Source organism: Olsenella uli DSM 7084 (genome assembly GCF_000143845.1).
In the GTDB taxonomy this organism is placed as follows: domain Bacteria; phylum Actinomycetota; class Coriobacteriia; order Coriobacteriales; family Atopobiaceae; genus Olsenella; species Olsenella uli.
Map to the genome: position 1 here is coordinate 1 of NC_014363.1, position 115343 is coordinate 115343.

General features: G+C 63.5%; 98 protein-coding genes, 5 tRNA genes and 2 pseudogenes (1 of these 105 running past the window's edge). 87 read left to right on the forward strand and 18 right to left on the reverse strand.

The window, feature by feature from the left end:
* Positions 1 to 46: 46 nt before the first annotated feature.
* Together OLSU_RS00010 and OLSU_RS00015 are read left to right on the forward strand one after the other, a co-directional pair.
* The gene (locus OLSU_RS00010) at positions 47 to 847 is read left to right on the forward strand and encodes a ParA family protein (protein WP_013250888.1); all 801 of its coding nucleotides are present in this window, start codon (positions 47 to 49) and stop codon (positions 845 to 847) included.
* Complete coding sequence (locus tag OLSU_RS00015; protein ID WP_041548724.1) at positions 840 to 1709, forward strand: ParB/RepB/Spo0J family partition protein; 870 nt, start codon at positions 840 to 842, stop codon at positions 1707 to 1709. Before OLSU_RS00010 ends, OLSU_RS00015 begins: the two co-directional genes overlap by 8 nt.
* Before the next feature lie 359 nt (positions 1710 to 2068).
* On the opposite strand, the gene rlmN is transcribed toward OLSU_RS00015, so the two are convergent.
* Entirely contained in the window at positions 2069 to 3148 is a 1080-nt protein-coding gene (gene rlmN / locus OLSU_RS00025; RefSeq protein WP_013250890.1) for a 23S rRNA (adenine(2503)-C(2))-methyltransferase RlmN, read from the reverse strand.
* Positions 3149 to 3260: 112 nt separating this feature from the next.
* Between rlmN and OLSU_RS00030 the strand changes: the two genes are divergently transcribed.
* Together OLSU_RS00030 and OLSU_RS00035 are read left to right on the forward strand one after the other, a co-directional pair.
* A complete protein-coding gene (locus OLSU_RS00030) occupies positions 3261 to 4253 on the forward strand; it encodes a D-alanine--D-alanine ligase family protein (RefSeq protein ID WP_013250891.1) in 993 nt (330 codons plus the stop codon).
* Entirely contained in the window at positions 4254 to 7259 is a 3006-nt protein-coding gene (locus OLSU_RS00035; protein ID WP_013250892.1) for a helicase C-terminal domain-containing protein, read from the forward strand.
* A 22-nt stretch (positions 7260 to 7281) separates the two neighbouring features.
* Here the strand turns inward: OLSU_RS00035 and OLSU_RS00040 are convergent, their stop codons facing one another.
* Both OLSU_RS00040 and OLSU_RS00045 read right to left on the reverse strand, forming a co-directional pair.
* Positions 7282 to 8238 carry a WYL domain-containing protein gene (locus tag OLSU_RS00040; RefSeq protein ID WP_013250893.1) on the reverse strand — a complete coding sequence of 319 codons (957 nt, stop codon included), beginning with the start codon at positions 8236 to 8238 and terminating at the stop codon, positions 7282 to 7284.
* Positions 8228 to 9220 (reverse strand): helix-turn-helix transcriptional regulator, encoded by a 993-nt coding sequence (locus OLSU_RS00045; RefSeq protein ID WP_013250894.1) that lies wholly within the window; start codon positions 9218 to 9220, stop codon positions 8228 to 8230. The genes OLSU_RS00040 and OLSU_RS00045 overlap by 11 nt, the downstream gene beginning before the upstream one ends.
* A gap of 167 nt (positions 9221 to 9387) precedes the next feature.
* Here OLSU_RS00045 and OLSU_RS00050 point away from each other — a divergent pair, with 167 nt between their 5' ends.
* From OLSU_RS00050 to typA, 14 genes and pseudogenes are all read left to right on the forward strand, one after another.
* A complete protein-coding gene (locus tag OLSU_RS00050; RefSeq protein WP_013250895.1) occupies positions 9388 to 13077 on the forward strand; it encodes a M28 family peptidase in 3690 nt (1229 codons plus the stop codon).
* A 44-nt stretch (positions 13078 to 13121) separates the two neighbouring features.
* A tRNA-Gly gene (locus OLSU_RS00055) sits at positions 13122 to 13196 on the forward strand.
* 47 nt (positions 13197 to 13243) lie between these two features.
* Positions 13244 to 14527, forward strand: a complete 1284-nt coding sequence (locus OLSU_RS00060) for an aminopeptidase (RefSeq protein WP_013250896.1) — start codon at positions 13244 to 13246, stop codon at positions 14525 to 14527.
* Positions 14528 to 14580: 53 nt separating this feature from the next.
* Positions 14581 to 14656 (forward strand) — tRNA-Lys (locus OLSU_RS00065).
* A gap of 307 nt (positions 14657 to 14963) precedes the next feature.
* Positions 14964 to 16010, forward strand: coding sequence for a phosphoglycerate dehydrogenase (locus tag OLSU_RS00070; RefSeq protein ID WP_013250897.1), 1047 nt, complete (start codon positions 14964 to 14966; stop codon positions 16008 to 16010).
* A 374-nt stretch (positions 16011 to 16384) separates the two neighbouring features.
* A complete protein-coding gene (locus OLSU_RS00075; RefSeq protein WP_013250898.1) occupies positions 16385 to 17014 on the forward strand; it encodes a bifunctional 4-hydroxy-2-oxoglutarate aldolase/2-dehydro-3-deoxy-phosphogluconate aldolase in 630 nt (209 codons plus the stop codon).
* Positions 17015 to 17047: 33 nt separating this feature from the next.
* Positions 17048 to 17506: a PTS sugar transporter subunit IIA gene (locus tag OLSU_RS00080; protein ID WP_013250899.1), complete on the forward strand. Its 459-nt coding sequence runs from the start codon at positions 17048 to 17050 to the stop codon at positions 17504 to 17506.
* Between the two features lie 3 nt (positions 17507 to 17509).
* Positions 17510 to 17812: a PTS sugar transporter subunit IIB gene (locus OLSU_RS00085; protein ID WP_013250900.1), complete on the forward strand. Its 303-nt coding sequence runs from the start codon at positions 17510 to 17512 to the stop codon at positions 17810 to 17812.
* 30 nt (positions 17813 to 17842) lie between these two features.
* Complete coding sequence (locus OLSU_RS00090; protein ID WP_013250901.1) at positions 17843 to 19111, forward strand: PTS galactitol transporter subunit IIC; 1269 nt, start codon at positions 17843 to 17845, stop codon at positions 19109 to 19111.
* An 80-nt stretch (positions 19112 to 19191) separates the two neighbouring features.
* The gene (gene dgoD / locus OLSU_RS00095) at positions 19192 to 20337 is read left to right on the forward strand and encodes a galactonate dehydratase (RefSeq protein ID WP_013250902.1); all 1146 of its coding nucleotides are present in this window, start codon (positions 19192 to 19194) and stop codon (positions 20335 to 20337) included.
* A gap of 8 nt (positions 20338 to 20345) precedes the next feature.
* The gene (locus tag OLSU_RS00100) at positions 20346 to 21254 is read left to right on the forward strand and encodes a phosphotriesterase family protein (RefSeq protein ID WP_013250903.1); all 909 of its coding nucleotides are present in this window, start codon (positions 20346 to 20348) and stop codon (positions 21252 to 21254) included.
* A gap of 207 nt (positions 21255 to 21461) precedes the next feature.
* Positions 21462 to 22543: pseudogene (locus OLSU_RS09725) on the forward strand (dihydroxy-acid dehydratase domain-containing protein).
* A 41-nt stretch (positions 22544 to 22584) separates the two neighbouring features.
* On the forward strand, positions 22585 to 23049 hold the full coding sequence (locus OLSU_RS00110; protein WP_013250904.1) for a hypothetical protein: 465 nt from the start codon (positions 22585 to 22587) through the stop codon (positions 23047 to 23049).
* A 149-nt stretch (positions 23050 to 23198) separates the two neighbouring features.
* Positions 23199 to 25037 (forward strand): translational GTPase TypA, encoded by a 1839-nt coding sequence (typA, locus tag OLSU_RS00115; RefSeq protein ID WP_013250905.1) that lies wholly within the window; start codon positions 23199 to 23201, stop codon positions 25035 to 25037.
* A 76-nt stretch (positions 25038 to 25113) separates the two neighbouring features.
* Here typA and OLSU_RS00120 read toward each other — a convergent pair whose 3' ends face one another.
* Positions 25114 to 25884, reverse strand: coding sequence for a trimeric intracellular cation channel family protein (locus OLSU_RS00120; RefSeq protein ID WP_041548736.1), 771 nt, complete (start codon positions 25882 to 25884; stop codon positions 25114 to 25116).
* Positions 25885 to 26029: 145 nt separating this feature from the next.
* Here OLSU_RS00120 and OLSU_RS00125 point away from each other — a divergent pair.
* The 14 genes from OLSU_RS00125 (at position 26030) to OLSU_RS00190 (ending at position 37952) form a co-directional block, all read left to right on the forward strand.
* Positions 26030 to 26120, forward strand: a tRNA-Ser gene (locus OLSU_RS00125).
* Between the two features lie 47 nt (positions 26121 to 26167).
* Positions 26168 to 26257, forward strand: a tRNA-Ser gene (locus tag OLSU_RS00130).
* A gap of 235 nt (positions 26258 to 26492) precedes the next feature.
* Complete coding sequence (locus tag OLSU_RS00135; RefSeq protein WP_013250907.1) at positions 26493 to 27623, forward strand: DUF4013 domain-containing protein; 1131 nt, start codon at positions 26493 to 26495, stop codon at positions 27621 to 27623.
* A 264-nt stretch (positions 27624 to 27887) separates the two neighbouring features.
* Positions 27888 to 28181: a 30S ribosomal protein S6 gene (rpsF, locus tag OLSU_RS00140; RefSeq protein WP_013250908.1), complete on the forward strand. Its 294-nt coding sequence runs from the start codon at positions 27888 to 27890 to the stop codon at positions 28179 to 28181.
* Between the two features lie 47 nt (positions 28182 to 28228).
* Entirely contained in the window at positions 28229 to 28690 is a 462-nt protein-coding gene (locus OLSU_RS00145) for a single-stranded DNA-binding protein (RefSeq protein WP_036576318.1), read from the forward strand.
* 43 nt (positions 28691 to 28733) lie between these two features.
* On the forward strand, positions 28734 to 29006 hold the full coding sequence (rpsR, locus tag OLSU_RS00150; RefSeq protein WP_013250910.1) for a 30S ribosomal protein S18: 273 nt from the start codon (positions 28734 to 28736) through the stop codon (positions 29004 to 29006).
* Positions 29007 to 29194: 188 nt separating this feature from the next.
* On the forward strand, positions 29195 to 30070 hold the full coding sequence (locus OLSU_RS00155) for a YybS family protein (protein WP_013250911.1): 876 nt from the start codon (positions 29195 to 29197) through the stop codon (positions 30068 to 30070).
* A 24-nt stretch (positions 30071 to 30094) separates the two neighbouring features.
* Complete coding sequence (gene rplI / locus OLSU_RS00160) at positions 30095 to 30616, forward strand: 50S ribosomal protein L9 (RefSeq protein WP_013250912.1); 522 nt, start codon at positions 30095 to 30097, stop codon at positions 30614 to 30616.
* A 446-nt stretch (positions 30617 to 31062) separates the two neighbouring features.
* Complete coding sequence (gene dnaB, locus OLSU_RS00165; protein ID WP_013250913.1) at positions 31063 to 32457, forward strand: replicative DNA helicase; 1395 nt, start codon at positions 31063 to 31065, stop codon at positions 32455 to 32457.
* 72 nt (positions 32458 to 32529) lie between these two features.
* Positions 32530 to 33810: an adenylosuccinate synthase gene (locus tag OLSU_RS00170; RefSeq protein ID WP_013250914.1), complete on the forward strand. Its 1281-nt coding sequence runs from the start codon at positions 32530 to 32532 to the stop codon at positions 33808 to 33810.
* Positions 33811 to 33854: 44 nt separating this feature from the next.
* A complete protein-coding gene (locus OLSU_RS00175; RefSeq protein ID WP_236697224.1) occupies positions 33855 to 34757 on the forward strand; it encodes a DegV family protein in 903 nt (300 codons plus the stop codon).
* A gap of 15 nt (positions 34758 to 34772) precedes the next feature.
* Complete coding sequence (purD, locus tag OLSU_RS00180) at positions 34773 to 36068, forward strand: phosphoribosylamine--glycine ligase (RefSeq protein ID WP_013250916.1); 1296 nt, start codon at positions 34773 to 34775, stop codon at positions 36066 to 36068.
* 9 nt (positions 36069 to 36077) lie between these two features.
* Entirely contained in the window at positions 36078 to 36797 is a 720-nt protein-coding gene (locus OLSU_RS00185) for an NUDIX domain-containing protein (protein ID WP_013250917.1), read from the forward strand.
* Positions 36798 to 36926: 129 nt separating this feature from the next.
* The gene (locus tag OLSU_RS00190; RefSeq protein WP_013250918.1) at positions 36927 to 37952 is read left to right on the forward strand and encodes a hypothetical protein; all 1026 of its coding nucleotides are present in this window, start codon (positions 36927 to 36929) and stop codon (positions 37950 to 37952) included.
* Positions 37953 to 38007: 55 nt separating this feature from the next.
* Here the strand turns inward: OLSU_RS00190 and OLSU_RS00195 are convergent, their stop codons facing one another.
* Positions 38008 to 38877: a PfkB family carbohydrate kinase gene (locus OLSU_RS00195; RefSeq protein ID WP_013250919.1), complete on the reverse strand. Its 870-nt coding sequence runs from the start codon at positions 38875 to 38877 to the stop codon at positions 38008 to 38010.
* Between the two features lie 256 nt (positions 38878 to 39133).
* Here OLSU_RS00195 and purE point away from each other — a divergent pair, with 256 nt between their 5' ends.
* The 7 genes from purE to OLSU_RS09695 all read left to right on the forward strand — a co-directional run bounded on the left by purE (position 39134) and on the right by OLSU_RS09695 (position 47739).
* Positions 39134 to 39595 (forward strand): 5-(carboxyamino)imidazole ribonucleotide mutase, encoded by a 462-nt coding sequence (purE, locus tag OLSU_RS00200; protein WP_013250920.1) that lies wholly within the window; start codon positions 39134 to 39136, stop codon positions 39593 to 39595.
* Positions 39596 to 39603: 8 nt separating this feature from the next.
* Complete coding sequence (srtB, locus tag OLSU_RS00205) at positions 39604 to 40467, forward strand: class B sortase (RefSeq protein ID WP_013250921.1); 864 nt, start codon at positions 39604 to 39606, stop codon at positions 40465 to 40467.
* Between the two features lie 10 nt (positions 40468 to 40477).
* Positions 40478 to 42028 carry an amidophosphoribosyltransferase gene (gene purF, locus OLSU_RS00210; protein WP_013250922.1) on the forward strand — a complete coding sequence of 517 codons (1551 nt, stop codon included), beginning with the start codon at positions 40478 to 40480 and terminating at the stop codon, positions 42026 to 42028.
* A gap of 69 nt (positions 42029 to 42097) precedes the next feature.
* Positions 42098 to 43171, forward strand: coding sequence for a phosphoribosylformylglycinamidine cyclo-ligase (gene purM, locus OLSU_RS00215; RefSeq protein WP_013250923.1), 1074 nt, complete (start codon positions 42098 to 42100; stop codon positions 43169 to 43171).
* The gene (purN, locus tag OLSU_RS00220; RefSeq protein ID WP_013250924.1) at positions 43168 to 43806 is read left to right on the forward strand and encodes a phosphoribosylglycinamide formyltransferase; all 639 of its coding nucleotides are present in this window, start codon (positions 43168 to 43170) and stop codon (positions 43804 to 43806) included. The genes purM and purN overlap by 4 nt, the downstream gene beginning before the upstream one ends.
* 184 nt (positions 43807 to 43990) lie before the next feature.
* Complete coding sequence (locus OLSU_RS09690) at positions 43991 to 45511, forward strand: hypothetical protein (protein ID WP_013250925.1); 1521 nt, start codon at positions 43991 to 43993, stop codon at positions 45509 to 45511.
* Positions 45508 to 47739 (forward strand): Spy0128 family protein, encoded by a 2232-nt coding sequence (locus tag OLSU_RS09695; protein WP_013250926.1) that lies wholly within the window; start codon positions 45508 to 45510, stop codon positions 47737 to 47739. The genes OLSU_RS09690 and OLSU_RS09695 overlap by 4 nt, the downstream gene beginning before the upstream one ends.
* 95 nt (positions 47740 to 47834) lie before the next feature.
* Here the strand turns inward: OLSU_RS09695 and OLSU_RS00230 are convergent, their stop codons facing one another.
* Both OLSU_RS00230 and rlmD read right to left on the reverse strand, forming a co-directional pair.
* On the reverse strand, positions 47835 to 48602 hold the full coding sequence (locus tag OLSU_RS00230) for an alpha/beta fold hydrolase (protein WP_013250927.1): 768 nt from the start codon (positions 48600 to 48602) through the stop codon (positions 47835 to 47837).
* Positions 48599 to 49849 (reverse strand): 23S rRNA (uracil(1939)-C(5))-methyltransferase RlmD, encoded by a 1251-nt coding sequence (gene rlmD, locus OLSU_RS00235; protein ID WP_013250928.1) that lies wholly within the window; start codon positions 49847 to 49849, stop codon positions 48599 to 48601. The genes OLSU_RS00230 and rlmD overlap by 4 nt, the downstream gene beginning before the upstream one ends.
* A gap of 210 nt (positions 49850 to 50059) precedes the next feature.
* Here rlmD and OLSU_RS00240 point away from each other — a divergent pair, with 210 nt between their 5' ends.
* The 7 genes from OLSU_RS00240 (at position 50060) to OLSU_RS00270 (ending at position 59874) form a co-directional block, all read left to right on the forward strand.
* Positions 50060 to 51007: a lactate/malate family dehydrogenase gene (locus OLSU_RS00240; protein ID WP_013250929.1), complete on the forward strand. Its 948-nt coding sequence runs from the start codon at positions 50060 to 50062 to the stop codon at positions 51005 to 51007.
* 201 nt (positions 51008 to 51208) lie between these two features.
* On the forward strand, positions 51209 to 52681 hold the full coding sequence (locus OLSU_RS00245; protein ID WP_013250930.1) for a radical SAM protein: 1473 nt from the start codon (positions 51209 to 51211) through the stop codon (positions 52679 to 52681).
* A gap of 185 nt (positions 52682 to 52866) precedes the next feature.
* The gene (locus tag OLSU_RS00250) at positions 52867 to 54942 is read left to right on the forward strand and encodes an elongation factor G (RefSeq protein WP_013250931.1); all 2076 of its coding nucleotides are present in this window, start codon (positions 52867 to 52869) and stop codon (positions 54940 to 54942) included.
* A 714-nt stretch (positions 54943 to 55656) separates the two neighbouring features.
* On the forward strand, positions 55657 to 56991 hold the full coding sequence (locus OLSU_RS00255; RefSeq protein WP_013250932.1) for a hemolysin family protein: 1335 nt from the start codon (positions 55657 to 55659) through the stop codon (positions 56989 to 56991).
* A 186-nt stretch (positions 56992 to 57177) separates the two neighbouring features.
* Positions 57178 to 58323 (forward strand): cyanophycin synthetase family protein, encoded by a 1146-nt coding sequence (locus OLSU_RS09560; protein WP_013250933.1) that lies wholly within the window; start codon positions 57178 to 57180, stop codon positions 58321 to 58323.
* Between the two features lie 74 nt (positions 58324 to 58397).
* Positions 58398 to 58841 carry a YtxH domain-containing protein gene (locus tag OLSU_RS00265; RefSeq protein WP_013250934.1) on the forward strand — a complete coding sequence of 148 codons (444 nt, stop codon included), beginning with the start codon at positions 58398 to 58400 and terminating at the stop codon, positions 58839 to 58841.
* A 4-nt stretch (positions 58842 to 58845) separates the two neighbouring features.
* On the forward strand, positions 58846 to 59874 hold the full coding sequence (locus OLSU_RS00270; protein WP_013250935.1) for a PRC-barrel domain-containing protein: 1029 nt from the start codon (positions 58846 to 58848) through the stop codon (positions 59872 to 59874).
* Between the two features lie 69 nt (positions 59875 to 59943).
* Here the strand turns inward: OLSU_RS00270 and OLSU_RS00275 are convergent, their stop codons facing one another.
* Both OLSU_RS00275 and OLSU_RS00280 read right to left on the reverse strand, forming a co-directional pair.
* The gene (locus OLSU_RS00275) at positions 59944 to 61182 is read right to left on the reverse strand and encodes an Nramp family divalent metal transporter (protein ID WP_013250936.1); all 1239 of its coding nucleotides are present in this window, start codon (positions 61180 to 61182) and stop codon (positions 59944 to 59946) included.
* Between the two features lies 1 nt (position 61183).
* On the reverse strand, positions 61184 to 63025 hold the full coding sequence (locus OLSU_RS00280) for a magnesium transporter (protein WP_013250937.1): 1842 nt from the start codon (positions 63023 to 63025) through the stop codon (positions 61184 to 61186).
* A 349-nt stretch (positions 63026 to 63374) separates the two neighbouring features.
* Here OLSU_RS00280 and OLSU_RS00285 point away from each other — a divergent pair, with 349 nt between their 5' ends.
* On the forward strand, positions 63375 to 64055 hold the full coding sequence (locus OLSU_RS00285) for a transaldolase family protein (protein WP_013250938.1): 681 nt from the start codon (positions 63375 to 63377) through the stop codon (positions 64053 to 64055).
* A 27-nt stretch (positions 64056 to 64082) separates the two neighbouring features.
* Here the strand turns inward: OLSU_RS00285 and OLSU_RS00290 are convergent, their stop codons facing one another.
* On the reverse strand, positions 64083 to 65036 hold the full coding sequence (locus OLSU_RS00290; protein ID WP_013250939.1) for a DeoR/GlpR family DNA-binding transcription regulator: 954 nt from the start codon (positions 65034 to 65036) through the stop codon (positions 64083 to 64085).
* A 283-nt stretch (positions 65037 to 65319) separates the two neighbouring features.
* On the opposite strand from OLSU_RS00290, the gene OLSU_RS00295 reads away from it, so the two are divergent.
* The 7 genes from OLSU_RS00295 to OLSU_RS00325 all read left to right on the forward strand — a co-directional run bounded on the left by OLSU_RS00295 (position 65320) and on the right by OLSU_RS00325 (position 73895).
* On the forward strand, positions 65320 to 65772 hold the full coding sequence (locus OLSU_RS00295; RefSeq protein ID WP_013250940.1) for a PTS sugar transporter subunit IIA: 453 nt from the start codon (positions 65320 to 65322) through the stop codon (positions 65770 to 65772).
* A gap of 89 nt (positions 65773 to 65861) precedes the next feature.
* On the forward strand, positions 65862 to 67334 hold the full coding sequence (locus tag OLSU_RS00300; RefSeq protein WP_013250941.1) for a PTS ascorbate transporter subunit IIC: 1473 nt from the start codon (positions 65862 to 65864) through the stop codon (positions 67332 to 67334).
* A 443-nt stretch (positions 67335 to 67777) separates the two neighbouring features.
* The gene (locus OLSU_RS00305; protein WP_013250942.1) at positions 67778 to 68059 is read left to right on the forward strand and encodes a PTS sugar transporter subunit IIB; all 282 of its coding nucleotides are present in this window, start codon (positions 67778 to 67780) and stop codon (positions 68057 to 68059) included.
* A 94-nt stretch (positions 68060 to 68153) separates the two neighbouring features.
* The gene (locus OLSU_RS00310) at positions 68154 to 69008 is read left to right on the forward strand and encodes a transketolase (protein WP_013250943.1); all 855 of its coding nucleotides are present in this window, start codon (positions 68154 to 68156) and stop codon (positions 69006 to 69008) included.
* On the forward strand, positions 69008 to 69967 hold the full coding sequence (locus OLSU_RS00315; RefSeq protein WP_013250944.1) for a transketolase family protein: 960 nt from the start codon (positions 69008 to 69010) through the stop codon (positions 69965 to 69967). Before OLSU_RS00310 ends, OLSU_RS00315 begins: the two co-directional genes overlap by 1 nt.
* A gap of 84 nt (positions 69968 to 70051) precedes the next feature.
* A complete protein-coding gene (gene deoC / locus OLSU_RS00320) occupies positions 70052 to 70693 on the forward strand; it encodes a deoxyribose-phosphate aldolase (protein ID WP_013250945.1) in 642 nt (213 codons plus the stop codon).
* 130 nt (positions 70694 to 70823) lie between these two features.
* Positions 70824 to 73895: a glycoside hydrolase family 3 N-terminal domain-containing protein gene (locus OLSU_RS00325; protein WP_236697225.1), complete on the forward strand. Its 3072-nt coding sequence runs from the start codon at positions 70824 to 70826 to the stop codon at positions 73893 to 73895.
* Positions 73896 to 73948: 53 nt separating this feature from the next.
* Here the strand turns inward: OLSU_RS00325 and OLSU_RS00330 are convergent, their stop codons facing one another.
* On the reverse strand, positions 73949 to 74500 hold the full coding sequence (locus OLSU_RS00330; RefSeq protein WP_013250947.1) for a LemA family protein: 552 nt from the start codon (positions 74498 to 74500) through the stop codon (positions 73949 to 73951).
* A 141-nt stretch (positions 74501 to 74641) separates the two neighbouring features.
* Positions 74642 to 74729, reverse strand: a tRNA-Ser gene (locus OLSU_RS00335).
* Positions 74730 to 74789: 60 nt separating this feature from the next.
* On the opposite strand from OLSU_RS00335, the gene tadA reads away from it, so the two are divergent.
* The 10 genes from tadA (at position 74790) to OLSU_RS00385 (ending at position 82541) form a co-directional block, all read left to right on the forward strand.
* Positions 74790 to 75281 carry a tRNA adenosine(34) deaminase TadA gene (gene tadA, locus OLSU_RS00340; protein ID WP_013250948.1) on the forward strand — a complete coding sequence of 164 codons (492 nt, stop codon included), beginning with the start codon at positions 74790 to 74792 and terminating at the stop codon, positions 75279 to 75281.
* Positions 75282 to 75481: 200 nt separating this feature from the next.
* The gene (locus OLSU_RS00345; RefSeq protein ID WP_013250949.1) at positions 75482 to 76327 is read left to right on the forward strand and encodes a class II fructose-bisphosphate aldolase; all 846 of its coding nucleotides are present in this window, start codon (positions 75482 to 75484) and stop codon (positions 76325 to 76327) included.
* A 40-nt stretch (positions 76328 to 76367) separates the two neighbouring features.
* Positions 76368 to 77303: a carbohydrate kinase family protein gene (locus tag OLSU_RS00350; protein ID WP_013250950.1), complete on the forward strand. Its 936-nt coding sequence runs from the start codon at positions 76368 to 76370 to the stop codon at positions 77301 to 77303.
* A complete protein-coding gene (locus OLSU_RS00355; protein ID WP_013250951.1) occupies positions 77300 to 78064 on the forward strand; it encodes a GntR family transcriptional regulator in 765 nt (254 codons plus the stop codon). The genes OLSU_RS00350 and OLSU_RS00355 overlap by 4 nt, the downstream gene beginning before the upstream one ends.
* 57 nt (positions 78065 to 78121) lie before the next feature.
* On the forward strand, positions 78122 to 78586 hold the full coding sequence (locus OLSU_RS00360) for a PTS sugar transporter subunit IIA (RefSeq protein ID WP_013250952.1): 465 nt from the start codon (positions 78122 to 78124) through the stop codon (positions 78584 to 78586).
* Positions 78587 to 78646: 60 nt separating this feature from the next.
* Positions 78647 to 78946, forward strand: coding sequence for a PTS sugar transporter subunit IIB (locus tag OLSU_RS00365; RefSeq protein ID WP_013250953.1), 300 nt, complete (start codon positions 78647 to 78649; stop codon positions 78944 to 78946).
* A 54-nt stretch (positions 78947 to 79000) separates the two neighbouring features.
* Positions 79001 to 80311, forward strand: a complete 1311-nt coding sequence (locus OLSU_RS00370) for a PTS ascorbate transporter subunit IIC (protein WP_013250954.1) — start codon at positions 79001 to 79003, stop codon at positions 80309 to 80311.
* A 119-nt stretch (positions 80312 to 80430) separates the two neighbouring features.
* On the forward strand, positions 80431 to 80820 hold the full coding sequence (locus OLSU_RS00375; protein ID WP_013250955.1) for a hypothetical protein: 390 nt from the start codon (positions 80431 to 80433) through the stop codon (positions 80818 to 80820).
* A 15-nt stretch (positions 80821 to 80835) separates the two neighbouring features.
* Positions 80836 to 81477, forward strand: coding sequence for an AAA family ATPase (locus OLSU_RS00380; RefSeq protein ID WP_236697226.1), 642 nt, complete (start codon positions 80836 to 80838; stop codon positions 81475 to 81477).
* Between the two features lie 83 nt (positions 81478 to 81560).
* On the forward strand, positions 81561 to 82541 hold the full coding sequence (locus OLSU_RS00385; RefSeq protein WP_013250957.1) for a threonine ammonia-lyase: 981 nt from the start codon (positions 81561 to 81563) through the stop codon (positions 82539 to 82541).
* A 17-nt stretch (positions 82542 to 82558) separates the two neighbouring features.
* Here OLSU_RS00385 and OLSU_RS00390 read toward each other — a convergent pair whose 3' ends face one another.
* Positions 82559 to 83860: a class I SAM-dependent rRNA methyltransferase gene (locus OLSU_RS00390; protein WP_013250958.1), complete on the reverse strand. Its 1302-nt coding sequence runs from the start codon at positions 83858 to 83860 to the stop codon at positions 82559 to 82561.
* A gap of 251 nt (positions 83861 to 84111) precedes the next feature.
* Here OLSU_RS00390 and OLSU_RS00395 point away from each other — a divergent pair, with 251 nt between their 5' ends.
* Positions 84112 to 85974, forward strand: coding sequence for a carbon starvation CstA family protein (locus tag OLSU_RS00395; protein WP_013250959.1), 1863 nt, complete (start codon positions 84112 to 84114; stop codon positions 85972 to 85974).
* Positions 85975 to 86507: 533 nt separating this feature from the next.
* Here the strand turns inward: OLSU_RS00395 and OLSU_RS00400 are convergent.
* On the reverse strand, positions 86508 to 88172 hold the full coding sequence (locus OLSU_RS00400) for a DEAD/DEAH box helicase (protein WP_013250960.1): 1665 nt from the start codon (positions 88170 to 88172) through the stop codon (positions 86508 to 86510).
* Positions 88173 to 88708: 536 nt separating this feature from the next.
* Between OLSU_RS00400 and OLSU_RS00405 the strand changes: the two genes are divergently transcribed.
* Entirely contained in the window at positions 88709 to 89680 is a 972-nt protein-coding gene (locus OLSU_RS00405) for a homoserine O-succinyltransferase (protein WP_013250961.1), read from the forward strand.
* Positions 89681 to 89749: 69 nt separating this feature from the next.
* Here the strand turns inward: OLSU_RS00405 and yfcE are convergent, their stop codons facing one another.
* Positions 89750 to 90322 (reverse strand): phosphodiesterase, encoded by a 573-nt coding sequence (yfcE, locus tag OLSU_RS00410; protein ID WP_013250962.1) that lies wholly within the window; start codon positions 90320 to 90322, stop codon positions 89750 to 89752.
* Positions 90323 to 91401: 1079 nt separating this feature from the next.
* Here yfcE and dnaK point away from each other — a divergent pair.
* The 9 genes from dnaK (at position 91402) to OLSU_RS00450 (ending at position 101731) form a co-directional block, all read left to right on the forward strand.
* A complete protein-coding gene (gene dnaK, locus OLSU_RS00415) occupies positions 91402 to 93294 on the forward strand; it encodes a molecular chaperone DnaK (RefSeq protein WP_013250963.1) in 1893 nt (630 codons plus the stop codon).
* A 12-nt stretch (positions 93295 to 93306) separates the two neighbouring features.
* The gene (gene grpE / locus OLSU_RS00420; protein WP_013250964.1) at positions 93307 to 94170 is read left to right on the forward strand and encodes a nucleotide exchange factor GrpE; all 864 of its coding nucleotides are present in this window, start codon (positions 93307 to 93309) and stop codon (positions 94168 to 94170) included.
* Positions 94171 to 94236: 66 nt separating this feature from the next.
* Complete coding sequence (locus OLSU_RS00425; RefSeq protein ID WP_013250965.1) at positions 94237 to 95208, forward strand: DnaJ C-terminal domain-containing protein; 972 nt, start codon at positions 94237 to 94239, stop codon at positions 95206 to 95208.
* Positions 95198 to 95632 carry a heat shock protein transcriptional repressor HspR gene (locus OLSU_RS00430; RefSeq protein ID WP_013250966.1) on the forward strand — a complete coding sequence of 145 codons (435 nt, stop codon included), beginning with the start codon at positions 95198 to 95200 and terminating at the stop codon, positions 95630 to 95632. Before OLSU_RS00425 ends, OLSU_RS00430 begins: the two co-directional genes overlap by 11 nt.
* 162 nt (positions 95633 to 95794) lie before the next feature.
* Positions 95795 to 96802 (forward strand): SPFH domain-containing protein, encoded by a 1008-nt coding sequence (locus tag OLSU_RS00435; protein WP_013250967.1) that lies wholly within the window; start codon positions 95795 to 95797, stop codon positions 96800 to 96802.
* 10 nt (positions 96803 to 96812) lie between these two features.
* Positions 96813 to 97007, forward strand: coding sequence for a hypothetical protein (locus tag OLSU_RS09860; RefSeq protein ID WP_013250968.1), 195 nt, complete (start codon positions 96813 to 96815; stop codon positions 97005 to 97007).
* A gap of 263 nt (positions 97008 to 97270) precedes the next feature.
* Positions 97271 to 99922 (forward strand): ATP-dependent chaperone ClpB, encoded by a 2652-nt coding sequence (gene clpB, locus OLSU_RS00440; RefSeq protein ID WP_013250969.1) that lies wholly within the window; start codon positions 97271 to 97273, stop codon positions 99920 to 99922.
* 232 nt (positions 99923 to 100154) lie between these two features.
* Positions 100155 to 101447 (forward strand): PASTA domain-containing protein, encoded by a 1293-nt coding sequence (locus OLSU_RS08975; protein ID WP_013250970.1) that lies wholly within the window; start codon positions 100155 to 100157, stop codon positions 101445 to 101447.
* A 62-nt stretch (positions 101448 to 101509) separates the two neighbouring features.
* Positions 101510 to 101731, forward strand: a complete 222-nt coding sequence (locus OLSU_RS00450; RefSeq protein WP_013250971.1) for a hypothetical protein — start codon at positions 101510 to 101512, stop codon at positions 101729 to 101731.
* 64 nt (positions 101732 to 101795) lie between these two features.
* Here OLSU_RS00450 and OLSU_RS00455 read toward each other — a convergent pair whose 3' ends face one another.
* Positions 101796 to 102353: a hypothetical protein gene (locus OLSU_RS00455; RefSeq protein ID WP_013250972.1), complete on the reverse strand. Its 558-nt coding sequence runs from the start codon at positions 102351 to 102353 to the stop codon at positions 101796 to 101798.
* A gap of 244 nt (positions 102354 to 102597) precedes the next feature.
* On the opposite strand from OLSU_RS00455, the gene OLSU_RS00460 reads away from it, so the two are divergent.
* Positions 102598 to 103035, forward strand: coding sequence for an Hsp20/alpha crystallin family protein (locus OLSU_RS00460; RefSeq protein WP_013250973.1), 438 nt, complete (start codon positions 102598 to 102600; stop codon positions 103033 to 103035).
* 201 nt (positions 103036 to 103236) lie between these two features.
* On the opposite strand, the gene OLSU_RS00465 is transcribed toward OLSU_RS00460, so the two are convergent.
* Positions 103237 to 104061: an MBL fold metallo-hydrolase gene (locus OLSU_RS00465; RefSeq protein ID WP_013250974.1), complete on the reverse strand. Its 825-nt coding sequence runs from the start codon at positions 104059 to 104061 to the stop codon at positions 103237 to 103239.
* A 391-nt stretch (positions 104062 to 104452) separates the two neighbouring features.
* Here OLSU_RS00465 and OLSU_RS00470 point away from each other — a divergent pair, with 391 nt between their 5' ends.
* From OLSU_RS00470 to OLSU_RS00505, 8 genes and pseudogenes are all read left to right on the forward strand, one after another.
* Complete coding sequence (locus OLSU_RS00470; protein WP_041548746.1) at positions 104453 to 104653, forward strand: hypothetical protein; 201 nt, start codon at positions 104453 to 104455, stop codon at positions 104651 to 104653.
* Positions 104650 to 105086 (forward strand): annotated as a pseudogene (locus tag OLSU_RS09245) (hypothetical protein). Before OLSU_RS00470 ends, OLSU_RS09245 begins: the two are co-directional and overlap by 4 nt.
* A gap of 187 nt (positions 105087 to 105273) precedes the next feature.
* Positions 105274 to 106785: a tRNA lysidine(34) synthetase TilS gene (tilS, locus tag OLSU_RS00480; RefSeq protein ID WP_013250975.1), complete on the forward strand. Its 1512-nt coding sequence runs from the start codon at positions 105274 to 105276 to the stop codon at positions 106783 to 106785.
* Positions 106786 to 106846: 61 nt separating this feature from the next.
* Complete coding sequence (gene hpt / locus OLSU_RS00485; RefSeq protein ID WP_013250976.1) at positions 106847 to 107398, forward strand: hypoxanthine phosphoribosyltransferase; 552 nt, start codon at positions 106847 to 106849, stop codon at positions 107396 to 107398.
* A 78-nt stretch (positions 107399 to 107476) separates the two neighbouring features.
* Positions 107477 to 109441, forward strand: a complete 1965-nt coding sequence (gene ftsH, locus OLSU_RS00490; protein WP_148219084.1) for an ATP-dependent zinc metalloprotease FtsH — start codon at positions 107477 to 107479, stop codon at positions 109439 to 109441.
* Position 109442: 1 nt separating this feature from the next.
* Positions 109443 to 110237 (forward strand): alpha/beta hydrolase family protein, encoded by a 795-nt coding sequence (locus OLSU_RS00495; RefSeq protein ID WP_051417705.1) that lies wholly within the window; start codon positions 109443 to 109445, stop codon positions 110235 to 110237.
* A gap of 20 nt (positions 110238 to 110257) precedes the next feature.
* On the forward strand, positions 110258 to 111439 hold the full coding sequence (locus OLSU_RS00500; RefSeq protein WP_013250979.1) for a pyridoxal phosphate-dependent aminotransferase: 1182 nt from the start codon (positions 110258 to 110260) through the stop codon (positions 111437 to 111439).
* Positions 111439 to 112332: a phosphatase gene (locus OLSU_RS00505; protein ID WP_013250980.1), complete on the forward strand. Its 894-nt coding sequence runs from the start codon at positions 111439 to 111441 to the stop codon at positions 112330 to 112332. The genes OLSU_RS00500 and OLSU_RS00505 overlap by 1 nt, the downstream gene beginning before the upstream one ends.
* 69 nt (positions 112333 to 112401) lie before the next feature.
* Here OLSU_RS00505 and OLSU_RS00510 read toward each other — a convergent pair whose 3' ends face one another.
* Entirely contained in the window at positions 112402 to 113145 is a 744-nt protein-coding gene (locus OLSU_RS00510; RefSeq protein ID WP_013250981.1) for an NAD-dependent protein deacylase, read from the reverse strand.
* Between the two features lie 123 nt (positions 113146 to 113268).
* On the opposite strand from OLSU_RS00510, the gene OLSU_RS00515 reads away from it, so the two are divergent.
* The 3 genes from OLSU_RS00515 to folE form a co-directional block, all read left to right on the forward strand.
* Complete coding sequence (locus OLSU_RS00515) at positions 113269 to 114168, forward strand: patatin-like phospholipase family protein (RefSeq protein WP_013250982.1); 900 nt, start codon at positions 113269 to 113271, stop codon at positions 114166 to 114168.
* A 70-nt stretch (positions 114169 to 114238) separates the two neighbouring features.
* Entirely contained in the window at positions 114239 to 115030 is a 792-nt protein-coding gene (locus OLSU_RS00520) for an exodeoxyribonuclease III (RefSeq protein ID WP_013250983.1), read from the forward strand.
* A gap of 78 nt (positions 115031 to 115108) precedes the next feature.
* On the forward strand, positions 115109 to 115343 hold the 5' end (the start) of the coding sequence (folE, locus tag OLSU_RS00525; RefSeq protein WP_013250984.1) for a GTP cyclohydrolase I FolE. The gene runs 368 nt beyond the window's last position; only the first 235 of its 603 coding nucleotides appear in the window; its start codon is at positions 115109 to 115111; its stop codon lies beyond the right edge, outside the window.

A 115343-nucleotide genomic window follows, 5' to 3' on the forward strand; every position in this document is an offset into this window, starting at 1 on the left:
TAAATAGCTTTTGCAACAGAATTCTAACGCGGCCACTGGAGGATGTGTGAGCTATCAGGACGTGAAAAAAGCCTTTCCAGACAAACAGGGGAAAGTGATTTCAATAATCAATCAGAAGGGCGGCGTAGGGAAATCGACCACCGCTGTGAATCTTTCCGCATGCCTTGGAGAGTCTAAGAAGAAGGTGCTCGTAATCGACCTTGATCCACAAGGGAATACTTCCTCTGGTTATGGCATAGAGAAAGAAGGGTTGGAGCACGACATCTATGATGCCCTTCTGAACGATGTGCAGCTTGCTGACGTGATAGCTCCGACACTCGAGCCACACGTGTTTATCGTCCCTGCAACGATTCAATTGGCAGGTGCCGAAATAGAACTTGTCTCCGTTATGTCTCGTGAGAGCGTTCTGAAGGGGATACTTACTGGAATACGCGACGAATTTGACTATGTTTTCATCGATTGTCCACCCTCGTTAGGCCTTTTGACCATAAACGCACTTGTTGCTTCAGATGCGCTTCTCATACCTATTCAATGTGAGTTTTACGCGCTTGAGGGGGTCACAAAGCTCCTTGAGTCGATGAAGATGGTGAAATCGAGGCTCAATCCAGAACTTGACATCTTTGGTGTCGTTATGACTATGTATGATGCTCGGACGACCTTGTCAAAGCAGGTTGTCGAGGAAGTAAGCACTTACTTTGGCAAAAAGGTCTTCAAGAGTATCATTCCACGCTCTGTAAAGCTCTCTGAGGCCCCAAGCCATGGACTACCAATCAGCAAGTATGCCCGAATGAGCAAAGGTGCTCTTGCCTATTCACGCCTAGCAAGGGAAGTGGTACGTCGTGGCTAGAAAAAGTGGTCTCGGAAAGGGATTGGAGTCGCTCATGGGCGGCGCCGATGGAGAAATCGGCACCGTCGCTCCTGACTTATCGCTTTCCATTTCACGAATAAAGGCAAACAGGAACCAACCTCGTAAGAACTTTGATCCTGACGCCCTTGAGGAACTGGCAGACTCGATACGACAGAACGGAATCCTGCAGCCCATCCTTGTCCGAAAGAAGGGGAAAGACTATGAGATCGTCGCAGGAGAACGTCGTTATCAGGCCGCGAAGAAGGCAGGACTAAAGGAAGTTCCCGTTGTAATACGCGACATCGAAGACGAGGAGGTGTTTAAGCTCGCGCTGATAGAGAACCTTCAGCGCTCGGATCTCGATCCCATCGAAGAGGCCTTGGGATATCAGCGTCTAATCAAAGACAATGGCTTCACCCAGGAGGAGCTTGGAAGGGCGCTCTCGAAGTCTCGATCGGCCATCGCCAATACGCTTCGACTTCTCGATCTTCCTAAAGAGGTGCAAGAGATGATGGCAGCAGGAAAGCTGACTGCTGGTCATGCCCGTGCCATACTTGCGGTAGGAAGCGAGGACGGCAGGCTGAAACTCGCTCACAAGGTCGTAGGGGAGAATCTGACCGTGCGTCAGACAGAAAGTCTTGCTCCGCTCTTTTCTGGCATGAAGGGCGATAGGCCAAAAAGGCAAGCACAGCCCCAGTACTTCAAGCGAGCCGCACGCCAACTGAGGCTGGCGTTGGATACGAACGTGAAGGTGAAGACGGTACGCAACAGGAACAGGATAGAGATCGAGTTCAAAGACGAAGATGATCTTGTTCGTCTGGTGAATGTACTGAGTCCGGTCGAGCCTCTGGCAGGGGAGTGAGATGTCACGACTCCGACTTACGGCAGTCACTGTGACAGCTGTTACATGCGCGGTGATGGTTGGCTACAAGTTCCTTTTATCCGAGGAAGCAAGAGAGGCACTCCGTAGGACGTATAGCGTCACTGCCAAAATGACCTCGGCTGTGAAAGACAAGATTAATGACCTGGCAGGTATCGATGTGACGGAGGATGACGTGGAGCAGAACAGACGGAGCGTGCTGTCGCAATGGGAGTCCCTCGGATACTAGGGCTTCTGTGTGGTCCTCCACATAAAGGGATCAAGCGGATGGGAACATGTGTTCCCATCCGCTTGATCATATCCTGGAAACGAGGGACATTCCCAAGGCAGCACGAAGCCGCTCAGCGAGAGAGACGCTCCATCTCTTGGCGAAGCTGCCCACAGGCGGCGTCGATGTCGGAGCCACGCGAGTTCCTGATGGTAGCATCGACTCCTACGGCACCCAGCCTGCGAACGAATTCCTCGGCCCTCCTATCGGAGGAGGGTTGGAAGGGGGAGTCCTTTACGTCGTTAAGTCTAATGAGATTCACGTGGGCAAGGTTGCCACGACAGAAGTCGCACAGCGCCCCCATCTCGTCCTCGCTGTCATTGACGCCCTTGATGAGCGCATACTCGTAGGTGGGTCGCCTGCCCGTCTTGTCGACGTATTCCTCCATGATCTCGTACAGATGCAGTAGGGAGTATTTCCGAACGCCCGGCATGAGCATGTCGCGTGTGCGTTGTACGGCCGAATGTAGCGAGACCGCAAGCGTGAACTGCTCCGGCTCGCCCGCGAATCGCTTGATCATGGGGATGATGCCGCAGGTGGAAACCGTGAGGTGCCGTGCGCCGATCCCGGCTCCCTCGGGGGAGTTGAGCCTACGTAGGGCCCCAAGCGTTGCGTCGTAGTTCATGAACGGCTCACCTTGCCCCATGAGGACGACGCTCGTCACCCGTGCGTTGAAGTCATCGCGCGCATGCATGACCTGTTCGTAGATCTCTCCTGCCGTGAGGGAGCGCGTGAGTCCGGCAGCCCCCGTGGCACAGAAGGCGCAGCTCATGGCGCATCCCGCCTGTGTCGACGCACATACTGCCAGCTTGTTGCGCGTCGGCATGCCGACGCATTCGACGGAGACGCCATCCTCGTAGCGTAGGAGGTATTTCCGGCTGCCGTCAGAAGACTGCTGGCGACCCACCTCTCTTGGGCCCCCCAGGGAGCAGGCCTGAGAGAGGTGGGCGCGCAAGGATTTTGGAAGGTTGGACATATCATCAAAAGATGAAACGTTTTTCTCCCACACCCATTCCTCTATCTGTTTTGCGCGGAACCCCGGCTGTCCAAGATCCCCCAGCAGCTCAAGCAGCTGCCCATGTGACATGGCACGGAGGTCGCGCCTCTGTTTCCTCTTTTTTGCCGTGGGCTTGCCGCTATTCGCATCTTGCATGGTTTCGGGACCCCGTCTGTGCCTCAAAGTTCGTGTGGAGTATCCTCATCAGGACAGCTCACCCTACGACCTGAGTCTAGCGCAGTGCCCCTGCGCCCAAAGGAGTGCGTCAATGGAGAAGACCGACGTTACACAATGCGCAGTCGCCGTGCTCTCAGGTGGGTGGTCTGACGAGCGCGACATTTCACTGCAGTCGGGCATGGCGTGCATGGGTGCCCTGCGCGAGGCGGGATTTGTGCGCGTCGAGCTCCTGGACATCGCCGCGCCCGACTTCGCGGCCAGGCTGCTTGACGGACGTTTTGACGTCGCCTTCGTGGCGTTGCACGGACGCTATGGCGAGGATGGCTGCATACAGGGCTTGCTGGAGGTCCTGCATATACCCTACACCTTCTCGGGCGTACTGGCCTCTGCCGTAGGCACCGAGAAGGCCGTCGCCAAGGCGCTCTATCGTGAGGCAGGCATTCCCGTTCCTGAGGGAGTTGACCTTCCAGAGGGTACCAGGCTCACTTCCGACCAGGCAGACAGGCTGGTGCGGACGCTGGGACTCCCGCTTTTTGTCAAGCCCGCCGCCAACGGGTCGAGCTTCGGCGTGACGCGTGTCACGGAGACGGCCCAGCTTGCGGACGCGGTGGCACGTGCCGCCTCCGAGGGCGACCGCGTCCTCGTCGAGACCTGCGTCGAAGGTACGGAGATAACGGTCCCCGTCATCGGCAACGACGACCCCGTGGCGCTTCCCATCGTCGAGATCGCCTTCGACTCCGAGTTCTACGACGCCAAGGTCAAGTACGAGCCCGCCGCACTCCACCATGTCATCCCAGCTCGGCTTGACCAGACGACCTATGAGCGTGCCTCCGAGCTCGCGGTGCGTGCCCATAGGGCGCTCGGTTGCCGCGGCGTATCGCGTAGCGACTTCATTGTGACTGCCGAGGGGGCGCCCGTCATCTTGGAGACGAACACCATTCCCGGCATGACCGAGACCAGCCTCCTTCCCGATTCCGCCCGCCATGCGGGCATCGGGTTTCCCGACCTCTGCCGCCGCTTTGTCGAGCTTGCGCTCGAGGGACGCGGCGTGACGGGTGGCACCAGCGGTGGGGGAGAGGCGTAGATGTCGGGGGAGACCCCCCCTTCGGAGGGGCGCCAGCCCTCTGGGCCCGGGACCACGCCATCGGTTGACGTCCTCCTCCTTCCCGGGACCCCGCCCTCCGTGGCCACTCGCTATCGCTCTCTCGCCGAGCGTGCTAAGCACGCTGAACTGGGGCTACTTGGAGAGGACTTCGTCGTTCTCGACACCGAGACGACGGGGCTCTCCTTCAGGGACTGCGAGCTCATCGAGATAGCGGCGGCCCGCATCCGTGGGGGAGTGGTGGAGGAGCGCTTCCAGACCTTCGTCCACCCCATGGGCCCCATCCCTCCCGAGATCTCTGCGCTCACCCACATCAGCGACCTTGACGTCACGGATGCGCCGTCCGCCGTGGACGCGGTGGCCGCGCTCTCGGAATTTGTCGCAGGCGATCCCGTCCTTGCACACAATGCGACGTTCGATCGCACCTTCGTCGAGTCGGTTCCCGGTGGCAGGGACGTGAGCGACAACTGGATCGACACGCTGGCGCTCTCGCGCATCGCGCTCCCCCGGCTCTCGTCACATCGCCTTGCCGACATGGCGCGCGCCTTCGGCTGCGATTCCGCGACGCATCGTGCCACGGCGGACGTGGAGGCCCTGGCGGGGATGTGGCGCATCATGCTCGTCGCGCTCATGGACCTTCCCTCGGGCCTGCTTGACCTTCTGTCGACCATGCATGAGGAGGTCGACTGGCAGCTCAGGCCCATACTCTCCTATCTCGCCCACGAAGCGGCGGACGAAGGGGCAAGTGAAAGAGGAGCCGAGGTGGCGCCCTTCTCGCTCAAGCTCGCCCGTCGCGGCCTCGTAAGCGAGGGCCAGGGGCACGTGCGCGATGACGCGGCCGAGAAGGATGAGCCCCTCTCGGCCCCTACGCGCCTGGAGGTCGAGGAAGCCTTCTCGGCCGATGGGATTGTCGGAAGTCTCTATGCCCACTTCGAGGTACGTCCCGATCAGGTGCAGATGGCCCGCGAGGTCCGCGACGCGCTTGCGAGTTCGACCCATCGTTCGATCGAGGCGGGCACCGGTGTGGGAAAGTCCATGGCATACCTCCTCCCCGAAGTCCTCTTTGCCCAGCGCAACGACCTGACGGTCGGCATAGCGACGAAGACCAACGCCCTTACGGACCAGCTGGTGACCCACGAGCTTCCCATACTGGACAGCGCCCTGCCACAGGGCCTTCGCTTCACGAGCCTCAAGGGATACGAGCACTACCCCTGCCTCCACCGTCTCGAGCGGGCGGCTTTGGGCGAGCTTCCGACGGTGTTGGTGGAGGGGGAGTCGCGCTCGCTTGCTGCGATGGAGGCGGACATGCTCACCGCCATCGCCGTGACCTACGCATTCTGCTGCCAATCGCCCGAGGGAGACCTTGACGCGCTGGGCATCAGGTGGCGCTACGTTCCACGCATGATGCTGACGACGACCCCTGCGGAGTGCCTGCGCGGGAGCTGCCCCTATTATCCCAACGAATGCCTGGTCCATGGCGCCCGTCGCCGTGCGGCCTGCAGCGACGTGGTGGTGACCAACCATTCCCTCCTGCTCAGAGACGTCGAGATGGATGGGAGGATCCTCCCGCCCGTCAGGCATTGGGTCGTGGACGAGGCCCATGCCTTCGAGGCCGAGGCACGGCGACAGTGGGCCGTCGAGGTGTCCGGTGACGAGGCCCGCCAGGCCTTTGAGCTTCTCGGCGGCACGAAGTCGGGTGCACTGCACAACCTCATGGTGCAGACGGCCGGGCTCGAGGGAGCGGCCCTCATCCAGCGCCTCCTCACGAAGGCCGCCGCCGCCGTGGCACGCGCCGCCGCTTCGACGAGCGACCTCTTCCTCGCCCTTCACAGCCTGGGCTGCCTTGCGAGTGGTGGGGGAGGCTACGAGAGCACCACCCTCTGGATCGATGGGGGTGTGCGCCTGACTCCAGAATGGGACGCGCTGTCCGAGGTCGCCCACGTTGCCCTCGCCCGACTCGAGGAAGCCTCCAAGGACATGGACGAGACGGCGGAGAAGATCTCCGAGAGCTCACCGCAGTTGGGCGCCAACCTCATCGAGGCGGGTGGCTTCCTCCATGCCCTGCACGATGGCATCGACCTCATCGTCTCGGGCGAGGACGAGAGCTACGTGTACTCGGCACAGCTCTCTCGCCGCAGGAGAGACATCGGCAGCGAGAGGCTCCTTGCGGAAAAGATCGATGTCGGCGCAGACCTGGGAAGCCGTTGGCTTCCGGAGATGATGAGCGTCGTGTTCGCGTCTGCGACGATGGCCGTGGGGGAGAGCTTCGAGCACTTTGACCATTCCGTCGGCCTGGACCTGTTGGGCGGCTCGCTGCACAAGGACGTGCGCCTCTCATCGAGCTTCGACTATCGGGACAACATGGCGGTGATCGTCGCTCAGGACATGCCACAGCCAAACGACCCCAGATATCTTTCCGCTCTGGAGGACCTCCTCTTTGACGTTCACCGATCCATGGGGGGCTCGGTGCTGACGCTGTTCACCAACCGCCGTGACATGGAGCGGGTGTACGCGGGGCTGCAGCCCCGCCTCTCGCAGCTGGGCCTTCCCGTCATCTGCCAGGAGCGCGGCTCCTCTGCCCGCAGGCTGAGGGAGAGGTTCATGGCAGACAGAAGCTGCTCGCTCCTGGCCCTGAGGTCGTTTTGGGAGGGCTTTGACTCTCCTGGCGACACGTTGCGGTGCGTGGTCATACCCAAGCTTCCGTTCGCCAGCCCCTGCGACCCGCTCGTGCGTGAGCGGGAGCTGAGGGAGGAGCGAGCCTGGTGGCGCCACTCACTGCCCGAGGCCGTCATATCGGTCAAGCAGGCCGCGGGCCGACTCATCCGCAGCTCGAGCGACGCAGGCGTGCTCGTCTTGGCAGACTCGCGCCTCGTGTCAAAGCGCTACGGACGTCAGTTCACGTCATCTCTGCCCAACCCCGACTGCACGCGCCTCAAGCGCTCGAACGTGAGCCGCTACATCGGCCTCTGGAGGTCGTCGCACGAGTAGGGCGCCTCCCCCACGCTCGCCATCAGCCCTTTCCCAGCAGTCCTGTGGCGTAGTCCGATACCTTTCGGCGGAGGTCTTCGTCATCGACGATGACGCCATCGCCGCAGGCTGCCAGTCGACGGATGAGCCACATGCCTCCGTAGAACGGGATCCTCGCCCGCGTACGCCCTCCCCCCTCCGCCATGACCTCGAGCGCGGGCCAGCGGAAGAACTCAAGGAGCCTCGGGTCCGTGAACGTGAGCTCCACCTCGCGTGTTCCCGTGATGCTGCCGTCGCGTCGCGGGCCGTCACCCTGCGTCCCACCCTCTGTGACAGCACTTGTTCCGAGCTTTGTCATACGGTCGCAGCGGAAGGTCCTCTCGCCCCTTCGGACGAGGTCAAATGCGTCCAGGTACCAAAGCCCCCCATCATGCCTGAGGCCCAGCGGCAACACCAGACGCTCGCTGGGCTCGCCCGAGACCGAGCGGTAGGCAAAGGAGAGCTCATCCCCGGCGGCGATCGCCTTGGCGCAGGCACAAACGGCGCCATTGGGGTCGTCCGTCTCCAAGGACTCCAATGACGTCTGCACGCCCGGTCCGGTCACGGGGTTACAGAGGGCTCGCCTGACCTTGTCTGCCAAGACATCGCCTTGTGCCACTCCAAGCGCGCGCAAGGCGGCTTCCACTGCGATGGTCTCGCTGGTCGTAAGGCGCAGGGCCCGGCCCGCGACCCCACCGAAGCACAGCTCCACCTCCATACCGTCATCGTCTGCGCCCAGGCACAGGCGGCCCGTCCCCTCCTCGTCGGCGACGTCAAGCAGGAGGTTGAGCAGATGCCGGGCGTGATCCAGGGAGCATCCCATGCGGGCCGCGACCACTCCGGCGGAGAGCAGGTCGCCTTCGTGTCTCAGTGCGGAGATGAGCGTCACGAGCTCACGGGCCACCTCGATGCCGCCCCTGCGCCCCCTCCCGCGTCCAGCGGGACCCTCCCTAACGGCCATGCCGGCTCGCCTCGTCCAGAATGCGCCTGCGCTCCTCTACCAGCTCGGGCGGTCCAAGGGGGACGAGACCCACGTCGATTGACCACAGGGCCGCATCTCGTATGTCGGAGACGTCGACTCGCCAGGTCGATCCGTCAGGGGAGAGCGCTCCGTGTGTGGTCAGCGCCCGCCTCGCCTCCGGCGTCGCCGGGCGGGTGCAGGCGAAGGTCGCATGACCCTCGGTCGCGCCCATCTGGAAGGGGAGGAGCACGAAGTCGCGGATGTCAAAATCCTCCGGCACCACATAGCGCTCTTGCGCGCAGGCACGGACCCTGACAAAGCGATCAAGGCGATAGGTCTTGGGCGTCTCGGCGGGCCGACCCCTCTCTCGATCGTAGCGTACGGCAACGAAATAGGTGTTTCCCCTCAGGCCGAAGCTCCCGTAGAGGGCTAGCAGCCGCTCGCTCTGGCATCCGCGGGCGTCGGTGTACGTGACCTCGGCGGCCTCCCCACGCTCGAGGCACCCGCGTAGCGTCGCGAGTCGCATGTCCACGCCTTCGCCCGCATGCCCCACCCGCCTGGTTGCGAGCGTATTGTACGAGGAGTTGATCTTCGCGAGCGCGCGGGCGAGCTCATCTCGATAGGCAAAGGCACCGTCGCTCACAAGACCCGCACACGCAGCGTCTATGGTCAGAGCCTCGTGTGCGGTGAGCGCGTCACCGTCGGCAAACGAGAGCGTGCGGTCTACGACCCAGGTGGTCTCCCCACCTGCCCTCCGGTCCCCTCGCAGCGCGATGCCGCAGAGCGCCAGCCTCGCTCGGTCTCGCAGGAAGGTGCGTCGGAAGCTGTCCTCGGAGAGGTGGGGGTAGTAGAGTTCCCGGATGCGCCTGGACGTCAGGGCGCCTTGGGCATTCATGAAGGCTGTCGCCAGCGACGCCAGGCGCAGCGCCTGCTCGTCGTCCTTTGTACGACCCTCGACGGACTCCCGTGACCCCTTGCCCACACGCCCCTCCCCGCCCACCGCCACCGCAAAGCGTGTTCCCCTCGCGGAATATGGGTGCCATCAGCCTATTTGAGACGTCGTGCCTACGACAACTCGCATGATAAGACGTATACTCGGACAAATGAACGTCGGAAGGCCCTACTTGCCTTGTGCAAAGGACGTATAGCATGCCAAACTCACGCACCTACCTTGACTATCTGAACGAGAAGATAGACATCTCGCCCGCCAACAGCCAGGAGGAGCTGGAGGCCGCGGAGCTCGTCCGGTCACTCATGGACGAGCACGGCCTCGAGACGACCGTGCAGGACTTCACCGTGCCGGCTGCGGGGGACCTCCCCCACAACGTGCTCTACGTGGTCATGTTCCTGGGTATGCTCCTCTCGGGCATCCTGGGCAGTGCCGTGGGCCTGGTGGGCCTGCTGCTTGTCATCGCGGCACTAGCCCTGCTTGTGGCCGAGTTCAGCGGTCATGACCTCCTGGGCAGGCTTGGTCCCGCCGCACGCAGCCAGAACGTGATCGGCGTCCATCGCGCGACAGGCCCCCTCGTCGTCAAGGGTAACCGTCCCATCGTCATAGTCGCACACTACGACAGCCCCAACGAGGGACTGCTCTACCAGCCCCAGCTGGCCCGCTATCAGGTCCCCCTGCGCCGTGCGCGCTTTCTCTGCGTCATCGTCGTCTCTGTGCTCTCCCTGCTCCAGGCCATGCCCTTCCTGCCCACCACGGCCCGTCATGTCCTTTGGGTGCTGGGCATCCTGGCGTCGCTTCCCCTGTTGATAGTGGGCGTCTCCACGATCTACGCGCGCTTTGCCCCCTGCACCACGGGAGCCAATGACAACAAGGCCTCCATCGCGGCGATGCTCGGCGTCATGGATGCCGTGCGTCCCGCTGGGGATGAGGCGAAGCGCTATATGGAGCTTCACCCCCATACCGAGCCGGAACCCGAGCCCGTGGTCGAACCCGAGCCCGAGGATTACCCCGCCGCGCCCCTGCCCGTGTCGGGCCCCCGTCCCGGGCTTGATCTGGCGTCGGAGGAAGATCCTGCTTCCCCCCAGGCGGACGGGGACATCCCGTCTGTTTCGGATGAAGGTTCGTCCCCCGTCGGGGAGGCGCCGACACACGAACCTCCCGCTGCCCCCGCCCCCATGCCATCGGTGGATCGCGGGGGGCTTGTCGACTGGGGCGGCGTACGCCGTGGTCCAGAACTCATGCAGAGCCTGAACATCCTTCCGCCCGAGTGCGAGATCGTGTATCAGGAGCCGCCTGTCCCCAAGGTCGACCCCGCCACCCTCCCGGAGATCCCCCGGTTCACCGACAAGGACTTCGCCGATGAGCTGAACACGAAGTATGGCCTGGATGGCATCGGTTCCACGGCAGCTCCGTCGGAGGAGGGGTCGTCCCTCCCCGACGGAGAGCCCCCGTCTCAGACGACGCGACCCGAGCGCCACACGGGCTACGTGCCATCGTTCTTCTCACAGGCAAAGGGCAGGGCAGAGCATCCCGACACCCGCATCCGCCTGGGGAAGGGTTATGCCGGCAAGCCTGCCCAAGACGCGTTGCCCTCACCGGGACGCGACGAATACCCCACCTTCGACGAGGACTACCTTGTCGCCGAGTACGAAGTCATCGAGGATCCCACCAGTTCGCAAGAGGAGCCCTCTTCGCATCCGGACATCGTCACGCCCCTCGAGGAGACCATCGCTCCCTCGGGTGCTGCAGATGCCGACGTCGCCGCTGGCGTTGCCGACGCACTGGGGGTCCCCGACGCCACCGGCGCGCCTGCGGACGCCGCAACGTCTGCCGGTGTGATGGAGCAACCCACCCTCGAGCGGCCAGCGCCTGAGGTGACCAAGCCCTCCGTCCCCATGAATGTCCCCGAGGTCACGGCGACCACCCCTCCGCAGACGTTCGAGACGGAGTACAACTACTATGAGCCCACCTCGGCCGCCGACACCGTCGTGTCCGAGCCGGTCTCCGATCAGGTCACGCCTATCGAGGGGTTGCCCACCATCGAAGAGGCCCCCGAGGGCCTGGACGCGGAGGCAACGTCGTCGACAGGCCCCATGTCGCAAGACGCCAAGGCCAACGATGCCCTTCCCTTGTCTGCGTCCGGGACCGAGCCCACGTCTGGGGTGTCTCCCGCATCCGAGGAAACGCCTCCCGAGGTCCCGGGTGCTCCCGCATCCGCATCCGGCTTCGTCCCAGCCGTCCGTTCCGCCTGGGGCCGCCTCGTCGGCGGCATCCGCAGGCATACTCTCCCTGCCACCAGCGAGCCCTCGGCAAGCTCCGAGAATGAGGTCGGGGCGACATCGGGGGAAGCTCCCCTGGCCGAGTGGGAGCCCATCGGGTCACCCGAGCCAACCGAGGCCACCTCGCCCATGGCGGCCTCCGACGACGTCGAGGGTGACGACGCGGCCGAGAGAGGCGTGGTGCCTGCGACTGAGTCCGTCGGGCACGGCCGCGCTTCAGATTCCGAGACTGACCCTGGCTCCGGCGAGGAGCCTGTCGACGAGCCAATGGGGGAGGGGGCCGACGACGGGTCGACCGAGCACGATCCTGCAGCGTCCGACCCCGCCGCCACCATCGCGATTTCGGCGGCCACGCTCTCCATCGACGAAGACATTCCCGAGAGCGAGCTCGCCTCCAAGGACGCCACCGGCCTCGACACGCTCTCCGACGACCTCCCCTCGTCCCAGGATAGCGCCGATGAGGGAGACCGCCCCGCCGCTGTCGATGACCCCAACTGGGGCACGAGCGAGTTTCGTCCCGCCGAGCCCAACCTCGCCCGCCGCGCGGTCCTGTTCGACCTGCCCGACCCGTCCGAAGCCACGAGCGACCCGTTCGTGACGGACCCCGACGCCTCCGGTACCATGCCCCGGGCCTTTGACAACGTGCTCGTGAGGGGGACCGCCTCCACCAAGCTGCAACCCCGTTACGCAAGGGACAGCCAGCCGCGTGGAACACGCGAGACCATAGGCCTTCTGACCGGCTCCGAGGTGGGGATGCACTCTCAGGCGGCCCGACCCAAGGCAAGTGACGCCCGCCAGGCAGGCAAGAGGCGCCTCCGCTTCTTCGGCCACAGGGGCGATGCACGGCCCCAGCAGGAATCCCTGAGCGAGTGGCTGGGAGTCGAGGAGGACTACGACGCCAAGAAGGACGGCCGCGCCATCGGCAACTGGGACAACTTCGACAAGGCCGATGGGGAGACCAAGGTCGACCCCAGCGAGGGGTCCGGTGAGCCCCCCCGTCGCGGCGACTGGAAGGGTGGCGCCACCACGCGCTCGGACCTTCATGTGGTGGAGGGGGCCGACCCCACGGCCGAGGTTCCCCCTGACGCGCAGGTGATCGAGGCCCAGTCGCCCGAGGAGATGGAGCAGCTCCGTGAGGCCATCCTCGGCATGGGTGACGACGAGCTCGTCTCGCACGACGTCTGGTTCGTGGCCCTGGGCGCCTCGAGCCTACGCCGCGCCGGCATCAAGGAGTTCCTGGCGGGCTTCCGTCGTGACATCCGTGGGTCCTTCCTGGTCAACCTGGACTCCGTCGGGGCGGGTGACGTGACGCTCCTCACGAGCGAGGGCGCAGGCAAGACGCGCCGCGCCGACCGTCGCATGGTCAGGATGCTCATGGGCATCGCCGATGACCTTCACATTCCCGTGAAGCGCTCGCGCTACGACTGGGCATCGACAGACGCCACCCCTGCGATGCAGGCCTCGGTGCGTGCCGTGACGGTCATGGGTATGACCGACGACCGTCTGCCCGCGCTGTCCCACACCGCCGACGACACGCCCGAGAATATCGACCAGGGTCAGGTTGCTGCGGTGAGCGACATGCTCTGCGAGCTGATCCGCCGTTCGTAGACCTACCGCACCCATAGGAGCTGTGATAGAATCTCCTCTCGTACGCGGGCATCGCCAAGTGGTAAGGCAATGGCTTCCCAAGCCATCATCCGCGGGTTCGAATCCCGTTGCCCGCTCCATGGAGTGACAGGGGCCCTGCGGGGCCCCTTTTGTGAGAAGGGGTTCCATGAGCGCTCCCATGACGTCGGAAGAGTGCCTGCGTGCCATGGAGGGACTTTCCGTCCGGGTTGAGGGTTACGCCGAGCTCATCGTACGTCGGGGTTGCGCCCTTCGCCCTGGTCAGGAGCTGGTGCTGCAGGCCCCCGTCGAGCGCGCGGACTTCGCCCGCCTGGTCGTTTCCCAGGCTTATGCCGCAGGCGCGGGGCATGTGACCGTCATCTGGGATGACGATGCCATCACGCGCATGGACTACGAGAACGTCCCCCTCGAGTACTTCTCCCACACGCCCTCGTGGAGGCGGGAGCAGCTCGACTCTCTGGCCGAGGGAGGTGCGGCCTTCCTCTTCCTGGAGGGCGCGGACCCATCGGCTCTCGACGGCATCGACCCCGCCAAGCCCGCTGCGGCCTCCCGTGCGCGCAACACGGAGTGCGTGGCGTTTCGCAGCGGGATGGACTTCGGCAGGAATGCCTGGTGCATCGCGGGCGTGCCCGTCCGCGCGTGGGCCCGCCGCGTCTACCCCGGCCTCTCCGACGACGAGTCCGTGTATCGGCTGTGGAGGACCATCCTCGCTGTCGCGCGCGCCGACGGCGAGGACCCGCAGGGCGCCTGGGAGGCGCATAACGCCACGTTCGAGAAGAACAAGCGTCGCCTGAACGCGTACTCCCTCGATTGTCTGCACTACCTCTCGAGAAACGGCACCGACCTCACGATCGGCATGAATCCCGGACATGTCTGGGAGGGCGGTGCAGGCCACCTGGCGGATGGCACCACGTTCTTTCCCAACATTCCCACCGAGGAGGTCTTTACCTCGCCTGACCGCCTTCGTGCCGACGGCATCGTCCACTCGGCCATGCCCCTCGTGCATGCGGGCTGTGTGGTGAGCGACTTCTGGTTTAGGTTCGAGGCGGGCAGGGTCGTCGACTTCGGGGCCAAAAGCGGCAAGGACGTCCTCAGTCACATCGTCGAAACGGACGAGAACAGCTGCCGCCTGGGTGAGTGCGCGCTCATCTCGAAGAACACTCCCATACGCCAGACAGGCATCCTCTTCTATGACACGCTGTACGACGAAAACGCAAGCTGTCATTTGGCCCTAGGGACAGGGTTCCCGGAGTGCTTGCCCGGCGGCCTTAACATGGACAGGGGACAGCTGCTGGCTGCGGGTGTGAACCAGTCCAGCACGCACGTCGACTTCATGATTGGCTCCGACGACCTGGACGTCTGGGGCATCACCGCGGCCGGTGAGGAGGTCCCCGTGTTCACGGAGGGCCAATGGGCCTGGGAGAACGAGTAGGGGCCGCCCATGGTATGATTTTGCGGACGCGCGGCTCCTCGCTCGTCCGTGCCGGGTCGTTAGCTCAGTTGGTAGAGCAGGGGACTTTTAATCCCAAGGTCGTGGGTTCGAGACCCACACGACCCACCATCTAAAACACGAGGTCAGAGGTGTGAAACCTCCGATCTTTTTATACCTGTATAAACAAAACGAGAACCACTATGAACCGCCAAGGCTCTCACCTAGGGCCTGTGCACGCCGAAAGCCGATAACCTGGGTCCTGGTAGGTGCAAAAGAAACATGGCAAGGTACATTTCTGGTGTAGAGGACGCAATCATTAGACCACGCAGGCGCATCTGCGTTAAAAATTTGGGTCGGTGGAGTCATGCCGGCCTCAGCTCATGCACGCGACAATTGACCCATCGGAAAGACGAGGCCTTAGGTATAGGGGTAATCTATGGGTGCTAACTGGGTAGTCTGCTCCACCGCCGTTACGTTTGGGCGCAGTGCCAAGGAGCCTGTGCAGAGACTTGAATCGGCAGGCTGTGAGGTTCGGCTAAATCCATATGGACGTCCGTTGGACAAAAAGGAAATGTATGAGTTCGCTCGCGATGCTGACGCGATCATTCTAGGTAACGACGATCTTCCGGCAAGTGTCATCAAAAGACTCAAGAAGCTCAAGATAATTGCCCGTTACGGCGTGGGTTTTGACGGGGTCGATATAAGCGAGGCACGCGAACGTGGCATCGAGGTGACCTACGCTCCGGCCGCCAACAGGGAAGAGACGGCCGACTTTACCCTTGGTCTGATTCTTGACCTTGAGAGGCACATCTCTCAGATGGTTATCGACACTCGAGCTGGGCTATGGAACAAACGTACTGGAACCAGCCTATACGGCAAGACAATCGGCATTATAGGCGTGGGTCAGATCGGCACTGCAGTTGCCCGCCGCGCCATGGGCTTCGGGATGGACATCCTCGGCTACGATATTGAACAGCGTAATGAGGCGACGGTCTATGGTGTTGTGTATACCACGCTAAATGACCTGCTCCGACGTTCCGACGTGATCACCATCCACCTTCCCCTAGATGACTCCACGCGCAACCTCATCGGGTCGCGCGAACTGCGCTTGGTAAAGTCGGGCTCTATCCTTATTAACACGGCACGCGCTGGCATCGTTAAGCACGGGGCGCTTGATCATGCGCTGCAGACAGGCGCTCTCGCAGGCTTTGCCATTGACGTTTTCAGCAAGGAGCCGCCCGAGCATCAACCGTATTACGACTATGAAAACGTGTTGGTTACACCTCACATTGCGGGCAATACGTACGAGAGCAGCCTTCGCATGGGCAACGTCGTTGTGGATAACGTTCTTGCAGTCAAGGACGGCGCACAACCGCCTGATCCCGTGACTCCGCAACACCTATACGAAAGCATGCTGAGCATGGGCGTGAAGGCCATGTTTGGGCGGGACAAAAGGGTGCCACAACAAGCATTGTGTGACTAGGGCAGGTCCGAGCGATCACCTGATTGCCGCGTATGCATCCGTGCTGCCCTTCCTAAGGGACGACTCCCCTCCCTTCAATCGGGCAATAAACAAAAATATACACTTTAGTGTGATATCTATACATTTAAAAAGCCAAGTCATCTAAACAAATAAGTGTAGAAATAATGAAAGACTTATTCTTAATAAAATATATATACGTAAAGTAAAAATGTTTTAGCAGATAATTTAAGAAAAATACACTTAATTTAATACATATTATACGTCAAAATAATTGAACGTTGTTGCTATGAAGAAAATATGTTCTAATTCTGATAAAGAAACAAAATATACAACTAAAGAAATACAGTGTCCAAATTTACAGAGGGGACTACAGCTTGATTGACTCCAGTATCGTCACATACCCCAAAGTTACGGCTATTTTGAGGGGGTACGACTATGACCAGGTGCGTTGTGTGGTCAAGAATATGGTGGGCACCAGGTTGGGTGCGGTAGAGGTTGCCATGAACACTCCTGGGGCCCCGCAAATCATCCAGAAGGTGGCCGAGGAGTTCGGTGATGACATCCTAGTTGGTGCAGGTACTGTGATCTCAGCAGAGCGTGCGAAAGCGGCGGTTCGGGTTGGTGCCAAGTTCGCGCTCTCGCCCATCTGCTTTACTGAGGAAATCTTCCGTATCTGTAAGGACGGTGGCCTCATGACAGTCCCGTCCGCCTTCACTCCCAGCGAAGTTTGGAACATGTTCCAGATGGGTGCTGACATCGTAAAGGTTTTTCCTGCTGGAACCCTTGGCCCCCAATACGTCAAGGATATCCAAGCACCCCTTAATTCCATGCCACTTATGGTGGTGGGGGGGGTCAATGCGGACAACTGCCAGGAGTTTTTTGACAACGGAGCGACTTATGCGGGTATTGGTTCGGGCATCTTCCAGCACCGACACATCATTCAAATGGATAGCGAGGGATTAAAGGCCGACATCCAGGCATTCGAGAAGAAGGTCCGTTGGTAGTGGTGTCTCGATTGCGCGATTAGGAGGATTTTGATGGCAATGAAGCTCTTTACTGAAGACGTTTTCTTGAATGTTGATGTGAAGTCAGATTCCGATGTGTTGAGCTTCATGGCCCGGCATTTGCTCAAGGAGGGGAAGGTTAAGAAGGGGTATGAAGAGCATTTGCTTGCGCGTGAGTTCGACTACCCCACAGGTCTTTATCTTGGTGAAATTAATGTTGCTATTCCCCATACAGACTATCAGTACGCCAACACGACCCAAGTTGCCATAGCAACCCTAAGCAACCCTGTTCTTTGGCGCAGTATGGAAGACCCAGACGAGACTCTGAGTGTTTCTGTAGTCGTATTGTCTATTTTCGACCATCCAGAGCATCAGCTTAAGGTGCTCCAACAGATCATGGGCGTCCTACAAAACCAGGAGTGTGTTGCGGAGATCACGAAGGCCACCACTCCACAACAAGTAATATCTGCGTTCGAGAAAAAGGAGCGATAGGAGATGGAAAAGAAAACCGTAATCGTTTGCTGTGCATCATCCATGATTACCTCCACTATGGCTGTGGCTAAGGTCAAGGAGGTTGCGGCTTCTATTGGCGCTCCTGAACCAAAAATAATCCAGTGCAAGTTTTCTGAGGTACAAGGCAATCTTGTATCTAACAGGGTCGACTTCATTGTTCCGACCGGCAAGCTCAAGGGCGTCGAAACAGGCGGCATACCCGTGGTCAAGGGAACTGCATTCATTACCGGCATTGGCGAGGACAAGGCCAAAGCAAAGATAGCCGAATGGCTACAAGCGCAATAAACATCTAATAGTGGTTGGAAGGAAAGAAAAATGGAGATTATCGTTACGACGCTCCAGACCGTAGCGTCTATGGGCCCCATGGTCATGATGCCGCTCATTATCTTGGTGCTTGGCCTAATCTTTCGCGTTAAGGCCAACATTCTATTGAAGTCCGCTCTTCTTGTTGGCATTGGCTTTGCCGGTGTCAATATGGTTATCAACTGGTTTGTATCGCAGGTCGCCGGTTCTGTTTCTGGTATGGTCGCCAACTGGGGCATCCAAACTTCCATTATGGATGTGGGCTGGCCCGCGCGCGCGGCTGCCACTTGGGCATTTCCCTTGGCTGCCGTTGTCGTTTTTGTTGTGCTCGGCGCCAACGCTCTGATGCTCCTTACTAAGACCACCAAGACCGTTATGGTTGATTTCTGGTCATACAACCACTTCATCTTTACCGGCGCTCTGGTCTGGTATGCCACCAACGGCAATCCTTGGGTCTCTATCATCGCTGCCGCCGTTGACTTCATCATTACGATTAAGATCGCTGACTGGACTACTCCGGTTGTTGAAGATTACTTTGAGCTTGAGGGGGTTAACTTCCCAACCTCAAACTCCGTGATCTGGGCGCCTGTCTCATTTGCCCTCAACAAGCTCTGGGATGTGATTCCTGGCATCAATAGGATTGATGTCAACCCCAAGGGCGTTCAGGAAAAGTTCGGTTTTGTTGGCGAGCCCATGTTCATGGGCTTTATCATCGGTGCCGCCATTGGCATCCTTGCCGGTGACTCCGTTGACACGATTCTCATAGTTGCTATGAGCACCGCCGTCACAATGGTTCTCACTCCAAAGATGATGCAGATTCTGATGGAGGGACTGCTTCCGTTTGCCGATGCAGTTAAGGACATCCTCCAGAAAAAGTTTCCTGGAACAAACTTCACTATGGGTGTTGACGCTGCCCTGACTATCGCTAACGAGTCTGCAATTACCGTAGGCATCATCATGGTCCCCATCACCTTGCTTCTCGCCGCAGTACTTCCGGGAAACAAGCTCCTTCCGATTGCAGACATTGCGTATCAAGCCATGTGGCTCTCTGCTTGGCCGGTAGCTTTTGGCAAGGGCAACATCTTCCGCGGCATCCTTTCGACCGTCATTATCACCTGCATTGTTCTTTGGATTGCAACTGCGCTCGCCCCCGTTCACACCCAGCTTGCCATCTCTGGCGGGTTTGTGCTTCCCGACGGCATGCAGTTCATTTCGACCGAGGACGCTGGCGAGCATGTCATCGGCTTTATCTCCCAATGGCTTGCGGGTTTCATTGGTTAAGCGATGCGTCCAAGAACCGCATCTGACGAGGCGAGGTCATGCTGGCCTCGCCTCGTTTAAGAAGAAGGAGGTTGTGTACCTTGAAGATAACGAGTGTCAAGATTTATGAGGTAAAGCCTCGCTGGATCTTTTGCAAAGTATCGACTGATGAGGGAATAGTCGGCTGGGGAGAAATGATCTCTGGCACCAAGACCCGTACAGTTGTGGAGGGTACAAAGGAGCTTGCCGACCGCATAGTTGGGCGCGACCCATTTGAGATTGAACGACTTTGGCAAGAGCTTCATCGTTCGTTCTTCCGCGGTGGCCCTATTAACGGGACCATAGTCTCTGGCCTTGAGATGGCGCTATGGGACATCAAGGGCAAGGCTTTCGACGTGCCCGTGTGGCAGCTTCTTGGCGGAAGGGCCCGTGATAGGATTCGCGTCTACTCATGGGTCGGAGGGGATCGTCCCTCTGATGTCGCGAATGAAGCGATGGATCGTTTGAGCCGTGGATTCCGCGCAATAAAAATGAACGCAGTAGAGGAACTTCACTACGTTGATACGTACGACAAAGTGAAGTCAGCTGTTGACAGGATTGCTTCCATCAGGGATGTATGTGGCGACGATATTGAGGTCGGAATCGATTTCCATGGTCGCGTACACAGGCCGATGGCAAAGGTCCTTGCCAACGCACTCGTGCCATATCATCCCATGTTCATCGAAGAGCCGGTCTTGCCCGAGAACTGGGAATCCTTTGCAAGCCTTGCTGCCGAGGTGCCCATCCCAATTGCTACGGGAGAGCGACTTTATACCCGCTGGGAGTACAAGCGTCTGCTTGTCCAAGGGGCGGTAGACATTGTTCAGCCTGATGTATCCATGTGTGGAGGTATCCTCGAGGCTCGAAAGATTATTGGAATGGCCGAAGCGTTTGATGTTGCTGCAGCTCCACATGCGCCATACGGTCCCATCGCTTTGGCAGCGACGCTCCAAGTTGATGTCTGCTCCCCAAACGTGTTTATCCAAGAGCAGAGCCTTGGCATTCATTACAACCAAGGGTTTGACCTTCTTGACTTTATCCAAAACAAGGACGTCTTTGAGTTTACGGACGGGTATATCCGAGTGCCAACCGAGCCCGGACTAGGTCTGGTCATGGATGAGGAGAAGATTCAAGCGGTTTCTGCAGAAGGTCTAATCTGGCGTAACCCAAGCTGGAGAAATTACGATGGCACCATTGCGGAGTGGTAGGAGGGGCGATGGTCAATACCGTACTCGGCACAATCGAGACAAGCAAGCTTGGCAAGACCCTCATTCACGAGCATCTTTACGTAGCCCCTGACGAGCTTCATCGTAACTACGCATACACGTTGGACGTTCTACAGAAGAGCGTCGAAGAAGCTCGACTGTTTGGCCTGGCAGGTGGAGAAACAATCGTTGAGCTCACTCCGCTGGGATATGGTCGTAACACCGAGGCGCTTCGGGAGATATCGCGGAGGTCAGGTGTCAATATTATCTGCGTCACCGGGTTTCACAAGGATCTCTGGCTTCCCCGCTGGTTTGATCAGCTTACTGATAACGAGATTGAAGCAGAACTGCGTCGTGAGATTGTAGATGGCATTGGCTACTCTGGGGTGCACCCAGGAGCTGCCAAGCTCGGGACATCTTTCGGTGAGGTGACGAGTCGCGAACACAGGGCCTTCTCGATAGTCGCTCCCTTGGCGCGCGAATACCACTTGCCTATCATCACTCACTGCGACAAGGGAACGATGGGACACGAGCAGCTTGACTTGCTCGAAAAATATAGTTTTGATGCCAAGCACGTCTGTTTGTCACATACGGACTTGACGATGGACTTTGGTTACATCCGAAGTCTTTGTGAACGTGGGGCATACCTGTCGTTTGACCATGTTGGGCGTGATTTAGAGGGTCATGACCACGAACGTGTGGAAATGATTGCGAACCTTGTTGAGACGGGGTGCGGCGACAAGATATGTCTGGCAGGAGACATGGGAAAGAAGGACTACTTCGTATCATACGGAGGAAGACCTGGACTTGCCTACATCTTGACAGCTTTGAGAAGCTATCTATTGGAGAGTATTTCTGAGGCTGAATACACGAAGATGATCGTGGACAACCCTCGCCATGTTCTTGCGTGGGATGAGTAATAAGGGCGGACGAACTTCGTTTCGCGAACTCTTAGGGGGAGAGATACCGTGCGACGCAAGATTGATCGGCTTGAGCCATTCTAGAGGGCTATCAGCAAGGCTTACCTTGCTTCCGCTGGAATCTCAATCGATTCGCTTGAGGATACTGATAAGCCTTTCATCGCGATTGCGAACAGCTGGAACAAAGTCTGCCCCGGTCACGAACCCCTGCGCCAGCTGGCCCAAGAAGTTAAGAAGGACATTCTCGAGGTGGGTGGTGAACCAATCGAATTCAACACTATTGCCACGTGTGATGGAATAGCACAGGGCCACTCGGGCATGCGTTACTGTCTACCTCACCGCGATCTGATAACCGACTCCTGTGAGGCGATGATCGTGGGGGGCGTATTCGACGGAGTCGTATACATGGGGTCATGCGATAAGATTATTCCGTGGATGCTTAATGCAGCGGTGCGCCTCAATCTCCCTTCTGCGTTGATTACTGCCGGGCTTTGCTACGATGAAATCAAACCCTCCGAATCCAAGGCCTTAAGGGCCGCGTTCTTGCGTGACGAAGTTACGGAACGTGATGTGATTGAAGGTACGCTTAAGTACTACACAGGTCCCAGCGCCTGCCCCTTCCTCGGAACGGCAAATACCATGGCCTGTCTGAGTGAGGGGCTGGGTATGATGCTTCCGTATGGGGCACTATTGCCCAGCAGCACAAGCCAGCGCAGATTCAGTGCGCGAAGAACGGGCGCGCGTGTGGTCGATATGGTTTGGAGGAACATCAAACCCTCTGATATCATGACGCAGGCAGCTATCGACAATGCCGTTAGACCGCTCGCCTTCATAGGCGGCTCGTTCAATGCGCTCATTCATCTGTCTGCGCTTGTCGCCGAACTCGGACTTAAGTGCACGTGGGCATGGTGGCTGAAATTACGAGCAAGACGCCCGTTGTCTGCAACGTTGTTTCCAATGGCAACATCAGCTGCATCAACCTGTATAAGGCTGGCGGCGTTCCCGCAGTGATGAAGACCACAGAGAAGGATCTCGACGTTTCCGTCTTGACGGTGACGGGTGAGACCCTGCAGGCTAACCTCGATTGCGACGTGTCAATCGACCGTGGCATCATTCGTGTCCGGGATGATCCCACATCTGCTGCGAACGGAATTCAGGTGTTGTGCGGTAACGCTAATGGCTTGCATTTCCTAAGGGAGTCTGTTGATAAGCATTGGCGTCTATGGAGTGCCAAGGCGCTTTTACGGCACTCCTCATCTCGACGTGCGGTTAGCCTTGGCGGAGGCTAAGCTGTACCATCGCAGGAGAGACGTCGTACAGAGGACACGCCATGGCATACGCAAACGAGGACGCATACCGCGCCGACGGCATCACACCGCAGCTGGACGCGCTGTCCTCGCAGCTGATGGGCGACGCGTTCGACCTCCTGGCGGAGGGCAGGCCGGTGAACGTGCTGCTGGTCATCTCGGACGCCCAGGGCAACGTGGCCTCGTATGAATTTGCGGCCGATGGCGTGGAGGCCTGTCTTGACGGGGCCCACGATAAGGTTCGCCAGCTGGTTCGTGCTGGCGGCGACCAGAAGAGCGGCCTTGCGTCGCCGGTGCGCTATGCACTTGCCTACGAGGGTGCCGTGGCCGACGAGTCTGGCGCTTACCAGGATGCCCTGCTGCTGGAGTTTGGCGAGGAGGGCCACAAAGCCTTCTCGGCCTATTCGTACGTGGACGGCAGGGGGGAGGGCGATGGCTTCAGGTGGACCGATCCTGCGCCTGCCGGTGAGGTGGAGCCGCTGATCTGACCGTCGGGCATCCCCCTGGACGCGCCCGTCCCCATGACCGTCCGCGGACAGAGCAGTTTACGTGGAGTGACGCATGTGGTATGGGGTGACGCCTGCGCCTGATATACAGTTGTCAGGCTACAGCGCTTGAACCCGTCGAAGAGGTGCCTATGCTCCAGGAGCACATCAGGAACATCGCAATCATCGCCCACGTCGACCACGGCAAGACGACCCTCGTCGACCAGATGTTGAAGGCGACCCACGCCTTCCGTGACAACCAGCAGGTCGAGGAGCGCGTGCTCGACTCCAATGACCAGGAGCGCGAGCGCGGCATCACCATCCTCGCCAAGAACATATCCATCGAGTACAACGGCGTCAAGATCAACGTCATCGACACGCCCGGCCACGCCGACTTTGGCGGCGAGGTCGAGCGCGTCCTCAAGATGGCCGACGGAGCCGTCCTGCTCGTCGATGCGGCCGAGGGCCCCATGCCCCAGACCCGCTTCGTGCTGAGCCACGCCATCGCAGCCGGGCTCTCCATCATGGTCTGCATCAACAAGATCGACCGTGGCGGCGCAGACCCCGAGAAGGCCCTCAACGACTGCCTGGACCTCATGATGGACCTGGGTGCCGACGACGCGCAGCTCGAGTTCAGCATGGAACACGTGGTCTACGCCTCGGCCGTGAACGGCTTCGCCCGCCTCGATCCCGAGGACGGCAACGGTGACATGCTGCCACTCATGGACATGATCGTCGATTCCCTGCCCGCTCCCGACGTCGACCTGGACGGCCCTCTCGCCATGCAGTGCGTCACCATCGACCATTCCGACTACGTCGGACGCGTTGGCATCGGTCGCATCTACTCCGGCTCCATCCATACGGGCGACAGGATCCTCGTCGTGAAGAACGACGGGTCGCGTGCCATGAGTCAGGTCAAGCAGCTCTTCACCTTCGACTACCTGGGCCGCAGGGAGTGCGGCGAGGCCCAGGCCGGTGACATTGCCGCCGTCGTGGGCGTCGACTCCACGGACATCGGCGACGTCTACACCGACCCCGACAATCCCGTCGAGCTCGAGCCCATAGAGATCGACCCGCCAACCCTCTCCATCGTGTTCGAGCCCTCGACCTCTCCCCTCGTCGGCCGCGAGGGCGACATCGTCGGCGGGCGCCAGCTCAAGGAGCGCCTGGAGGCCGAGCGCGAGAACAACGTGACCATGCGCATAGAGGAGCTCCCAGACAAGACGGGTACCGAGGTCAGTGGCCGCGGCATCCTGCACCTGTCCGTCCTCATGGAGCAGATGCGCCGCGAGGGCTTCGAGTTCCAGGTCGGTCGTCCGCGCGTGCTCTTCAAGAAGGACGAGCACGGCAACACCGTCGAACCTGTCGAGCAGGCGGTCGTCGAGTGTCCGGGCGAATTCTCCGGCAAGGTCATCGAGGTCTTCGGCAATTCTGGCGGGGCCATGGTCTCCATGGACGCCGGAACCACGCAGACGCACCTCGAGTTCAAGATCCCCACCCGCGGCATCATGGGCCTCAAGAATCGCATCCTCAACGTCACGCACGGTGAGGCGGTCTTCTACCACACCTTCCTGGAGTATGGACCCTACGCCGGTGAACTGGGCGTCCGCCAGAACGGCGCCATGATCTCCATGTCCACCGAGAAGGCCGTGGCCTATGCGTTGGGTACCCTCCAGGAGCGCGGCACGCTCTTCGTCGAGCCCGGCACCGAGTGCTACGAGGGCATGCTCGTGGGCGAGCGCTCCAAGCCAGGCGACATGGTCGTCAACATCGCGCGCACCAAGTCGCTTGGAAACCAGCGCTCATCGACCGCAGACATCGCCGTCCAGCTGACGCCGCCCAAGACCTTCTCGCTCGAGGAGGCACTCGAGTACATCATGGATGACGAGCTGGTTGAGATCACGCCCCGGAACGTCCGCATGCGCAAGCGCATCCTGAACGAGACCGACCGCCGCAAGTGGCGCGTTCGCCATGGGATGGTCGACAAGTAGGTCGGGCGTGGAGACCCGGACCCTCGATGACCAACGACGGTGATGTGGAGCGCGACCCTTGGCCGCGCCCTGTGCCCTACAGGTCGCCCGCCCCGCGATGAGGTCGGCGGATGACGCGCCTGGAGCGCGCGACGCCCTCGTTCTTTGCGTAGGTCACGACGGTCCGGGCCCTGTCCATCACGCGCGGGGTCAGGTCGATGTCTGCGGGCGACATCACGTTGAAGCGAAGCGACCAGCGCCTGAGCAGCACCGTGATGAGCACGCAGAGGACCGTCGCCCACAGGCGCTGCAGATGGATGAGCGTGACGGGGAGGTAGTAGGACATCGACCCACCGATGGCGCAGATGGCGTAGAAGTTGCTGCGACGGAAGATCCTGGGGACGTCCCCCAAACACACGTCGCGCAGCATGCCGCCGCCCACGCCCGTGATGGTTCCCATGAGTACGCAGGCCAGGGGGTTGAGCGAGAAGACCATGGCCTTGTCGGTGCCCGCGGCGGCAAACAGGCCGACCGATATGATGTCGACCCACTCCAGTAGCCCGGGAAAGCTGCCGAACATCCCTGGAAACAGGAAGCCCACGACTCCGGCGGACACCGTCGCGAGGATGGCGTAGGGCGAGCTGAGCATGTAGACCGACCCCCGCTGCATGACCACGTCGCGGACGAGTCCGCCGCCCAGGCCGCCGAACATGGCGAGCGCAATGTAGCCGATGAGGTCGAGCCTGCGCTCGCGTGCGACGAGAATGCCGGAGATGGCGCCGACGACGACGGCGGTGATGTCGAGCCACGCGGGAATGGCGACGGCGGCGGTGTCCGGGCTGGCAGAGGATATCAGCTCTGAGATCACGTTCTTCTCCCATGGGACGGAGGGTGTCGGGCGCGTCCGTGCCCTGCCATGGTAATGCCTCGGCACCCTCCCTGACCCCCTTTGTAGAAAAAATGTGCTAGCCAAAGGGAAGCCTGGTCATGTATACTGTCATGCGCGGTTTTGAGGAGAGTTGTCCGAGTGGCCGAAGGAGCACGATTGGAAATCGTGTATACGCCTAAAGCGTATCCTGGGTTCAAATCCCAGACTCTCCGCCAGAATTATTCGAGTGGCGCCTGCGGGCGCCACTTTCGAATCGCCCTTCGGAGGGGTGGCAGAGTGGTTGAATGCGGCGGTCTCGAAAACCGTTTACCCTTTCGAGGGTACGAGGGTTCGAATCCCTCCTCCTCCGCCATCGTTGCAACGGGGGCCCGCTGGGAAGCGGGTCCCCTTTTCATGCCTCCGACTCGGGTGCTCGCCCGAATCGCACCAACCCGAGCTTCCGTCCCCCCGTCGCAGCCCCCAAATCGTTCGATAGTCCTTAAACCCCCGTTAACATGGTTCATCTAAACTAGTGGCACCCAAACGGGTTGCGCACTTCCGGAAGAACTGGCCCGCGCTAGACAAGGCGCCAGCGAAAGGAGACATACATGGCAGGCGAGACGAACTACTACGGCCGCTCATGGCGGTTACTCACGCGCGACAAGGGCTGGATCAAGGTCCTGTTGGTCATGGCGATTGCCACCGTCGTACCCATAGCCGGCCCCCTGGGCGTCTTGGGCTATGCCCTCGAGTGGGCGCGACTCACGGCATGGGGGGTCGACGCAGCCCCCAAGCAGAAGGGCGTGGGCGTGGGGGCCTGCATCAAGAGCGGTTGGCGCGGCTTCGTCGTCATGCTGGGTTGGAACCTCGCGCTCATGCTCGTCTTCGCTCTGCTGAGAAGCCTGTTCCACTACAGCTCCGTCCTTGAGATCCTGATCTTGGTGGTCACGGTCTTCTCGGAGGTCCTGTTCTTCGTGGCCGCCCTACGAGCCGCAATCTACCAGGACTTCAAGGCGGGCTATCAGGCCAACAGACTCTATGACATGCTCAAGCGCGACTTCGGCGGCGTCGCCCACGTCACGGGCGTCACTTGCCTGATGAGCCTCGTGGTGGGCATCATCATGGCCGTCCTCTTCTCGGTCCTGCTGATGCCCCTGATCATGCAGCTGGCCACCTTCGTGGCCACGAGCTCCAGTGGCTACTACGGCAGCTACTACTACGGTTATCCCTCCACCGACGCCATGGCCCTTCGTATGATGGCCGATACGGTCGGCTCGATGGTTCCGGGCATCGTTGTCGCGATCTACCTTGGCAACGTCCTCGCGTCGTTCTACTCGCTCATCACCGTCACCATGGTTGCACTGTGGATGCGCCAGTTCAACGTCCCCGCTTGGGGCGCTAGCGGTGATCCCCTGCCCGAGGTCGGGCCCGTGGGCCTGCCGGCGACACCCCCCTCGCCCGCGTCACAGCAGGCGTCCCCGACCGAAGTCCCCGCCCAGCCCGCACCCCCCGCGTCTGCCGAGGCTGCCACCTCCGCCCAGCCGACCGCCGAGGTCCCCACGGAGTCCGCAGCGGCACCTGCGACAACCGTCGTGCAAGAGGCCGAGGCAGCGCCGCAGCCCGCTGTCGAGCAGACCCAGGACCCCGCTGAGGCTGCCGAGGTCACACCTGCTTCCGAACCCGGTCCCGAGCCTGCCTCCGCACCTTCGGCCGAGACCGCTGACGGCACGGCCGAGTGAGGCCTCTCCTTCCCGGCGAAGACTGATGTGGTGCCCATGCGTTAGATGGCGGCGCCCCCTGGCAAGCTTCTGGCGAGCCAGGGGGCGCGCCTTTGCAAGCGCCCTGTGCCAGCATTCCCGTATGTGGGGACTGTATGGGAGGCTGGCACCAGAGAACGTCATTGGAAGATCGCAAGACATCTGTGCTACCATCGAACGCCGACCTTTCCTGCTCCGGGTGCAACCTTCACGAACCGGAGCCGTTAGCCCAGAGGAGGTGACCACATGAAGGCTTATGAACTGCTGTATTTTGTCGATCCCGCGTGTACCGAGGAGGTTCGCGCCGGCGTCATGAAGCGCATTGACGTCGCTGTCACCGAGAACGGCGGCACAATCGACAACGTCGAGGACTGGGGCAAGCGCAAGCTTGCCTTCGAGATCGACAAGCTCAACGAGGGCGACTATACCCTCATCGACTTCCACGCAGACCCCGCAGACATCGCCGAGCTCGACCGCGTTCTCCGCATCAACGATGCGGTGAAGCGCCACATGGTCGTTCGTCGAACCGACAGGGACTAGTTCCGGAAGTGTGGGCCTCGGCCCACGGATGAGAGGCAGTGAGCTACGTGAGCATCAACAGGGTGAACATCTCAGGAAACCTCACGCGCGACCCCGAGCTTCGCGCGACGGGCAGCGGCACCCAGGTCCTCACCTTCGGCGTCGCCGTCAACGACCGTCGCCGCAACCCGCAGTCGGGCGACTGGGAGGACGTCCCCAACTTCGTCGACTGCGTCGTCTTCGGCAACCGCGCCGAGCCGCTCTCCCGCTTCCTCTCCAAGGGGCAGAAGGTTGCCATCGAGGGCAAGCTCCGCTGGAGCCAGTGGGAGCGCGACGGCCAGAGGCGCAGCAAGCTCGAGGTCATCGTCGACGAGGTCGAGTTCCTCTCCCAGAGGGGCGCGGGCCAGCAGGGCGGTGACGGCTATCCCAGCTATGCGACCCCGGCGCCCACGCCCGCCCCACAGGCCCCGCGTCCCCCCGTATCCACCCCGCCCGCGGCGGACGTGTACGACGAGGACATCCCGTTCTAACGAGACGGCGATCCTTTGGTCGCCGATGGAAAGGCATTAGGACATGGCTAAGCAAAGGCAAGTCGAACAGCGCCAGCCGCGTCGCAAGTATTGCCAGTTTTGCAAGGAGGACGTCGAGTTCATCGACTACAAGGACACGCAGCTCCTCCGCAAGTACATGACCGATCGTGGCAAGATCAAGCCTCGTCGTGTCACTGGCGCCTGCACGCAGCATCAGCATGACATCGCGGTCGCCATTAAGCGCGCCCGCGAGATGGCCCTCCTGCCGTACACCGTCTCCGTGGTCTCCAGCCGCGGTGGCCGTGGTCGCGGCTAGCGAGCCGGTACCAAAGATCGCTTACGTTCGTGAGTGGCTCTTCCGACAGACGACCGGTCATACCGGACGGACTCCGCAGTGGGTACGCGCACCTCAACCCCCATGGGAGTGCGTCTCGGGGGACGTCTGCGCCCAGCGGGGTCCAGCGGGGCCTTCTCTGGGCCGTCGCGGGTGGCATGTGTGCCACGATGCTGAGCCCCGTGGTCTCATGTGCCCTGATCGCATACGGAGTCACCGTCGCGTCTGCTAGGGATGGCCAAGGGGCACGGCTCTCGGCCTTTGCCGTCGCCGCGGTGTCGGCCGTCCTTGCGGGTCTCGTGGTCGGGGTGGGGTACGTTCCATCCGCGCTGGTGGCATGTTGCATCTCCCTTGGCTACGTTGTGGCCACATCGGGACGCGGGAGGTCGCTCGGCCCGGAGTGCCTGGTCATGGCAGGGGGTTCCCTCGCCGCGATCGGCGTCGACTCCATGGCCGCCCTGCAGAGCGGGACGACGCTCCCCGCGTATCTCGAGCACCTGGCTGATGGTTACCTGGGCATGCTGGGAGGTTCGGTAGAGATGAGCCGGAGGATGGAACTCGCATCTGCCCTCCAGCTCTACAAGGCCTTCTGGCCCATGGCGTACCTCCTACAGTCGGCCCTGTCCGCCCTTCTCGCCCGGCTGGGCACGAGGGCGGCCCAAAAGGCCTGCGGGCTTCCCCGCACGTCGTTGCGCCTGACGGAGATGAGGCTGCCACTTTGGATGGGCCTTGCCTTTGTCCTGGGTGCCGTTGCGACCGTGCTTGGGGTGCAGTCGCCCTATCAACCGGATCTCATCCAGCTGGTGGGGAGGAACGTTTTCACGGCGGCTCGTGCTGCGCTTGCGGTTCAGGGAATCGCGGTGCAGATGTGGGCCATCGGACGCGCGGGCAACTCGCGTCTCACGAGTTTCCTGTGGGTCATCGTAGCGGTCTGGCTCGAGACGGCCTTCTTCGTCTCGAGCGCACTTGGCCTGGTCGACCTCGTCGCGGACTTCCGCGGCCTTGGGGGCGGCGGGGCTGAACATGAAAGCAAGAAGTCGGCCTAGGCCGATCACAGCGAAGGAGTTCCCATGAAAGTCATCCTCTTGGGTGAGCTCAGGGGCAAGGGCGGCGAAGGCGACATCGTAGAGGTCGCCCAGGGCTATGCGGAGAACTACCTGTTCCCCAACAAGATCGCCCAGCCCGCCACCCCGGGTAACGTCAAGCAGCTCGAGGAGCGCCGCCACAACATCGAGAAGCGCGAGGAGAAGCGCATCTCCGATGCCAACGCGACCAAGGAGCTGCTCAACGGCAAATCCGTCACCGTCGATGCCAAGGTTGGCGAGAACGACCAGCTCTTTGGTTCCGTCACCACCAACCAGATCGTCGATGCCATCAAGGCCGAGCTTGGCGTTGAGGTGGACCGCAAGCGCGTCGCTCGCGGCGCCACCATCAAGACCGCCGGTCGCCACGAGGTCGAGATCAACCTCTATCGTGACATCAATGCCATCATCACCGTCCTTGTCGGCATCGACGAGGAGGCTCCCGAGGCAGGCACCACCGAGACTTCCGAGCCTAAGGCCGAAGAGAGGCCCGAGGACGTCACCGAGTAGGTTTTGGTGCCCTCCATCGCCCTCTTCGCGAGCTGGGGATATCAACAAGACCAACAGGTCAGGTACTGGGCGTCGAAGGCCCGGCAGCCAAGGCGCCCATGGCCGTCCCCACCGCAACCCTCAAGTTGCGGTGGGGACTTCTCTTTTTATGTAATTTGGCGCTAGGCAATTTACCTGCGGAAACGTGACTTGACATGCGGAGAAATATGTTAAACAGCACCTAGAAGGCCCAATTGCTTAAATCACTCCAAAGGCTCGCCGGTGTCGAAAACCGAGCTGGAAAAACTTTCCAAACTTGTTGAAAACGTCGAAAAGGTAAAAACGCGCCGCTAGCTCCGAGTAGCTATCAACAATGCCCTGTTGATAGCAGTTATGGTCAGAGAAAGTGTCTCCACCATGAGGTACCATTCCGGCGCATCCATCTCACACGAGCGATCGGACCAGACATGTCAGACGACTATGGCAGCCATGGGGGAATTTCGGACGGTGCCCTTCCGGGTGGCGGATCCATGCCGCAGGACCTTGCGGCCGAGAAGTCCATCCTTTCAGCCATGCTGCTCTCCCAGGACGTGTTGCAGGAGTGCTTGGTTCACCTTGAGGAGACGGACTTCTACCTCCACTCGCATCGCACGGTCTTCAACGCGATGAAGGAGATGTTCGACCGGGGCCGCCCGGTCGACCCCATCTCCCTTTCCGACCATCTCAGGAGTGCCGGTAGCCTGGAGCGCATCGGCGGCATGGCCTTCCTGCTCGAGCTCAACAACAACTCGTTCTCCCTGGCCTCGTGGGAGCATCACGTCGAGATCCTTCACAGGGACGCGACGCTTCGGGCCATCATCGAGGCGTCCGCGAAGATCACCGCCCTCGCCTTCGATGCCCCGGAGGACACCAAGGAGGTCGTGGACTCCGCCGAGAACCTCCTTCTGGGCGTGACGAACCGCGAGATCGGCGATAGCTACTCGGACCTCTCCGAGGTCATGGGCGACCTCTATACCGAGTTAGGCGAGGCCTGCATGGACCCCGCAGAGTTCATGGGCGTCCAGACGGGGTACCCGGGCATCGACTCCCGCCTGCAGGGCCTCAGGCCTGGCCAGATGATCGTCGTCGGCGCACGGCCGGGCGTCGGCAAGACCTCCTTCGCGCTGAACCTTGCCACCAACGCGGCCGCCCACGGTGCGTCCGTGGCGTTCTTCTCGCTCGAGATGTCAAAGGTCGAGATCGCCCAGCGCCTGCTCTCCGCCTATGCACACATCCCCCTGTCCGCCATCCGGGGGGCTCGCATACAGGACAACCAGTGGCCCACCATCCTGGATGCCACGCGCGACCTCTCGCGGCTCGACATCATGATCGACGACACGCCAGGCACTACCGTCACGGAGATCCGCGCCAAGGCGCGGCGCATGCTCAACGGGAAGGAGCGCGGCATCGTGCTCGTAGACTACCTGCAGCTGCTCTCTCCGCCCTCGGGACGCCAGCGCATGGACTCTCGCGCCACCGAGGTCTCCGAGATGTCGCGTGGCATCAAGATCATGGCCAAGGACCTCGAGGTGCCCGTCGTCGCACTGTCTCAGCTCAACCGTCAGGTGACGGACCGCAAGGGCCAGCGCCCGCAGCTCTCTGACCTGCGCGAGTCCGGCTCCATCGAGCAGGACGCCGACATCGTCATCCTGCTCGACCGCTCCATGACCGAGGAGGAGTCCGAGAGGCCCGACCGCCCCGACATGAACGTGACCGAATTCATCATCGCCAAGAACCGTTCGGGCCCCTTGGACATCGTCCCGCTCATGTTCCTCCCCGGCTCGACCAAGTTCGTCGAGGTCGACCGGACGCATTCGGAGTAACGCTGCCGTATACTTGAGACTGCCCGCTGCTACCCTGCGGGCCGGACGGACCATCCAGCAAGGGAGACTCACATGCCGGCATCAGTGCTTGTTGGAACGCAATGGGGGGACGAGGGCAAGGGCAAGGTCACCGATCTCATCTCCGGCGACTTCGACGTGGTGTGCCGCTATGCCGGTGGCGCCAACGCCGGCCACACGGTCATCGCGAACGGCCACAAGCTCGCACTGCATCAGGTGCCTTCCGGAGTCATGTACGACGGGACCTACCCCGTCATCGGCAACGGATGCATCGTCGACCCCGAGGTGCTCCTCGGCGAGATCGACATGCTCGAGGCCCAGGGCATCTCCTGCGACGAGCTAAGGATCTCAGGCAACGCCCACATCGTCATGCCCTACCATAAGGACCTCGACGGCGCGCATGAGAAGAGGCTCGGTAAGAACCTCATCGGTACCACCAAGCGCGGCGTCGGTCCCACTTACATGGACAAGATGAACCGCACGGGCCTACGCGTCCAGGACATGTTGGACGAGAAGATCTTCCGCGAGAAGCTCGAGGCGGCCCTCGCCTACACCAATCCCATCCTCGAGAAGGTCTACGAGATGCCGACCTATACGGTCAATCAGGTCTGCGAGACCTACCTCCCGTATGCCGAGCGCATCCGCCCTTACATCGTCGAGAGCTCGCTGTTCCTCAACGAGCAGCTCGAGGCGGGGAGGAGCATCCTCTTCGAGGGGGCCCAGGCGACCATGCTCGACATCGACCACGGCACCTATCCGTTCGTCACCTCGTCCAACTGCACGGCTGGCGGAGCGGTGACCGGCTCGGGCGTGGGTCCCACCAACATAGGCCGCGTCCTGGGCATCGCGAAGGCCTATCTGACGCGTGTGGGTTCCGGACCCTTCCCGACGGAGCTCGAGGGCGAGATCGGCGACAGGCTGGGCGAGGTGGGTCACGAATATGGCGTGACCACCGGGCGCAAGCGCCGCTGCGGCTGGTACGACTCCGTTGTCGTCAACTATGCGGCTCGCGTCAACGGACTCACGGACCTCGCCATCACCAAACTTGACGTGCTGGGCTGCCTGGACGAGATCAAGGTCTGCGTCGCCTATGAGTGCGATGGCAAGACCTACCGCACCGTCCCAGAGCACCAGAGCGTCTTCTACCATGCCAAGCCGGTCTACGAGACCCTGCCTGGCTGGGGCTGCGACATCTCTGGCGTACGCGACTTCTACCGGCTCCCGCGCGAGGCCAAGGACTACATCGACTTCCTCGAGCAGCTCGCGGGCGTCCGTGTCTCCATCATCACGGTCGGCCCCGACCGCGACCAGACAATCGATAGGTATTGGAAGTAGCCTTGTCAACCCTGTCGTCCGTAGCGCGCAGCAAATTTGCGATCGTGTGTGACAGCGGGTGCGACCTTTCCCTCTCCAGTCTCGAGAGGGCGAAGGTCTCGCTCGTTCCCCTTGTCGTGCGTATGGGCGGCACCCGGTATCGTGACTGCGTTGAGCTTGATCCCACGGACTTCTTCGTCCGCTACTCCTCGACGAGGGGCCAGGTTGGTGTCTCTGCCCCCTCACGTGGGGAGTTTGAGCGCTGCTATCACGAGCTCGTCGGGCAGGGCGTCGTGGACATCGTGTCCCTGCATACCTCGAGCGCGCTGAGCGACGCGTACGACCTTGCGCTCGACGCGGCGTCCTCCGTCGAGGGGGCCGTCATCCGCGTACTGGACAGTCGCTGCTACTCAGGTCAGCTGGCAATCGTCCTCGCGCGCATGGTCGCCGACCGCGACGCGGGCCTTTCGGCGGACGCTGCCGTCATCAGGGCCCAGGAGCTCGCCTCTGCTACCCGGGCGCTGTTCGTCCCGGCGTCCGAATCCTCGCCCCTCCCACACGGCACCACCCGTCAAAGCGGCATCTTGGGGAGGGCGGATCGCCTGCGGACGCGCGCCCTGGGGCTGCGTCGGGTCTTTAGCGTCAACCAGGACGGCACGCCCACCGAGCTCTTCAGCTCCAACGACCTGTCGCGCCTTGCCGGCAACATGGCCCGCGCCATGAGCGCCTACGCCCGCAAGGTGGGCCCCCTCACCTACGTCGAGGTCACCGCCGGCGTTCCCCGCCAGCTTGCGGTGGTCGAGAAGCCCCTGGTCACCAACGAGTTCGAGGCGACCCGCTCCGCGATCCTCAGCACCAACCCGTCGACGACGGCCCGGCTGGGCATTGGTGCCGTCGGGCTGTCCTATGCCCCATCCTCGCTCATCAAGCCCGATGAGGCCACTTCCCTCATGCGCCCTGTCGACTGAACATTGGAGGACACTATGGCCGCCGCCGAAAAGATCGATATCCTGCTCCTGGGTTCTGGTGGCCGCGAGCATGCGCTCCTCGTCAAGCTCGCCGCCTCCCCGCGCGCGGGGAGGCTCTGGGTCGCGCCAGGCAATGGCGGCATGCGCGATCTGGCCCAGGTGGCAGACGTCAACCAGGAGTCCCCTCGGGACGTAGCGGGCTTCGCGCGACGCGAGGGCATCGGCCTTGTGGTGATCGGTCCCGAAGCCCCGCTCGTCGCCGGCGTGGCCGATACCGTGCGTGCCGAGGGGATCCCGGTCTTCGGGCCCTCGGCGGCGGCGGCGCAGATGGAGGGTTCCAAGAAGTTCGCCAAGGAGGTCATGTCCCGTGCGGGCGTTCCCACCGCCGCATACCAGAGCTTCACGGATGAGCGTGCCTGTGCCGACTACGTGCGTGGCCTGGGCGGTCCCTGCGTCGTGAAAGCGGACGGCCTTGCCGCCGGCAAGGGCGTCATCGTCGCCCAGACCACCGAGGAGGCCCTCGTCGGCGTCCACGAGTGCTTCACGGACTTTGGCGCTGCGGGCAGCACCGTCATGGTGGAAGAGATGCTCGACGGTCCCGAGTGCTCCCTCCTTGCCCTGACCGACGGCACCACGGTCGTACCGCTCGCCACCTCGCAGGACCACAAGCGCGCCCTCGACGGGGACCGCGGCCCCAACACGGGTGGCATGGGCGTCTACTCGCCCGTACCCATCCTGCTTCCCGACGAACTCGAGCAGATGGTCCGAATCGAGCGGCAGGTGGTCGGTCAACTCCGCGCCGATGGCATCATCTACCAGGGCTGCCTCTACGGTGGCTTCATGTTGACCAAGGACGGTCCCAAGGTCCTCGAGTTCAACGCGCGCTTTGGTGATCCCGAGACCCAGGTGGTCCTTCCGCGCATGAAAGCCGACCTCGTGGAGTGTTTTCTCGCCTGCGACGATGGCTCGCTCGATGAGGCCATGGTCCGCTGGGAGGATGACTGGGCGGTGTCGGTGGTGCTGGCCTCGAAGGGGTATCCTGGCCACTACGAGAAGGGCAAGCCCATCTCGGGCATTGCCGACGCCAACGCCATGGAGGGCGTCTTCGTCTATCACGCCGGCACCACGCTCGACGACGAAGGCAACGTCCTCACCAACGGTGGCCGCGTACTCGACGTCACGGCCATCGCACCCAGCTTCGAGGAAGCTCGCAACAAGGCCTATCAGGCCTGCGACAGGATTTCCTTCGAGGGCAAGACGTACCGCCATGACATAGGCATCAAGGCCATCAAGGGCCGCGCGAACCTCTAGGGGGCAGTGATGTCAGGCAAGGGAGACGGAGACCCACTCGGCGAGGCCATCGACGCGATGGCCGGCAGCGCGCGGGCCTTCACGTTTGACGGCGACCTTCCGGCTGCCGACCACGAGTCCGGCGCTCCCGAGTCGCGCCGCCTGGTCCTGGGCGAGGAGGACCCGCGGGACAGTGGCCTGGCGGAGCATGTCGTGTCCGAGGACGTGGCGTGGACCGGTCGCATCTTCAACGTGGATCGACTGCGGGTGAGGATGCCAGACGGCCGCGAGGCGTTGCGTGACGTAGTGCGCCACCCAGGCGCCGTCGCCGTCGTGGCGCTTACGGACGACGGTCGCATCTGTCTGGTCCGTCAGTACCGCACGGCATTGGGGCGCGTGACGGTCGAGCTGCCCGCCGGCAAGCTCGATCCCGGCGAAGACCCGCTCGACTGCGCCGTGCGCGAGCTTGCCGAGGAGACGGGCGTGCGTGCCGAGCGCATGGCCTTCCTCACCACGATCGCCACGTCAGCCGGTTTCGCCGACGAGCTCATCCACATCTACATGGCAACCGGGCTCAGAGTGACCCGGTCCTCGCCAGATGACGACGAGTTCATCAACGTGGACCTCGTCCCGCTGTCCGAGCTCGTGGACGCCGTGCTGGACGGGCGCATCGAGGACGCCAAGACCGTCGTGGGCGCGCTCGTCTGCGATGCCGTGGCCCGCCGCCTGGCCCCCACGTCAGAGGAGTAGGGCCGCTCGCGGGGGCGTGCCGCCTTCCGGCCGCCCAACGCATGCGGGGCTATGCGTATACTGGACGCAGACCCAAGGATTCGTGTCGGCGCACCTCGTCGGCATGGGCATACGCCAGAGAGAGGCTACATGGCTAAGAAGAGAGAAGCGGCGCGCATCCAGAAGGGCGCCCTCTCGGCGGAGCAGGCCGAGGAGCTCTTTACCACGGTTGACGAGACCGGCCACACCAACGAGGAGACGGCCAAGAGGCAGCGGCGCCGTCGCAGGGAAGTGGGCCAGGGCGTCGATGTCGACCCGTTGTCCGAAGCCGATCCCTCGGGCTCCAACGTCGAGAAGGTCATCACGGCGACGGCCGTGGGCTTTGTTGTCGTGTTCCTGCTGATAATCGTCATCTCGCAGGTCGCCACGGGGCTCGCACGCCGCGCCGGTACCGCAGACCTCTCCGACGACGTCACGGTCACGACCGTCGCCACGGCCTTGGACAAGGGTGTGGAATGGGGCAATGGATTCACCCAGTTCCCCGACCGCTTCTCGGTCCAAGAGGCAGACGAGAACACGCACCGCATCGAGGTCACCGTCGTGGACACCTCCTCGAAGGACGTGCTCGAGGCCTTTGCCGGCTCTCAGATCCAGGCGGCCGCCCTTTCAGTCAACGCGCTGCTCAACCCCAACATCGACACGATCACCTACCACGTCAACGTCTACGTGAACGACGAGGGCGAGTTCCAGAACGCGAAGTTCTTTGGCCTGGTCCAGCCCGAGGGAAACATGAAGACCCTCATGACCTTCGTCTGGACCAAGACCACGACCGAGGAGGGCGTCCGCTTCAACTGTGCCATCACGGGCGTCGACTCGGCCACGCAGGAGCAGCTGCGCAAGGCGATCACGTCGTCCTTCACCCCGTCCTCGATCATCAGCTCCCTCTTGGGCGACTCGGACGATGCGGCCACGGCGACGGTCGATTCCGGCGAGCCCTCTCCCGGTGTCACAGGTTCGAGTACGGGAGGGCCCTCTGCGACGGGAGCGTCGACCTCGAATGCCGTCTCGCCTGACGGCGCCGCCACAACGTCGGCCGAGGCGAGCGCATCGCCCTCGGCCGTCGACGCGTCTTCGGGCGACGCGTCTGCCTCGACCACGAGCACAAGTGGCAGCTAGGCAGGCGGTCACGGCATTGCGACCGCCTGCCTGCAGACAGCTTCTTCGAGCAGGGCTACACGAGGCCGGTGACCTCGCCCAGGACGCTCTCGAAGCTCACACCGCGTAGTTCGAAGTCGGGTTGGTCGCGCGTGATGACCATGGCGTCGCGCACCAACCTACCGGCGAAGGCGACGCTCTCGTAGAGCGACTTGCCGGCCATGACGGCGGCGAGAAGGGCCGACGCGTAGAGGTCGCCCGTGCCGTGGAGCATGTAGGGTAGCTGCTCGGCCGCGACCTCCTCGAACGCCACGTCGCTTCCCGCAAGGTAGTTGCGGATCTTCCCGTCGCCGCGACTTATGCCCTTGATCACGACGTTCTTGGCGCCCATGTCCAGGAGCCGCCGCATGTTCTCGCGCACGAACTCGTCCGTGACGTCCTGCCCCTGGTAGTCGACGCCCGTCAGGATGGATGCCTCGGTCAGGTTGGGGGTCAGCAGGTCCGCGCCATCCACGAGCGCGGCCATGGCGGCGCACATCTCGTCCGTGTAGGTGGGGTACTTGGCCCCGCCGTCGCCCATCACCGGGTCGACGATGCGCAAGGCCTGGGGATGGTCGGCGTAGATGCGCTGGATGGCACCTACTTGCCCGGCCGATCCCAGGAAACCGGAGTACACCGCGTCGAGCCCGATGCCCACCTCGGACCACGCGTCAAGGTAGCCGTCCAACATGGAGGTGGTGTCATGCATGTAGAAGGTGGGGAACTTAGTGTGCGCCGAGAAGAGGGATGTCGGCACGGGGCATACGTCGCAGCCCGCTGCGGACAGCACGGGAATGGCGACGCCCAGCGAGCACTTGCCGTAGCCGCATAGGTCGTGAACGGCGGCTATGCGGGGGATGTACGCGCCCTCGCGCCGGTACAGGAACAGCTCCCTAGCGTTGGTCATGAGGTATTCCTTTCAAACATGGACTGATGGACCGATGCTTGACCCCACAGCATAGCCCAAAGCGGTGGAACATCGCACGCGGCGCCCCGTCGGCATCGAGGGCCGGGCCATGCGCCCCCTGTCTTCGGGAGGATTGTGGCAAAGGTGCTAACGGCAGCGTACCTTGTCGGGGCTTGCACGTATACTGGATGTGTTGTGCAGCCCGGATGCCGCGTGTGCGTCCGGTGACGTTCGGCAGTCTAGTTGGGGGGATGCAATGGCAGACGCACCACTCGTGGGGATCATCATGGGCTCCAAATCGGACCTTCCGGCCATGGAGGCCTGCATCAAGCAGCTCGAGGAGTTTGGCGTTCCCTACGAGCTCGTCGTCGCCTCGGCACACCGCGCCCCCACCAAGGTGCGTGAGTGGTCGTCCACCGCAGCCGAGCGTGGCATCAGGGTCATCATCGCCGCGGCTGGCAAGGCCGCCCATCTGGGCGGCGTCGTTGCCGCGTACACCCCGCTGCCCATCGTCGGGGTTCCCATGAAGACCTCCGATCTGGGAGGCATGGACTCGCTGCTATCCATGGTGCAGATGCCTGCCGGCGTTCCCGTCGCCTGCGTTGCCATCGGGGGCTCCAGGAACGCGGCGATCTACGCCACGCAGATCCTGGGCACTGCGCTCCCCGCATACGCCACCAAGGTTGCGGAATTCAAGCGGCAGATGGCGGAGGCGTAGGAGAAGCGATGGCAAAGCACAGCGCCCCACACCACGCCGGCAACGTTACCCCGCCGCTCTCGGCAGTGCCCTCGGCTGCACGCCGGCCCCCCGCCCCCCGCAGGCCGTCCGCCTCCCGCGTCGTCTCCAACGTCCTGATCGCCCTCGGCATCATCCTGCTGCTGGTCGCAGCGGGTCTCTGGGGATTCGCCCAGTGGCGCTATCACGAGCAGGACGTGCAAAACCAAAAGCTTGCGGCTTACGTCCAGCTACCTACGGAGGAACAGTCCTCGGAGGCCCCCGTGGTCGACTGGGCCGGTCTCAAGGCCATCAACGGCGACGTGGTCGGTTGGCTCTACGTGCCGGGAACCACCATCAACTATCCCGTCTACCAAGGCGACGACAACGAGTACTACCTCCGTCACTCGGCCGAGGGCGACTGGATCATCGCTGGCCAGCTCTTCATGGACTACGAGAACAGCACCCCCGGCATGGTAGACAACCAGAGCATCATCTACGGTCATCACCTCAAGAACGGCACGATGTTCGAGCAGGTAGCCGCCATGGACGACCAGTCACGCTTCGACGAGATCACGACCGTCTGGTACGTCACCGAGACGGGATCCTTCGAACTCGAGCCGCTGATGCTCTACTACACCGACCCTGATGACCAGAACGTGCGACAGTTCACCTTCGAGAGCACGGATGCCTTCCATAGCTACCTGGGTGCCCTGCTGTCCAAGGCCGTCACCAGGCGCGGTGATGCCGAGCAGGTCATCCAGGGCGCGGAGCACGTCCTGACGATGTCCACTTGCAACTACTATGACGGCTACGGCCGCACGATCTTGGTCTGCGTTCCCAAGAGCGAGGCCAATGCCTCCGCGTCCAGCTAGGAGAGGCCCTGTGAGAGACCCGTCTGATCTCCCGCGTTCCGTATTTGCTGACGAGGACGGAGACGCGCTGCACGAGGAGTGCGGCGTCTTCGGTGTCTGGGCTCCGGGTCGTGACGTCGCCCGCCTGACTTACTTCGCCCTGCGCGCGCTGCAGCACCGCGGCCAGGAGTCTGCGGGCATCGCCGTGGGCAACGGGCACACCGTGCTGGTCCGCAAGGACCTGGGCCTGGTGAGCACGGTCTTCTCGGACAACGACCTGGCGGCCATGCCCGGGAAGGTCGCCGTAGGTCACGTGCGCTATGGGACCTCGGGCGCCCGCAGCTGGGAGGCCGCCCAGCCTCACTTCTCCACGATCAACGACGTGATCATCGCTCTGGCACACAACGGGACGCTGGTCAACTCGGACATGCTTCGTGGCGAGCTGGTGCGCTTGGGAGTGCCGTTTCGGTCCAATACGGACTCCGAGGTTGCGGCCAAGCTGATTGGCTACTACACCGAGCAGACCAGCCACCTGCGTGACGGCATCCGCCACACCATGTCCCTCATCGAGGGGGGCTATGCCATGGCTCTCGTGCGCGAGAATGCCCTCTATGCCTTCCGTGACCCCAACGGCATCCGACCGCTTGTGCTGGGGCACATCCCCGCCCACCAGGCTTCAGATGCCGTCTGCGATGATGGTGGCCTTGGGGACGTCCCGCTTGGCGAAGGCTGGGTCGTCGCGTCCGAGACCTGCGCCCTGGACATCGTCGGTGCCCGCTACGTGCGCGACGTCCGTCCCGGAGAGCTTATCCGCATCAGCGATGACGGCTTGATGTCCGAGGAGGGGACCGTCCCGCGAGCCTGCGCCAGCTGCATCTTCGAGGAGGTCTACTTCTCGCGTCCCGATTCCATCGTGGGCGGCCATTCGGTCTACTCCATGCGTTATGCCATGGGTCGGCAGCTGGCTCGCGAGGCCCCGGTTGAGGCCGACCTGATCATCGGCGTGCCTGACAGTGGTCTCCCGCCTGCGGAGGGCTTCGCGCATGAGCTGGGCGTGCCGTTTGGGGAGGGGCTCATCAAGAACCGCTATGTGGCGCGCACCTTCATCCAGCCCACGCAGGAACTCCGTCGCCTGGGCGTCCGTCTCAAGCTCAACGCGCTGCGCGATAACGTCGCAGGAAAGCGCATCGTGATGGTGGATGACTCCATCGTCCGCGGCACCACGTCAAAGCAGATCGTCCGTATGCTCAAGGACGCGGGTGCCACCGAGGTCCATGTCCGCATCAACTGTCCCGAGGTCAAGTGGCCGTGCTTCTACGGAATCGACACCGACGTCCAGGAACAGCTGATCTCGGCCACGAGGGGCGTCGAGGAGGTCCGCGAGTTCATCGAGGCGGACTCGCTCGCCTTCCTCTCGCTGGCCGGCCTGCATTGCTGCGTCCCGCACGGCGGCCGATGTACCGCCTGCTACGACGGCCATTATCCGGTGCCCATACCCGCGTCCTTCTCGGCGGGGAAGTTCCTGCCCGGCTTCGCTCCCGTCTTTGGGGGCGTGGTGGCCCCGGGATGCGGGGGAGCCTAAGGCGGGGGGTCCTCGCCTCGCGCGCGTCGCACCTCGCACGGTCCGTGCCCATGACAAAGGAGATTCCAGATGGAGAGCTCGCAGGCCAAGCATGTGACATACGCCGATGCAGGCGTCGATGTGGACGAGGGCGCCCGCGCGGTCGACGCCATCAGGGACGCCGTCAGGGCGACGAGCCGCCCTGAGGTCATTGGTGGCTTGGGCGGCTTTGGCTCGTGCTTCTCCATGAAGTCGTTCAAGGGCATGGAGGATCCCGTCCTGGTGTCTGGCACGGACGGCGTGGGCACCAAGCTCGCCGTCGCCCAACTGCTGGGCCGCCATGACACCGTGGGCCAGGACCTGGTCGCCATGTGCGTGGATGACGTGGTGCCCATCGGTGCGGAGCCACTGTTCTTCCTGGACTACATCGCCATCGGCAAACTCAGGGCCGAGCAGGTGGAGGAGATCGTTCGCGGCATCGCCGAGGGCTGCAGGCTCTCTGGCTGCGCGCTCGTGGGTGGTGAGATGGCCGAGCATCCTGGTGTCATGGACCCGGACGACTATGACCTGGCGGGCTTCGTCGTGGGCGTGGTTGACCGTCCTAAGATGATAGGGCCCGACAAGGTCCGCGTGGGCGACGCCATCCTGGGCCTTCCAAGCTCGGGCATCCACTCCAATGGCTACTCGCTGGTACGTAAGGTTGCCATCGAGGGCAGGACCCTCGACGAGCTCAACGCCCCCCTCGACGAGCTGGGAGGCGAGTCCCTGGCAGACGCCGTGCTGCGTCCCACCACCATCTACGCTGGGAAGCTGATGAGAGTCCTTCGAGACGGTGCGCCCATCCATGCGATGGCGCACATCACCGGCGGAGGCATCACCGAGAACCTCAACAGGGCACTGCCCACTGGGGTTGATGCGGCAGTCGATCGCGGCGGTGAGGATGGCCCCGCCTGGGACGTGCCGCCCATCATCGACTACTGCGTGCGCGCGGCCGGACTTACGCCGGACGAGGCTTACAGGACCTTCAACATGGGCGTGGGGATGAGCCTCATCGTCGCCCCCGCTGATGTCGATCGCATTCGGGACATGCTGGCGCTCGAGGGGCTCGATTCCTTCGTGATGGGGTCCTGCGTCCCCGGTGCGGGCAAGGTGATCTACCGATGAGCGCGCAAGGGGCTGGCGCTCGTCGCCCCATCAAGCTGGGTGTCCTCATCTCGGGATCCGGCACCAACCTGCAGGCCATCATCGACCGCATCGCTGCAGGTGCGCTCGATGCCACGATTGAGATGGTGATCTCCTCCCGACCCAGCGCGTATGGCCTGAAACGTGCGGAGGACGCCGGCATACAGACCATGACCCTCTCCAAGGAGATCTACGCCGACCCCATCCAGGCCGACGAGGTCATCGCAACGGCGCTACGGGCTCGTGGCGTGGACTATGTCATCATGGCCGGTTACATGCGCATGGTCCACGCGCCCATCCTGCGAGCATTCGAGAATCATGTGGTCAACTTGCATCCGGCGCTACTGCCCAGCTTCAAGGGGGCGCATGCCATCCAGGACGCCTTCGACCGCGGCGTCAAGGTGACGGGCGTCACGGTCCACTTTGCGGACGATCGCTACGATTGCGGTCCCATCATCGCCCAGAGGGCCTTGTCGGTGGGGGAGGACTGGTCCGTGGCCGAGCTCGAGGAGCACATCCACACCCTCGAGCACGAACTCTATCCGGACGTGATCCAGCTCTTGTCCGAGGGTCGCGTGCACGTCGGCGCCGACGGGCGGGTCTCTGTGGACGAATAGGCATCGTCTCGGGTTTGCATAGGCCCCCGCGGTTCCTGGCCAAAAAAAACGCAACGAAGCATTGCCTTATATGCATACAATCTTAAAATAGCTTGAAGATGGGGGTTGTCGGGGGACCGTTTCGGATACCCTGGCAGGTTTTTTTGCGGACCTTTCGTGGGCCCGCCGTCTTGAGGAGACATGCATGAGGGTAGCAAAGAGCTTCGTTGCTGGACTTCTGGCCGCGGCCGCGTTCGTCGCCGTCATGCTCCCCGGCATGCACGTCGCCTACGCCGACGACACCACCGGTTTGGCATTCGACTCCGTCACGATAGAGGAAGCCGAATCGCACACGCAGGTCGCTGACCTGATGGCAGGCGAAGTCCCCGCACTTAAGGCCGGCGTCACCTACGCCCTCGATGTGAGCTACAAGGTTCCGTCCGGCCGGCAGTTCTCCCCGACGTATCTCAACGTCCGCCTGGGCGACGGCATCTATGTCACGGGCCTTCCCGGCGCGACGTTCACCGAGGGCGATATTTCGAACACGAGCTTCAGCAAGCTCCTGAAGACGCCGACGGGTACGGGAACCTCTCCGTACGGGTATCCCGAGGCAGGTTCTGAAAAGAGTCGGAACGGCGATCTCAAGTACATGACCAAGAACGGCCTCGTTCGCGTGGACACCAAGTCCGAAATCCGCTTCCGCATCGACGATGCGTACGAAAACCAGGATGCGTCCCAGGTCATTTCCGATGCCATCAAGGTGAGCTTGAGCACGGACGAAACGTCCGAGGTCGACGCGCATTCCTATGCGATCAATCCCGCCGACGAGCTGAAGTACGGCTTCTGGGTGGACCAAGCGACCGAGGTCATCTCCAAGGGCGGCACGACCGGTACCATCGAGGCTTCCAACTCGGGCAGCGGCGCGTCTCTCACCGAGGTCGGCAGCAAGACCACGGTCCAGCTTATCTATCCGAAGGACGTCGAACTCGTGGGTCTCGAGGAGACGGCCCTCTACAAGACGAACGGCACGGTCGTGAGCACCGTGGAAGACGGCGACAACAAGGTCGTCACCATCGAGTGGGACGAGCCCGGCTCGTATTCAGGCGGCCTGACCTTCAAGCCCCATCTGAAAGTCGCTTCCGACAGCGCGCGTCCCAACGGCTCGTCTTTCGACGTCACGCTGAAGAACTTCAAGAAGACCATCTGGAACGACGTGCCGAACGCCGACAGGACGTCCGGCACGCAGAGCGCGACCATGAAGGTCACGGTCATCGACGGCGCGGTTCCCGAGAAGATCACGACCCATGCGCTCGTCGACTATGCGCCCAACTGGGCGCTTAAGAAGTACGACACGTACAATACGCGCCTGGGCGCCTATCTCATCAAGAATGAGCTTGCGTCTCCCACCTTGCCGAAGACCCTCGAGATGACCATCGATGAGGGCAACACGGCCATCGTCCGCGGTGTCACCATCCCCTATAAGGAGGGCATGGCCTACGGCGCCATCTCATGGACCGCATCCGACGGCACGAGCGGCACCGCCGATCCGAGCATTCTGAAGAAGTCCGACGTTTCGGCGCTCATCACCAATACGGCGCTGGGGCTCGACATCAATACATCCATCACGTCCATCAAGGTCGATCTGGGACCCATTCCCGGCGGCTACGACGGCATCAGGCCCATGCAGGACATCCTGACACCTGGGATCCCTCCAACAAGCATGTGACCGATGAGTACTATGGCTGGAGCTACATCTCCAACGGCGTGTACGGATCCTGGAAGCAGGGAACCGATGCCGACGTGAAGACCACGGTCAAGCTCTACACGGTTGGGGACGAACCGGGCGACGGAGAGGCCATCGTCGGCAAGTCGAGCGCACCCGAGGTGCTCAACGGACAGGGTTCCATCAGCAAGACCCAGATCAACGGCGGCGACTCGTTCACGATCCAAGGCGTCATCAACGATGCCAACTGGGATTGGAATCCTCTGCAAGAGCCTGTCCTCTACGCCATCATGCCCGAGGGGTTCTCCTACAGCGACCTGAACGTCACGGAAGGCACGCTTGGCGATCCCGAGTTCGTAGGGTCGTTCGACAGGAACGGCACCGAGGTCAAGGTCTGGAAATACCCCATCGACATCGGCGATGGAACGCGCGGCCAGTACCAGCCCGATTTTTCCATCAAGAGCATGAAGCTGAGCATGACGGTCAGCACCAACAAGCTCGCTGCGAAGGGCGTGTACCATATCAACGACTTCGTGGGATTCACCACGAAGGACTTCAAGGATATCGGTGCGGTCATCAAGAGCGAGAAGTGGGATCGCAGCAACTGGAACACCGATAAGTACACGGCGCTGTTCGGCGACAAGGTGAACTCCGGCGAGACGATGGTGTCTCTGTCCGAAGGCCGTGGCATCACCGTCGACCAGGCGTCCGAAATCGCCGCCGCCTCGACGTTCTCCGTGAAGGACGGGCAGACCGGCGACGTGACCGATTTCGCGTACGACCCGGCGAACAAGCCGGCCACCACCGCCGTTCTTCAGAAGGGCGATACCGCTACGGTCCGCATTGCCGTGCGGAACAACGCCGGCGTCGAGGCCTCTTCCACATCGCTGTTCGTGCCGCTGCTGTCCAAGGCCACAAACCTGGGGGATTCGTTCACGCCCGAGGGCTCGACCGAATTGCCGCTCAAGCTTGCGTCGGTCTCGGCCTCGTCCAACTACGCGGTGAAGTACCTCAAGCTGAGCGCCGGCAAAACGTACGACGTGAACCACGCTCCGCGGCCCGGCGATTACACCGAGGTCGACGACCCGTCCGAGGCCGATATGCTGCTTCTGGAATCCACCAGGCCCCTTGAGGCCAACGAGGGCGGCTACGTCGCCGTGTCCTACGCGGTGAACGATACGGTAGGTTCCGCCTGCAATGACAAGCGCGACGTGTTCAATACCGTCCTTGACTACGACATCGAAGGCAATCACTCCACATTGACGCTCGCCACCAATGCGGCGACCTTCGCAGGAACCGATGTGCTCCTGACCAAGGTTTGGAACGACGGCAACGATGCGGGCAAGCTGCGCCCGACCCCCGATGCCTTCGCGGCCGCGCTCACGCTTACGTCCGACAAGGGCATCGACCTGAGCGCCTTCGCGCCGCAGGTCAAGGACAAGGGCGACGGCACATATGAGGTGTCGTACCGGGGTCTTCCCAAGTACAAGGGGAATGCGGGCAATATCGTCGCCTACACGCTGACCGAGGGCGACATCGCGCATTACACGACGGATTCCGCGTCCATCCAGGGCAGCGGCACCACGGTGGAGGGGACCATCACCAACACCTACGCCCCTCGGCCGACCACGCATGATCCTGCGGTGGAGAAGAAGATAGAAGGGCCGAAGCCCTCGAGCCCCGACACCTTCTCGTTCGTGCTGAAGCGCACCGATGCGTCGTTCCCCATGCCCGCGGGCAGCGACGGCGATACGAAGACGATTACGGTCGAGGGCGCGGGCAGCCCCGAATTCGGCGACATCGCGTTCACCCTGCCGGGAACCTATACGTACACGATCACCGAAACGAAGGGGGGCGCCGCCTGCACCTACGACGGATCCTCGTATGCGCTGACGTACGAAGTGGCGGACGACGGTCAAGGCAAGCTTCGGGTGAAGCGGTCCATGACGAAGACCGTCGACGGCACGACCACGGTCGTCGACCTGGGTGCCCAGGGCGATGCCATCGGGGCGGTGTTCACCAACGTCTATCCCACGCCCGACATCCCGACGCCTACCCCGAACAACCCGACGTCCCCCGACCGGCCCAAGGCAACGAAGGTCCGAAAGACCGTCGGGACGCAGGCCCTCCCGCAGACCGGTGATGGCACGTCCTCGCCTGTTGGACTGCTTGCCCTATCTGCGCTTGTGCTTGCGTCGGGTTCTGTCGTACGCTGGCATAAAGGTCAGTAGGGCATAATTGGGAGCACGTCTCGATATAGCCCCTACGATGAAGCACGTTCGCGATACCTGAATTGCGTTATGGGGTTCGTGATCCGGCTTTTATCCTATGCCGGCAGGCGCATCCACGCGGTCAGCCTCTCGCAGAACTCCTCCGGGTGCAGCGTGAAGAACTCCGCGTGGCCCATCCCTTCGTTCTCGACGATCCGCGCACAGGGGAACGCCTCGCGAACGTACGCGATGTCCCACCTCCGCGCCCTCCTCTCGTCGGAGCCGTACCAGTACGCCACCCGGCAGCCGACGGGCGGCACGGGCCTCGGCATGGGGTAGTTGTTGCAGGAGTAGAACGAGCGCCAGATGGTCTTCGCGCTCATGCCGTGCATGGCCTCCTTGATGTACCCGAGGTCGTCCTCCGTGTACTTCCCAGGGTCGAACACGCCTCGCAGCGCCTGGACGCTCATGTGCTTGCCGATCTCCATCATCGCGAAGTCACGGGCGCCGATCAGGTAGGTCAGCGGCCTCCAGAGCCGATACGGGGTCATGCCGCCGTCCATCACGGCGCAGTCGGCGCCCGCCTTCCCGACCGCCAGCATCCGGGCCACGATGGCCCCGCCCATGGAGCAGCCGTAAAGGCACGTGACATGTCCGAAGCCATGCCCCACGAGCCATGCGGCCACCTCGTCGGCGACCTGTTCCACGCTCGTGAAGTCCGCCTCCGGCGCGTCCGGGTCGAAGCCGGGAATTGCCGGGATAACGAGGTGATAGTCTTCCCTCAATATCGGTATCACAAAATTGAAGACGTCCCAGCGCACGCCAAGGGGGTGGAACAAGACGATGGTCCCCTCGTTCTCCTCGCCGAACTCATGGATGGTCATTCTTCTTCACACTCCCCACAAGGGCCCTGCCCACGTGTCCATTCTCCCCCATTCCTCGTCATCAGCGCTATCGTCTCCACGTGCTTGGTGTGAGGGAACATGTCCACCAGCTCGACGGTGCTGACGGCGTAGCCCAGCTGCTGGAACTCTTTTAGGTCGCGGGCCTGCGTCGTGGGGTTGCAGCTTATGTAGACCACCCGGTGCGGCGCCAACCCCGCAACGCCGTGTATGAACGCCGGGGTCGACCCCGCACGCGGCGGGTCCATGAACACCACGTCAAAGCGCCCCTCCCCACACCCGGCGGCCTTGCGCATAAAGGCCGTGGCGTCTTCCCTCACGAAGGAGCAGCTCCCTCCCAGGCCGTTTGCCGTGGCGTTGCGACGGGCACAGGCCACCGCGTCGCCCACCTGCTCAACGCCGATGACACGGACGTCCTGCACCTCGGCGCCCCTGCGTCGCGTCGCCGCTGCGGCACAGATGCCGATGGTGCCGGTGCCGCAGTAGGCGTCAAGCACGCGCTCGCCACCCCGCAGGCCGGCTGCCTCTACGGCGAGCGCGTAGAGGACCTCTGTCTGCCTGGGGTTGGTCTGATAGAAGCTCGTGGGCCCAATCTCGAAGGTGCAGCCCAGCAACTTGTCATGCATGACGCCGGGCCCAAAGAGCGTGCGACACTCCCGTCCCAGGATGGCGTTGGTGCGCCGCTGGTTCACGTTCTGCACGATGGAGGTGACCTCGGGGTGGGAGCGCACGATCCCCTCCACCAGTTCGTTGGAGCGGGGGAGCTGCTGACCGTTGGTCACCAAGGTCAACAGGATATCGTCCGTGGCGTAGCCACAGCGCACCACCGCGTGTCGCAGGATCCCCCGCCCACGGTCCTCCTGGTAGGCATGGATGCCTACCTGTGCGCAGATGCACGCGACGTCATTCAGGATGGGCCGAGCGCGTGGGTCTTCGACAAGGCAGGCGTCACAATCCACGATACGGTGCGTGCCGGCGGCATAGAAGCCCGAGCGGATGGCCCCTCCCCTCGTGGGCGAGAAGGGCGTTGCGGCCTTGTGACGAAAGGAGACGGGCTCTTCCATGCCGTGGATTCGTCCCAGCCTTGCACCGTCGCGCCCCGCCACGGGACCCAGGAGCTCCTCCATCATGGACTGCTTGCGCCTCAGTTGGATGGGGTAGGGAACAGCGAGCCACTCGCAGCCTCCGCAATGGCGGGATATGGGACAGGTGTACGTGCGAAAGCTCATGGGTTCCCCTGCAGACGTGGAGTAAGGTTGAGGCACGCCGTCGATGGCGTGTGCCAATCCGGGCATGGCGCACGTTTCGAGAGAGGCGGGATGGGTGCGCCAGCGAGACTGACGTGCGACATTGTAGTTGAGCCCGGGGCAACGTTGATCCTGGGGTCGCGGTCGGCGTCCCCACGGCGGTGGGCCTCAGGGCTCGCGGAGGGAGCGAACATGGGCATGGTCACCAAGATCGGCATCATCGGCATGGGCCACGTTGGCGCGCACGTCGCCAACGCCATCCTCTACCAGGGACTCGCGTCCGAGATCTACTGCGTGGACTCCATCGAGAGCAAGGTCGCCTGCGAGGTCAACGACCTTCAGGACGCCATGCCGTTCTACCCGCGCCAGGCGCGCGTCTACAACTGCCACGAGAACTACGACGAGCTCCTCGCCTGCGATGTCGTGGTCAATGCAGCCGGTCACGTGGCCCAGAGCGCTGGCAACCGCGACGGCGAGCTGTTCTGCACAGCTGAGGAGACCAAGAAGTGGGCACCCCATTTCCAAGGCTACGAGGGCGTCGTCGTCACAGTCTCGAACCCCTGCGACGTCATCGCTACCATGATCTGGAAGCTGGCCGGGCTGGACCCGCGTCGCGTCATCGGGTCGGGCACCGCTCTTGATTCCGCGCGCTTGCGCCACGCCCTCTGGGCCGAGACGGGGTGCAACCCCAACTCCATCACCTCCTGGATGATGGGGGAGCATGGCGCCAGCCAGTTCGCCGCCTGGTCTCACGTCTCGTTTGGCGCCACGCCCCTCGCAGAGCTCGAAAAGAGCGACCCCGAGCGCTTCTCCCTTGACAAGGACGCGGTGGAGGAGGCCGCCCGTCGCGGGGGCTATGTGACCTACGCCGGCAAGGGCTGCACCGAATACTCCATTGCCAACGCCGCCACCGAGCTGGTGAAGGCCGTGGTCCAGGACTCCAAGCTCATCACCCCCTGCGGCACGCTCCTGGAGGATGTCTACGGGGGAAGCGGCCACTTCACCTCCATCCCCTGCGTCGTGGGGAAGGACGGTGTCGAGAGGACCTTCCCCCTCGCCCTGAGCGAGGTCGAGCAGGCAAGCTTCCACGCCAGCTGTGCCCACATCCAGGAGAACGTCGAGAAGATACGCTGTTGGTAGAAGGCCTATGGCTCTCGTCCCACCGCTCTTCCAGAGGCACCCCTGCGTCCACGCAGGGGTGCCTTCCTCATGTAGCCCCCTTCGTTAAGCACGTTTTAAAAAGAGGTCAAAAAGACGACCTGACGTTCTGCCAAAGGGGTACAGTAGGCTTAGTTTTGAAACGGGGTCAAAACATGGCTTCATGAGAAGGGGTGTGTCGCTATGCAGTCCAAGATCGCGCACGCGGCCGAACGCAAGGCGTTCGGGATGGTCCTCGACCAGATCATCAAGAGCGCCTCGGGCGATGACCGTGAGAAGAACATCGGCCACCTGGTCGATATGGCAGGCAAGTTGCTGAAGGACACCTCCCCCGGGGCCACGCGTGGCATCAAGAAGGGGCTCTACCCTGGGTCCAAGTGGGAGAAGTACCTGTTCAGGATCATCGACGAGACCAATCCGCACGTGCTCAAGACCGCCATACTGAATGGGGGCTACGAGGCCGCGTTCCGTGGACTGCGCACCACCACGGCCAACGCCGAGAGGGAGCAGTGCAACGTTCCCTGGATCATCCTCTTCGATCCCACGAGCGCCTGCAACAAGCACTGCGTGGGCTGCTGGGCCGCAGACTACGGGAACCGCCTGAACCTGACCTTCGACGAAATGGACCGCCTGGTGAGCCAGGCCAAGGACCTCGGTACGCACCTGTTCATGCTCACGGGAGGGGAGCCGCTGGTCCGCAAGGGTGACGTGCTGAAGCTGGCCGAGAAGCACCACGACTGCCTCTTCAACATCTTCACCAACGCAAGCCTCGTGGACGACGCCTTCTGCCGGGACGTCCAGCGCCTGGGCAACATCGTGTTCTCCGTGAGCCTCGAGTCCTATGAACCCAGCGTGAACGACGGTCGCCGCGGCGATGGCTCGTTCGAGGAGGTCATGAACGCGTTCGACCTCATGCACAAGTATGGACTGCTGTACGGCACCTCGACCGCCTATACGCGAGACAACACCGAGCGTGTCTCCAGCGACGAGTTCTTTGACCTCATCATCAGCAAGGGTTGTCGCTTCGCCTGGTATTTCCACTACATGCCCGTGGGAGAGGGCGCCAACGCCGACCTCATGCCGACGGTCGAGCAGCGTGAGTACATGTTCCGCCGCATCCGCGAGATCAGGGGGATCGAGGGCGGCAAGCCCATCTTTGCGATGGACTTCCAGAACGACGGCGAGTTCGTGGGCGGCTGCATCGCCGGCGGCCGCGTGTACTGCCACGTCAACGCGCGTGGCGACGTGGAGCCCTGCGTCTTCATCCACTACTCCAACGTCAACATCAAGACGGCGGACAGCTGGCTCGATTGCCTGAAGCAGCCCCTATTCCAGGCCTATCGCGCGCACTATCCCTGGAACAAGAACATGCTCCAGCCTTGTCCCATGCTGGAGAACCCCGCCATCCTGCCTCGCCTGGTCAACGAGTCGGGTGCGGCGACGTCCGAGTACGTCGCCCCGGAGAGTGCCGAGGACCTGTGCGGGCGCACCAGCCCCTACGCCCGCAAGTGGGCTCCCAAGGCCAAGGAACTCTGGAACGAGATGTATCCCACGGGAGAAAAGGTGTATGCCGACGAGATGTCCAGCAAGGACGTCAGCTACAAGGCCAAGGTCATTGCCGCTGAGGATGCAGCCGAGGAGGCCGTGGTCGACTAGCCTCGCCGAGGCCTATGTGACGTCTGCGGTGTGGTCCCGTGCGTTGCCCGATGCGCGCCATCGCAAGACCGTCCGACTGGCTACGCTGGGTCCAGCGCACTCGTGCGTCGTTTGGTGATGGATGGTGGCCTCGCCGCTGCGCTCCCTCGGCGGGGCCGCCTCACAATGCGGCTCGAGGAGGACCCATGGCTACATGCACCGAGAAGGTAAAGAACCTAGCGCTCGTGGGCCAAGGCGGCGTGGGCAAGACCATGCTGGCCGAGGCCATGCTCCATCTGACGGGCAGGACGTCCCGCCTTGGTGGGCACGCCGGCACCAAGCCCACGCTTGACTACGATAGCGAGGAAGGCGCGCGCGGCTTCTCCATCTCCACCACGATCGCCCCGGTAACGTGGGGTGGCTGCCGCATCAACGTGCTCGACGCGCCGTGCTATCCAGACTTCGTGGGCGATGCCTACGGGGCCCTGGCCGCGGCCGAGACCGCACTCTTTGTGGTGGACGCCGCCTCGGGGCCCGGCACCATCACCACGCGCCTGTGGTATGCGGCCGAGGATCTCGACATAGCCCGTGCCCTCTTCATCAACCGCCTCGACCGCCCGGATGCGGATTGGGACACCGCTCTCCTGACGGCCCAGGAGCGCTATGGCAGCCGCCTGGTCCCCGTGACCATGCCCATGGGGTCTGGCGCTGAGTTTGGCGGGATCATCGACGTGGTGCACATGACAGCGCGTCACCTTGAGGACGGCAAGCCCGTCGAGGAGGAGATCCCCCCGGCGTTCCGCGACGTCGCAGAGACGGTGCGCGCCCAGCTCATCGAACTCGTCGTCGAGGCCGATGACGATGCGATGATGGAGTACCTCGACGGAGGCACCATCGGACAGGAGCAACTCGAGGACCTTCTCGGCAAAGCGCTGGTCGGGCGCATCTTCGTCCCGGTCTTCGCGGGTTCGTGCGTGCACGAGGAGGGCGTCATCTCGCTTTTGAGCGCAGTGGCGGGGTGGTTTCCGACCATGGCTGATTACGGGCGCGTGCCTTTGGTCAACGGAGAGGAGCTTGACATCTCGCCCGACGACGACCGACCTGTTGCCTTCGTGTTCAAGTCGTTGCAGGACGCTCAGAACGGGAAGCTGTCCTTCGTCAAGGTGCTGGCGGGGACCGTCGCCCCGGGTGCCGAGCTCATCAACGCACGTACCCGCAAGACCGAACGCCTGGGCCATCTCTATCTGATGACCGGCCACGACATGGTCGACGTCAAGTCGGTGGCCTCGGGTGACGTCTGCGTCGTCCCCAAGCTTGACGCCATGACCGGAGACACGCTCTCCGTCACGGGGAAGGTGGAGGCGGCAGAGTTCCGCTTTCCCAACTCGCTCTACCGTGTGGCCATCGAGCCCGACCAGCGCGGCAGCGAGGGGAAGGTCTTCGCCTTCCTGGAAAAGGCCGCCGATGCCGATCCCACGCTCTCCGTCGGCCGCGACGAGGACACCGGTCAGACCATCGTCAGCGCCATCGGCGAGGCGCAGGTGTCCGTTCTGCTCGACCGTCTCGAGGATCGGGCTGGCGTGACGGCACATACCGTCAAGCTCCGCATCCCGTATCGCGAGACCATCCGTCGTGTGGCCAGCGCCCAGGGCCGCCACAAGAAGCAGACCGGAGGTGCCGGGCAGTACGGTGACTGCTGGCTGCGCGTCGAGCCCAACCCCGGGGCCGGCTACGAGTTCGTGGACGAGGTCGTGGGCGGCCACGTGCCACGCAACTTCATTCCCGCCATCGACAAGGGCGTCCAGGAGACCATGCGCGAGGGCGTCCTTGCCGGCTATCCCCTGATCGACGTCCGCTGCGCCGTCTACGACGGGTCCTACCACCCCGTCGACTCCAACGAGATGGCGTTCAAGACCGCCGCGCGGATTGGCTTCCAGAAGGCCGTGGCCCAGGCCGAGCCCGTCTTGCTGGAACCCATGGCGCACCTCAGGATCACGGTTCCCGATAGCTATGCGGGTTCCATCATGGGTGACGTGTCCGCCTCTCGCGGGCGTGTCGAGGGGATGGCCGCCGCGTCCGGCGCGGTGGAGGCCGGCCTCACCACCATCGAGGCCACCGTCCCGTACGCGGAGGTCACGGACTATGCCACGCGCCTGCGCTCGCTCTCGCGCGGCACCGGCGAGTTCGAGATGGAGCTCTCTGGCTACGAGCAGGTCCCGCATGACGTCCAGCAGCGTCTGGCCGAGGAGTACGCGGAGCGTCGGGCCGCTGGCGACAAGTAGGGTTGCAGGCAGGCGGGGCACACCGGCGGTCGGTGCGGAGCTGCTCAGGGCGTGGGCCCGCCCATCGTCGCCCTGCCTGCATTGGTGTGCATCGACGTGGGCATGCGGGTTGGCGTGGACGTGTGGTGAACCTTTGTGAGTCGTGCGCTGGAGAGACTCACACTACCTCGCCACACGTCCATTTTTTGGGGCCTTGGGGATGGCTGGTGAACTACTGTGAGTGGCCTGAGAGGCGAGACTCACAAAGGTTTCTGTCACGTCCGCAAAAGCGCAAAAGAGCGGACGGGAGAGGAACTTCTGTGAATTGCCCGTTGCAATTGCTCACAATACTTCCCCTCTCGTCCAGATACTGCCCGAAAGCGGATGCGTGGCGAGGTAGTGTGAACTTCTCTCGGCTCGTACTCACAAAAGATGTCCTCCCATCCAGCGTATCCCGAATTGCAGTGCCGGATGTCAAGAAAGCTGATGCCTGCGGTCAGCCTGCGGCTTGATCTCGATTTGCCCCTTGTGGCAGTCGCCCGAGGCTCTCAGCCACGCCGCCCGCCCGAAGCCCCCGTCCGCGTCCCCGCTTCCGTGCAATCCGTTGCGTAGGCCCGTCCGTCAGCGGAACGCCACTGGCACATGGTAAAATCTCACCCCAAACGGCGGGCCTGCCCAAAGGAGGTTCGCCGCCGCGCAGTCCAAACGCAATCCTAGGAGGTCGCGCGCTCGCGCATGGACGTAGTCATCTCTGTCACCGTCACGATTCTGCTCACCATCGTCAACGGGTACTTCTCGATGTCCGAGATGGCCCTCTCCACCGCCAAGCGCGTCATGCTCGAGCACGACAGGGACGAGGGCGACGCCAAGGCATCCCAGGCCGTCTCCGTCATGGAGAACGACACCACCTTCCTTGCGGCCATCCAGGTTGCCATCACGTTGGTGGGTTTCTTCAGCTCGGCATTTGCCGCCACGAGCCTGTCAGAGCCGCTGGGAGGCGTCCTCGCGTCCCTCGGCCTGGACGCTGCCGTGGCAGGGGGCATGGCCACCGTCCTCATCACGCTGGTGGTCTCGTACTTCTCCATCGTGGTGGGCGAGCTCGTCCCCAAGCGCATCGCCATGGCGGACGCGGAGCGCGTGGCCAAGCAGGTGGCTGGTCCCATCAGTGGCTTCTCCGCCCTCGCTCGGCCTCTCGTCTGGCTGACGTCGGCCAGCGCCGACGGCCTTTCGCGCCTTTTGGGCATCAAGTCCACCGATGACCGCCAGGATGTGTCCGAGGACGAGATACGCTACATGGTCACCGACTCTGACGACCTCTCCGACGAGGAGAAGTCCATGATCCACGAGATCTTTGACCTAGGCGATGCCATCGCCCGCGAGGTCATGGTTCCGCGCGTTGACATGACCGCCTTGGAGGACAGCTCCACGCTGACCGAGGTCCTGGATGTCATGCGCCGCACCGGTTACTCGCGCATCCCCATCTACCACGATGACGTGGACCGCATCGTGGGCATCGCCCACATCAAGGACCTCATCGGGCCTGTCGTGGACGACCATGCGGGGCCCTCGCGCATAAGCGCCCACCTGCGAAGCGCCGACTTCGTGCCCGACACCAAGGACATCATCCCCCTGCTCTCCGAGATGCAGACCAGCCACGACCAGATGGTCATCGTCGTGGATGAGTACGGCGGCACGGCCGGCGTCATCACGATCGAGGACATCATCGAGGAGGTCGTGGGCGAGATAGAGGACGAGTTTGACCCCGACAACAAGTACCTCACGCAGCTCTCGGATCGCGAGTGGCTCGTGGACGGGCGCTTCCCCATCGACGATGCCATCGAGTTGGGTTGGCCCATCGAGGACAACGAGGAGTACGAGACCTGTGCGGGCTTCGTGCTCGACCTCGCCGACGGGCTGCCCCGCCCCGGTGACGTCTTTGCGGTCGACGGCTACACCTTCCGCGTCCAATCCATGCGCGGACGCCGGGTTGCCATGCTGCGCGTGAGCGCGCCCGACCCCGCGACCAACGGCGAGGATGCGGCTGATGAGAAGGGCGTGGGATCCGACTAGCGTTCCCTCGTCCGGACCGATGCCCCCACAGCGGGGCGTTTCCGCCCCGACGGCGCGTCCCACTCGGATGTTTACTACAATGTCGGGTGTGCGGCGTCACCGTGATCCAGGCGGCTGTCCCCTTGCCGCACGCTCAGTGGGACGCACGTGCGACAGACGCGAGAGGCTCGGACGGAAGGTCACCCCATGGCACAGCTCATTGACATCCAAAGGGTCGAGGTCGGCCTGGAGAACCTCACCGCGCGCGTCCGCCTGTCAGACGATGCGCCGCTCATGACGAGCGAGGACCTGCATGGGACCACGCGCGTCTACAACCTGATGCCGCACATCATCGAACATGCCTGTCTGGGCGATGCCGGTAAGACGTTCAAGGCCGCCATGGGTAACACCGAGCTGGCGCACCTGCTGGAGCACGTGACCGTCGAGCTGCTTGCCCAGACCAACCTCGCCGGTGACGTGACCTCGGGGCGGACGTATCCCATCGACGGTGACGAGCGCCTGTACGACGTGCAGATCTCCTGTGCGGACGACGTCCTGACCGCAGGTGCCCTCTCGAGCGCATGCTGGATCATGGGCTGGGCCTTCTCGGGTGGTGGAGACCCTGCGCCCGACGTGGAGGCCATCGTCCGGGGGCTGTGCGGTCTGGTGGACTCGCTGGGTGACGAGCCAGGCAAGCGCTACGAGCACGAGGTCGAGGGCAGGGTGGCCGCCGAGGTCGAGGATGAGCGCCGTCGGCTTCTGGCCGAGCGCGAGGCGGAGATCGCTTCAGCCCGCGAGGTGGCCTACGCTGCGGCCGAGAGGGCCGCGCGGGAGCGTGCGGCAGCACATGCCGCCGAGAGGGCCGCACGTGTCGCTGCCGAGGAGGAGCGCCGCCAGGAAGCGGACCGTCGCGCGGCGGCGCGCCTGGAGGCCGAGCGCGTGCTGGCACAACGTGAGGAGGAGCTGAGGCGCCTGGAGGCCGAGCGCCAGCGCCTGGAGGCCGAGCGCCTGGAGGCCGAGCGCCTGCTGGCAGAGGTCTATGCGGCGGCCGAATGCGACGAGGGGCGCACGACGGACGGGATGGCTGCCACGGACGTTGCGCCCGGCGCAGCCGGCGCGAGCGCCGAGGACCCGCACCAGGCCCCGCGAGCCCAGGAGGATGAGCCGATCCCCGACTTCCTCGTGGACGCCACTGCGGGCACCGTCGATCCGGAATCGCCATCCGAGCCGGAGCTGCCCGCCGATCCAGCGCCGCAGGCCGAGCCCGATGCCTACGCCGCCCCGTGGGAGGACGTTTCCTCAACCGACGATCGGCGTCATGATGATATGCCTCCTACCCAGGGGGTACGATAGGGGGAACCGCGCGGGTGATTCCCGTGTGAGATAGCGAGCGACATCTGGCTTTGGCCAGGGCGAAGGAGGAAGTCATGAACGCAAGGGGTGCGATCGGTTTTGTGCTTGGCAGCATCATGGGTGCCGTTGCGGGGGTCACGGCCGGCGTCCTTTTGGCACCCCGCCCTGGTGCAGAGTCACGCGCCATGGCCGCAGACGCCATGAACGACGCATGGGACACCGCGGTCGACTCCTACGAACGCGGCGCCCGTGTCGTGAACGAGAAAATCAACTCCGTCCGTCCGGGCGTGGACGCCACCACCGACGAGCTTCGCGCCAAGGTCGACCTTGCCCGCGAGCGCATGGACCAGCTGCGCGACTCGCTGTCCGATGCCGTGACTGCCACCTCCACCCAGGTGCAGGATGCCGTGACGGCCGTGGCCGACAAGGTCAACGCAGCGGCGGATGATGCTACGGCCGCAGGCGAGACCGCAGCGGAGTCCGTCCGCATCGAAGTCGTCGACGGCGACACAGAGTAGCCGTATGCCCAAAGTCAGCGACCTCGTGGGGCGCAAGGTTTTCAGGCCCAAGCCAAGCCGTAGGGCGCAGGACGCGCGCTCGCGACTTGGAAAGGTGCATATGGCCGTCTTCTCGCCCGGGGGGTCGCGTCTCGTCGGCTTCACGGTGAAGCAGCCGGACGTCGCAGGCATGGTCAGACGGCCCGACCTCTTTGTGGCACTTGATTCCTGGAGGCCCACGGAGGGGGGGCTTCTCGTCACAAACGGCAAGGACTCCTACGACGAGCGCGCCCGCAGCCGCCTGGGCATCGACTGGGACCGCTGCATCATGTGGACGGGCATGGACGCCAGGACGGTCTCCGGCAGGACGCTGGGGTATGTGAGCGATGTCGAGTTCGATTCCCAGACTGGTTCCGTCTCGTCGTTCCTCGTGGGGGACGGCTCCGTGGCGCAGTCGCTCGTCGGGTCCATCGCCGTGCCCTCGGCCATGGTCCGCGGGCACGAGGACGGCTTCATGGTCGTCGATAATGCCGCAGCACAGCTCAGGCCCACGGGTGGTGCCGCGGCGGCCGCAGGCGAGGCCTCAGCGAAAGCGAGGGTCCAGGGCGCGAAGGCTGCCAGGGGAGCCGGCAAGGCCGCATCCTCTGCAGTGGACAGGGGGTCGCACGCCCTGGGCCGTGCCCTCGGAAAGGCCAAGCGCGCGCTTGAGGACGCATCTGCGGACGAGGGCGAGGTCCAGGGACAGCTGCCCGCGACCGCCGCACAGAACGTCAACGTCGGCGAGCCCCAGGCATCTGGGCGTCTGCACAGGTCGTCGGAGGAGAGGGCGGGCGAGAGCCCCAGGACCTACCGGCCGGCAGGGAGCGCTACCAGGGGGGGATCCGCTCCAGCCGAGAAGCCCGCCACCAAGGCCAAGAAGGCCCCCGCAAGGAAGGTCGCGCCACAGAGCGGGGGCCAGGGCCTCGATGCGGCCAGGGTGGTAGGGAGACAGCTAGGCAGGACCAAGGGGATGTTCGGCTCGTTCATGGACGAGTACAAGAAGGCCAGCAAGTAGGTCATACCCGAGCGCATCACCGTGCGGGTGGCGACTCGTCCCCATCCAGCCAAGAGCACCGCCTTGGCCCTAGTACCCCAATGCCTGCAGGACAAACATCACGACGGTCAGAATCGTCACGGTAACGATGGTGAACCACATCAGCGCGTTCCACATGCGCCCGTTGGCATGACGCCCCATGACATGGCGGTCACCGGCGATGCTTACCATGCAGAACAACAGGATGGGCAGCAGCACGCCGTTGATGACCTGGGCGACCATCATGATCGCAAACAGGTCGACGTTGGGGATGAGCACGATGAGCGCGGACGTTACGGTGATGGCAGTTATCATGCCTCGGTACACCGGGGCCTCGCGCCAGCTGCGGTCGGCGCCGCGCTCCCAGCCAAAGGCCTCGCACACTGCGTTCGCCGTGATGCCGGGCAGCACGCAGGCGGCCAGAAACGAGGCCCCCACCAATCCCACGGCGAACAGCGCCGAGGCATACCCCCCGGCCAGTGGCACCAGCGCCTTGGCCGCGTCTGCGGCATCGTTCACGCTGATGCCGGCAGGGAAGAGCACGGTCCCGGTCGTCAGGATGATGAACCAGGTCACGATCTCGGCGGCGATTGCGCCCGAGACGTTGTCGGCACGCTGTCCTGCGATGTCCCTCTCGCCCAGGTTCTTCTCGACCACGTTGCTCGAGACCATGAACATCATGTAGGGCGAGATGGTTGTGCCGATGTTCGCCACCAGCAGCGACACATAGCCAGGATCGCTCGACCACTGGGGCACGATGGTGCTGTGCAGCGCCGTGCCCCAGTCGGGCTGTGCGATGATGCCCGAGACTATGTAGGTCAGGAAGACGGCACTGAGCGCAAGCAGGATCTTCTCGATGCGCCGATAGGACCCGCTCAGCGTCAGAAGCCAGGTGGCGACGGCGGCGACGGGGACGCTGACCTGTATGGGGACGTTGAACAGCAGCATGCCCGAGGCGATACCCGCGAACTCGGACAGCGTGACGGCGAAGTTGGACACGATGAGCGACAGCATCGCGACGGCCGAGATGCGCACGCCAAACTGCTCGCGGATGAGCGATGCGAAGCCCTTGCCGGTCGCGCAGCCCATGCGCGCGGCAGTCTCCTGCACCACGACGAGCAGCAGGCACATGAGTGGGACCGTCCACAGCATCCCGAGACCGTACTGGGCGCCGGTCGTGGAGTACGTCGCGATCCCTCCGGCGTCGTTTCCGGCAAACGCCGTCAGGATGCCCGGCCCCATCGTCGCGAGGATGGCGAGCATCCCCGCCTTCTTGGTGTCACGTGTCATGCTAGATGCCCCATCCGCCCAGGACGGACGACGCCACGACGACGAACACCGCCACCGCCGCGACCATCTGGCACAGTGCGAGGGTGGTGCCCGAGGTCTCGAGGTTGCGCTCGTCCCGCCATCGCAGCGTCCTCAGGGTGGCAGGGGCCATGGCAAACGAGAAGAACGCGCCCGCCGCCGCGGCGCCAACACCTCCCAGCGCGAGGCGTCCCAGGTCGGAGTCCATGCCGAACAGGCTCCCGATGACGCCTCCGGCGACAAGGGCGACCAGCCCCGCGAACAGGAGCCCCAGCCCCAATCCCTTGAACGCGAACCCCACCATGGAGGGCGCGTCCTCGTCATCGGGGTCGTACGCTATGAACGAGTTGATGGAGTAGCTCGCCGCGTCGTTGCCTGCGATGACCGCGACGGGCAGCGCAAGGGCGAGCAGTGCCACGCCGATCAGGCCTATGCGGGTCCCGAGCAGAAGGGCCACCGCGACGGTCCCGGCCATCCAGACGAAGAACCAGGCCTCGTTGCGTATGAGCCAGGCCACGTCGTGAGAGCGGCCGCCCTCGCCGCCGTCACTGTGGCCGGCGCCTGCTATCTGCAGGTCCTCCTCGTGCTCCTCCTCGAGGACGTCCAGCGCGTCGTCGACCGTGACGATGCCCAGCAGCCTCCTGTTGTCATCCACGACGGGCATGGCCAGCAGGTTATACTTCGCGATGTCCTTGGCCACGTCCTCCTGGTCGTCATCGGGGCCTGCGGTGATGATCTCCTCGTCGATCGCGATGCTGGCCAGCCGCGCCGTCGGCTCGGCCAGGAGCAGGCTGTTCAGGGTGACGATGCCCGACAACCTCCCCTCCTCGTCCTTGAGGTAGACGTAGTGGACGGTCTCGAAGTCCTCGTCCAGGTTGCGCAGCGCATCGACGGCGTCTGCGGCCGTGCCGCCCTCGGGCAGGGAGAGCGCCTCCGAGGTCATGATGCGCCCCGCGGTGTCCTCCCGATAGCCAAGCAGCTGCCGGATGGCCTTGCGCTCCTGGACGCCCATCAGGCGCAGGAGCTTCTCGGCCTTGTCGTAGTCCAGCTCCGAGACGAGCTCCGCCGCGTCGTCCGGGTCCATCTCGGACAGCATGCGCGATGCGTCGCCCTCGGCCATGTCCCCCACGATCCTCGCCGCCATCGCGTCGTCGTCGAACTCGGCCATGGCCTCGGCGGCCTGCTCGTCGTCCAGCTGGGCGAAGACCTGTCCACGCAGGCGCGGGTCCAGGCGTTCCAGGATGTCGGCGATGTCTGCGGGATGAAGCTCGTCGAGCGTCTTGTGCGAGACCGAGAGCTTCACGTCGGAGAGGTCGCGGTCCAAGAGGTCCATGTAGTTCCAGGCGATGATCTTCTCGGGCAGGGGCTTCCCCAGCGCCTTCGCCGCCCTCAGCACCGCGCGCTCGAACGCGGGGGAGAGCGTGCGGAGTATGCCGCGCACGCCCACCTCGGCGCCCAGAAGGCGCAGCTGGGAGGAGCTGGTGTCAGAGAGCTTGAGGTCGTTCACGCGGACAACGCGCATGCCGCGCGTGTCGACGATCTGCTTGTTGAGCAGGTCGCGTGCGATCAAGACCTCGGTTGGCTGCAGGTACGAGAAGCGTATGTCCGTCTTCACGACCTTGAGGCGCAGCTCGTTCTCGTCGAACGAGTCGACGTACTTGCGCCAGGAAATCATGAACGGGGTCTTGCCGGGCCCCTCGACGGCGAGTGCCGTGACGCGGGGGAAGACCTCACCGGTGGCGATGCCCAGGTCGTTGACGCGACCGATCCTTTCGCCATCCAGGTCGAAGACGGGGTTTCCCAGTATCTGGGACAGGTAGATCATGAGGGCTCCTTAGTTGGTGGTGCCGCCGTGACGTCGCGTGGCGCAACGGCTCGTTCTCCGGCGTCCCTGCGGCGCGGCCAACTAGGGCAGACGCCGAGGGCTCATCGACTGTGAGGTCGGGGTTTCATCAATGACCTTTCTCCTGGACTACGGGATGGCTGGCGTGGCGCGACGCCAGGACCGTGTGTATTGTACACGGGCTGGCGAGACGTGGACCGTCTGGGAATTTAATGTGACGCGAGACGCTGCCTGCGATTTGCGGCCAAGGAGGGCAGTCTAGAATGGCACTGGCAAGACGGGTCGTCCGCAGGGCTAGGGACTGGGCCATCCCCCAGAGAGAAGGCAGAGCATGGACAAGTTCGAACTCATCCTCGACACCGCCGACGTGGAGGGCATCAAGCAGTGCCTCGACATCCTCGACGTCCAGGGCGTTACCACAAACCCCACGATCATCACCAAGTCCGGCAAGCAGCCCGAGCGGGCGATCCAGGACATCATCGATGTCCTGGACGAGGACCAGAAGCTCTTCGTGCAGGTCGTCGCCACCGGCTATGACGACATCATGGAGGAGGCCCGCCACATCGCGTCTCTGCGCGGCGGCAAGAACGTCTACGCCAAGGTCCCCGTCACCCACGCGGGCCTCAAGGCCATCAAGCGGTGCCACGTCGAGGGCATCAAGACCCTGGCAACCGCCATCTACAGTGCCGACGCCGCCTTCATGGCCGCCCACAACGGAGCTGACTACCTGGCGCCCTATGTCAACCGCATGTGCAATTACGGTGACGGTGTCGAGCAGGTCTGCGATCTCATCGACATGCTTGCCGTCCAGGGCTCGACCACCAAGGTCCTCGCCGCCTCCTTCAAGAACGCCGACCAGGTCCACAGACTCGTCCTGAATGGCATCCAAGCCGTCACCATTCCCGTGGACGTGGCCCTCGGCATGGTCGGCCATCCCGGCACCGCCATCGCGGTCGACGAGTTCTCTGCCAACTGGAAGGCTGCCTACGGCCGCGATACCCTGCTGGCCTAGGAGGCAAACGTCAGCCGGCCGGTAGACCTACAGGGACCTGAGCGTCGGGACCCCGATGCGCTGCAGCTGAAGCAGCGTGTCGGGGTCATTCGTGTCTGTGATGATGGCCGAGAAGTCCGTCAGCGACGCAAAGCGGAAACTACCCACGTGACCGAACTTGCCCTCGTCGGCCAGGAGGAACTTGTAGGAGGCGTTGTGGATGACACGCTCCTTGACCGAGCCGGAATCTATGTCGTTGGAGGTCACGGCCCAGCTCGTCAGGTCTATGCCACTGGCGCCTATGAATGCCTTCGAGAAGAGCAGGGGTTCCAGCAGGCTGACCGTCGCCGACCCCACGAAGCCATTGAGCTGCACGTTGAGGTAGCCGCCTGTGCCCAGGGCCGTGACGTTGCGTACGCCCGTGAGCTTGCGGAGCACTTCGATCATGTTGGTGGTCACGATGAGGCGCTTCTCGCCCGTGGCAATGAGGTCGGCCAGCATCGAGTTGGTCCGCGACACGTCGAGGAACACGCTGTCCCCATCGTTGATCTCGAGGTAGGCCCGACGTGCGACGGCCCTTCGTCCGCCGTCGCCTTCGTCATCATCCCCCGTGACGGAGGTCCCCCCGAGTGCGTCGCGGGGGGGACTGGGCTTGGGGGCGCTTCCGATGAGCTCCCCTGTGCCAGGTCTCCCCTGGCCGCCAAGGGATGCGGCACTCGGCGCACCACCGAGCCCCGCGGAACCGATCAGCCCCTCAAGCTCGAGGCGACCCGTGAGGGAGGGAATGAGCTCGCGACCGCGCACCTCTCGGCGCAAGGGGCCTTCGAGACGCGTGGCACCGCCATAGACGCGGGTGCACTTGCCCTCCTTGGCGAGCGCCTGCAGGTCCTTGCGGATGCTGTCAACGCTCACCCCAAAGCGCGTGGCAAGGTCGTCGGTGTCGACACGGCCCTCGAGTTCCAACATTCCCAGGATCTTGTCGCGTCGCTCGCGTCTGAACACCGCCTTCCCCTCTCGGATCTCGCGATGGCATGGTGACCGTGTGGCCCTCCTTGTAAGGAAGGTGTACTAAAAGCGTGCTCATCCCTCCTTTTGTCCACAAGCGATGAACAAATTTCACATTCTTCTTGCAAAACAGGAAAAAACAGGAATAGTATGTGAACATCCTGAGGATGACGAGATGTATGCCATGCAGGATTCGCATGTTTTGTGAAGTGCAGAGGTCCCCATCGTCTCCGGTCCACGGGCCGAGATTACGGTGGGCCTCTAGGAGGGAGGGCGACACGTGGCTACGATGGCAGACATGCTCAAGCGTGAGAACGTCCAGGTTGTCGAAACCTGCGGCGGCTGGGAGGATGCGATCGCCGTTGCCGTGCAGCCGCTGGTTGACGGGGGCTACGTCACGCCCGCCTACGTCGAGGGCATCATCGAGAACACCCACAAGTTTGGCCCCTACTTCGTCCTCGCTCCCGATCTCGCGCTTCTCCATGCCCGTCCTGAGCAGGGTGTCATCAGCCAGCAACTCGCCGTCACCGTCTTGCGCGAGGGCGTCGAGTTCAAGGAGGGCGAGCCCGTTCGCGTGCTTGTGACCCTCGCTGCGGAGAACCCCGACTCGCACATCGACGTCATGCGCGTCCTCGCCACCATGTTCTCCGATCCGAAGAACATCGAGAAGGTCGCCACCGCCTCGACGGCAGACGACATCTTTGGCTTCTTCGTCAGTGGCGGCGCCGAGTAACGACGGCTCGGCGGCGCCGATGGAAGCCACTGGCGCGCGTCCATTCAGGCAAGCACGAAGCAGGTTCGTTTCGATTTGAAGGGGGAAACATGGCAGTACTCGACTTCATAGTCAACATTCTGTCGACGCCGGCTATCCTGGTCGGGCTCCTCGCCCTCATCGGCCTCGCCCTCCAGGGCAAGCCCGTCGAGGACGTCACCAAGGGCACCATCAAGACCATCGTGGGATTCCTGGTCCTGTCGGCCGGTGCTGCGTTCTTGCAGTCCGGCTCCCTGCTCGCGTTTGGCGAGCTGTTCAACTACGCCTTCAACATGCAAGGCGTCGTTCCCAACAACGAGGCCGTCGTCGCCGACGCACTCCAGAACTTCGGCACCAGCTCGGCCATCATCATGGCCCTCGGCATGGCGTTCAACATCGTCCTGGCCCGCTTCTCCCGCATGCCCTACATCTTCCTGACCGGCCACCACACCCTCTACATGGCCTGCATGCTCGCTGTCATCCTCGGCGGTGCCGGCCACCTCGAGGGTGGCGCCCTCTATCTGGCGGGTGGATGCCTCCTCGGCCTGATCATGGTCCTCTCGCCCGCCTACTGTCAGGTCACCTTCCGTAAGGTCACCGGCTCCGACGGCGTTGCCCTGGGCCACTTCGGCGGCATCGGCTACTGGTTTGCCGGCGTCGTGGGCAGGCTCTTCGCCAACGACCCCAAGCGCAGGAGCACGGAGGAGATCTCCTTCCCCAAGCGTCTCGTCTTCCTGCGTGACACCACCGTCTCCATCTCCATCACGATGATGGTCTTCTTCCTCGTCGTCGTAGGAGTCGCCGTTGCCAAGGGCGTCCTGGGCATCGTCCCCGCGGGCACCGATCCCGCCTCCGCCTCCGCTCTCCTCGAGCCCTACGGCCTGACCGTCGCCAACGTGGGCGCACTGCTCAACATCGGCACCGAGACCACGACCAACTGGATCGTCTGGTCCCTCACCGCAGGCATGAGCTTCGCCGGTGGCGTCTACATCATCCTGTCCGGCGTCCGCCTGATCATCGGCGAGATCGTCCCCGCCTTCAAGGGCATCGCCGACAAGCTCGTCCCTGGCGCCAAGCCCGCCTTGGACTGCCCCGTCGCCTTCACCTACGCCCCCAACGCCGTCATCATCGGCTTCCTGAGCTCCTTCGTGGGCGGCATCATGGGCCTTCTCGTCCTCAACGGCATCAACGCCGCCATCCCCGTCGCCCTGATCCTTCCGGGCGTCGTCCCCCACTTCTTCTGCGGCGCCACCGCAGGCGTCTTCGGAAACGCCGAGGGCGGCCTCAAGGGCTGCATCGCCGGTGCCTTCGCGCACGGCCTGCTCATCACCTTCCTGCCCATGATCTGCATGCCCGTCTTCAACGCCCTGGGCTATGTGGGCACGACCTTCTCGGACGCAGACTTCTCCTGGATGGGCATCGTCTTTGGCAACGTCGTCAACTTCGCGCAGGGCGCCCTGCTCGTCGCCATCTGCGTCATCGTCTACATCCTTCCCATCGCCTATAACTTCGTGGCCCCCAAGAAGGAGCAGGCTACGGAGTAGCCATCAGCGTCCGCCTGGCGGTGGGACCGGGGTCGGGGGGTGCGGAATTCGCTCCCCGGCCCGCCTCTTAGGCAGACATTTGTCGTCTAAACGGACTTTTTTGCGCAAGCTATGTTGAACCACCTTCAATACTCGGTGGAGTCAGGTGACCGATGCGCCGTTCGCCTCGGCAAGCTCCTGTAGGCAATAGGTCTGCGACTCCTTGCGGGACGGGACGCATGACATGGCTCCGTCTCGCACGCAGCTGGTCACGCCATCATGTCGTCCTTCCCGGCACCGCTTGGGGGATGCGTTGCCCGCTGCGCGTGTCAGCTTTTTCAGTGCGTCTGCCCTGTGCTATCCCGGTCATCTTCCTGCCGGAAGGCAAAGCGAGTAGACTGGGGGCCGGTCGTTCTCACGCACCGCTCCCCACGGTGGTGTGACCCATAAAAAAGGAGAGCAAGATGGCAATTCGCAAAATCATGTGCGCCTGCGGTTCCGGTCTGGGTTCCTCCCTCATCGTCCACATGAACACGGAGGAGGTCGTGAAGAAGCTCGGCCATCCGGAGATCGAGGTCGACCACACCACCATCTCCGACGTCAACCCCACTGCGGCGGACCTCTTCGTCGTCGGGGCGGACCTGGGTGACTTCATCTCCAACATCCCCGACGAGCAGAAGGTCGTCCTGACCAACATCCTCGACAAGAACGAGCTCGAGCGGAAGATCGCCGCGCATCTGAGCTAGGGTCGCCTCGCCTCGGGGGCCTATCCGCGCCCGAGCCTCTTTCCGTCGAGAAGGGCGCGTCTGCGTGCTCCCTGCCAACTAAGGAGTGAAGCTAGTGGAAGAGAAGGAACTCAGGGGCGTCAAGCTCCTTGCGGCCAAGGTCCGCCGCGACGTGCTTGCGATGCTCCAGCATCGTGGGTATGGCCATGTGGGCGGCTCGCTCTCCCTGGTCGAGGCCTACGCCGTCCTCTATGGCAAGCAGCTGCGCTATGACGCGGCCAACCCCCACTGGGAGGGGCGTGACCGCGTCGTGCTCTCCAAGGGCCATGCCGGGCCCGTCATGTATTCGACGCTCGCCGAGTGCGGCTTCTTTCCCACGGAGTGGCTCATGACGTTGAACGATGGGGGTACCAGGCTGCCGTCCCACACCGACCGCCTGAAGACCCCCGGGGTCGATGCGACCACGGGCTCCCTGGGCCAGGGGACCTCAGAGGCCGCAGGCATCGCGCAGGCCCTTGCCATGAGGGGGTCGACGTCCTACACCTACCTCTTCGTCGGTGATGGCGAGCTCAACGAGGGGCAGTGCTGGGAGGCATTCCAGTTCATCGCCGCCAAGCGCCTGAGCCGCTGCATCGTCCTCATCGACGACAACAAGAAGCAGCTGGACGGCACCACCGACGAGGTCATGTACAACTTCGACCTCGCAAAGAAGATGGAGGCCTTCGGATTTAGCACGCAGGTGGTCGACGGGCAGGACATCCGCGCCATCGACGCCGCCATCGACGCCGCCAAGCGGAACACGGAGACTGTCAACTGCATCGTGCTCGACACCACCAAGGGCGCGGGCGTCCCCTACTTCGAGCAAGCCGTCTCGAACCACTCCATGAAGTGGAACAACGATGAGATCAACCAGGCGACCGCCGAGGCGATCGCCCGACTCAACGACGAGATCGAGAGGGGTGAGGCGTAATGTTCAAGCTCGCCGAGGACTGGGGCGCCGCCGGCAGGCCCTATCGCGATGCCGTCGTCGACACCCTGATCGACATGATGACAGGCGACGCGTCCATCGTCATGCTCGAGGCCGACCTAGGCGGCGCCTCGGGCACCCTCAAGATCCAGAAGGCGCTGCCCTCGCAGTTCATCGAGTGCGGCATCTCCGAGGCCAACATGATGGGCGTCGCAGCAGGCATGAGCTCCGAGGGCTTCATCCCCTTCGTCCACACCTTCGGGCCGTTCGCCACCCGTCGTGCCTTCGACCAGGTCTACCTGTCCGGTGCCTACGCCCACAACACCCTGAACATCTGGGGCTCCGACCCTGGCTTTACGGTGGGGGCCAACGGGGGCACCCACACCACCTGGGAGGACGTCGCGCTCATGCGGACCATCCCCGACGCCGTCGTCGTGGACGGGGCGGACCCCGTCCAGACCGAGTGGGTCGTCCGCGAGTTCTCCAAGTCCAGGGGCATCCACTACCTGCGCTGCGGTCGTAAGGCGTCCTACAAGGTCTACGAGGAGGGCTCGACCTTCGAGCTGGGCAAGGGCAACGTCATCCGTCGCGGCACGGACGTGCTGATCGTGACCGCAGGCCAGCTTGTCAAGGATGCGCTCGATAGTGCCGACGGCCTCGAGGGGCAGGGCATCTCCGCCGAGGTCATTGACATGTTCTGCATCAAGCCGCTCGACGTCGATCTGCTCGTGTCGGAGTCTGCCGGCAAGCGTGCCGTCGTCACCTTCGAGAACCACGGCGTCATTGGTGGTCTGGGAGACGCCTGCGCGTCCGCTCTCATGGAGGCCGGCGTCGCCGTGCCCTTCAAACGCCATGGCGTCGTGGAGTCCTTCGGCCAGGTCGGTACCGCCGATTGGCTGCAAGCCACCTTCAAGCTCACCGCAGCGGATCTCGAGGAGACCGTGAAGTCCCTTCTCGACTAGAGTTACTCCCACATGGGGCCGCTCCCACATGGGACCGCTCCCACACACCACACCGAGGGGCTTGTCGCCCGGAAGGACGGGGTCATGAGGCTCAACCAGTACATGGACCACACGCTGCTCAAGCAGGACGCAACCAAGTCGCAGCTCGACAGGCTGTGTGACGAGGCCGCCGAGCACGGCTTCAAGACCGTCTCCATCAACTCATGCTGGACCAGGCACTGCGCCGAGCGGCTGGCTGGCACGGGCGTGGGCATCACGAGCTGCATCTCGTTCCCCTTGGGCGCCTGCTCCACGGCTGCCAAGGCCGCCGAGGCCAGGCAGGCGGTGGCAGACGGCACCACCGAGATCGACATGGTCCTCAACGTGGGGCGTCTTGTCTCTGGCGATGACGACTACTGCACGGAGGACATCCGTGGGGTGGTCGAGGCGGCGGACGGCCGTCCCGTCAAAGTGATCCTCGAGGTGTGTCTGCTTGATGACGAGCAGATCGTCCGCGCCTGCAAGTGCGCCGTGGCGGCAGGCGCCGCGTTCGTGAAGACCTCCACGGGCTTCTCGACCGGCGGGGCCACCATCCATGCGGTCAAGCTCATGCGCCAGACCGTGGGCGACGCCTGCCAGATCAAGGCTGCGGGTGGCATTCACACCAAGGAAGAGGCGCTTGCGATGATCGAGGCGGGTGCCGACCGCATCGGAGCCTCCGCCTCCATCGCCATCTGCGAGGGGTAGCATGCGGCTACAGGGCCCGTCTGTGCCACTGGATCCGGGCCCTCCTGGCCTAGAATGACCCCGGACGATAGGGAGGCGGCTGTGATTGCGCATGCCGCTGCGCGCCTGTGGGGAGGGCTGTCCTTTGCACGTGGGAGTCGACAAGAGACGGGTCCTGAAGGTCGCAGGGTGGGCTGCGGGATCGGTCCTGCTGGTGGCCGTGGTCGCGGCCAACGTCGCGGCCGTGATGTTCGGCGAGACGCTCGAGTCGTTTTTGAGCACCGACAAGATCGACGTCACGGATACGGAGCGCCAAGCCCAGCTTGCGCGTGACGCAGCGCTGGCAGGTGAGGTCGAAGGCGGGGGGCTCGTTCTTCTCCAGAACCGCAATGCGATCCTGCCCCTGGCGAAGGACGTGACGAAGGTCAACGTCTTCGGATGGGGCTCGACACAATGGGTGACGAGCGGCTCGGGTTCGGGAGGCGTCGCGGGTGAGAGCGCAGGCATCCTGGACGCGCTGACCAGTCGTGGCATCCAGTACAACGAGGGACTTGCCCAGATGTACCGCGACTTTCAGGCCGACAGGCCATGGAGGGACGCGGGTACGTTGAACTCGCGCGCGACGGAGTTCTGCCGTCTGTACGATCCGGACATCTCCGACGAGGGCTACTACTCCCAGCAGCTGCTTGACAGTGCCAGGGACTACTCCGACACGGCGATCGTGGTGCTGTCGCGCATGGCGGGCGAGAGCATCGACTGCCCCCGCGAACAGCTGCGCGTCCGTACGAAGGGGGCCTCGCCGGAGTGCGCGATGGGCCGCAGCTACCTGGAGCCCTCTCCCGAGGAGGAACGTCTCGTCAGGTACGTTGCCGCGAACTACCAAAACGTGATCGTGCTGGTGAACTCGACCAACGCCATGGAGCTGGGCATCGTCGAGGACGTCGAGGGGGTCGACGCCTGCCTGCTCTGTGGTGCCACGGGCACCGACTCCGCCGGGGCGGTGGTGGATGCGCTCTGGGGTGACGTGAACCCATCGGGGCGCACGACCGACACCTATGCCTACGATTTCAGCACCAATGCGAGCTATGCCAACGCTGGCGCGGAGGGGGAGGGCTGCTACGTTGGCTCGCGCGGGCTCTACCCGGCAGACGGTACTCCCGACACGAACGAGGGCGTCGCCGCAACGTACGACACGGTCCGCTTCGTCGACTATGTCGAGGGAGTCTATCTGGGATATCGCTGGTATGAGACGGCTGATGCCGAGGGATACTGGGACGACGTCTCCAACCGCCATGGCATGGGGTATGCCGCCGTGGTGCAGTACCCGTTTGGCTATGGCCTCAGCTACACGGCATTCGATTGGAAGATCGTCTCGCGCAGGCCACGCCGTGGCAGTAACCTGGCAGACGATGACACCGTCACGACGACGGTGCGCGTGACCAACGTCGGGCCTGTTGCGGGCAAGGACGTGGTGGAGCTCTATGCGACGCCTCCCTACATCGCAGGTGGCATCGAAAAGCCCTCTACCGAGCTTGTGGCCTTCGCGAAGACCGACTTGCTGCAGCCGGGAGAGTCACAGGACGTGGTGCTCAGCTTCACGACGCGCGACCTGGCAAGCTACGACTGCTACGACGCCAACCACAACGGCTTTGCGGGCTACGAGGTCGAGCGTGGCGACTACCAGGTCGAGCTCAAGCGCGATGCCCACACCCTGGATGACTGCGCCCATGCGAGCGCCACCTATCATGTGGACCATGACATTTGCTACGAGACTGACGCCACAACCGGGGCTGCGGTCACCAACCGCTTTACGGGAGACGTCGCGGAGGCCGGCATCTCGATCGACGGGGTGACGACGGGCGCGGGCATCCGCTACCTCACACGCGCCGACTTCAAGGGAAGCTTCCCCCAGACGCGCGACGTGGACCGTCCCATGTCCAACGCCGTTCAGATCTTCAACCGCTATGACGCGGGCCTCGCCACCGCCCAGGATGCCGCCGCGAGTCGCGGGGCGTCCGTGGGTTCGGAAGCATCGGGGCCCGATGACGTGACTCGCGAGGGTGATGCGTCGCCCACGGCCGACGCCGACGAGGCCGCTCCCGCCGCGTCAGGCCTCGCATCGGCATATGCCCTCACGTCGAACGGGGCACTCACGCCCCTGGGTCGCGAACTGGGAGAAGACTACAACGACCCGCGCTGGTCACCCCTCCTCGATCGCCTGGGCCAAAGCGAGATGGAAAGGTTCGTGCTGCATGGGTACTCCAACTCAGGAGCACTCGAGGGGGTTTCGAAGCCGCGTACCAAGGACCTGGACGGGTCGTCTCAGGCGGCGTCGTTCAATCAGCTGAGATACGGGACGGGCTTCCCCAGCCCCACGGTCCTGGCCCAGACATGGGACACCCAGCTTGCCCGTCGCTATGGGAGGGCCGTGGGCATGGAGTGCGCCATGCTCGGCATCGACGGTTGGTACGCGCCGGCATGCAACCTGCATCGCTCGCCGGTGGGCGGGCGCAACTACGAGTACTACTCGGAGGACCCGCTCGTCTCGGGTGAGATGGCCGCACAGACCATCCTGGGATCGAAGGAGACGGGCACCTTCTGCTACCTCAAGCACATGGTGCTCAACGAGCAGGACTCCTACCGGGACTCGCTCTACACCTGGCTGACCGAGCAGTCCCTGCGGGAGCTGTACCTCGAGCCGTTCCGCATTGCCGTAGAGGAGGGGGGCGCCACGGGAATGATGAGCTCATACAACCGCATCGGCGCCATCTGGACCGGTGGCAGCAGGGCGCTGCTCACGGAGGTGCTGCGCGGCGAGTGGGGCTTCCGGGGTTCGGTCATCACAGACTACAGCGACCATCACAGCTACATGAACGCAGACGAGATGCTGCGTGCGGGAGGCAGCCTCTACATGGATGGCGTGTTCCGCGACGGCTCGTTCCGCTTCGGGACCGATTCGCCCAACTTCCGCGCCTGCCTGCGCCGCGCCACCAAGGATGTCATCTACGCCTGGCTCAATGCCCGTGCGGCAAACCTTGCCTACAACGATGCGGCCCTGCAGGCGGGCACGGCCACGATCGACCGACCCCTCAAGCACCGGGGCGTCTCGCCGGTGCTCGTGGGCATATCCGTGGTAGATGCGGTTGCGGCGCTGTGCGTTGCCGTCAAGGCCCACAGGGTGCTCAGGAGACGCGCACGGAAGAAGGGGCACGCAGGAGAGTGACCCGCGTGCCCCAGGGATGCCCGAAGCGATCAGCCGTCGCGCGATGGGAACGGCTAGAACTTGACCTGAGGAGCCTGTCGTGCGGCGGCATCCTCGATCTCGAAGCCCCTGCGCACGGTGAACTTTGATCCCGCGACGATGTTGCCGGGGAAGGTCTCGATCGCGTTGTTGTACCCCAGCACGCAGTCGTTGAAGCTCTGGCGAGCGTAGCTGATCTTGTCCTCGGTGTCCGTGAGGTCTCCCTGGAGCTGCTGAAAGCCAGCGTTTGCCTTGAGGTCGGGATAGGCCTCGGCAACGGCAAACAGGTGGCCCAGGGTCTGGCTCAGCTGGTTGGAGGCCGCCATCTTGGCCTCGGGCGTGGTTGCGGCGTTGACTGCGGCGCGGGCGCTGGTGACGGCCTCGAGGGTCTGGGACTCGTGGGCGGCGTAGCCCTTCACGGTCTCCACCAGGTTGGGGATGAGGTCGTTTCGACGCTGCAGCTGCGCGTCTATGGTCTGCCAGGCGTTGTCGCAGCGGTTGTCCTTGGCGACGATGCCGTTGTAGATCGAGACGAACCACACGCCAAGTACGACGACGAGGGCAATGACGAGGATGACGAGAGCCATGTCCGGTCCCTTCTTTGCGGGGCGGGCCCTATGCCAGCCCGGAACGTTCGCGTTGCAAAGCTTGGGAGAAGTATACCCGTACGCGCCAGGCGGATACTCGTTCGTCGCATGGCGTGATGGGCGGACGGGAGCCCGAGCGGGCGGAGGAGGAGGGATTCGAACCCTCGGTGCGGGATTGCCGCACGACGGTTTTCAAGACCGCTGCATTCAACCACTCTGCCACTCCTCCGTGGCCGGGCGGATATATCCTACCTCATACAAGCAGGCATGCGACACGGAAAGGCCTTGCATGGACGAGCGAGACGACACCCCCACGGTCGAGGATGAGCGCTTCATGGGACTTGCCCTGGAGGAGGCATGCATTGCTGCCACGGAGGACGAGGTTCCCATTGGGGCGGTCGTCGTGTGTGGCGGTGAGGTGATCGCGCGCGCACACAACCGCCGCGAGACGGACGGGGACCCCTCCGCCCATGCCGAGTTCTCCGCCATGGTCCAGGCCGCGCGCGCCCTGGGGCGCTGGCGTCTGACGGGTTGTACCGTCTATGTGACGTTGGAGCCCTGCCTCATGTGCGCGGGCCTCATGGTGAACGCCCGCGTGGACCGCTGCGTCTATGGGGCCGCAGACCCAAAGGGCGGTGCCGTGGGCACGCTCTACGACGTGAGTGATGACGCTCGCCTCAACCACTCCTTCCCCGTGACCGCAGGTGTGTTGGAGGATGAGTGCGCCCAGATCCTGCGTGACTTCTTCCGCGTACGGCGCAAGGCGAGGGAAGCGAGGTAGCCAACCCCCTGCCGCCCCGGGGCCCAAAGCGACCGTTTACCGTCGAGGGGGCGTAGTGGCCGACAAGTTCTTCCAAGGAGGGTTGTGTGAGAGGCAGGGACTGCCTATAGTACATAAATGTACGGACATTAGGACATACGGACATTTATCGCTTTTGGTGCCGCTAGCCTCAGCGTGCTTGGACACAGGAAGGAAGTTAGATGTATACGACGCTTCAGAACGTTCTTGCGGAGGCTGATCAGCTCAACATGGCTGTCGGCGCGTTCAACACGCACAACCTCGAGATGGTCCAGGCCATCGCCAAGGCGGCAGGCAACCAGAAGACGCCAGTCATCATCCAGACATCCGAGGGCACGGCGAAGTACGTCGGCATGAGGACTCTCGTTGCCGTGGTCAAGTCACTCGCCGAAGCGCTCGGCGTTGATATGGTCCTCCACCTTGACCATGCGAAGAGTTGGGACAACATCCGCGAGGCCGTTGACGCGGGCTACACCTCAGTCATGTTCGACGGCTCCGCACTCCCATTCAAAGACAACATCCTCGGGACAAGGCGCGTTGTCGAGTATGCGCATGCCGCCGGCGCGTCTGTCGAGGCAGAGCTTGGAACTGTTGGCGGCACTGAGGACGGCCTTGTCGTCAATCCAGATGCAGCCAAGCTGACCGATCCGGATGATGCGGTCGAATTTATCGAGAGGACCGGCATTGATGCGCTGGCTGTGGCAATCGGCACCAACCATGGCCAGTACAAGTCGAAGACAAGCATCAACCTCGACGTCCTTGAGTCGATCCATCAGGTTGCAACCAAGCCGCTCGTCATTCACGGAGGTACCGGCGTGTCTGACGCCGACGTCCACAAGGTCATCGACCGCGGCATCAGAAAGTTCAATGTCGGCACCGAGCTTCTTGTCCAGTGGAATCGCAAATCCAAGGAGCTCTATGAGGCCCACAAGGAAAATGTCTCTAACCGCGACAATGTCGTACCGGCACTCGAAGTGGTGCAGGGCATTGTCGAACGGAAGATCAGCCTCTTCAAGAACATCAGGTAGCGGCCGCGTCCCGTCGGGGGGATTTGGAAGGGGGGGGAAGGTGAGCATCTGCTGCATCGGGCAGTCTGCCTACGACATTACGGGACGCGTGGACGGGGACCTTCGTCCTGATACAAAGTATCGCATGGAACACCATACAGAGTCTCCCGGCGGTCCGGCCTTGAATGGTGCGTGCGTCTGCGGCCTTTGGGGTGCCGACGTCTCCCTCGTGTCCCGCATCGGCAAAGACGCGTATGGCGCGCGGATAACGGAGTCCCTTGGACGCTACGGCGTTAAGACCGAGCTCATGATCGTGGACCCAGAGGCGAGAACGTCACTCAGCCTCATCGTGACGAATGGAGCGACGGGTGGAAGGACCATATTCAACTTCCCCTCGCCCCATGGGCCTGTTGCTCGGATGGCGCTACCGGACGACGCCCCGTCAGTCATGCTGCACGACGGGCATGAGCCAGAGGCTAGCCTCGAATACATGCACGCCTTCCCAGGCGCACTGAACGTCATCGATGCCGGAACCTGTCGCGAAAGCACGCTATTGGTCGCGCGCCTGGCCGACTACCTCATTGCGTCGCAATCCTTCGCGACCCAGTATCTTGGGCATGGCCTGACATTGGAAAACGATGCCCGGCTTGCAGCCGAGCTCGTGGAATTGCGCGAGATAAATGGAAGGCGGGTGGCTGTAACCCTTGGAGAGTTAGGGTCCGTTTACCTCGGGGAAGATGGCCTGGTGCGCATGCCTGCATTCAAGACGCGAGTCTGCGACAGCACGGCTGCGGGCGATATCTTTCATGGGGCGTTCACCTTTGGCGTCCATGCGGGTCTTTCCATGCGTGACAGCATGGTTTTGGCAACGATGGCGTCATCCGTTTCCGTTTCACGGTCTGGGAGCCAGACGTCAATCCCATCTTTGCCAGAAGTGCGCGAGCAGCTCCTGTCCAAGGGGATCGCCATTGGCTTGGGGAGAGGTGGTGAGTCATGACGCGTCACGTGAGCAACGGGACAGAAGACACGCCCTTGCCTAACAACCTCTCTCGTGAACAGCTGTATTACCAGCTGTATAACATCGTCTTCCAAGACATCACCAATGGGGTCTATGAGGTCGGCGACCTGATCCCCTCGGAGACCGAGTACATGCAGAAGTTCTCGGTCAGCAGGGCGACCGTCCGTAAGGCAATGGAGATGCTCGTCAATAACGGCCTTATCGTCCGCCGCCGCGGCTGTGGCTCGGAGGTCGTCTCTGCAAAGCCTGCGACTGCGCTCCGTAGCGTGGAGTCGTGCATTAAACGGCTTACATCCGACCACGTGATTCCCATCAAGTGCGTTGTCTCTGCGGAAATGACCACGGCTGGGAAGGATGTCGCGGATGCGCTGAACGTTCGGACGGGCTCTTCGGTATACCGTCTCGAAAGGGTGCGTTGCGCAGGGGAGACCGCCTATTATCGCGAGACGATCTTCCTTGCCGACGACTATGCGCCCGCCATCCTCGAGCACGACTTCTCCAGGGAGTCCCTCCGTGCCTATTACTCCAATGTCTTGCACGTTAGCTGGGCTCGCGCAAACCAGCAGGTTTTTGCGGTCCCCGCCGATGGGGACACGGCGCGGCTTCTGGGCATTGAGCCAGGCGTTCCGGTGCTTCTGCTAAGACGAACCTCATTCGATGAGTCGGGCATTCCCCGTGAGTACCTGGTCGCCTCGTACAGGACTGATCATTACTACCTCGATATGACCTTAGAGGCATAGCGCGAGCGGGCTCTGGGGCCCTCAGGTCTCCGATTCAACATTTTCTCAGGGGGGAATATGGCAGAGGAAGCAAGTGTCACCGACCTTCTCAGGCCCGAGAACATACAGGTTGTCGATAGCGTTGCAAACTGGGAAGACGCCATTCGCATCTCGTTGAAGCCCCTAATCGAAGGGGGATATGCAGAACCGAGATATGCAGACAACATAATCGCAGACACCAGGGAACTCGGCCCCTATTACGTCCTTACCGAGGATGTGGCGCTCATACACGCCCGCCCCGAGGAGGGTGCCATCAAGAAGCAGATGGCAGTCACCTTAGTGCATCGGCCCGTCACTTTCCCAGAGGGCTCCTTCCCTGTCAGGCTGCTGTTCGCCCTGTCGGCAGAAGACTCCCACTCGCATATAGAAGTCATCAAGATGCTTGCCAGCATCTGCATGGAGGAGTCTCGGGTGGAAGACCTAGCAACATGCGAGACCCCAGAAGAGATTTATCGCCTGCTTACCGCTGTGGCCGGCGGGTAGCGAGGCGGACTTCGAGCGACGTCTGATGGCAATGTAGACATGTGAGAGGAGGTATAGAGGATGATAAAGATAACTGCGGTCTGTGGAGCTGGCCTCGGGAGCAGCCTTGCGTGCCAGATGGCAATCGATGCCGCCTGCAAGGCCATGGGTGTGGAAGCGAAGGTGAACCATACCGACACCACCTCGATCGGCGCCCTTGCAAGCACGACGGATGTCGTCTGCGCCGGGGCGAACTTCAAAAAGCTGATTGAGAAGAAGAGCCTTCCGTGCCCCGTCATCTACCTCGACCGCTTGGTCGACAAGAAGGAGATAACGGCGAAGCTCACACCGGTTCTCCAGGAAATGGGAGTCCTTGAATAGGGTCCTATAGCCAACTCCAAACACGCCCAGCCTCACATGCCTTTAGGGGGAAACATGGTCGTTCTCCAATGGATCATCGACAACATTCTGACGCAGGCCGCCATCATCATCGCGCTCATCGCGTTCCTTGGCCTGGCACTCCAAAAGAAGCCGGCCGGGGAGGTGTTCTCCGGTACCTTGAAGACAATGTTCGGCTTCATGATCCTCTCTGCTGGTTCGTCCATCCTGCAGGGGTCCTTGAAGTACTTTGGGGCCTTGTTTAACTCAGCGTTTAACCTCGGCTCGTCAGGCGGTGCCGTCGTCGCGTCGATCGAGGGCATCAACGGTCAGGCCATGACCGATTTGGGACTTGGCTCCGAGATCGCCATAGTCCTCGCCGGCATCTTTGTCGTCAACATCCTGCTTGCGCGCCTCACTAAATTCAAGTATATCTTCCTGACGGGACAGGCCCTGCTCTGGGAGTCAACGCTCGCGGTCGTGTTCTCCTGGTTCCTCGGCCTCAGGGGCCTCCCCCTGATTCTTCTCGCCTCGGTCGTGGGAGGCTGCTTCGCGACCCTCATGCCGGCTATCGCTCAGCCCGTCGTGCGCAAGATCACCGGCTCCGATGACATTGCCTTGGGTCACTTCTGCACCATCGGATACATGGTTGCGGCCGGTGTCTCCAAGCTGGTCGGTAAGGAGGAGGATTCGGCTGAGGACCTCGAGATTCCCGAGAGCCTCGACTTCTTGAACGACACGTACGTCTCTGTCTTCCTGGTAATGATCGTCTTCTACCTTGTCACGGCCATTGTCGCTGGGCCTGACAAGTCGGCTGCAGTTTGTGAGGCGCTCGACATGAGCGCCGATGTCAACTATCTCGTCCAGGCGTTCCTGCAGTGCAGCACCTTCGTCATCGGCCTCTATGTCCTGATGATGGGCGTTCGGCAACTGCTCGATAACATCGTCCCCGCCTTCCAGGGCATCTCTCAGAGGCTCGTTCCTGGCGCCAAGCCCGCCCTCGATTGCCCCGTCCTCTTCCCATATGCCCCCAACTCCGTCATCATGGGCTTCATCTTCACTACCGTCGGTTCGCTCATCGGCATGCTCATCACTCCCGTTACGGGCTATCTCGTCATCCCCGGAGTCATGTCCAACTTCTTTGCCGGAGGCACCTCGGGCATCTTTGCCAACGCCGTCGGCGGCCGTCGCGGCTTGATCATCGGTTGCATCGTTCACGGCATCTTCATCATGATCGTCCCCGCCCTGCTTACCCCCATGCTCGCCCAGATCGGCTTTGTCAATCTGACCTGCACCGACGTCGATACCGTCTTCACCGGCTTCCTGCTTTACGGCGTAAAGCTGCTCTTTGGTGGCTTGATCGGTTAGGGCGCACTGCCCTCTATGGCTGGCGCCCGCCTGGGGTTGGTGCCAGCCATCTCTTTTCCGATCTCCTCGTCCTATTGCCATGGTGAATATAAAACCTCTCCATATTGGAGGATGCCGCAATGTTCAGCCCATTTAAGAGGAAGGCAAGGAAAACGGCCCCAGAGAAGTCCGAGCAGGAGACGCGGACGAGCAACGAGGGTCTCATTGCCCAGGCCGAAGCCTTGCAGGAAGAGATTGATTCCGCTGACGGCGTGGAGCGATCCGATCTGCTCGACCAGCAGGGCGGCCTTTACCAGAGGGCGGGAGCGACCGACAGGGCGATCGCCTCCTTCGAGGCGAGCATCGAAACCACCAGGCGCATGGGAATGGCATACCGGGGCCTGACAACCCTATACAGCCGCAAGCGTTCGGAAGCGGCTGCCGCGGGCGACGACGCCACAATGCGGGAGTCGTTCGACAAGCTTCAGGCGCTGATGCAGAGCTCGAAGGACATGCTTCGCGGAAAATAGGGCAAAGGCAGGGAGGTGAAGGTCGTAAACATGGGGAAGACGCTCGTTCTTCTTGCCGGCTATCCCGCGACAGGCAAGTCCACTTTCTGTGCCCACCTGCTCAAGCGTCATCCGGGGATTCCGGTCGTCGCCCCGGACGACGTCAAGGAAGAGCTGTGGGACGAGGTGGGTTTCGACACCGCAGCGGAGAAGGACCGCCTCGAACTTCGTGTATGGGAAATCTATTACGCACGCATGGAGCAGCATATGAGACTGGGCGGGCCAATCGTGACGGACTATCCGTTCAGCGGCAAGCAAAGGCCCACACTCTCCTCATTGGTTGAGAGGTACGGCTATCATGCCATCACCGTGCGCTTTGTGGGGGATATCGATAGGATCTACGAGAGGTCCCTCAAGCGCGACCTATCCCAGGCGAGACACCTGGGGCATTTGATGAGTCACTATCACAAAGGCGACTACCTGGCCGATCGCACAAAAGCTGACGCGCTGGTAACGCCTCGGACTCTGCGCGATCGCTGCATTGGCAAGGGGTACGGGCTCTTTCAAATGGGGGATCTCATCGAGGTGGATGCGACGGACATCTCCGCAATCGACGACCAGAAGGTCATAGACGAGATAGAGAGGCTTGCGGATGCGGACGCCTGCCGCAAAGCCTGAAAAATGCTTGCACGAGTGTGGCACAAACCTCTCCTGACGAGTATCGTTGTCCTATCAAAATTTGTCAGAGGGGAGCTCGTTGCATGGGCAGATGGTTCACCGCCGCCGACATCCGGGAGGCGCGCGAGAGGATACGTGGCCATGTGCGCGTGACACCCCTCGAGGAGTCCATCTACCTCAATGACGACGAACACCACTACTACTTCAAGCTCGAGAGCCAACAACGTGGCAAGAGCTTCAAGATACGTGGCGCGCTGAACACCATGGCCCAGCTGACGCCAGCGGATTGCGAGTTCGGCGTGGGAACCATCTCCACCGGCAATCACGGCGTGGCCGTCTCGATGGCAGCGCATGAACTGGGCATTGACGAGTGCATCGTAGTGGTGCCCTTGGGCACGCCGCGCGCCAAGACCGATCGTATACGCTACTTCGGCGCACGCACCATGAGCTTGGGCAAGGACTACGATGAGGCCCTCACCCTGGGAATCAACTACATCGACCGCACGGGCATGTTCTACGTCGATCCCTTCGAGCACGATGCACGCGTGTACTGCGGCCAGGGAACCATCGGTCTGGAGATCCTGGAGCAGAACCCCGACATCGACACCATCGTGGCGCCCATAGGAGGGGGCGGGCTTGTCTCGGGCATCGCCGTCGCGGCCAAGTCGATCAAGCCCGACGTCCGCATCGTTGGCGTGCAGACTGCGGCGTGCCCCGCGATGGTCGATTCCCTGCATGACGGCATCTGCTACAACCGCTATCCCACCGAGGGAGATACGGTATGCGAGGCCATTGTGGGCGGCATAGGACAGATTGCCTTTGAGACCCTCCCTGGGCTGATCGACGACATCGTGGTAGTGAGCGAGAAGAGCATCCGCGCGGCGTTCAAGTTCATGATCGAACGCGAGCAGTGCTCCGTCGAGGCAGGATCCGCCATGGTCGTCGCTGCCGCGCGCGAGTTCCCCGAGCGCGTTGGTGGCCAGGACGTCGCCCTCGTCATCAGTGGCGGCAACCTGGACGTCGGCATCCTGTCCTCGGTCCTCGAGGAGGACTTCGAGGCATAGGGCCTACGCCGCCGGGCCTACACCACCTGGAAGATGAAGAAGTCCAGGTAGTGCGTCTCGGGTACACCCCAGAGGATGGGGTGGTCGGGGGCTTGCTGCAGCTCCTGCACCTGCTTGAGCTGGACGTTTGCGCTGTGGGCGGCCTCTGCGACGGCCCTGGCCAGAAGGTCGCGCGTCATGAAGTGACTGCAGCTGCAGGTTGCCAGGTAGCCACCACGGGGGAGCAGGCGCATGGCGGCTTGGTTGATCTCAAGGTAGCCCTTGGCGGCATGGCGCACCGTGCTGCGGCTCTTTGTGAACGCCGGAGGATCAAGGACGATGAGGTCGAATGGTCCGCCCTCGGCGGAGAGCAGGCGCTTGTCCCTTATGAGCCGCGGCAGGTACTCAAGGACGTCCGCGCAGGTGAAGCTCATGCGCTCGCCTAGTCCGTTGAGGCGGGAGTTCGTCGCGGCCAGGTCCAGCGCGGCCTCGCTCACGTCCACGCAGCGGACGCCCGCGGCCCCGCCCGCCGCGGCGTTGAGCCCGAAGGCCCCCACATGGCAGAAGCAGTCCAGCACCCGTCGTCCAGCTGCGATGCCGCGCACGGCCCGACGGTTGTATTTCTGATCCAGGAAGAAGCCCGTCTTCTGGCTGTTCTCTATGTCCAGGTCGAAGGCCATGCCGTTCTCGTGCGCCCTGATGCGGGTCGAGTCTGGCGTGGGAAGCGCGACCATGCTGCCAGAGAGGTCGTACCAGCCCTTCTCCAGCCCCAGGCCATCCTTCGCCCGTACGGGCGAATCGTTGCGCTCATAGATGCCGCGCACCTCTTGTCCGTCCGCGAGAAGCGTCTGGACGAGAAGCGGATAGATGGTCGGCTTCAGGCGCTCCATGCCGACGGTGCCCACCTGGGCCACGAGCACGTCCTCGTAACGGTCGACGATCAGGCCAGGGAAGCCGTCCGCCTCCGAGAAGATCATGCGGCAGCAGTTGGTGTCCGGCTCGCATCCTGGCAGGGAGCGCCCGCCCATGGTCGTCTTGCGCAGTCCCCATGCCCACTGTGCCCTGCGTGCCCAGAATGCCTGGTCCAGACGGTCGTTGGCATTATGGCTGACGATGCGTGCGCGGATCTTGGACCCAAGGGAGAGGAGTCCCGCCCCCTGCCAGGTTCCGTTCTCCTCGAAGACGTCCACCACGTCGCCGTTGGCCGCCGTCCTGCCGTCGGTGCCGGACGGCTCCATGCGGATGACCTCGCCCGCAAACACCCAGGGATGCCCCGTCCTGAGCGAGCGAGCAGCCTTCTTCGTGACGATCATCCGGGGGTATGGGCGGGTCTGCCTCATGGCTTTGCTCCTTGTCGCGGGCGACGTGCGTTTCTCCTGTGCGTACTTCTCTTCCCAACAGTCTAGTTGCGCCGAGATGGATGTCGAATCGCGGCCCTTCGGATAGCGAGCGTGTTCAGTCGACGTTAAGCGCTTGTTTCCCCTGGTGCGATCTGATTGCGGGCCCCCATGGCAAGGCCGTAGTATGTCCGAACTTCGCGCCGGGGCAGGAGAGGCCTGCCGGTGCCCTGATTGCAAGGGAGGTATGACACATGAATGGTCTGGCTGTTATCGTCGTCGCTGCGGTGGTCCTGGTGATTGGCTACATTGGGTACGGCCGTTGGCTAGCGAAGTCCTGGGGAGTCGACTCCGGCGCACTCACTCCTGCCACGCGCATGGAGGACGGCCAGAGCTTCGTGCCTGCCTCGCGCTTCACGGTCTTCGCCCACCAGTTCTCGTCGATCTGTGGGGCGGGTCCCGTCACCGGAACCATCGTCGCGATGATGTTTGGCTGGCTGCCCGTGCTCCTGTGGGTCCTCGTCGGCGGCATCTTTTTCGGGGCCGTCCATGACTTCGGGGCCCTGTATGCCTCGGTCAAGAACAACGGCAAGTCGCTCGCCCAGTTGATCGAGAAGTACATCGGTAGGACAGGCCGTCGCCTGTTCCTCCTGTTCAGCTGGCTCTTTTGCGCCATCGTCATCGCCGCGTTCACATCTATGGTTGCGGGTACCTTCAAGATGACCGTCACGGACGCCGGTGTCGATTTCGCCAAGTCCTATGCGGCCGGCGCGGCGGGGACCATCTCGGTGTTGTTCACCTTTGTCGCAATTGCGTTTGGCTATGCGTGCCGACGCTTCCGGCTCGATGGCCGGAGGGAGTTCGTCCTGGCTGTCCTCCTGATCGCTGCGATGTTCCTTGTCGGCATGCGCTTTCCCATCTACCTCGACACCAACGGCTGGGTTGCCGTGGTCATGGTCTACCTGGTCTTTGCGTCTGCCATGCCCATCCAGACCCTCAAGCAGCCGCGTGACTACCTGACCACCATCATGATGGTCGCCATGATCGCCTGCGCCGTCGCAGGCGTCTTCGTCCTCGCCATCCACGGCCAGGCGACGATGGCCGCCCCCATGGTCGCCTCCGCCGACGCCATGGGCGCCCTGGCTGCCAAGGGCAGCTACCTGTTCCCGGTGCTGTTCGTCTCCGTCGCCTGCGGTGCGCTCTCGGGCTTCCATAGCCTGGTCTCCTCCGGCACCTCCTCCAAGCAGGTCTCCAACGAGAGCGACATGCTCCCCGTCGGCTACGGGGCCATGGTCCTCGAGTGTCTCGTCGCCGTCATCGCGATCGTCACGGCAGCCATCATGTATGGGGATATGAACACTGCTGGCACCGGTGCTCTCAACAACGGCGTCGCCAGCACCCCGTTCCAGATCTTTGCGGCCGGTCTGGCCAAGGGCATGACCACCATCGGCCTGGATTCAACGTTTGCGACCGTCTTCATGACCATGAACGTCTCCGCCCTCGCCCTGACCTCCCTCGACGCCGTCGCCCGCATCGGTCGCTCGTCGTTCCAGGAGTTCTTCTTCAAGACGAACGATGCCCGCCAGCTGGGGGAGCAGCGCGGTGCCCTGAGGGTCGTCACCAACGTGTGGTTTGCGACCATCGTCACCCTTGCTCTGGGCCTGTCGCTCACCTTTGGCGGCTACCTCAACATCTGGCCGCTCTTTGGCGCGTCCAACCAGCTTCTGGGCGGCATGACCATGATCACGCTCGCGGTCTTCTGCAAGGCGACCGGCCGCAAGGGCTGGATGCTCTACGCCCCCGTCGCCTTCCTGCTGGCCTGCACGTTCACCTCGCTTGCGATGAGCGCCTACGGCTGCGCCTGCGCGCTGGCCGCAGGCATGACCCCCGACGTCGTGGCCACCAAGGGGCTCCAGCTGATCCTTGCGGTCCTGCTGATGGTCCTGGGCGCGATCGTTGCCTACAACTGCCTGCGGGAGCTCTTCTCCACCAAGGTCGGGTCCAAGCCCGACGAGGAGCCCGAGTGGACCGAGCTGGGTCGCCAGCGCGTCGCCGAGGCCACGTCCGCTGTGGTTCTGAAGACCCCAGCCGGTGAGGGGGCTTCCGCCCGCGCGTAGCGCTGTGCGGCCGACGATATTGCGCCCCGCTCTTGCCAGCATGTCCGCCGGACCACGTGAGGGGTGCCGTTCGAATGGTCGTGCTGCAAGAGCGTGGGATTAGGCTCTGGCAGGTCACAAGGTCGGTGACCTGCCTTTTCCTATGACGGAGCCGTCTGTGGGTCTACTGTGGGGCTACTGGAAAGGGACTCTGGGGAGACAGGGTCTGGCTCCCCGATCCGAGCGGCAGTCTGCGCAGGAGAAAAGTAGCAAAAGTCCCTCAGGGACCTTTGCTACTTTCGTACGTTTATGCTGGCAGATATACCCAAATCGTCGAAAGTAACAAAGGTGCCAGAAGGGCTTTTGTTACTTTCGGCCTCTGTGACAGCGGCTGCCGTGCGCCTTGCCGTGCGCCTTGCCCCGACCGACCACTGGACCTGCGCACATGCCACGCTCGAAGGCCCGCCGCGACGGCAAGCGTATTGCAATGGCGGGCGCGGCGTACCCGCCAACCTGCCAGCTCGCCCGCCTACCCTCGCTCTCGCCGCTAGTAGCTAGTAGTGCCTTCCGTAGCGACCGCCACCCATGCTGCGCCCGCGCCCACGCGACCCGCTGAAGAGGCTGCGCGTGGGCTTTGACGCCGAACGGGTGGGGTTAGGAACGATACGTGCGTCGTCGTAGGTAAACCCCGCAAGGTCCCAGACGGGGACGAGCTTCTTGGTGAAGTACTCGATCTCGCGCAGGGGGCTTATCTCGTCTGGGGCGACGAAGGTGTAGGCGTGGCCCGTGGCGCCCGCGCGCCCGGTGCGTCCGATGCGGTGGACGTAGTCTTCCGGGTCCATGGGGACGTCGTAGTTGACGACGGCGTCTATGCCGCTGACGTCTATGCCACGGCTCATGACGTCGGTTGCCACCAGGACCTGGCACGTGCCCGCACGGAACTTCTCCAATGCTCGCTCGCGGGCTCTCTGCGGACGGTCTGCGTGCATGACGTCAGCGGAGATGCCCGCCGATTTGAGGCGCTTGTCCAGATCGTCCGCGCGATGCTTGGTGCGGCAGAAGACCAGCACGCGCTCGGGCTGCACGCCCGCGGCACCTCCCGCAGACAACAGGGCCTCGAGCAGCTGGGTCTTCTGCCCCTGGGTGACGGGGCAGAGGTGCTCCTCCACGGTGTCGGCCGTCTCGCCCACATGCGCGACCTCGATCACGACGGGATCCTTGAGCATGGCGTCGACCGTCCCCTTGATCGAGGGGGGTATCGTGGCCGAGAAGAGCAGCGTCTGGCGCTCGTCGGGACACTCCTTCACGATGCGGCGGACGCTGGGCCAAAAGCCCATGTCGAGCATGCGATCGGCCTCGTCCAGCACGAGGACATGCACGTCCTTGAGCGAGACGTGGCCGTGCTCCATGAGATCGATCAGGCGCCCAGGGGTGGCGACAAGCAGGTCACAGCCACTTTCGAGCCCGCGTATCTGTCGTTCGAACTTCGCCCCGCCCATGACCACGACGGCCCTCTGGCCAGTCTGCTCGCACACGGTGGTGACGACGCCCTCGATCTGTGCCGCGAGCTCTCGTGTGGGGGTGACGATCAGGGCGAACGGTCCGAAGGGGTGCGCGTTGGCCTTGGGCTTGCGCATGCCGCCCTGCCTGCTCGGGTGGGTCTCACAACCCCTGCCGCTCTTGCTGCCCGCAGCCGCCTTCCCATGATGGCGCTTGCGCTTGGGCTTGGTCGGGGCGCTCTCGTCGGGGCTGCCGCACATGTCGGCAGCCTGGCGTGCAATCTCGGCAGACGCCACCTTCCTGTGGTGCCGACGCCTCCGCCTTGGCTTCGAAGGCGTCGCTCCCGTGAGGATGTTGCCGTCCGCGTCGACCGCAGCCGAGAGGGACGGATCCCCCTCGCTGCGATCGGCCAGCACGTCGGGACTGCTGGGAACCGCGCCCCCCTCGACGGCGTTCTCCTCGCTCTCGTCCCCTTCTTTCCCGGGGGCCGCATCCCTCTCGCGAGCCGCACGAGACAGGGGCTCGATGAGCTGCAGCACGGGCAGGGCAAAGGCGGCGGTCTTGCCCGTTCCGGTCTGCGCGGAGGCAAGCACGTCCCGACCGGCGAGAATCTCGGGGATCGCTTGTGCCTGGACGGGAGTCGGACGCGTGAAGCCGAGGGCGTCGACCCCGGCGAGGATGTGCTCGTTTAGCCCGAGCTCGGCAAATTTCTTAGTCATAGGGATAGTATCTACCAACTGCTCCCTTTTTGCAGTACGCAAGGTGGTTGGACACGCGTTTCCACATGTCGGGCTAGTCTCACCCACGCATGCGCTGGCCTCCTTTCCGCATGTCTCTGCCCGCCTACCTTCGGCAGGCTAGTGACACGCACCTGGTTGCCTTCAGCTACCACTTAGATTATCGTCGCAGCCCTCGCGTACACTCCCGCTGCATCCGATCTGTATGGCAACGCAACTTGGATAAAAGCTGCTACTCTGTACACCACGGAGGTGCTCTATGAGGTGGTTGGTGGCGTGCCGTCCTAACGTGTCTAGACGTAACGGCTGCCTGTCATATCTGCTTTGGTCGAGAGGGACATCTTTCTTCCATGAGCTGGAACGAAAACGCGGATTTACTTTTGCCGCGAATGCGCTAGCGCCACGCTGCTCCTTGGCAGCTTGGTGCAGTACGGGCCCGATGTCGTTCGCTGCGGCCGGAGTTCTCGGCGCGTTTCTTTCGCTGACAGGCTCTGCCAGATAGCCTGATAGGAGAAGCAATGCCCATCAACATACCCGATGGCCTGCCTGCCAAGAGGATCCTGAGAGAGGAGCGCATCTTCGCCCTCGAGGAAGAGGTCGCCTCCCGTCAGGAGATCCGCCCGCTCAAAGTGGTCATCCTCAACCTGATGCCCACCAAGGTGGAGACGGAGACGCAGATACTGCGCCTGATCTCCAAGTCGCCCCTGCAGGTGGACTGTGACTTCATGCGCGTCTCCTCGCACGAGAGCACCCATGTCTCGGCGGATCACCTGGTCAAGTTCTACGACACGTTCGAGAGCTTTCGCGACAAGGACTATGACGGCATGATCATCACGGGTGCCCCGGTGGAGCACCTGGCGTTTGGTGACGTGGACTACTGGGACGAGCTCTGTCAGATCATGGACTGGAGCCAGGAGCACGTGTTCTCGACCATGTACTTGTGCTGGGGTGCGATGGCTGCGCTCTGGCACCTCTACCAAATCCCCAAGCGCCAGATGGGCTCCAAGCTCTTTGGCGTGTTCAGGCAGCGTCTCTGCGACGAGTACAGCTTTCTCACCAACGGCTTCGACGAGGTACACAACATGCCGCACTCGCGACATGCGGCGATCGAGAGCTCGGAGCTGGCCCACCATCCCGAGCTGCGCGTGCTGAGCGAGGGGCTCGATTCCGGCCCTGCGCTCATCGCGACGCGCGACTTCCACGAGGTGTACGTCACGGGACACTTCGAGTACGGACGAGACACGCTGGCCAGCGAGTTCTGGCGCGACTTTCACAAGGGACTGCCCATCCGTGTACCGGAGAACTACTTCCCTGACGACGATCCGGAGAGGCAGCCCCCCTTCACCTGGCGCGCGCACGCCAACCTGCTCTACCGCAACTGGCTCAACTGGATCTACCAGATGACGCCATATGACTTGGACGAGATTCCGCGGGCGATCGCATCCCTGCGCGCCGACTCCGATGGCATGGTGGACAAGTTCGACGCATAGGGGCTGCAGGAGACGGGGGCTGCGGGAGGCTACGCTGCAGGCGCAGGATGCTCGCGCCCCGCCCGAAACCTACGCCCCAAGCGCGACGTGTCGCAGCTCACCGTCCTCCCAGACGCCAAAGCCGTGCGTCCCGTCCTTGGGGATGCCCACGCTCCCAGGGTTGAAGACGGTGATGCCGGGATGGCTCTCGCTCTGCTCGCGCACCTTCTTGTGCGTGTGTCCATACACAAGCACAGAGCCTGCAGGCAGCTGGGGCCACCTGTCGATGCTGTTGTGGATGCCTGGTCCGTACACATGCCCGTGCGTCAGGAAGAGCTCGCGACCGCGTCCGCCCGTCACGGGGTTGGTGGCGTCCGGGTCCCACAGCACGTTGTAGTCCGCCATGCAGGGAAAGCTCAGCACCATCTGATCGACCTCGGCCTCGCAGTTGCCGCGCACGGCGATGATACGCTCGCCGATGCCGTTCAGCATCTCGACGACGTCCTTGGGGGCGTAGTCATCGGGCAGGTCGTTGCGCGGCCCGTGGTAGAGCAGGTCGCCGAGAAGAACGACCCTGTCAGGCCGGATCTCGTCCATGGCGTCCATAAGCCTCTTGCACCAAGACGCGGCGCCGTGGATGTCGGATGCGATAAGTAGTCTCATGTTTGTCTCCTTCGGTCGGGTCTCGCTTGGCTGGTGGGTCGGTTTCGTTAGGCCGACAGGTCAGCGACAGCCTAGCGCGGCAATTAATTGCCCGATGTCTTGTCGGGCGTCGCCTTCTTGTCGGTGTCCTATCGGCGTCTCTGCCGCAGCGTCCCCACTGCAGCCTCGTCCTCACTGTATTCAGATTGATCGACTTGAGCCGACCGACGTAGCCGTCTTGGCAAGAAATACGTTTTAACCTAGGTGTGGACCATGCTCCCATCGAGGCCATGCCCTTGGTTTGGGTTTGGCTCGTGCCATGCACGCACGGCAGGCATGCATGGCAGACACGCCGTGGTCACGGGATGCACGGCAAGTGCGCACACGTAGCGAGTTGTTGCGAAGTTCTCTTCAGTCGCGCTCACAGAAGTTGTCCAGCCGTCCGTGCGCCTTCGAAAAGTGGATGGCTTGAGAGGTATTGTGAATTTGCTTCCCCCATCCCTCTGACCGGAAGGCCCGCCCATGAGTCGGTTTTCACCGCGCTTCACGCCAGGCCGTGCAGGGGATCTGGTCTCGCATGATCGGACGCGATGCCTCCGAGGCGGTCCGTAAGGGGAGCGGCATTCCCAAGAATCAAACCGCAGGTCCCAGGCGAAAGTGCCAAAAGTCCCTCAGGGACTTTTGGCACTTTCGGTAATTTATGTATGTCTACCTGTATGAATGCATAAAAGTAGCAAAAGTCGCTCAGGAGCTTTTGTTACTTCCCCGCTCGTTTCCCCGCTCGTGCGGGCCGTCTTGCCGTCGACGTCCCGCACGCCCTTGCCCACTCGTCGGTCTCACTGCGCCCGCAATCCCGCGATCCCTGCCAGCCGTGCTCGCCGTCCCACTTCCCGTCTACTGCGCAGCTGCATGCACACGTGGGCCATGAACCTTGTGCACACGTGGGCCATGAATCCATCCCAATCATGAAATCTCATGTGAAGAGACTTAGATTATGTATAGAATCAAAACGCATGGGAACAAACAGAACCGTACAACCAGGAACCACTGCTCCCAAGGCGCACCGGGCGTCTGGCGGGCACTAGGAAAGGAACCATACCATGGGCAAGATTCTCGGCATCGACCTTGGTACCACTAACTCCGCGATGGCGGTCCTCGAGGGCGGTGAGCCCACGATCATCGTCAACGCCGAGGGCGAGCGCACTACCCCGTCCGTCATCGGATTCCGCGCCGATGGCGACCGCATCGTCGGCAAGGCGGCCAAGAACCAGGCCGTCACCAACCCCAAGAACACGGTCTTCTCCATCAAGCGCTTCATGGGGCGTCGCTACAACGAGGTCTCCTCCGAGCTCAAGACCGTCCCCTACACCGTCAAAGCCGGCACGGGCGACCGTGCCGTGGTCGAGATCGAGGGCGAGGACTTCACGCCCGAGCAGATCTCTGCCATGACCCTGGCAAAGATGAAGGCGGACGCCGAGAAGTACCTGGGCGAGTCCGTCACTGACGCGGTCATCACCGTTCCGGCCTACTTCAACGACGCGCAGCGTCAGGCCACCAAGGACGCCGGCAAGATCGCGGGCCTCAACGTCCAGCGCATCGTCAACGAGCCCACTGCGGCCGCCCTTGCCTACGGCCTGGACAAGAAGGACATCGACCAGAAGGTCCTGGTCTTCGACCTGGGCGGCGGCACCTTCGACGTCTCCCTCCTCGACCTTGCCGACGGCGTGGTCGAGGTCCTGGCCACCAATGGTGACAACCACCTGGGTGGGGATGACTGGGACCAGAAGGTCATCGACTGGATGGCCGACAAGTTCCAGTCCGAGAACGGCATCGACCTGCGCCGTGACCCCATGACCCTGCAGCGTCTCAAGGAGGCCGCGGAGAACGCCAAGAAGGAGCTCTCCTCCGCCCAGCAGACCGAGATCAACCTCCCCTTCATTGCCATGGACGCCAACGGTCCCAAGAACCTGATGTACACCCTGACCCGTGCCGAGTTCGAGCGCATCACGCGCGACCTCCTCGACCGCTGCAAGGGTCCCGTCACCAAGGCCCTGCGTGACGCCGGCCTGCAGATCTCCGACGTCAACGAGGTCATCCTCGTCGGCGGCTCCTCGCGTATGCCCGCCGTGCAGGACCTCGTCAAGACCATGACCGGCAAGCAGCCCAACATGTCCGTCAACCCGGACGAGGTCGTCGCCGATGGCGCCGCCATCCAGGGCGGTGTCCTCACGGGCGACGTCTTGGGCATCCTGCTGCTCGACGTCACGCCGCTCTCCCTGGGCGTCGAGACCATGGGTGGCGTCATGACCAAGATGATCGACCGTAACACCACCATCCCGACCTCCAAGACCGAGATCTACTCCACGGCAGCCGACAACCAGACCTCCGTCGAGATCAACGTCCTGCAGGGCGAGCGCGAGATGGCGGCCGACAACAAGAGCCTCGGCAAGTTCAACCTGACGGGCATCCCCTCCGCGCGTCGTGGCGTCCCCCAGATCGAGGTAACCTTCGACATCGACGCCAACGGCATCGTGAAGGTCACCGCCAAGGACAAGGGCACCGGCAAGCAGCAGCAGATCACCATCTCCGGCTCCACGGCGCTCTCGGACGACGAGGTCGATCGCATGGTCAAGGACGCCGAGTCCCACGCCGAGGAGGACAAGAAGCACAAGGACGAGATCGAGGTCCGCAACCAGACCGACTCTCTGTGCTACTCCACCGAGCAGACGCTCAAGGACCTCGGCGACAAGGTCCCCGCCGACATGAAGAAGCAGGTCGAGGATGCCGTGACCGACGCCAAGAAGGCACTCGACGGCACCGACATCGACGCCATCAAGTCGGCAGGCGAGAAGCTCCAGGAGGTCGGTCACAAGCTGGCCGAGATCGTCTACTCCGACACGGCCGCCCAGGCCTCTGGCGACCAGGCGACCGGAGGGGCGGATGACGTGGTCGATGCCGACTACGAGGTCGTGGATGACAAGGACGAGCGGTAAAGGGTGACAGGCATGTCTGTTGCTGACGAGAAGCGAGAGGGGACGGCCCCGTCGGCCGTCCCCCAGGGGAGTCCCGAGGAGGGTGACGTGAGGGTGCCGATTGACGCCGGAGGCGATACCAAGGCTGCGACCGCAGACGACGGGGCAGGGGTCGTGGAGGCCGAGCCCGCGGACGTCGATGACGAGCGTGCCCGCGTCGAGGCCGCCATCAGGGCCGGCGAGCAGGCGGCTGAGGACGACTTCAAGGCCGACGCCGATAAGGTGCGCGCTGAGCGCGACGAGTTGCAGCGCCAGCTTGACTCCGTGGCAGATGACATCGCGGCTGCCAAGAAGCAGGCTGCGGACTCCGCCGAGCGCCTTGTCCGCCTGCAGGCGGATTGGGACAACTATCGTCGCCGCACCGCCGCCGAGCGTCTGGCCGAGCGGGAGCGCGCGGCCGAGAAGCTCGTGCTCAACCTGCTCCCCATCCTTGACGACATGGAGCGCGCCTCCGAGCATGCCGTCCAGAACAACGCGGACGACGCCAACCTCATGCAGTTCGTCGAAGGCGTCAATGCGGTGCACGACAAGATGCTGGGCGTCTTGGGCAAGGAGGGCGTCGAGGTCATCGACCCTGCTGGCGAGGCCTTCGATCCCCTGGTCCATCAGGCGGTAGGCCGCGTCGAGGACGGCGAGGCCTACGACGAGTCGATCGCCCAGGTGTACCAGAAGGGCTACGCCATGGGTGGCAAGGTCATCCGCAACGCCATGGTCACGGTGACCTATGGTGGTCCTAAGCGGCCTGCCCCGGAACCTGCGGAGGAGTCCCCAGAGGGATCCGTAGCGTCTGGGACGGACGAAGCCAGCGACCCCGGAACTACCGAGGACGAAGAGTAAGTGCCTACGCGCCCGGGCCCCGCAAAGGTTCGGGCGCGAACGTCTGAGAGGAGGCGTGCGCCTCACATGGCTGGAAAGAACTACTACGACGTCCTGGGCGTGAAGCGTGACGCCACAGCTGACGACATCAAGAAATCGTTTCGCAAGCTCGCTGCCAAGTACCATCCTGACGCAGGTGGGGACGAGAAGAGGTTCAAGGAGGTCAGCGAGGCCTACACCACGCTCTCCGATCCCCAGAAGCGCAAGGAGTACGACCAGATGCTGATGTTCGGCGGCATCCCGGGCGCTGACTTTGGCGGGTCGGGCGGTCGCAACCGTGGTGGCTACACCTACACCACGAACGTGGGCGGCGCCGACTGGTCCGAGATCTTCGACAACATCCGCGCCGGGGACGGGGCGTTCGGCGGCTTCGACTTCAGCAGCATCTTTGGCGGACAGGGTGCCACGCGTCAGGCCTCGGGCCGACCCGTCAAGGGCGGCGACCTGACAATGACCATAGAGATCAGTGCCGACGAGGCGTTTGCGGGCGCCCAGCGCAAGGTCAGCTACACCGTACCCTCCACGGGCGAGCAGCAGTCCCTCAACGTGAAGGTCCCCGCCGGCGCGGTCGATGGCGGCAAGCTGCGCTATCGTGGACGCGGCGAGTACGGCATGAACGGCGGCGCCCGTGGCGACCTGGTCGTGACGACCAGGGTGGCCGAGCACCCCGTCTTCAAGCGCGATGGCGCCGACGTCCGCATGGAGCTGCCGATCAGCGTGTTCGAGGCGGCGCTCGGCGCAAATGTCGACGTCCCCACGCCCGGTGGCACCGAGGTCCGCCTGAAGGTGCCCGCAGGTACGCAGGACGGCAAGACCTTCCGCTTCCGTGACCTCGGGGCGCCGGACGTCAAGCGTAAGGGGAGTCGCGGCGCGCTCTACGTGACGGTCAAAGTCCAGGTGCCCACGCGCCTCTCGGTCAAGGAGCGCGAGGCGCTGGAGGCGCTGCGCGACGGTGACGGGCGCGAGTACCGAAGGGACGTGGAGCGCTATGGCGCGTAGCGAGGCGGACGGCAAGGACAAGCCCCTGTATATGATCAGCGTGGCGGCGGAGCTCACAGGCATGCACCCGCAGACGCTGCGCGTATACGAGCAGAAGGGCCTGGTCAACCCAGGCCGCTCGCGTGGAAACACGCGTCTGTACTCGGCGCGCGACATCGAACGCCTCAACCTCATCAGCAAGCTTACCGACGAGGGCATCAACCTCGCCGGCGTCGTCCGCATCCTCGACATGCGCGAGCGCGCGCTCGAGCGCGACGAGGAGATAGACCGCCTGCGCGTACGCATCCGCGAGCTCGAGGACGACATCCATGAGCTTCGCATGAGGGAGCGCATCACTGCCCTGGCGCGCTACGATGGGGCAGGTCCCGAGCAGGTCATGCGCGGGCTCTTGTCCATCCCTCGCGATGAGGGCGTGGACGCCTAGCAGGTCAGCCCCTTGATCTGGAGGGGTCGAACGTCCCCTATGCGAGCGTCTCTCCCCTTGGAAAATCCCCCTTGTGCAGAAATCATTGTGATATCATAATGATGCGTACCGAGGACAACGCCTCCATGGGGGAGGCGTCCTCTCGCCTGAAGGGGAGCAAAGATGATTGTCGAGAAGAAAGCCCATGCCGCCTCTGGCTGGACGATGCTGTTCGTGAACGTGGTGGCGTACCTAGCCGCTGTCGTGCTCATGGTGCGGGGAATAGAGGCCCTCGCAGTCGCCGATGACTTGGGGCCCGCCACCCCGCCCGCCTCCGCCCTTCCAGAGCTTCTGGGAGGCGTGGCGCTGCTGGTCGTTGCAATCATCGTGAGCAACGGGTTCTTTGCCCTGCAGCCCGGTCAGGCGCGCGTGTGCGTGCTCTTCGGCAAGTACGTGGGAACCGTGCGTGACGAGGGGCTGCGTTGGGCCAACCCCTTCTATTCCAAGAACCTGGGCATGTCCTCCGATGAGGATCCTACGGCCAGCATCCTGACGGGCGGCGCCAAGCTTGGTGGGCACAAGCACGTCTCGACTATCTCCACGCGCGCCCGCACGCTCAACGGTGACCGCCTGAAGGTCAACGACAAGATGGGCAACCCCATCGAAATCGCGACCGTGGTGGTGTGGCGCGTCTCGGACACCGCCAAGGCCGTCTTCGACGTGGACGACTACGAGAGCTTCGTCTCCATGCAGACCGAGACGGCCCTGCGCCACGTGGCGAGCGTCTACGCCTACGACCACATGGAGGACGACGACAGCACCAACTCGTCCATCACGTTGCGCTCCAACATCGAGGAGGTCTCGGACTCCCTCAAGGAGGAACTCGACCGTCGTCTTGCCTCCGCCGGCGTGTCCGTGGAGGACGCTCGTCTCACGCACCTTGCCTACGCGCCCGAGATTGCCCAGGCGATGCTGCGCCGCCAGCAGGCAGAGGCCATCATCGCCGCCCGCAAGAAGATCGTGGAGGGTGCGGTGAGCATGGTCGACATGGCGCTCAAGCAGCTCTCCCGCGAGGGCGTGGTGGATTTCGACGAGGACCGCAAGGCCGTGATGGCGTCCAACCTCATGGTGGTGCTCTGCGGCGAATCCGAGGCCCAGCCCGTGCTCAACACCGGTTCGCTTTACCAGTAGGCGGTGACCCATGGCAGCGCGGAAGCAATATCCCCTGCGCATCGACCCTGTCGTATGGGAGGCCGTGGAGCGTTGGGCAAAAGACGAGATGCGCAGTGCCAACGGGCAGGTCGAGTGGATGTTGCGCGACGCTCTGCGTCGCGCAGGGCGCCTTCCTGGTGCTTCTGGTACCCATGCGGGCACGGAGGGCAGACGCCAAGGCTGACAGATGACAAGGACGGCAGGGCCGAACGGGCCGGCAGGCTCGGTGGGGCAGTCGGGGGCGTTCGAGGGGGCGGGGCTCAGCCGTGGGTCCCACCCCTTTGGCATGAGCGTCAGATGACGGCGCGTGTTTTCCTCGCTTAGTGGATTCGCTTAGAAAATCTTATATATAGACGCTTAGATATTGGTATAGCTGGCGTTGTGCCGGGAACAATATCCCTCGATACGCAACAAGGCCGCAGGCGCGGCTGGCAGGAGGGTGATTCCATGAGGTTCGACAAGTGGGCGGTGACCGCCCAGGAGGCGCTGCAGTCCTCCCTCACAATCGCGGCTGACGCCGAGGCGGGCCAGGTGAAGCCCATCCATCTGTTGAAGGCCCTGCTCTCTTCGGACGAGCGCAACCTGCGTGCCATCATCGAGCGCGTGGGGGCTGACCCTGCACAGGTGGAGACCCAGGTCGATCAGGCCATCGCAGGTCAGCCGCGCGTTACGGGTGACATGAGCCAGATGGGCATCTCGACCGAGCTCACGCGCGTGGGCGATGCGGCGGAGAAGCTCGCTGGCAAGATGGGGGATTCCTATGTCACGAGCGAGCATCTCCTCTGCGCATTGGCAGACGAGCGCGGCGAGGCGGGCAACGCCCTCAGGGCGTCGGGCGTCACGAGCAAGCGCGTGCAGGAGGCTTACGACGACCTGCGCGGCGACGAGCGCGTGACCTCGCAGGATCAGAAGGCGCAGTTCGAGGCGCTCGAACAGTATGGCAGGAACGTCACCGACCTGGCACGCCAGGGCAAGCTCGACCCGGTCATCGGCCGCGTCGAGGAGATTCGCCGCACCATCCAGGTGCTCTCCCGCCGTACCAAGAACAACCCCGTGCTCATCGGCGAGCCCGGCGTGGGCAAGACCGCCATCGTCGAGGGCCTGGCCGAGCGCATCGTTGCCGGGGACGTCCCCTCCACGATCAGGGACAAGGACATCGTCGAGTTGGACATGAGCGCGCTGGTGGCCGGCGCCAAGTACAGGGGCGAGTTCGAGGATCGCCTGAAGAGCGTGCTCAAGGAGGTCGAGAAGTCCGCCGGTCGCATCATCCTGTTCATCGACGAGCTGCACACCATCGTGGGGGCGGGTGCGACCGAAGGCTCCATGGATGCAGGGAACATCCTGAAGCCGGCCCTGGCCCGTGGCGAACTCCATGCCATCGGCGCCACCACGTTGGACGAGTACCGCAAGTACATCGAGAAAGACCAGGCCCTGGCCCGTCGCTTCCAGACCGTCCTGGTCTCGGAGCCCACGGTCGAGGACACGATCAGCATCCTGCGTGGCCTGAAGGAGAAGTACGAGCAGCACCATCGCGTCCGCATCACCGACGCGGCGCTCGTCTCGGCCGCAGACCTCTCGAACCGCTACATCAGCGAGCGCTTCCTGCCCGACAAGGCGATCGACCTGGTGGACGAGGCCGCCTCGCGCCTGCGTATGGAGCTTGACTCCATGCCGTCCGAGATCGATGCCGTCGACCGCCAGCTGACCCAGATGCAGATCGAGGAGCAGGCCCTCATGAAGGAGGAGGACGCTGCCAGCCGCGAGCGCCTGGAGGTGCTGCGCGGCGAGATCGCCACCACGCGCGAGAAGCTCGATAGCATGAAGGCCGACTGGCAGAACGAGAAGGGTGCCGTCGACCGGGTGCAGGACCTCAAGTCCAAGATCGAGGAGGCAAGGTCTGAGGTCGACCGTGCCATCCGCGACGGGAACCTGGCCCACGCCTCCGAGCTGCGCTATGGGACCATCCCCCAACTGCAGCGCGAGTACGACGAGGCCGAGGCGGTGCTCTCGGCCAAGCAGGAGGCCGGCGGCATCCTCAAGGAGGAGGTCACGACCGAGGAGATCGCCGAGGTGGTCTCCTCGTGGACGGGCGTGCCGGTCTCCAAGATGATGCAGGGGGAGATGGACAAGCTCAAGAACCTCGAAGCCGAGCTGCACAAGCGCGTCATCGGTCAGAACGAGGCCGTCGAGGCCGTGGCGGCGGCGGTGCGTCGCAGCCGCGCGGGACTCTCTGACCCCAATCGCCCGCTGGGCAGCTTCTTCTTCCTGGGGCCGACCGGCGTGGGCAAGACCGAGCTGGCAAAGGCGCTCGCGGCCTGTCTCTTCGACGACGAGAAGGCGCTGGTCCGCATCGACATGTCCGAGTACATGGAGAAGTTCAGCGTCCAGAGGCTCATCGGCGCGCCTCCCGGATACGTGGGATACGACGAGGGTGGCCAGCTGACCGAGGCCGTGCGTCGGCACCCGTACTGCGTCATCCTGCTGGACGAGATGGAGAAGGCGCATCCCGACGTCTTCAACATCCTGCTGCAGGTGCTGGATGACGGTCGCCTGACCGACGGCCAGGGCCGCGTGGTGAGCTTCAAGAACACGATCGTCATCATGACCAGCAACGTGGGCAGCCAGTTCATCGCGGGGGCCAATGCGTCGAGCGATCCGGCCACGGTCCAGAAGCAGGTCAACGACGCACTGCGCGCAACGTTCAAGCCGGAGTTCCTCAACCGCATCGACGACGTGGTGGTCTTTCATGCCCTGGGGCTGGACGACATCGAGAAGATCGTGGACATCCAGCTGGCAGACGTCCGCAAGCGCCTGGCCAAGGAGCGCATCAGGCTCGAGCTCTCCGACGCTGCCATCCAGGCGCTGTCGCTCGACGGCCTCGACCCGGTCTTTGGCGCGCGTCCGCTCAAGCGCCTGATCCAGCGCCAGGTCGTGGACAACGTCGCAGGCCTGATCATTGACGGTCAGCTCCACGAGGGCGATACCGTGCGCGTGGACGTGGGTGCGGGCGACCGCCTGGTCGCCGTGCGTGCGGTCGGACCCGTGCCCGCCACCCAGCCGGCTGATGACGCCCCCGTCGAGCCCGACGCCCTGGAGTAACCCCGCCCATCGGGCGGACCGGCCAGCGAACGGCCTCGCCTGCCAGACGGCCTTGCCCATCGCCATGCCGCGGCGTCCTTTCAACTTGCCGCCTGCGTGCTTTATAGTGTGAGCACGCAGGCGGTGGTGCCTGCAAGGTGAGTTGGCTGTCAGGTGGAGCCGAGGACCGGACAAGCGCGAGTCGAGCGCAGACGGGCGCCGGATGGAAGTTGATGCCGGGTGAGGAGGGACGATGGCGGGCGAGAAGAACGTGCGCGGCGGAACCGCCGCGCGTCCCATCGCGGCCGCAGTCCTTCTCGCCGTGATGTTGCTCGCGACGGCGGCCTTCGCAACCTATGGGGCGGAGCTCTGGGGCGGCAAGAGCGTTCCCAAGGTCGTCGGCACCTCTCAGGTGGCGGCGACGCAGGAGCTGGAGTCCAAGGGCTTCTCCGTCGTGGTCGCGAACGATGCCGTAGACGATGGGATCGGAAAGGCGCTCTCGACCGAGCCGGGGGCCGGCGAAAGGGCGCCCGAGGGCAGCACCGTTACGCTGCATGTGGGTGTGCAGCGGATCATTCCCCAGGTCGTGGGTCTGAGCGAGGCCGATGCCACCACTGCGCTCCGAGATGTTGGGGCCCAGCGCATCTCCATCGAGCACCAGGCCTCCACGGCACAGGAGGGCAGCGTCGTGGCCGTTGACCCAGGAGAGGGAAGCGCGTTCGTCTCGCGCGACACCATCACCCTGACCGTGGCACAGTCCTACACCGTGCCCTATGTTATCGGCAGGACCGAAGACGAGGCGACGAAGGACATCGAGGCCGCAGGCCTTGTCGCCAGCGTGAGCTACGTCAAGTCGGATCAGAAGGCCGGGACGGTCGTCTCATGCGACCCAGGCCAGGGCACGCGCATCGGCGCAGGCGGCACCGTTGCCCTTCAGGTGGTGGAGGTCAACCCGAGCGACTACCATCACCTGGGCGAGTACTTTAGGTATTCCCCTCGACGCATCGACGAGTGGCTGACCGAGCAGGGCTTTTCCCTCCAGGCCTCTCACGAGGACGCCAACGGCATGGCCCAGGCGCTCTTTGTCTCGGCTGATAAGGGTACGGTCAGGCTCGACTCCAACCCGTTCGCGCATAACTTCGACGCGTCCCAGGGAGCGGGCGATGACGTGCTGGCGCGTGGCGCACGCTTTGAAGGCGTGCGGCTCGAGCTGGCGTCGTCCGACGTCCCCGCGACGGCAGCGAACCTTTCCGACGAGGCGCTGCGGCAGATAGTGGAGCTCTGCGGCTTCTCGGGTCAGACGGCGAAGGTGACCCAGGACAACATCCGCCTGCCCCAAGGCGCCAGCAAGGGGACGGCGAGCTTTGCCTGCGCGTATGGCGTGCAGAATGGCTACAGCTGGTCCGTCGTCATCGTGAGCGACGCGGGACAACTGCGCGTCGCCGCGAGCTGTGCCCCGACGTCGCTCTATGACCAGTATGACCTTACGGGCTTTGGCGGCGGCGTTGCGGACATGATCGCCTATATCGACGCGTACACCGGATAGGGAAAACGGAGGGCGTGACGGGCCGGATGGACTCAGTCAGAGGCATAGGTGCGAGCGGAAGTATGGACGTAGGTGCGGGCACGGGCGTAGGGGTCACCAACACCTCTGATGTCACCGTCGGCGCATCTGACGGCGCTTGTGCATCCGTCGCCGCCAGCCCCGTCGACAGTGATGGGCGGACGGCGTTCCTGCGTGCCGAGAACGAGGACGATGACGGCTACGATCCCTACTCGGATCGTCGTCCTGATCCAGAGCCTCTGTTTGAAAGGGACCCCTGGAGATAGCGGCTCCCTGCTCTGGTGCCGGACCTGACGAGTGTCCCGCCACCCCAGCGCCGACGTTCCAGCGCTAATGGTTCAACAGGTGCCAGATGAAGGCGGCGACAAGGGCCAGGACGAGCACGACAACGATGAGCGAGAGCACCGAGCGGCGCTTGCGGATGCTCTCTTGCGACCGGAAGATCGAGCGTCGCCCCTTGGGAATCTCAAGGTACTGGCCGTAACGACTGCCCTTGAGCCCCGAGACGTTGCGTCTCGCCCGCCTATACTGTCCGCTCCCGCCCGAGAACGCATGGCCGATGGTGACGTTCGAGTCGTGCTGGTAGCCAGCCGCTGGGCTGTCGTCATCGGTGCCGACGTCGTTGATGGCCTCCTGCGTGCGATGTGGTGCGCGCTGCCTGACGTAAGGCGCGTGTCCCCGAGCGGGCACATGGACATAGCGTTGTCCCTGCGAGGTGGGCACGCCACCCTCCAGGTCAACGTCTTGTGCGCCGGCGCCCCGCACATGGGCCTCGTGCACGTCGGCGCCCTCTCCGCCAGAGACGCTCGGGGCGGCGTCGCCCGCCTTGGCGTCAAGGTCCGAAAGATCCTCGATCATCCAGTCAGGGACATGTGCGTTGTCGCTCATGTGAGGCCCTCCGCGCTGCCTTTCGCCGAATACGGCTCCATCATACGGCAGCACTCGCCTTGTGACCATCAGACGATAAATGCTCACGGAGCTTAATCTAAGTTAATTGACTTAGATTTACTAAGCGATATCAACTAAGAAAATCTTGTACGAAAGGTATAAAACCCCACCAGGAGGGAACATACCTTATCGAAACGGGAGGCGCACATACCGGGGCGCCTAGACGCAAAGGAGTTGAGGGACTATGGCAAGCATGATTCCGTACGGCAGCAACTACGACAGGGCACTGCGCAGGGCTTTCGATCCATTCGGCTCGTTCTTCTCGGATCCGTTCGGCACTCTGGCCTCCGTCGCCAACGATGGTGCGTTCAAGATGAACGTCGAGGATGCGGGTGACGCGTACGTCGTCACCGCAGAGCTCTCAGGTGTCAAGCGTGACGAGATCGACGTGGAGCTCAACGAGGGTCGCCTGTCCATCTCGGTGGACAGGAAGGAGTCCGAGGAGGAGAAGGGCAAGAACTACCTGCACAAGGAGACCAGCGAGTGGAGCGCCACCCGCGGCGTCTACCTCAAGGACGCCGCCACCTCTGGACTGACCGCGCGCTTGGACGGCGGGGTCCTGACCGTCAACGTCCCCAAGCAGGACGAGAAGGCCAACGTCACCAAGGTCTCGATTGACTAGCTGCAGTAGCGGCTTGTGTGCTCGGCCATCGCTCGGGACGGGTCGCCCACAGCGGGCGCATGAGGTCGCGTACGAGGCATGCACGTGATCCTCGTGTACGGGGTGTACGTGGAACACGAGACAGGCGGACTGGGGGGCGGTGCTTCGGCGCCGCCCCCATCGTTGTGCGTCGCCGGACCCTCTCGCAGCCTGCCGAGCAGGTCACCAAACGCTCAGCGGGGTGGTCTGGCTCGCTGCGCGGACGGTAAGCGTCCCGTCGGGCGAGCGTGCCTCGGCGGCATTGTCGGCGAGCACCTCGGCCCCCACGGCGGCGGCAAGCGTGCGGACGCATACGCCCGGTCGGTTGTTCTTCTCGGAGAGATGGAGCGCGATGACGGTCTCCGTGTCAGGTCCCACCAAGAGCGGTAGGGCCTCGGCGCATTGCGCGTTGGAAAGATGACCGGTGTCGCTACCCACTCGTGCGCGGAGGAATGCGGGATAGGGGCCATGGGCAAGTAGGTCCACGTCATGGTTGGATTCGATGCCCAAGATGCGCACGTCGCGCAGGAGTCCCAGGGCCTCGGCCGTGAGGAGGCCGGAGTCGGTGCACCAGCCAAGGGCGTCTTCGGCCTGACCGTCATCACCCGTGACCGAGAAGCGAAAGCCCATGGGGTCGCCCACGTCGTGCGAGGTGGGGAAGCACTGGACGTGCATGCCCGCGACGTCGAACGAGTCGCTGTGACCCACGAGGTCAAACGAGAGGCCGGCCAAGCGCGGGCTCCCGCTGACGGTGCCTGCCGTTGCGACCAGCGTACCGCCGAAGTGCTTGGCAAAGACAGGGATTCCCGCCACGTGGTCGGAGTGCTCGTGCGTCAGGAGCAGCGCCGAGACGCGACCCATGTCCACGCCCAGGTCGCCCGCACGTCTCAGGAGTTCGCGGCGTGAGATGCCACAGTCGATCAGGATGCTGCCTTTGGGCCCCTCCACTACGGCAGCGTTTCCCTTGGAACCGCTGGCTAGGACGTGCAGGTGTATATGGGGATACATGGCCTCGGGACCCCTCTCGTTCGCATCCCTCGCGCGGCGCGCCGCGCGAGGGATGTGTTGCGTGCGCCATCGAGCGCCCGTCCGAAGCCTTGCTTTTGGACGAGTCCGCTTGGCTCCGTAGACCTTAGCGCATGGCGGAGACACCAATCGGCTGGCTCGGCATTTCCGGGTGACGACAAGGGACTGCCAGACGTCTCGTTTCCCCGTTCTACCTACCATTTGCGTAAAAGGTCTGAAAATGAGGCTGCGTATCCCTATCATTGCGCTTCGGTTACCTGCGCATTTCTGTAATGTTGCATACGACTGAAAGGAGGGACTCGCACGTCGCGATTCTGCGTCGCACGGCGTGCGTTCGCCGCCAGAGCCCCCTGCATGCCGGAAGGGAGAGCGTATGGGAGCGGTCGACAGGCTTCTGAGGTACGTGGCGGTTAGGACCCCGAGCGACGAGGGCAACGATGCCCAATGCTCCAGCAGTCCGGATGAGTTCAAGCTTGCCAGTCTCCTGGCGGACGAGCTGCGTGGCCTGGGGGTAGGGGACGTCCGTGTGAGCGATGATTGCTTCGTCTATGCCAAGGTGCCGGCGACCTCATGAGCGTCGCGCTGGTCTTAGGCGTAGCACGTGCGGTCAACATCCTGCTCGAGAACGGCTACATTTCCGACACCATCCTGAACTACTTCTCTGGCGTGGTCACGGGCATGAGCCCCATGCTCTTCATCCTCGTGATGCTGGTCGCCTACATCATCCTGGGTTTTTCATCAACAGCTCTTCGGGCTTGGCCGTGCTCTCGATTCTCATCATGGCTCCGCTGGGTGACGCGGTCGGCATCTCGAAAGCGGCCATCATCGCGGCATACAACTACGGCCAGGGCCTCATCAGCTACATCACCCCGACTGGCCTGATCTCGGCGTCGCTCGCCATGGTCGACGTGCCGTTCAGCCGCTGGCTCAAGTTCATCAACCCCCTGCTCGTCGCAACGATCGTGCTGAACGGCCTGCTGCTCGTCGCACAGGTGGTGATTGGGTAGACCGAAAAGACGTGGGCCTGCAAGAGTCGTGATGCGGGCGCGGCAGCCGAGTGCCCGGCATGGGCGCCAGGTTGCCGTACCATGTGGGTGAGGCCTTGGCCAAGCGGGACGTCGGTGCGAGCCATTCGTGCGGTGCATGGCCACGGCCCAGCCTTCGACTCGGACCCTGTCAGGGAGGACCATCAGCGTGCCCAGCGTCAACCGTAGATATGCCAGCGCGACACCTCTCTTCGAACGTCCGTCGTCCGTGCATGGCGAGGAGACGCGCGCACCCGTGGTGCTCATGGTCTCGGGTGGTGCCGACTCGTCTGCGCTGCTCCTGCTTGCGGCGACCTCGACACTGGATATAGATGACGGGCGTGGCGTCGCCCGCATCGCTCGTGAGCGTCTGCACGTCCTGCATGTGAACCATCAGCTCAGGGGCATTGATGCCGAGGAGGACGAGGAGTTCGTCCGCGAGCTGTCGTCGCGCTACGGGATACCCTGCACCGTGCGGCGCGTCGACGTCGCCGCACTTGCGCGGGAGGGCTCTGGCTCAGGCGCCAACGTGGAGAACGCTGGCCGCGAGGCGCGCTACGCCGCCGCCGCCGAGCTCGCGGGCCAGCTCTCGCGGGAGTTCGGCACGCCGCGTGCGGCGGCGCGCATCCTGACGGCGCACACCGCCGACGACCGGGCGGAGACCTTCTTCATGAACGCCATCCGGGGGACGGGACCCCAGGGCCTCTCGTCCATACCCCGTCGCCGCAACCTCATCGTACGCCCCCTGCTGGGACGTACCCACGAGGAGCTCTGCGACCTGCTGCGCATGAGCGGCATCGTCTGGCGTGAGGACAAGACCAATGCCGATACGCGCTACCTGCGATCCTACGTGCGTCACGAGGTCATGCCCGTTGTCCGGGCGCGCAACCCGCGTGTGACGGCGAACCTGGCCACCACCTGCGACCTACTTTCCGACGAGGACTCCTATCTGGGCCAGGTGGCATGGCGCAGCTATCGTGACCTTTTGAGGCGCCAGTCGGATGGCATGGTCGCGCTCGACGCCGGACGACTGGGTGCCGCTGAGGTTGCCATCGCGCGGCGCGTGGTGCGCCAGGCGATCCTGGCCGTGCGTCCCGATGCGCGCCTGGAGGCCCGACACGTCGACCGCGTTCTCGGTCTGGTCGCCGCCGGTGGCGGCTCTGCCAGCATCCCTTTGGGCTGCGACGCCCGTGTGGAGTACGGGCTGCTCTTCGTCCGGGACCACGACAGCGGGAGGGGCACGGTCGCCCTCTGGCTCGACGTTCCCGGCCAGGCGAGGCTTCCCGACGGCCGCGGTGTCCGGGCGCGCCTGACCGAGGTGCCCACGGGCTCGCGTGCCGACGAGCTGGCCCGCGCGCATGCCGTGGAGTGGGCGGGGGAGTCGGTGCTCCTGGATGCCGCCTCCTGCGGGCTCGACCGTGCGTCGGGAGGCAGGCTCTGGGTCGATGTGGCCGTCCCAGGCGATGTGATGTGCCCCCTGGGCATGCACGGACAGTCCAAGAAGCTCTCCGACCTTCTCAACGAGGCGCGCATCCCAGCGGCCGACCGTCGGCGCGTGCCCGTCGTGCGCACCTCGCCCACGGGGAACATCCTGTGGGTGGCGGGTGTCCGCCCGGACGAGCGCGTTCGTTGTGTGCCCGCAACGAAGCTGCTGCTGGAATTGAGTATCCTTAGCTTGTAGAGGAAATCCCCGCAGGGCGGCCCGCGCTGGCGTCGGCGGCGACACGAGGAGGGCTGGCGGCATGGCAGACGTGCATGAGGACATCGAGAGCGTCATCCTGAGCGAGGAGGACATCGAGGCCATCGTGAAGCGCATGGGAGGGGAGATCTCTCGTGACTACGACGGCAAGAACCCGCTGATCATCGCCGTTCTGCGCGGGGCCTTCGTGTTCACGGCCGACCTCATGCGCGCCATCACCGTGCCCTGCGCCGTCGACTTCATGGCGGTCTCGAGCTACGGTGACGGCATCAAGAGCTCGGGGGTCGTACGCATCGTGAAGGACCTGGACACCAAGATCGAGGGCCGTCACGTCATCATCGCCGAGGACATCCTGGACTCGGGCCTGACCCTGAGCTACCTAATCGATCTCCTGCAGGCACGTAAGCCCGCGTCGGTCCATGTCGCCACCTTCGCCGTGAAGGACATCAAGGGCAAGGTGCCCGCCATCGATCCCCGCTACGTCGGCACCCACGTGCCCGATGCGTTCATCGTGGGCTATGGCCTGGACTATGCCGAGCGCTACCGCAACCTCCCCTACGTCGGTGTCCTCAAGTCCGAGGTCTACGCCGGCTAGCAACGTCGGCCACCGGAGGGTCGGCCCGTACGCCAAGTTCGACAGCAAGGAGCACCACCAGTGCCAGACAACAATCAGATGGGTCCCGGTGGCCTGGGTCAAGGCGGTCGGACACAGCCTCCCCGCGGCCCCGTCCGCCGCTGGCAGCTCTACGTCTACACGCTCGTCCTCATCGCCTTCGTGGTCTACCTGAGCTATACGGCGTTTGGCGCCCTGGCTCCCAAGAGCGCGGTGGACCGGCTTGCCACCAACGAGTTCGTCACGGCCGTCAAGGAGAACCGCGTCAGAAGCGTCACGTTCAAGACCTCCGACGGCAGCCTGAGCGGCACCTACCAGCGTGACTCCGACGATAGCCCCACGGTCGACTTCTCGTCCACCTACGTGGGTGCGGACAGCCTCCAGGAGCTGATGGCACGGCACCCCGACGTGTCGTTCAGGATCGACACCTCGTCGGACGACCTGTGGCAGACCGTTCTCGTCTCCGTGGTGCCCACCGTCATCGTGGTCGTCGCGCTGTACTACTTCATGAGCCAGATGCAAGGCGCCAACGGGCGTGCCATGAACTTCGGTCGCGCGGACAGGGCGCGCACGCACGAGGAGACGCGTCCCAAGGTCAAGTTTGCCGACGTGGCCGGCATCGACGAGGCCGTCGAGGAGCTCGAGGAGGTCCGTGACTTCCTGCGCGAGCCCGAGCGCTACCGCAAGATGGGCGCGAAGATCCCCCACGGCGTCCTTCTGGTGGGGCCCCCGGGCACCGGCAAGACGCTTCTGGCGAAGGCCGTCGCCGGCGAGGCGGGCGTCCCGTTCTTCTCCATCAGTGGGTCGGACTTCGTCGAGATGTTCGTCGGCGTCGGCGCCAGCCGCGTGCGTGACCTGTTCAAGCAGGCGAAGGAGGTCGCCCCCTCCATCGTCTTCATCGACGAGATAGATGCCGTCGGCCGTCAGCGTGGCGCCGGTCTGGGCGGCGGGCACGACGAGCGCGAGCAGACTCTGAACCAGATGCTGGTTGAGATGGACGGCTTCGAGGACAACTCCGCCGTCATCCTGATCGCGGCGACCAACAGGCCCGACATCCTCGACCCGGCCCTGCTGCGCCCCGGTCGCTTCGACCGCCAGGTCACCGTCGACAGGCCCGATGTGAAGGGGCGCAAGAAGATCCTGGGCGTCCATGCGGAGAACAAGCCCATGGAGAAGACCGTCGACCTGGGCCGCATCGCCAAGCTCACCCCCGGATTCACGGGAGCCGACCTCGCCAACCTCATGAACGAGTCGGCACTGCTCGCGGCTCGCCGCCGCAGGGAGCGCATCTCGATGGGCGAGGTCGAGGAGGCCATGGAGCGCGTCATGGCGGGTCCCGAGAAGAAGGGACGCGTGATGACCCAGGCGGAGCGCATGACCATCGCCTATCACGAGAGCGGACACGCCCTGGTGGGTCACGTGCTCGAGAACAGCGACCCCGTTCACAAGATCTCGATCATCAGCCGTGGTCGGGCGCTGGGCTATACCATGCAGCTGCCCGAGGAGGACCGCTTCCTCGAGACGCGCGACGGCATGCTGGACCAGATCGCCGTGCTGCTGGGCGGCCGCACCGCCGAGGAGCTCTTCTGCAGCGACATCACGACGGGTGCCAGCAACGACCTCGAACGTGCCACCAAGCTCGCCCGCGAGATGGTCACCCGCTACGGCATGAGCGACGAGCTGGGAGCCCAGGTTTATGGCGAGGCCCAGCACGAGGTCTTCCTGGGCCGCGACTACGCCAACCACCATGACTACTCGGCCGAGACCTCCAAGCGCATCGACGACGAGGTCGAGCGCATAATGCGCGAGGCACACCTGCGCGCCTGCGAGGTGCTCGAGGCGCGTCGCGCCCAGATGGACACCATAGCTCACGTCCTGCTCGAGCGCGAGACGGTCGAGGGCGAAGTCGTGAGCGCCCTGCTCGACGACAGGTGGGACGCCTACCTGGCCGCCCATCCCGGCGAGTCCGCCGTCGGCGAGGGGGCTGCGGACGGCAGGGCCACAGGCGCGGGAGCCGGTGAGTAGCGTGTCCGAGAGGCACATCATGTGGTGCGGGCGCACGGCGGACGATGGGACCCGGCTCAAGATCTACGGCGAGCTGCATCTTCCCGACGGCGCCCAAGACGCGGCGTTCACCCACCTGCGCCTCCCGACCGTCATCATGGCGCACCCCTTCGGCGTGGACGGCAGGTCCATGGATGTCTACGCCCAGCTGCTGTGCGATGCCGGCATGGTGGTCTATAACGTCGACTTCTGTGGCGGAGGCCCTCGAGCGCGCTCGGACGGGGACATGCTGCACATGTCCGTCGAGACCGAGGCCGCCGACCTGTGGGCAGTCGTCGGCGCCATGGCAGAGGAGCCGTTCTGCGATCCTGGCCGGCTGTTCCTCATGGGAGCGAGCCAAGGCGCCTTCGTCGCGACCCTCGTTGCCTGTCGCAATCCCCACGTCGTGCGTGCCCTCGCGCTCATGTACCCCGCCTACGTGCTGCACGATGACGCCAGGAGGCGGTTTGGTGACGGCACGGAGCTGCCGGAGAGCTATGACATGATGGGGTGCGCCGTCGGACGGCGCTACGCAGCGGACGCCCTTGCCTGCGACCCATACGTGGAGATGCCCCGCTTTTCCGGCGACGTCCTGCTCATGCAGGGGGATGCCGACCCGATCGTCCCCCTTGCCTTTGCCGAGCGTGCGGCAGGGGCGTTTCCCCACGCGCGCCTCGAACGCTTCGTGGGGGCTGGCCATGGGTTCTCGGGCGACGACCTCCAACGGTCCTTCAGCTGCGCCCGTGACTTCTTCCGTGAGGTCTCCGTGCGCGCATAGCGCAAGAGAGAGGAGCAAGCATGGCTATCAACCGGACAAGCTATGACTACGGCTCGGCCAAGTCGTCCATTCGCGAGATCGCGGCCTACGGGGCGGCCCGCAAGGCGGAGATAGGGGCCGAGAGGGTCTTCGACTTCTCGCTGGGCAACCCCTCCATCCCCGCGCCCGAGGCGGTGCGGGCCTCCATCGAGAGGAACGTCCGGCTGCCCCCGACCCAACTCCACAGCTACACGCCCGCCGCCGGCCTGCCCTTCGTGCGCCAAGCCGTCGCAGACTCGCTCAACCGTCGCTTCTCCACCTCGTATCAGGTGGGCGACCTCTACCTCACCTGCGGTGCGGCGGCGTCGCTGTCCATCACGCTCCACGCAATCGTTAACCCCGGCGACGAGGTCATCGTGATGGCTCCGTACTTCCCCGAGTACCGCGTCTGGATCGAGGCCTCCGGCGCCCATTGCGTCGAGGTCAAGGCCGACAGGGACAGCTTTCAGATCGACACGGAGGCCGTGGCGGCGGCAATCACCGCACGGACCAAGGCCGTCCTGATCGACTCGCCCAACAACCCCGTCGGCGCCGTCTACCCCGCCCAGAACCTCGTCGCCCTCGCCGACGTCCTGCGCGGGCGTTGCCGAGATCTGGGGATAAGGATCTACCTCGTCTCGGACGAGCCCTATCGTGAGATCACCTACGGTGCGGAGGTGCCCTGGGTGCCAGCCCTCTACGAGCGCGCCATCGTGTGCTACTCCTACTCGAAGTCGCTCTCTCTGCCGGGCGAGCGCATCGGCTGGGTCCTGGTGCCCGACACCAATCCCGATCACGACGACCTGGTGCCCTCCGTCGCCGGGGCCGGTCGCAAGCTGGGGTTTGTCTGTGCACCCGCACTCTTCCAGCGCGTGCTTGCGGATTGCGTGGACGAGCCTGTGAACGTCGATGCCTACGCCCGCAACCGAGAGGCGCTCACCCGGGGCCTCTCCGCGCTCGGCTACGAGTACGTCGAGCCACAGGGGGCGTTCTACCTCTGGGTGAGGTCGCTTGAGCCCGATGCCGAGGCATTCTTCCAGAGGGCCAAGGCGCTCGAGCTCCTTCCCGTGCCGTCCGACAGCTTCGGCTGCACCGGTTGGGTCCGCCTGGGCTACTGCGTGAGCCACGATACGATCGAGGGATCCATGGGTGCCTGGGGGCGCCTCAGGGAGCAGTACCTCTGATGGGGACCTGCACGGGGCGTGACGGCGGGGCCTGTGGCGGCCGCGACTCTCGCCAGACCGGATGCCGGCCGCTGCACATCGCCTGTGACGTTCACACCCACACGCTCTTCTCGCGCCATGCCTACTCGACCATCGAGGAGAACGTCCGTGCCGCCGCAGGGCGCCACATCGAGCTCCTGGGGTCTACGGACCACTTCTCCTCCATGCTGCACCGCGAGGCGACCGGAGAGCGCGCATCGGGCTATGACCTGCGTGACAACCAGTACTTCCTGAACTATGCCGTCTGGCCGCGCACCTGGCATGGCGTCCGTCTCCTGCATGGCTGCGAGGCGGATATCGTCGATTTGGACGGAAGGCTCTTTGGCTATGACGCGCCTGTCGCATACGAGATAAACGGTGCGTCCCTTGGCTGTGCGACCACCCTCAAGGAGCGCGTCTTCCGTGACTGCGACTACGTCATCGCGTCGGTCCACAACGCGGAGTTCGCGCACGGAGCATCCCTCGCACGGACGACGGCCATGTACGTCCATGCCCTCGAGGACCCCAAGGTGCTGATCCTGGGCCACACCGGGCGCTCAGCCGTGCCGTTCGACATGGACGAGGTCCTGGCCGTGGCCAAGGATCTGGGCAAGCTCATCGAGATCAACGAGGCCACGCTCGTCTCGCACCAGGAGGCCAGCGGCGCCTGCCGTCGGATCGCGGAGCGCTGCGCCGAGCTGGGCGTCATGGTCTCAACAGGGACTGATGCACACATATCCTGCGACATCGGTCGCCTCGATCGCGTGAGGTCCCTGCTCGGGGAGATAGGATTTCCCCAGCGGCTCGTCGCCACGCGCGATGCTGAGACCTTCATGGGCGTGCTCTCCCGTGCGCGGGGGACCCTGCGGGCATAGGGCCGGACTCCGTGGGCACGGCCCGTCATCGCTTGCTGCGGGTAGTCACGGATGTCGAGGGTTCGGTTCCTACCAGTCGAAGGCGCTTGCGATGTCGCAGGCGCAGACCACGTCAGCCCCCGCGTCCTGGGGAGTGGGCTGCAGGTTCACGATGATGATCGCGTCGCCCCTGAAATAGCGCACGAGCCCTGCGGCGGGGTACACGACGAGCGAGGTCCCCCCTATGATCAGGAGGTCGCTTGCGGAGATCGCCTCGACTGCGGCGCGCACGTCCCCCTCGCCCAGAGGCTCCTCGTACAGCACGACGTCGGGCTTTACCACGCCCCCGCATCGCTTGCAGTGGGGGACGCCGGCCGTGGCCAGCATCCACGCCTCGTCGTAGAGCGCGCCGCAGCCCATGCAGTGGTTGCGCTTCGTCGACCCATGGAGTTCGACCACGTTCTTGGAGCCCGCCTTCTGGTGCAGCCCGTCGATGTTCTGTGTGATGACGACGTCCAGGCCATCCTCTGCCTCAAGTTGGGCGAGCTTGAGGTGGGCCTGGTTGGGCCGGGCGTCTGGGGTGCACATCATCGTGCGGTAGAAGTCATAGAACAGCTCGGGCCTCTCGCGCCACAGATGATGGCTCAGCAGTTCCTCGGGCGGGTACTCGCTTGAGAAGTGCTGCCTATAGAGGCCATTTTCGCTGCGGAAGTCGGGAATCCCGCTTGCGGTCGAGACTCCCGCCCCGCCAAAGAAGACCGTGTGCGACGCTCGCGCCACATGACCTGCGAGCACCTGGGCCGCCTCGTGCGCGTCCGTTATGACCTGTCCCATGCCAGCCGCCCCTCTCGTCTTGTCCGACCAAGGTTAACGCCAGGCTACACCTGATGTGTCCATGACTACCAGACGCCCGATTGGGTAGAGCAAAGCTCATATATATGGGAAGCGAGGCCAACCATGGAAGATGATCTCACCAACAACATCACCGACTGTGCCCTGGTCTTCGAGGGTGGTGGCTACCGCGCCGCCTACACCGCCGCGATTGCGAACGCGCTTCTGCGCGAGGGGCTGTACTTCGACTTCGTCTGTGGTCTCTCGGCAGGGGCCAGCCATGCCGTCGACTATGTCTCGCGTGACCAGCACCGCGTGAAGGAGGCCTTCATGGGCCGCGACGGCAACGAGCGCATCGGGGGCGTCCGCTCCCTTCTCCGGGGCAAGGGCTACTTCAATGCGGATTACCTCTACGCGGGCTGCATCGACGACGGACGCCTGCCGTTCGACTTCGCCACGTTCTCGCGCAACCCTGCCCGCGTCTCCATCCAGGCGTTCGAGCGCGACACGGGCCGCACCGTCGTGTTCACCAAGGATGACATGCCTGACGTGCATCAGATGATCGATCGCGTGCGCGCCAGCTCCACCCTCCCCATGCTGATGAAGCCGCTGCCCATCGAGGGGACGACCTACCTTGACGGAGGTCTGGGCGAGGGGGCGGGCATACCCGTGCGCATGGCCGAGCAAGCGGGGTTCGACAGGTTCGTCCTCGTGGCAACGCGTCCGGCGGGGTATCGCAAGACGGAGCCCACGGCACGCGAGCGACGCATGATCGTGCGCTTCGGCAAGAGCCACCCCTACGTGCGCAACGCCCTCCTGACCAGGTGGGAGCGCTACAACGAGGAGCTTGACCGCGTCGAGAGGCTCGAGGGCGAGGGTCGCTGCCTGGTGGTACGCCCCAACACCATGCCCGTCAAGAGCACCACGCTGGACAGCACCCAGCTGGAGGCCGCCTACCAGCTGGGTGCGGCACAGGCGCAGCGTGAGATCCCGCGCATAAAGGAGTTCCTGTTCCCCTCGTCCTAGGCGCCCTCGGTCCCCGTGTGGCTCTGCTACCCTCGTGGGAGCATCTGCCGATCGAGAGGAACCTCATCCCATGGCTGACACCGTCGCGCCCGACCGGGCGCTCAAGCTCGTCTCGTGGAACGTCAACGGCCTTCGCGCCGTCATGAGGAAGGACCCCAGCTTCCTGCAGATCTTCTCCCAGTTGGACGCCGACGTGTTCGCCATCCAGGAGACCAAGCTGCAGGAGGGACAGGTCGAGCTTGACCTGCCCGGATACTTCCAGACCTGGAACTTTGCCGAGCGCAAGGGCTACTCGGGCACGGCGGTGTTCTCGCGCGAGGATCCCTTGCGGGTCATCCGCCAGATCGGGAGTGACGTTGCGGATGACGAGGGGCGCGTCTGTGCCCTTGAGTTTCCCACGTTCTGGTTCGTGGACGTCTACACGCCCAACTCCAAGCAGGGCCTCGCGCGCATCGAAGAGCGTATGGGCTGGGATGAGCGCTTCCGCCTCTTCCTGCTCGAGCTTGACGCACATAAGCCCATTGTGACCTGCGGAGACTTCAACGTCGCACACCAGGAGATCGACCTCAGGAACCCCTCCACCAACCATGAGAACCCGGGCTTCTCGGATGCCGAGAGGGATAGCTTCGGCAGGCTCCTGGATGCGGGCTTCACGGACACCTTCCGCAGCCTCAACCCCGATCTCGAGGGCGCCTACAGCTGGTGGAGCTACCGCATGCGTGCCCGCGAGCGTAACGTGGGCTGGCGCATCGACTACTTCCTGACGTCGGAGCGTGTCGCCGACAGGATCGAGGGCGCCTCCATCCACGACGAGGTGTTCGGAAGCGACCACTGTCCGATCGAGCTGCAGATCAGGCTGTAGCGCTCGGCGGAGCGCCTGTCCCGTGTGACCCCACGCGGCTACAATGGGACAGCGTGAGGATAGGGACGAGGAGGCCCAATGGTGGAGCCCACGATGCACGACGGCTGGCGCATGGACCACGACAAGATCGAGCGTGGCGTGCGCCTGATGCTCGCCGGCATGGGCGAGGACCCCGATCGCGAGGGGCTCCGTGAGACTCCGGCTCGCGTCGCGCGCGCGCTTGAGGAGAGCTGCGCCGGCCTCTGCCAGGACCCGGCCCTCCTGTTCGAGAAGTCCTTCGACGTCGGATGCCACGAGATGGTCATCGTGCGCG

Bases quoted from the DNA above. Each gene is read 5' to 3' on its own strand.
- OLSU_RS00070 (WP_013250897.1), top strand. From the start codon at position 14,964: ATGGGTGCTAACTGGGTAGTCTGCTCCACCGCCGTTACGTTTGGGCGC.
- OLSU_RS00400 (WP_013250960.1), bottom strand. From the start codon at position 88,172: ATGACTAAGAAATTTGCCGAGCTCGGGCTAAACGAGCACATCCTCGCC.
- purD (WP_013250916.1), top strand. From the start codon at position 34,773: ATGGCCGCCGCCGAAAAGATCGATATCCTGCTCCTGGGTTCTGGTGGC.
- OLSU_RS00515 (WP_013250982.1), top strand. From the start codon at position 113,269: ATGGAAGATGATCTCACCAACAACATCACCGACTGTGCCCTGGTCTTC.
- OLSU_RS00395 (WP_013250959.1), top strand. From the start codon at position 84,112: ATGAATGGTCTGGCTGTTATCGTCGTCGCTGCGGTGGTCCTGGTGATT.
- OLSU_RS00195 (WP_013250919.1), bottom strand. From the start codon at position 38,877: ATGACCAACGCTAGGGAGCTGTTCCTGTACCGGCGCGAGGGCGCGTAC.
- OLSU_RS00355 (WP_013250951.1), top strand. From the start codon at position 77,300: ATGACGCGTCACGTGAGCAACGGGACAGAAGACACGCCCTTGCCTAAC.
- OLSU_RS00460 (WP_013250973.1), top strand. From the start codon at position 102,598: ATGGCAAGCATGATTCCGTACGGCAGCAACTACGACAGGGCACTGCGC.
- OLSU_RS00500 (WP_013250979.1), top strand. From the start codon at position 110,258: ATGGCTATCAACCGGACAAGCTATGACTACGGCTCGGCCAAGTCGTCC.
- OLSU_RS00510 (WP_013250981.1), bottom strand. From the start codon at position 113,145: ATGGGACAGGTCATAACGGACGCGCACGAGGCGGCCCAGGTGCTCGCA.
- OLSU_RS00135 (WP_013250907.1), top strand. From the start codon at position 26,493: ATGGCAGGCGAGACGAACTACTACGGCCGCTCATGGCGGTTACTCACG.
- purM (WP_013250923.1), top strand. From the start codon at position 42,098: ATGGAGAGCTCGCAGGCCAAGCATGTGACATACGCCGATGCAGGCGTC.
- dnaK (WP_013250963.1), top strand. From the start codon at position 91,402: ATGGGCAAGATTCTCGGCATCGACCTTGGTACCACTAACTCCGCGATG.
- OLSU_RS09860 (WP_013250968.1), top strand. From the start codon at position 96,813: ATGGCAGCGCGGAAGCAATATCCCCTGCGCATCGACCCTGTCGTATGG.
- OLSU_RS00315 (WP_013250944.1), top strand. From the start codon at position 69,008: ATGTTCAAGCTCGCCGAGGACTGGGGCGCCGCCGGCAGGCCCTATCGC.
- OLSU_RS00425 (WP_013250965.1), top strand. From the start codon at position 94,237: ATGGCTGGAAAGAACTACTACGACGTCCTGGGCGTGAAGCGTGACGCC.
- rpsF (WP_013250908.1), top strand. From the start codon at position 27,888: ATGAAGGCTTATGAACTGCTGTATTTTGTCGATCCCGCGTGTACCGAG.
- dnaB (WP_013250913.1), top strand. From the start codon at position 31,063: ATGTCAGACGACTATGGCAGCCATGGGGGAATTTCGGACGGTGCCCTT.
- rlmD (WP_013250928.1), bottom strand. From the start codon at position 49,849: ATGAGCTTTCGCACGTACACCTGTCCCATATCCCGCCATTGCGGAGGC.
- OLSU_RS00060 (WP_013250896.1), top strand. From the start codon at position 13,244: ATGAGCGCTCCCATGACGTCGGAAGAGTGCCTGCGTGCCATGGAGGGA.
- hpt (WP_013250976.1), top strand. From the start codon at position 106,847: ATGGCAGACGTGCATGAGGACATCGAGAGCGTCATCCTGAGCGAGGAG.
- OLSU_RS00110 (WP_013250904.1), top strand. From the start codon at position 22,585: ATGGCATACGCAAACGAGGACGCATACCGCGCCGACGGCATCACACCG.
- OLSU_RS00250 (WP_013250931.1), top strand. From the start codon at position 52,867: ATGGCTACATGCACCGAGAAGGTAAAGAACCTAGCGCTCGTGGGCCAA.
- OLSU_RS00435 (WP_013250967.1), top strand. From the start codon at position 95,795: ATGATTGTCGAGAAGAAAGCCCATGCCGCCTCTGGCTGGACGATGCTG.
- OLSU_RS08975 (WP_013250970.1), top strand. From the start codon at position 100,155: ATGGCGGGCGAGAAGAACGTGCGCGGCGGAACCGCCGCGCGTCCCATC.
- OLSU_RS00280 (WP_013250937.1), bottom strand. From the start codon at position 63,025: ATGATCTACCTGTCCCAGATACTGGGAAACCCCGTCTTCGACCTGGAT.
- OLSU_RS00390 (WP_013250958.1), bottom strand. From the start codon at position 83,860: ATGAGGCAGACCCGCCCATACCCCCGGATGATCGTCACGAAGAAGGCT.
- OLSU_RS00455 (WP_013250972.1), bottom strand. From the start codon at position 102,353: ATGAGCGACAACGCACATGTCCCTGACTGGATGATCGAGGATCTTTCG.
- clpB (WP_013250969.1), top strand. From the start codon at position 97,271: ATGAGGTTCGACAAGTGGGCGGTGACCGCCCAGGAGGCGCTGCAGTCC.
- ftsH (WP_148219084.1), top strand. From the start codon at position 107,477: ATGGGTCCCGGTGGCCTGGGTCAAGGCGGTCGGACACAGCCTCCCCGC.
- OLSU_RS00375 (WP_013250955.1), top strand. From the start codon at position 80,431: ATGTTCAGCCCATTTAAGAGGAAGGCAAGGAAAACGGCCCCAGAGAAG.
- grpE (WP_013250964.1), top strand. From the start codon at position 93,307: ATGTCTGTTGCTGACGAGAAGCGAGAGGGGACGGCCCCGTCGGCCGTC.
- OLSU_RS00245 (WP_013250930.1), top strand. From the start codon at position 51,209: ATGCAGTCCAAGATCGCGCACGCGGCCGAACGCAAGGCGTTCGGGATG.
- OLSU_RS00505 (WP_013250980.1), top strand. From the start codon at position 111,439: ATGGGGACCTGCACGGGGCGTGACGGCGGGGCCTGTGGCGGCCGCGAC.
- OLSU_RS00240 (WP_013250929.1), top strand. From the start codon at position 50,060: ATGGGCATGGTCACCAAGATCGGCATCATCGGCATGGGCCACGTTGGC.
- OLSU_RS00470 (WP_041548746.1), top strand. From the start codon at position 104,453: ATGGGAGCGGTCGACAGGCTTCTGAGGTACGTGGCGGTTAGGACCCCG.
- OLSU_RS00255 (WP_013250932.1), top strand. From the start codon at position 55,657: ATGGACGTAGTCATCTCTGTCACCGTCACGATTCTGCTCACCATCGTC.
- OLSU_RS00100 (WP_013250903.1), top strand. From the start codon at position 20,346: ATGGTCAATACCGTACTCGGCACAATCGAGACAAGCAAGCTTGGCAAG.
- OLSU_RS00035 (WP_013250892.1), top strand. From the start codon at position 4,254: ATGTCGGGGGAGACCCCCCCTTCGGAGGGGCGCCAGCCCTCTGGGCCC.
- OLSU_RS00385 (WP_013250957.1), top strand. From the start codon at position 81,561: ATGGGCAGATGGTTCACCGCCGCCGACATCCGGGAGGCGCGCGAGAGG.
- OLSU_RS09560 (WP_013250933.1), top strand. From the start codon at position 57,178: ATGGCACAGCTCATTGACATCCAAAGGGTCGAGGTCGGCCTGGAGAAC.
- OLSU_RS00520 (WP_013250983.1), top strand. From the start codon at position 114,239: ATGGCTGACACCGTCGCGCCCGACCGGGCGCTCAAGCTCGTCTCGTGG.
- OLSU_RS00365 (WP_013250953.1), top strand. From the start codon at position 78,647: ATGATAAAGATAACTGCGGTCTGTGGAGCTGGCCTCGGGAGCAGCCTT.
- deoC (WP_013250945.1), top strand. From the start codon at position 70,052: ATGAGGCTCAACCAGTACATGGACCACACGCTGCTCAAGCAGGACGCA.
- OLSU_RS00330 (WP_013250947.1), bottom strand. From the start codon at position 74,500: ATGGCTCTCGTCATCCTCGTCATTGCCCTCGTCGTCGTACTTGGCGTG.
- OLSU_RS00360 (WP_013250952.1), top strand. From the start codon at position 78,122: ATGGCAGAGGAAGCAAGTGTCACCGACCTTCTCAGGCCCGAGAACATA.
- OLSU_RS00185 (WP_013250917.1), top strand. From the start codon at position 36,078: ATGTCAGGCAAGGGAGACGGAGACCCACTCGGCGAGGCCATCGACGCG.
- OLSU_RS00305 (WP_013250942.1), top strand. From the start codon at position 67,778: ATGGCAATTCGCAAAATCATGTGCGCCTGCGGTTCCGGTCTGGGTTCC.
- OLSU_RS00430 (WP_013250966.1), top strand. From the start codon at position 95,198: ATGGCGCGTAGCGAGGCGGACGGCAAGGACAAGCCCCTGTATATGATC.
- srtB (WP_013250921.1), top strand. From the start codon at position 39,604: ATGGCAAAGCACAGCGCCCCACACCACGCCGGCAACGTTACCCCGCCG.
- OLSU_RS00370 (WP_013250954.1), top strand. From the start codon at position 79,001: ATGGTCGTTCTCCAATGGATCATCGACAACATTCTGACGCAGGCCGCC.
- OLSU_RS00265 (WP_013250934.1), top strand. From the start codon at position 58,398: ATGAACGCAAGGGGTGCGATCGGTTTTGTGCTTGGCAGCATCATGGGT.
- OLSU_RS00345 (WP_013250949.1), top strand. From the start codon at position 75,482: ATGTATACGACGCTTCAGAACGTTCTTGCGGAGGCTGATCAGCTCAAC.
- OLSU_RS00085 (WP_013250900.1), top strand. From the start codon at position 17,510: ATGGAAAAGAAAACCGTAATCGTTTGCTGTGCATCATCCATGATTACC.
- OLSU_RS00230 (WP_013250927.1), bottom strand. From the start codon at position 48,602: ATGACCATCCATGAGTTCGGCGAGGAGAACGAGGGGACCATCGTCTTG.
- OLSU_RS00050 (WP_013250895.1), top strand. From the start codon at position 9,388: ATGCCAAACTCACGCACCTACCTTGACTATCTGAACGAGAAGATAGAC.
- OLSU_RS00270 (WP_013250935.1), top strand. From the start codon at position 58,846: ATGCCCAAAGTCAGCGACCTCGTGGGGCGCAAGGTTTTCAGGCCCAAG.
- OLSU_RS00405 (WP_013250961.1), top strand. From the start codon at position 88,709: ATGCCCATCAACATACCCGATGGCCTGCCTGCCAAGAGGATCCTGAGA.
- purN (WP_013250924.1), top strand. From the start codon at position 43,168: ATGAGCGCGCAAGGGGCTGGCGCTCGTCGCCCCATCAAGCTGGGTGTC.
- rplI (WP_013250912.1), top strand. From the start codon at position 30,095: ATGAAAGTCATCCTCTTGGGTGAGCTCAGGGGCAAGGGCGGCGAAGGC.
- OLSU_RS00465 (WP_013250974.1), bottom strand. From the start codon at position 104,061: ATGTATCCCCATATACACCTGCACGTCCTAGCCAGCGGTTCCAAGGGA.
- OLSU_RS00040 (WP_013250893.1), bottom strand. From the start codon at position 8,238: ATGGCCGTTAGGGAGGGTCCCGCTGGACGCGGGAGGGGGCGCAGGGGC.
- OLSU_RS09690 (WP_013250925.1), top strand. From the start codon at position 43,991: ATGAGGGTAGCAAAGAGCTTCGTTGCTGGACTTCTGGCCGCGGCCGCG.
- OLSU_RS00190 (WP_013250918.1), top strand. From the start codon at position 36,927: ATGGCTAAGAAGAGAGAAGCGGCGCGCATCCAGAAGGGCGCCCTCTCG.
- OLSU_RS00450 (WP_013250971.1), top strand. From the start codon at position 101,510: ATGGACGTAGGTGCGGGCACGGGCGTAGGGGTCACCAACACCTCTGAT.
- OLSU_RS00275 (WP_013250936.1), bottom strand. From the start codon at position 61,182: ATGACACGTGACACCAAGAAGGCGGGGATGCTCGCCATCCTCGCGACG.
- OLSU_RS00300 (WP_013250941.1), top strand. From the start codon at position 65,862: ATGGCAGTACTCGACTTCATAGTCAACATTCTGTCGACGCCGGCTATC.
- rpsR (WP_013250910.1), top strand. From the start codon at position 28,734: ATGGCTAAGCAAAGGCAAGTCGAACAGCGCCAGCCGCGTCGCAAGTAT.
- OLSU_RS00080 (WP_013250899.1), top strand. From the start codon at position 17,048: ATGGCAATGAAGCTCTTTACTGAAGACGTTTTCTTGAATGTTGATGTG.
- yfcE (WP_013250962.1), bottom strand. From the start codon at position 90,322: ATGAGACTACTTATCGCATCCGACATCCACGGCGCCGCGTCTTGGTGC.
- tadA (WP_013250948.1), top strand. From the start codon at position 74,790: ATGGACGAGCGAGACGACACCCCCACGGTCGAGGATGAGCGCTTCATG.
- OLSU_RS00090 (WP_013250901.1), top strand. From the start codon at position 17,843: ATGGAGATTATCGTTACGACGCTCCAGACCGTAGCGTCTATGGGCCCC.
- purE (WP_013250920.1), top strand. From the start codon at position 39,134: ATGGCAGACGCACCACTCGTGGGGATCATCATGGGCTCCAAATCGGAC.
- OLSU_RS00170 (WP_013250914.1), top strand. From the start codon at position 32,530: ATGCCGGCATCAGTGCTTGTTGGAACGCAATGGGGGGACGAGGGCAAG.
- rlmN (WP_013250890.1), bottom strand. From the start codon at position 3,148: ATGCAAGATGCGAATAGCGGCAAGCCCACGGCAAAAAAGAGGAAACAG.
- OLSU_RS00030 (WP_013250891.1), top strand. From the start codon at position 3,261: ATGGAGAAGACCGACGTTACACAATGCGCAGTCGCCGTGCTCTCAGGT.
- OLSU_RS00155 (WP_013250911.1), top strand. From the start codon at position 29,195: ATGCTGAGCCCCGTGGTCTCATGTGCCCTGATCGCATACGGAGTCACC.
- typA (WP_013250905.1), top strand. From the start codon at position 23,199: ATGCTCCAGGAGCACATCAGGAACATCGCAATCATCGCCCACGTCGAC.
- OLSU_RS00285 (WP_013250938.1), top strand. From the start codon at position 63,375: ATGGACAAGTTCGAACTCATCCTCGACACCGCCGACGTGGAGGGCATC.